Origin of the sequence: Paenibacillus brevis, from assembly GCF_018919145.1 — a bacterium.
Classification (GTDB): domain Bacteria; phylum Bacillota; class Bacilli; order Paenibacillales; family Paenibacillaceae; genus Fontibacillus; species Fontibacillus brevis.
The window spans coordinates 1-115,343 of sequence record NZ_JAHLQJ010000016.1; the positions used below are offsets into that span (position 1 = coordinate 1).

A 115,343-nucleotide genomic window follows, 5' to 3' on the forward strand; every position below is an offset into this window, starting at 1 on the left:
TTCTTGCGGGTAAAGTCTGTTTCAGGATTTTTTACATAAGGTGCTGGTGAGGCTGACATTTCTCGTATGAGAGATGTCAGCGTATCTTTTAGCGAATTCGCGTACGCATTCATGGGCAGAGCCTCCTCGTTTTTCAAGGGGCTTCGCCACACACTTCCAACTGCTTGTCAAGTCTTTTTTCTTTTTGTCGCAAAAAAAGAGCGGGCTATCTTTCGATAACCTGCTCTTTTTCTTGATTTTTTGAACCAGCACCCTAACTTAATGACATTGGCCCATTGGCCTCTCCTTTTTGAATCTGGTCTATAGAATGGCTAGATAGCAAGCTCTCCGTCTTCGGCAGCCTTCAAAAATGCGTCGATAGGCAAGAGCCCCTCTGGCTGCATCGGTCTGGGCCGCACACTTACATATCCATCCTCTGATTCGATGGCCTCCGTATCAATAAGAGACTTTACTATGGAAAGCCCCCATAACAGGGAAGGATCCTGAATCTCATGTGGCTGCACCATCTGTTTGATGTTGTACACATCCTCATATCCCATGAAGGATAACACAACTACATACTGTACCTGATGATTGTTGTTCGATACTATAAAAACCCTTCGATATCCATGAGGAACATGACAAACGGGTTGCCATCTTACAACAAGCGATTCTTTAGACACGTCCGATTTTTACACGGAAGGTTTCCGGTCCTTGCTCAAGGTATTCCCAAGTGAACTTATTCGGCCGTTCAATTTGAAATTGGAAAAATAACGGCTTCGGATCATGGTCATTAATCAACAGCATATCTTCTCCAGGGTTCAATGTATCAAAGGTTTCGAAAATAACCTTGTGTTTGATTTGCGGCGGGTACTCGGGTGCAACGACTGTAGCTTTGAAATTTTCCATTGTTAATTCCTCCTGAAAAGTCTTATTTTTCACAATGTTCGTGATAAAGTGTTGAGATTATACCGAAGAAAGCATAATAAAATGGTTCTGGCGCAACTAATCTGAAATGGCCGACCTCATCACAAGAAAAGTTAAGTGCCTTTTCCAATAAACGATATGTTGAATAGGCATAGAAGCAAAAGTACTTATACTCGAATTTCGGCATTTTGTCATAGATGACGGCAATTTCCTCTTTATATTGATCGATGTTTTTTACAGCTTCCTTAACGATCGTCTCAATATCCTCAAGGCCTGCCTCGAGCAGCAGTTCATTCTTTTCTATGCGGATATTTGCCACTTGATATCACCCCCAACTTGTTTTCTGTCTATTATTCTAAAGAACATCTCCATATCAATTGTGTTTCCCGTCACATTTCACAAATACATAAAAAAAGAATCCGCTTTAAGCTGACTCTAACGCCCTGCCGATTGCTACCTGAATTCTGTAAATGTTCTCACGGTCGGCATAAGCTAATAAAGCTATTGTTGCCAAGGAATATTGCTGATATAGTATAGAAAATCAATCGAAGGAACTGTTACGTGGCATCTCGGGGAAAGCGCGCAATACAGGGCCTTGATTCGATCCCTTCTCGAAATTGTCGGTGAAGAAGGGACTTTGATGATGCCCTCCCAAACCTGGAAGAATCTCGACCCTTCCACAGGAGTACATGGCGATGTGCCCATGGAATGGTGGCCGATCATCCGGGAGAACTGGCCGCCCTACGATAAGGAAATAACTCCCGCGATCGGCATGGGCGTCGTGGCTGAAGTGTTCCGAAAGTGGCCGGGAGCCCAAAGGTCGGTCGCCGCAGTAGGCAAGCATGCGGAGTATTTGACTCAGAACCATGATTTATGCAACATTTTCGGAAAGGATTCCCCGTTGGATAAATTATACCGCCTACACGGGTACGTCCTCCTGATCGGCGTCGGCTATGATAAAAACACTTCGCTGCACCTGGCCGAAACTAAAGCTGACTTTCCTTCCAAGAAGTTTGTCCATGAAAGCAGCGCAATTATGGAGAACGGAACGCGCAAGTGGGCAACCTATGAAACCCAAGCTGTGGACGATGAAGACTTTATCCGCCTGGGAGAAGAATATGATAAAGAAATGAACATCAAGATTCATAAAGTCGGAAACGCCGAAGTCCGGTTTCTGGACCAACCGCAGTTGGTGGACTGGGCAGCCGCGTGGATGGAGAAAAACAGGGGTTAGGATTTTCAAAAGTAACGCCCTATTACAGGCAATACAAATCACCATGCTGTTTGAAACAACAAGTGTAAAGGCCATCCCGCAAAGGATGGCCTTTCTTCGCAACTGCAATTATCTACATGGCTCTTTCAACAAGTCCGCAAATGTTATGATTCCTCTCCCCGGTTCCAGGAATAGGACATCTCCCTAAATCCCGCATCCCATAGCTTTACATTTCCCTTAATTAGGATGGTAAGCTCATGGCCCCGTTCGAGGTAGATGGAGGACATATCCAGCTCATGACGTTGATCTCCTGCAGATGCGGACAGAAGCTCTTCTCCGTCAACGACAACGCTCAGACTCCCATGAACGTCCTCTTCGTCGGGAACTCCATAATTAAAATAGAGATAAAGCTCCTTATTGCCTAACTGATAAGTGTACGTCTCACTATCGTTGCCTTCTGCGCGATACACGTTATATTGGGGCTCGATGTGTTCCCCGCCGATTATAAAGTTGTATCGTCCGGTTCCCGCCGACGGATTTCCGGTGCTGTCCCTCAAATCGTTTAACGCCACGAAAGGGCCCATTTCCTTGGCAAACATCTTATCGACAAGCCCGAAGGTCCCCCACACCACGATCATAAGGACCATCGCAGAAAGTCCCGCAACCGTTATATTCCTCCAGACATGCCGGGTACGGAAACCGAGCTTGTAAGCCCCGAATCCTATGGCTGCACCGACGGAATTCTGAATAACGTCGTTCATATCGAAGCTGCCGAGCAAAGTCAGTGCCTGAACCGTCTCCGCCACAAGAATGGACAGGACGAACAAGGCCATGAACCGCATAAAACCGGTCCTCGGATATAACCATGGAATCAATATGCCAAACGGGATGAAAGCAGCGACGTTTCCAAATGACACAACATCCATCAGAGTAGGGTGCAGAAGGTCGGACAGACCTGGCAGCCTAAAAAAATCCTCCGGCATAAAAATGAAGGTGTAGCCAGTCCCTCGACGAGCATCATCTGCTCTGCCGAATGCGAGCAACATAAAGTAAAGAATCAGAAGGGTATAGGTTACGGTTATGGTCAAAATAATCTTACGCTGTTGTGCAGTCATCGTGTACTCCTTTATCTCCCGGCTTGAGATCATCGTTAATATATGCTCTCTTGCTTTGCACTCTCCCAAGGTATGAATAGATATAGATCGGCTTATTCCCAAGATAGTATGATCAAGCAAATTCCTAACCGGCACCTTACAGGAGAGCAGGATTCAAATAAACAAAGATTCCTCCAGGAAGAATCGACTTTTTATTGGACTCTGGAGCAGACTTGAAAAGCCAAATTTAGAGCATGCCCATTCTTCTAACGATCGTTTCAGGGGATTTGTTACACGCACAACAAAGAGAACAGCCCGCAAGCCGTTCTCTCCCCACTGTCTGCCTAGTCAGAAGCACGCGGACGAGCCAATCATGTCCGAAAAAAGAGCAGAAGCCGTCAAACCCGCTCTTCTGCACCCGTGGTATGCTTGAAAACAAAGGAGGTGCATCGTATATGCACGCATGGGAAGCCATACAAAAAACGTTGGATTATATAGAGGACCACATCAGCGAAAGCCAAGAAATCGATGAGTTGGCCGCCATAGCCGCTTTGTCCCCGTTTTATTACCAAAGGTTGTTTTCCCGGCTAGTGAAGAAGCCTGTCCGGGAATACATCCGCTACCGCCGCCTGGCCAATGCTTGCGAAGCGCTGGGATGCAAAGAAAACCGGATTCTGGATGTAGCTTTGGAGTGGGGCTTCGGCAGCCATGAGGGCTTTACCCGGGCCTTCAAAGAGGCCTACGGCATTACGCCGGAGCGGTACCGGGAGTACCCGGTAAGGCTGAACCAGTTCACCAAACCGGACTTGAGTCTGGGCTACACACTGATCGATGAAGGAGTGCCGCTGATCAGCGATGGTCTGGTGCTGGAAATTAACCGGAGAACGTTGGAGCAGCCTATCCTATTTATTGGCTTGAGCGATTATGTTCCTATCGATGGTCAAATGCCAATTGGAGAAGCTACCGGAGTGGACGTTCCTGGGGAGGTATGGAGGCAATTCCACGAGCGCAAGGGCAGCATAAGCCGGCCTCCCAGAAGCCGGGAGCTGGGAGTAGCCTTTTTGGGCGATGCGCCTAAGGGCAGCTTCACCTATTTTGCCGGAGCGGAAGCACTGCCGGATGCAGACCCCCGGGAGTTCAAAGTGTGGCAGCTCCCGGCCCGGGAATATGTTGTTTTCGGCTTCGAGGCGGAAAACTTCGAGGAGTTAGTCACCTCCGCGCTCAACAAAGCGCTCAACTACAGCGAACTGTGGCTGAAAAAGCACGGCATGGTCAACATGCTGTATGCGCCAGAGCTCTATTACGATTGCACTCCGGAAGCAAGCTATATGGAATTGTGGCTTCCCGCCGACAAGCAATAAGGTTAAGGTGTTAGGAATCATCATGAAAATACATAAACCAGTACGTACAAGGGCCCGTCCAAAAAGCTAGTGAAGGCTGACTTCTGGAAGGCCCTTTGTGCATATAATGCTAGACAGCAAGCTCTCCGTCTTCGGCAGCCTTCAAAAATGCATCGATGACAAACGGGAGGTAATAATTATTTTTTCCTAACCGGTATCCATATCTCCCCTGCTTCATACCCGGCTAGTCCATAGTACATTTCGAAGCTGGGGCCTTCTACCTGCTCGTATTCGGATGTCGGAAACCATTCGGAATAGATCCGATCCCACAGCTTTTGCAAATCACATTGCGGTTCCGGGAAGATAGCCCATGTTAATGCCGGGACAGAGAGCTTTGTAAACCTCTCCGGAATTTCAAGCCCCTTAGGCAAATGATAACAAATCATATATTTAAAAGATTCTCCATTATCATCATATAAGGCAGCGTGCAGCATGGTGTCGCCAAACCGTCCCAGCATTTCGTTCATTAGATCCACACTGCCGTCATCATCACACTTTTTCCGGAATTCTGGAACTTCGGCAAATGCGGTCTGTCTGTTTGAATTGATAAGGCCGTACACTCCAAACATCTCAAAAGGCCCTCTTTGTTCCATGCGATAATTCATTTCGACATCTCCCTTTATTGAAATATGAAAGGACATTCGAGGATAGGCCTTAAGAGAAACCCCTTTATCGCGCGCCGATACCGGTATGATCCCATGAAGATTCTTAAACGCCCGTGAGAATGCCTCCGGCGAATCATATCCATATTTCATAGCCACATCAATCACCTTGGCATCTGTCGTCTGCAGTTCAAAAGCCGCCAAGGTCAACCGCCGGCGCCGAATGTACTCGGATAACGATACTCCCGTAATAAACGGAAACATCCTCTGAAAATGATAAGTAGAGCAACAGGCGATCTGCGCGATTTGATCATATGAGATATTGTCCGCCAGATTTGTCTCGATATATTCCATGGCGTTATTCATCCTGTCCAACCAATCCATCGTGTTCCCTCCCTTCAAAATCAACTTTATGGCAGATAAGAAATGAATGCCGTGCATTTTCTGCACGAAAAAGTCAGTATCGTCATCAGCTCAGGCTCCTAGCAAATCGAAAGCTTCGAACCGGATAGAATCCTTTTCGAGAAACATTCCATCCTTTCCTGCATGTTGAAGACCTTCATGCAAAAAGAGCAGCACGCGTGATTACCTCCGCATGCTGCTCTCTTCCTCTGATTCGGGACTTATGCCTCTACTGACTTCTCTATAATAATGTTCTCCAATTTGAGATTTACCGGATTTGCAATGGTATCTCCAACAGGGCACTTGCTCTCCAAAAAGTGTACAAATTCTTCTACCTTCTCTTTGGGTGAATCGGTTTGAATCCGGAATGTATAGCGAATATCAGAGTAACCTGGACGGACGGAAGATCTGTCAAAGAAACCGTCGAGGTCAACGTCCCCTTCAACCTCCACACGGAAGTCATCAAGCTTTACGCCAAATTTGGGAGCATAAACCCTTGCCACAATAGACTGGCATGCCCCTAACGAGGCAAGAAGCACTTCGACCGGATTCATTCCGGTGTCGGTTCCGCCTAAGCTCTTCGGCTCATCAATGGTGATCTCGAAATTTCTGGAGGTAGTTTTAACTTGAACTCCTTTTTGCAAATGTGCCGTTGCTTTGAAAGTATGTACATCAGCCATGTTAATCACTCCTTAAGTTTTAGTTAAACAAAAGAGCCATAACCTCAACTAATAATAATTCCTAGTATTTTACTATGTATTATAGGGATGGGGATCGGAGTTGTCAATATGCTAAAAAAGCCCCTACTGGGGGCTACACTCAACACTTAGTCATTCACTCCAGTCATATAAGAGCCTTCAATAAACTTGATGAGGTGCATTTCAGGCTGCGCGAGAAACTCGGTAAAGCTGCATAAATCCGCATAAGTCTGATGCTCTACATCATAGCAACCGATCCGGCCTTTGTTCTCCGGATTCCAAACCAGTTGCAGATCGGGGTAATTGCCGATATCCGTTGATAGACGCAGCAGCTTCTGACGGCGCCTACTTTCATCTCAATCGTATCGGTCTATCACCCCAATCAAGGTCCTGTGAAAAGTAAAAAAGGTTAGGATACCGTTGTTTTAATCAATAATCGCGCGCGGCATCGAACCAGCCTTGAGCCAGCTCCTCCGGGATAGGCTTGCCGATCCGATGCTCGGATTGGCTGAGCTGCCATACTGCTTCGCCAAGGTCTTCTCTCTCGGTCGTTTCGATGCCTTTGAGGGAATTAAAGCGCGCGGCGAAAGCCGTAATTGCTGCTTCGGCATCGGCAAAGCTGCGGGCCTGAGCCAATGCTGCCTGGGTAATGTCGTAAGCTTCGTTAGCCAGCTTGGCGAGACGTTTAGGCCAGGACGAGAACGGGCGGCCATATTCGGTCGTCCACCACTCCGGCTTCCTCAATTGGCTCACAGAATGATGACCCGTCCATGGACGGACCTGGTCGCGTGCTTTCATTTGCTGCTTAAGGCGTTTGCCCGCGCTCTCTTCCACATTGTAAGCGATAAATCTGTCCAGTGACGGCCACGCGTCCAAGGACGGCAAGCCCTCCAGATCCGGCATGAAGCGCAGCTCCAGATTCGTTAACCCGGCATGACCTGCCGACAGGTCCAGATCGCAGAAGTTCCCCCACAAGCTCAGGGAGTTCAGATTGGGAAACCGATCCAAGCAGTCCAGCGAGATGGGCTGTCCCAGCGGAGTGTTTTGCAGCGTCAAGCTCGTCACCTGATGCAATTCGCCCAGATCGGGCAGCCTGAAAGGCGGATCATTCTTTCGGCGGCCCGTGCTCGGCGCCAGGGCCAGAAAAGACGGAATGCCGCCAGTGGACGTGAAGCGGGATAGATCGCCGGACACGCTCAGGCGGAAGGAACTCTTCGGGAGCTTCAAGCTCAGGCGCTCCCCGGACGGCCCTAACTCGATATGTAAGCTATGCAAAATGGACTCGCTGGCATCCGCCGCTGTATCCGCAGACAGGACCGGAGCCCAAGTCATCTCTTCGATGGGGCGTGTCTTGGCCCACTCCATAAACCCTGCGTCACTGCCTGTATAGTGTAGAAACCGCGGCCAAGGCGAACCTGCCGGTGTGCTAAAGACATCGAATACGGTCCAGTCGATGCAGGCATCGGAAGGGACGTGAAGGTCCGCCTTTTTTCCCAAGTGCGGCGGTCCGATGGATAGGCTGCCTACACCGGGCTGAATGACGAGCGTATGGCTTTGGGGGCCCGTGAGGTCGATGGGATAACGACCGGGTGCGCTGATTAATGCTGATGAGCTGGCATGATTATCATTTGGATTTGGCACTCTATCACCCTTTCTTGTATCCTTGATTCAGATGCTCCATTTTTGAAAGCCCAGCTTTAATAGGGAAGCTTGTACTTCCTGATCCGCTTTGCTTTTGGAGGTCATGAATTCCACTTCGGATAATGCCGTCGGAAGCTTTTGCCGGATAAAAGAATCAAAATCGACAGCCGTTCTGGATATGCGCAGCTTACGCAGTGAGGGCAGTTGCTCTAATCCCGACAAACGAGTCAAACCTTTGCAATTCGAGATGGTGATCTCCTCCAACGCCTCCATCCGCCGATCGAAGCTAATTTCCCGTAACTGAGCTTGATCCTCGATGACCAGGCTTGTCAGCGCCCGGAAATTCGTAATATTGCTCAGGTCATGAAAACCGCGGATCCTGCAAATCTCCAAGTGGTCGAATTCATTCTCTTCGATTTCCTGGATATGCTCTCTACCTCCAAGCAGAATACGAAGCTGCTTTAACTTCTTCAACCGGTTTACAAAATGTAACGGCAATTTGCTGATCGAATGCAGCGCGAGGTAATTCAAATCTTTCAGATTGCCTATCGCATCCAGGTTTTTCACCTTGCCCCCGACATGCAAATGTTCCAGTTGGGAGAACGCTTTGAAATACTCCAGGTTGAGCACCCTTTTATCAGAAATAACCACCAAATCCTTTAAAGAACGCAGCGAGTCAAATCCCAAAATATCCGTGTTCTCTAACTCATATATACCCAGATGCAAACTGCATAAGTGTTCCAGTACGTCCAACGTTTCGGTGTGATGCGCCTGCACAAGACTATCGAGATGCAGCCTTTTGACATGGGGAATTCTCAGGAGCGTACGGCCGTCGAACGAGAGGGAATAATGGCCATAGAACCGCACTCCGAAGTTTTCATCCAAAAGCGCGCACAGCTCATCCACTTCCTCCAAAATGGAGCCATAGAAGTCCGGATGAGTGAACTGGACAATGACTTGGTTTCCGTCGCGCAAATCTTGCTTGATCTGTACCCGGTCCACTGTGGCAGGATTATTGATCAGAATTCTTCTTTTCCATATCTTGCGCATTCGCAAACCTCCTTTTGTCTTACTCCGCCGCATCGGCAATCTCTACCGTCAGCGCCTTTGTCTCTTGGTTTCTTGAATTGGCTTGCCCTCTTCCTATAGTGGATATGGCAGAGCTTTTTCCGCTGTGATGTTGTCCGAATGCTAGGCTAGCTTGTACCACTTGTATCTTATTTCCATTATAGTGTTCGTTTGCCCTACGACCACCTCCTTTTTACCTGAATTCTGGAAGCAGATTTAGTTCATCATGGAAAAAGAGGGGGCCTCTCCGTCTTTTCAGGACTTTGAGACACCCTCTTTGGAACTACATACATGTAATTTGCTTACCTCAGAACCCTCTCACGCTCATGCATATGTCGATAATCGAATCCTCCAAGAGCCCAGGCTGTTACGGCTATGGAGCATAGCATTAATAATTCTTTCTCAGCAGCTCGATTACCTCATCCAGGGTAAGACCAAAGGATTTGTAGTAGGAGGTATCGATTTTCATTTGGCTCAAAACCATGTCGTTGCGGATTTGCAGTATCTCATCGGAAGTGAATTCGGCTACAAAACAGCCTTTACCCGTGACGGTATTGATCAGTCCGCTTCGTTCGAGTTCTTCCCAAGCTTTCTTTACGGTAATGACACTAACACGAAGCTCTTGGGCTGCCTGCCGAATCGGCGGTAAACAATAGCCGCCTTCGAGTTCCCCTTTCAGGATTTGGGCGCTAATCTGTTCGAAAAGCTGCTGATAAATCGGTTTTTCCGATGTATTCGAGATCGATACGTTCATTTCACAAAATCTCCACTTTGAGGAATCGCTTAACCGCAATCCGATAGGCGATCATGTTCAATGCAACAAAGATCATGATGCCCGCGGCAAGAATAGATATTTGAAGTCCTGTATTATGGACCCCGGAACCGATGAAAATATCGGATGCCATCGGACTGGAGATTGAGATCCATTGAGCAACTCCGGCAAACAGCATAGCGGCCGGAATGGATACAAGCGCTGCCCAACCGAAATTATACGCTGTCTTGTAGTACATGGGGATGAAGATCACGTTAAAGATCGCAAGCATGATCAAACACAGGCCCCAAAAACCCATGTACGGTCCGAAGAAATAAGGGGACGGATCCGGATATAAGTAAATATTGATCACACCAAAGATCATAGCCGCACCGACATGCAATAATTCCAGAATGATCATAACGATCACCCTTGCTTTCACGATATCTTTTTTGGTGATGGGCATCATCGAGGTAAATAACAAATCTTTCTGTGCTCTAAATTGTCCGAACATAATAGGTACCGTGATCCAGCAAAAATAGAGAATGACCAGGAAATAGATCCAGCCTGGAATTAGCATTAAGGCGCCTAAAAGAACGGGGAGGATCAGAAAAAATGGACTGATTGCTAATTTCAAATCCTTCATCACCAGGTTATACATACATATCCTCCTTTTTCGCGAAATAGATCATGATCTCCTCAAGGCTCGGCGTAGCTGCTCTAATATCGGATGAGGAATCAAAGTCTCCGGAAGGGATCAATCCGGTAAAACCGAATGAGTTCACTTTGTAGGAGATCATCTTATCTTTGACTTGGTTCAGCTGGCTTTCGCTGCCGCTCAGTAAGCGATAGGACTCCAAGAGTTCATTTTTCTCTGAACTGGCGACGATTTGCCCATTGTCAATAAAGGTAATAAAATCCGCGCATTTTTCCAGGTCCGATGTAATGTGAGTAGAGAAAAGAATGCTGATTTCACCATCAATGACGAGCTCTTGAAAAATATCCAACAGGTCGTCTCTTGCCGCCGGATCGAGCCCGCTTGTCGGCTCATCAAGAATGAGGAGCTTCGCCCCATGCGATAAGGCAAGAGCCAGATTGTATTTTACTCTCATTCCTGCCGACAATTCAGCTACTTTCTTGTTCTCATCCAATTTGAATCTTCTCAGATAGTTGTAATAGGTGTCAGTATCCCAGTTCTTGTAGAACTTCTTAATGACCTCGGTCAATGTTCTTAACTTGCTGCGGGTGTAGAAATCAACGCCGCCAAAAGCGCATCCGATGTCCTGCTTCAATTCAGTTTCGTATTCGCCGATATCCTTGCCCAAAATACGCACTTCTCCGCTATCGATATGAATCATATTCAGGATCGATTTGATCGTGGTCGTCTTCCCTGCGCCATTGGCACCGATAAACCCCATAATATAGCCCTTTTCTAGTTGAAACGATATATCCTTTAACTGAAAATTCGGATATTTCTTATTCAAATTTCGAATGTCTATAGCGAGCATGTCATACCTCCTTCTAAAACTGTGTATGTTGTGTATGCACAATATATCATGGAGAGCGGATGAAGTCAATTGCCCCTAATCCAATTCTGAACACGTTTCTGAATATCACGAAAAAACCGCTGAAACACACTACTCCGTACCTATAGTCAGTGGAAAACGTTGAACATATATGGAGCTTAAGCGCTTTGCTCACTGAGGATTGAATTTTAAGCTTTACGAACTTGCCTGATGATTTCAATATATTGCAGATCCCCATATCCAAGGGTCGGAAATACAGAAATGAGTTGTCTCACCAATTCCGTCTGGGAAAGATGGGCATGGTCCTTAATATATTTCGTTACACTGTTATCTTCAGCCAGCATACTTAAATGCAATTCAATAGCTTGATACATGACCGGCAATAATTCTATCGATGGCTTCTGTTGATGCAGAAGCACTTCTTCATATACATTTAGATAACTGCCTAAAAAAAGCTCCGTTTGATTGACTTTAAATTCATCATCCCGAAAGCTATTTAAAAACACCTTCCCCTTATAGTTAGACTGCTCCAGATAAGCCAGTACGGTCAGAAGATTCATTTGGCAAAACACATCTTCTCCAAACCATAAAACGATGTAATTATAGTGATTTTGAAATAAAGGTTCTAATGGCTTTATGACTATCTTCTTGTAGCTTTCTACTGAGCTTTGGTGCCCATCTGCACGAAGCTGAATAAATCGATCATCGAATATGGGCTTTGAAGCCGGATGCACACACATGGCTTCATTGAATGGAACATAATCCGAGTTCCCCATGATTTTATTCGAATGAAATTCATCGTACAGGCTCTGTCCATTTAAAATGTTTAAAACATCCGCATCAAATAACTCTGCCTTGCGACTTTGCAATTGGGTTACCTCTTCTTTGAAGTTCATGTTATGTACATCTCCTTCTCGAATTAATATCAGCTTCGCATAAGATTGAACCGGTTTTTGATTGATTTGCAATTCGCCAGGGCTGACTCCAAATACGGATTTGAATGCCCTGCTATACGCTTCTTGCGAGGAATAACCATAATGAATCGCAATATCAATCACCTTCCGCCCGTTTGCTAAATCCTCTATCGACAAATAAAGCTTTCTAAGTAAAACATATCTGCGAATACTTATGCCTGTTGCTTGATGGAATTTAAAAGAACAATAATAAGGAGAATAACCTATATATTTTGCTAATGCATCTAGTGAAAATGTGCCTGTCAAATGTTCTTCGACCCATTCAATCATGGACTGTATATAATCATTCATTTACACCACTCCTACTTACATTATAGATAGGAATATCTACATTCGTTTGATAGTTGTTGTGATTCCCTTATTCTATAATCATAAACAACAGAACCACCTAAAGCGTTATGAATTCAACGTTCTAGATGGTCTCATTTTTTAAAATGTGCTGATATTATCCCCATCAAAAAGAACAGCCTGCGGCTGTCCTCTTTGGCTGTCTGTCTTAGAAGCATGTGAACGAGCTAATCCGATTCAGATCAATGCCGAAGTACCCCCAGAAGAACCCGAACCATCTGAACCCTGCAACGGAATTAGGTCCGATGAATACCGGGAAGAACCAGAATTGCTCGCCATTGTTCAGCCAAATGTATGTGTTGCGGAACAGGCAGCCTCTGATCGCACCGGGGTCGACGGCAAATGCAGTAGCCGACATTTGCGGCACGAATTGCGGAGGAGGAGCCGTCGGCGCTTGAACGCCTCCCGGTGCACCCCCAGGAAATCCCCCTGGCCCGCCCGGTCCGCCAGGTCCGCCCGGGAATCCTGGAAATCCTCCGCCGGTTCCCGGCGCTGGAAAAAATCCCATATGTGATCGCTCCTTTCAATGAATAGGCATAATCATCATATGCATCCGTGGAAAGTGAGTGACGCTATGTGCTGGTTTCTCAAGCTGTTTATTTCAGGTCCAAGCCCAAAAAAATCCGTCGCGGTCCCAAGCAATTCTGCCTCCGTGGAGCTTGCGAAAAGCCTTCTTCACCTCTTTGGACAGCGAGGCATTTCCAATCTCATTCACGAATACGAATTGTTCGCCGAAACGAGTCTTCACATAATCAATCGCATCGGTCTGGTATAGCGACCCTCTGAACCTGATTTCCTTGACCATCCATTCTGCTACTTCCTGAGCAGTTACTTCCATAAATGTTGCTCCTCTCTGCTCGCTTACTCATAAATTGCTCTATCAGTATAGCAACAATACCCAGATCTGTATTCCTCCATTTCCAAGGGATTTCGGTATATCCAGCAAAAGACGGATAGTCCCGTTTCTGGCTCTTTTATTTCCCCAGCTTGCTGGACACCTGCACCGGATATCGATCCCCGGAGATTTCAATTGTGGACAGCGCACTCTCCAAGTTGCTCAGTTCTCCCGGGGTAAGCTCTATATCAGCAGCTCCAAGGTTTTCCTCCAAACGCGTCAATTTTCTTGTCCCTGGAATTGGAACAATCCATGGCCGTTGGGCAAGCACCCAGGAAAGCGCGATTTGGGCCGGAGTCACCTGTTTCTCAGCGGCTATCTTACGAATCAGGTCGACCAGAACTTGATTGACTTCCATGTTCTCTGTGTTAAACCGGGGAGAGACGGTCCGATTGTCTGCTTTGTCAAATTGGGTATTTTTATCGATTGTACCGGTCAAAAAGCCTTTGCCCAGCGGACTGAAAGGAACGAAACCAATACCCAGTTCCTCAAGCGCAGGGAGCAATTCTTCCTCCGGGCTTCGCCACATCATTGAATATTCGCTTTGAACTGCGGCAAGGGGTTGAACCGCATGGGCGAGGCGAATTGTGCCCACATCCGCTTCCGAGAGCCCCCAATGTCTGATCTTGCCCTGCCGAATGAGGTCCTGAATGACCCCGGCTACTTCTTCTATAGGAACGAGCGGATCAACACGGTGTTGATAGTACAAATCAATTGTTTCGACCTTCAGACGCCGAAGTGAACCTTCCACCGATTCTCTGATCTTCTCGGGCCTGCTGTTCAGCACCGGTTTGCCATTATCCGACATTAGGCCAAATTTGGTAGCAATCGTGACCTTCCCTTTGAGCGGGGCGAGCGCCTTACCCACCAACTCTTCATTGGTATAAGGACCGTATAATTCAGCGGTGTCAAAAAACGTTATGCCCCGGTCGAATGCCTGGTGAATCAGCGAGATCATCTCTGCCTGATCCGATGAAGGACCATACCCCATGCTCATGCCCATACACCCGAGCCCAAGCGCCGAAACCTCTAACCCGTCTTTCCCTAATATCCGCTTCAACATGATTCATCACCCTTTCATTTAATGTATAGAGATTTTGATCAGTTATTTAACTAACCGGTTAGTCAAATATAAATCTTTCTAACCGATTAGTCAAATGATATACTATTCTGGAATAAGCTTACCCCCAATTTAAAAGAAGGATGATTAAACATGCGAAATGCCGATACGACGCGGCAATCAATTTTGAACGCCGCTCTCGAAGAGTTCTCCGCCTTTGGCATTGCCGGAGCACGGGTCGAGCGCATCGCCAAAAATGCGGGTTTTAATAAAAATCTAATCTATGTCTATTTTGAGAATAAAGAAACACTCTTCACAACGGTTTTGCAAAAATACCTAGACCGTGCCTTTGATGCTATTTCGTTCACACCGGACGACCTCCCGGACTATGCCGTACGGGTGTTTGATTTTGCCATGGAGAATCCCCACCTCATTCGGCTGTTGATGTGGTCGGATCTGGAGGATAAGTCATTCAATCGCCCGGAACGAAGCGCGATCCATGAACAAAAGCTGCAAGAAATTCGCGATGCGCAGAGCGCGGGACGCGTGGGATCGGCTTTCCCACCGCACATTCTTCTCACGTCCATCATGACGCTCGCAACCGCCTGGACGGAGAAAAATCCTTTTGGTCCGACGCAAAACCCCGAGGTTACGAAGAACCTGGAGGAGATCAGGGCCTCCGTTGCCAAAACCGTTAAATTGATGGTTCACGCTTAGTATCTATACCATTAACGGGGAGGGAAAAGAAATGGATGATGAAAAATGCGACTTGATCCAATCGAACGGTATCCGAGATAAGAAAATGGAAATCATAGACGGTTGGACCATCAAGTATCACGCAAACGGAAAAACCATGTGGTCAAAAGGGAAAATGTCGGGAGAAACTCCTGATGGCTACTGGGAATGGTACCGCCCGGATGGAACCCTAAAGCGTTCCGGGCATTTCGATAAGGGCGAGCCTGTCGGGGAGTGGATTACCTATGACAACAAAGGAAAGAAATACAAAACCACAAACCGCGGTGAAAAATAATATAACAAAAAGCTTGCCAACAAGCGATACTCATTCCCGCACCCGCCTGGTTTTTCATTGCAAATTTGTTTATTGAACCGTATCGGCTTGCCCTGCAGTGATGGTCGACACTGGCTTCCTAAGCAATGCGGAAAACCGCGCCCTCTAACAAATAGGCGCGGTCAATAAGCGATTGCAGAAGTCTTGTATTATGACCTCAGCTTGTCGTATGTCTACATTACAGACTAATCCAGGCTCCTCCAGCCTCGGCCGATTGCTTTTCCCCTTCCACCAGCGCTACCGAATCAGCCGCACTCTCCGGCGTACAAATCACGATGTCTGCATGGTTCTCAATAGCTCCAATGAAATGCTTCAGCTCCCGGTAATATCCGTCTTCCGCAAGCAGCTCCGCCTTGAAGCCCGGCTGATCGTTAGGATTAACCGTTACCGTGCCGCCGTCGAATACGATATTGCCCCGTTCGAAGTTAACCCGGTAGCCCATGTAAAATCCATGATCCCCTTCCAGCGTCCAGTCCACCTGCGAGTTAATTACCTTGCCGTCCGGATAGGCATAATGCGTGGAAGCAATGTCATAGCCGCTGCCCGGAATCACGTTGCGGCCGATGGTAGATACCTTCTCAGGTGTTCCGAACAGCCACTGAATCATATCGGAATCATGGATATGCATATCCAGCAAGGCGCCGCCGCTTAAGCTTTCGTCCAGGAACCAGTTCTTCGGCGCCTCCGAGCCGCGATAGAAATAGCCAGCTGTCACCTTGCCAAAGCGTTCCTCCTCAATCGTTGCTTTCAAATATTCATAGCCCGGCCAGAAACGCAGACATTGTCCGATCATCAGCTTTCTGTCATGCTTGCGGGCCGTTTCGGCCATCTTGCGCGCATCGGCGGAATGACGGGCCATCGGCTTCTCGCAGAACACATGGTAGCCGCGCTCCAGCAAGGAACACGCCATCTCCGCATGGATATAGGTCGGAACAGCAAGGTCGATCATATCCAGTTCCTCTGCTGCAACCATCTTCTCGATGTCATCATATAACCGGTAGGCGGACAGATCATACACCTCCTGGCCCGTGGACATATTCCCGCCCGCTTTGCTGTCCTTCAATTCGTCAATAATCAAGTCACAGATAGCCACCAGTTCAATCTGCTGTCCTTCATTCATCAGCCGTACATAATTATCGAAATGCATACGGCCCATAAAGCCGAAGCCAACCAATCCAATCTTCAACATATTGCTTCCTCCTTGAAATAAAAATAGTGAGTGTTCAAAAAATCAGGTTTTCAGCACCGAGAAGCTTGGATGAAGCCAGGGACTGAGTAGCGGAGCGTAGACAGATCTACGTGAGCAACGGAAGTCCCGGTTGAATTCAAGATTCGACGCCGAATTTGCTTCCTGAGCCACTTCGTGATCAAAAGATGACTTTTTGAACTACCTTCCCAGAATCGCGTCCATGGCCGCCGATGTATTGTAAATAATCTGATGTGCATGATGCGCATAATGCGGGATCATTTCAGCCGTAACATAATTGTTATAGCCTACCTCCTGGAGGGCAGCGACGACAGCAGGGTAGTCCACGTTGCCGGCCAGCAGGTCCACAAACCCATGCAGTCCGCCTGCTTCACGACGGTAATCCTTGAAGTGTACCTTCTTGATACGCGAGCCAAGAATCCGGACCCAATGCTCCGGATAACCCGAGTACAGCACATTACCGATATCCAGATAGGAGCCTACATAAGGCGAATTCACAGCATCCAGGAAGCTGCGCATTTCCAGCGGAGATAACAGGAATTTATTCCATACATTCTCGATCCCGATGGAGACGCCCACCTTTTCCGCTTCTATGGCCAGCTTAGTGATCGCTTCCAGCGCACGGTCATAAGCTTTATCATAAGGGACAACCTCGGAGCCAGGGATAAAGTCGACGCCAACCGCTCCCGGAATGACCAGAATCGCATCCACACCCAGCGCTGCCGCCAGCTCCAGCTGCTTCTTGCAAATATCGGTCGCTTTGATCCGATTGGACTCCTGCTCGCCGGTCATGGAATAGGACCAATACAAGCCGGTAGCCAGACCGCAGATTTCTAGTCCCTCCTCCTCCAATTGACGGCGGATTTGATTGACCTCTTTGTCCGTTGTTTTCAGTCCAAGCTCACCGTCTTCATTCAGGGATAGCTCGATCCCTTCGAATCCAGCCGCCTTAGCTACACGAATGCTTTCCTCAATGGTTGTTCCTTCAGGGAAAGACCAAATATTAATACCCTTCTTCATCATAAGTCCTCCGTTTTCTAAATTTATATGAATGGTATGTTAGATCACAAACTGCATCCGGCCAAAATACGAGGGGATGTGAAAGTTAACCTCTCCCGTCGGCCCCCACGCCTGATACTCTCTTGTTCCGTCTGGCTGTTCGTCAATGCGATAGAAGTTCACGCGCCACTCCGTCCCCTCCACCGGCGCTGGAGCGGAGTCTCCCCAAGGCAGCCGCAATTCATAGATTCGTCCATAGGACTCCTCGAGAACGACGCTCGTCTCAAGTTGCTCCATGTTCCAGGAGGTATCTGCCTCAGTTCTTCCATCCTCACCCCGTTCAATCCAGGCATCGAAGATGACATTGAACGGACTGACCTCGATTTCGATGTAACGCCCGCCTTCGCCGACCATGTCAATGAACACTTCCACGACATCCTGCTCATACAGCGGGTCGTCCCGATTCTCATAATGGGATATCGCATATGAATCCTTGCACCGGAATTGAATGTGCCATGCCTCAGTTGTCCAACAAGCACGTACCTCTGTTGGCTCCTTGACCAAACTGCCCGTTACCGTATCCACAAGCAGAACAGGCGCGATCTGATCCCAAGGGATACTCGCAGACTGGTCCGTCACAAGCTGCTTGCACAAGTATATTGGTACGTTGATGCCCACCTGCAAAACCGTTACAACCACCCCCTATTTGCATTTTTCCGTTGGAGAGTTACATCAGTATTAAAAATTGATATTCTTGGTCTACACCTTTAATTATATTGACTTTATGAAAATAATTATTTAGCGCAAAAAGATAATTTTTGTATTTTTCCGTGATAATATTAATGGAAGTAGAAAAATGCGGATAAGGAGGAACCACCCGATGAGCGAGGAATACGTATCAGCTGTCAAGACGCAACACGCCCCCTTTGCCGACTGGTCGCCAGGCATCCATTATGCCCAGTTCCAAACGCTTGCTCCGTGCCATTTTCCGATGAGAAGGCTCTATGATTTTGAACTTCTCTATGTAGCCCAAGGAGAACTGGCAACAGCCATGCATGGACAACGTTATGTGCTGTCTGCGGGACAGCTCATCTTCCTGTCCCCCGGGGTATATCACCAGAATGAAATCGTGGCTGGGCCGGAAACGAAACTGATGGGCATTCATTTTGATTTTTTTGGCGAGCTGATGATTCGCAGAGAAGAAGATTTGGTTGTCGGGGAGGATGAATTGGTCTGGGACAAACTGGCTGCTGAGCCGATCATCGGGGGAGGTCCGGCCTTCTCCACCGATCCGCTCTATACCCCGTCCCTGGAGTGCGTGCAATTTATGGAACAGCTTATTCATGAATTCTCCAGACGGGATCTGGGTTATGAATTGGTGTGCAAGGGATTAATGCTGGAAATACTTGCGCGCCTGCTTCGCTCGCAAATGACCCGGCGGATTGCGGGCATTTCAGAGCATGGCGAACGGATCGAGCGGCTGACGGAGCGGATCGATGCAGCTCCGGCCGAGGATTGGTCCAATCGGCGGATCGCTGCCGAATTGCAAATGAGCATCGACCATGCCGCTAAGCTGTTCCGGCAGGTGGTAGGAATTCCTCCCGGAGAATTCGTCAGGGGGATTCGGCATCGCGAGGCGTGCAAGCTGCTTCGGGATACGGAGTGGACGATCGAGGAAGTGGGCGCCCGGGTAGGCTATCCGGATATTCATCATTTCAGCCGATTATTCCGGATCAACGAGGGGATATCGCCCCGCGCCTACCGCAAGCTGGCCAGTATTTTGTAATAAAAAAACTCCTCCAGGCAGCTTTATTCGCTGCCCGAGGAGTGACGGAGCATGATTTTATAGGGAATCATCAGCTTGACCGGAATCGCATATCGATTCTCTAAATAATCCAACAGCATCTTCACCGCGAACATGCCCATTTCCAGCTTGGGAACATGAATGGTAGACAAAGGCGGCGAAGTAAACTCGGAGATTTCAATATTATCTACACCGAAGAAGGCGATATCCTCAGGGATCCTGAGTCCGCGCTCCGTTGCCGCTCTCATCGCAGCAATCGCCATCATATCACTTGCCGAGAAGATAGCTGTCGGCCAGTTCCCGTGGTTCTCGAACGCTTGCTTGGTCAGCTCGTAGCTTAACGCCACATCCCACTTCACATCGATGACCCAGTCGTCATTGATCGTCAGCCCGGCCTCTTGCATCGCGCTTTGGTAACCGAGGAACCGCTTCTCGCTCCGGAAGTGCCCGTCCAGTTCTGCACCGCCGATATATGCGATTTGCCGGTGTCCCTTGGCAATGAGATACTGCACCGCTTCCTTGGCTGCCGATGTCCGGTCATAACGAACCGTAGGAATCTCCTTGTCCGCCAGATCGATGCCGACGATGACGCCTACGTTCTCCCGAAGCCACTTGTAGGCCTCGTATTCGATGCGTTCAACAATCAGAACACCGTCCGGGCGGTGCTCCTTCACCAAAGCCTGTAGCTGCTGAAGATCACCTTGCTTCTCCAAGCTATGCACGAACTCCAGCCTCATCCCGGATGCGGCAAGCTCCTTCTCGATCCCCTCCAGAATAACGGAGAAATAAGGATTATTGTACTTATTTTGAGGCATTGCCACTATACAGCCTACACGATAGCTCAGCTTGGGTGCCTGCCTCTTGGCTTTGTTGGCTCGCCGCGTATTATAACCAATTTGCTCGGCGGTTTCCCAAATTTTGCGCCGCGTCTCTTCGCTGACAGATCGGTTGCCATCATTCTTCATGACTCTTGATACCGTTGAGATTGACACTCCCACTTGTTCAGCAATATCTTTTAGTGTCGCCATCTTTTTCCTATTCCTCTCTGCAATCCCGTCGCAATAATGTATATATATTTCTAATATAGAACTCAAAAAAAGAGAAAAATTGCGGCAAATTTATTCTACATTTCTTATCATCGTATGTCAAGATTGCCTCGGATAAGGAACAGACCATGTCTAGGGCTCCCCCTTCCGACATGGCCTGATGGCGTTTGTATATTGTTTTCTGTTGATGACTTTTAAAAGTGTGGTGAACAGTTTTGCCGGAAGGCCGATATGGAGCTGAAACAGCGGAAGCGGTCGCCTTTAAACCCGGATTTTAACCTTGTGAGGTTTAATCGAATCCAAGAATACGGGTTTAACAGCGAGTGTAAGCCCCTATCGGTCGTAGGCCCTTATTGTTCACCGCACTTTTAAATTTCTATTTTATTTGCGCAGCCAGCTCCGAAATAGCTGCATCAAGATCGCCTTCGCCTGACAGCGGGAGCTTCAACGTTTGCTCGCCATAAGTCCATACGAGATCCGTTTTCTTCACGGTAAATGGCGAAATAATGCCGAACTTCTGCGCATCAAGGAAGATTTGGTTGGCTTCCCCTGCTGTTTCTACATAAGTATCTGCAGCTTCTTTATTGGCTGGCAAAGAATATCCTTGTTTGGCCAAAGCAATTTGCCCTTCCGGACCAGCCAGCCAAGAGAGCAGTTTATAGGCTGCCTCTTCATGCTTCGTACTGGCACTAATCGCGACACCAGCTGGTTGGACAACGGTTTGAGTGGTTTTGAATTTAGGCAAATAAGTCACGCCATAATCAATGCCCGCCTCTTGATAGTTCGTCGTATTCCAGTTGCCGCCCGGGTTCATCGCTACCTTGCCTGTCGTAATGCTCAGGTTGACCTGGCCTCCAAGTCCCTCAATCTGGGCCGGAGTCGTGTTGATTTTCTTATTCTTAGTCACATCAATGAATAATTCCATGACTTCCTTGGCCTCCGGAGTATCCAGAGCCAACGATCCATCCTCATTCATTAATTTAGCTCCATTCGACCATAGCTCCGGTTCAAGGAACCAGTCCATGGAAGAGCCTGGCGAGATGGACATTCCCCACTGAACGATATTTTTGGCATCGAAGCCTTCTTCGTCCGCACTCTTGCCGTTCTTATCGATCGTCATCTTCGTAGCAATCTCGATGATTTCATCCCAAGTGGGTTCCAACGATGGTGTAGGCGCATTTTTAGGATTCCGCTCGGCATCATTGAAGAGGCCCTTATTGTAGTACCAGACGATGACATTTCCGTCAATCGGCAGTGATACCTGTTTATCTTGATATTGATGCAGGCCAAGCAGACTGTCATCGATGTTGTCCAAATTAAATCCGCCGTCTGCAAGCAAGGTATCAAGCTCTTTATAAATACCCAGTTCAGCATATTTCTCAATGTACGCATAACTTGTCTTGAACACATCAGGAAGGGTGCCGCCAGCCGCATTGGCTGTCAGACCGTCCCAGTAACTGCCCCAATCCTTGCCTTCCAGCTTCACCTCAATGTCGGGATTGGCATCCATGAATTGATCCAGTAATTCTTGCACCCGTTGCAGTTCCTCAGCGGTTCCCCACTGGGAATAAGTAATGCTCACAGGTTCAGCCGTATTAGCGCCACTTCCGGCGGAATCATTCGGCTCTGCCGCAGGTTTATTTGTTGCTTGGGAACAGCCGGTCAGGCTAAGAACCAAAGTCAAAATCAGGCTTAAACTCCCCAATAGCCATTTACGCTTCGTTTTCATGCAAAATTCCCCCTATGGATAGTATGGAAACAACAAAACACCAACGATTTAGCCGAGTTATCCCTTCGTTCCTGTCAGCACCACCCCCTCAACAATGTAGCGTTGACCGAAGAAATAGAGCAGGCCAATCGGGATGATACTGATGAACGCTCCGGCCGCCAGTGCCGGGAAGTCCTGACTGGTCTGACCTATGAGCAATTGCAGCCCTACGCTAAGCGTAAACTTCAAATTGTCCTTGAGGTACAGGAAAGGCCCCAGAAAATCAAGCCATGAATTAACAAAGGACAAAATAACGGTCGTGATAATAATCGGCTTTGACAACGGCATGATGACCCTCGTGTAGACCGTCCAGCGGTTGCCTCCATCCAGATAAGTCGCCTCGTCCAGCTCCATCGGAATGCTCATGAAGAACTGACGGAACAAGAAGATATAGTATGCGCTTCCAAGCCAGGCCGGGACGATCAGGGGAAGCCAGGTATCTACCCATCCGAGCTTCGTGTACAAGACATAGGATGGAATCATCATAATGGATGGCGGAATCATCAAGGTGACAAGCACGATTGAAAACAGCTTGTCTTTGTACTTGGTCTTGAACCGCGCAAACCCATAGGCAACGATGGAACTGGAGAGAACTACGCCAATCACCACAATAATGGAGATGGTAAATGAGTTCTGAATCCAGCGCCACATCAGCGGCTGTACGGCGAACAATCGTTCAAACGCCTCAAACGTAAGCTGCTCGGGAAATATAGCCGGAGGTACCTTGTAGGTCTCCGCCTTGGTCTTCATCATCGTGGAAAGAAGCCACACCAGCGGCCCGACAAACAATAGCAATGTCACTGTAAGCAAGAAGTATTTGGTTATCGTCACGGAAAGACTGCTTTTTCGTCCTTCAGTCATCGCTGTGCCCCCCTAATTTCCGGATTCATTATAAACATACCGATTGGATAATTTCATAAGCGTCGTGGTCACCAGGGCAATGAGCACAAACAGGAAGATCGATTGAGCCATGGCCATACTGAATTTCAAATCGGTAAAGGCCGATTTATAAATGTTATAGACAAAGGTATAGGAAGCATAGTTGGGTCCGCCCTTGGATAGCAGCATCGCCTCCGTGAACATCTGAAAGTTGTACATCGTTTGTATAATGACGACAAACAGGATGGATGAGCTGATCATCGGGAGTGTAATGGAGAAGAAGCGCCGAATCATGCTTGCTCCATCAATTTCCGCCGCTTCGTACAGGTGGCGCGGGACATTCTTCAGGGCAGCCAGGAAGATCAGTACCCCACTACCGGAAATCCACACCTGAAGCAGGATGATGACCGGCTTAATGGTATGCTCCCCGCCGAGCCAATCGATCTTGTCGGCACCAAACAGACTGAGGGCCGCATTCAATATCCCGAACTCTGCATTGAACACCAATCTCCATATAATGACCGTAGCGACGATAGGTACTAGTGTAGGCAGGTAATAGAAGGTTCGGTACAAAGCGATGCCCTTCACCTTGAAATTCAACAGTGTGGCCAGCAGCAGCATGCCTGCGGTCACGATTGGTACTCCGAGCAGTACGAAGTACATCGTGTTAAATACACTCTTGGTAAAAATCGGACTTTTCAGCATCTCTATAAAGTTACTGATGCCAACGAATTGATAATCGGTCGAACCTGGCAGCTTCGCATCCGTGAAGGCATAGAAGATCGAAGTACCGAATGGAACCAGGAAGAAGACGCAGAAACCGATCATCCAAGGCAAAATGAATAGAAAAAAGCCCAGCGTATCTTTCCTACTCGAAGTACTCATCACACCACCCCATGGTCTTGGAGTTCCTGTACATACACATAACGTTCCTCAACGATTGATTTCTCTGCTGCCAAGGCGATTAGCAAAGCATTTCGGCCTACCTGGGCGCTGGCAAACGGCTGCTTGCCCGTACGGATACATTCCAGAAAATCGATACGCTGCGCTTGTCCCCCCGTGTGTCCGCCTTCGATGGAATCCGAAGTCACGTCCACTTCGAGATGATCGCGGCTGTAATCCACTCCGCCTGTAATGTCGATAGTCTTATCATTCCTAGCCAGCATCTGTGCCCCATTGCTGCCAATCAGGCCGAATTCCAAGCCGTCATCGGATAAATTCCGTGGCTTGAGGTACAGGCAGAGGCCCAGGTTCGCCTTGCTGCCGTTATCATAGTCAATCGTGATGAAGGCATGGTCGACAATCGTAGGGTTGTCGATGTATTTTGCCGGATAATGGCTGTATGAATTTTGAATCAGGTTTTTCTGTCCTTGCTTGATCATGTGTTGCCCGCCGGAAGCGAATACCCGAACCGGGTTAGCCCCGATCATCCAGTTGAAGATATCGAAGTGATGGCAATCCTTCTCTACAATCGAACCGCCCGATTTGGACTTGTCGTAGAACCAATCCGCTGGTGGGAATGAATCACGGAATTCCTTGCACCACATCATTTTCACCTCGCCTAGCCGGTTCTCTCCAATCTCATGCGCCATTCTCCGGTACAGATTGGAGTAACGATAGACTAACCCGATTTGCAACACCCGCTCATGCTTCTCTGCCGCTGAAATGATGGCATCGCAATCTTCCAGCGTATGGGCAATCGGCTTCTCCAGGAACACATGCTTTCCGTCTTCCAGGAAGGCGACCGCGATCTGCCGGTGCATATAGTTCGGTACGCTGATGACGACAGCATCCAGATCTTCCTTGCCCAGCAGTTCATGATAGTCGGAGCAGATGGTCGGATTGCTATTACGCAGTTCCTTTAGTGTTCGGGCTACATTTGCCTCGTTCATATCGCATATGTACCGCACCTCACAATCTTCCAGCCGGTCAAACCCCATGCAGTGATGTGATCCCATGTCGCCAACGCCAATAAACCCTATTCTGATCTTCCCCATAGTTGCCATACTCCTTTGTTTGTTTTTTGCCGCAAATTTCAGCTTTTCTATTGCGATTATTTCTTACCTCAAATGCCTTATAGCTTAGCAAACAAAGCATTTTTTCTCCATACTTGCTATAAATCAATCCTCCATTTACTAAATTCACTGATTTCCAAGGATCAACGCAATTTCCATGTTATAGAAAACCACCTTCCATACAATGAGAAATTTGCGTATCTTAATCAATTTATTTGCGGCAAATTTTTGCTAACTTTATTATTACATTTCTTTTTGGAAAGTCAACGGTTATTTTTTGAACTTGTTAACGCTTTCTTATTTTGCACGATCTTACAAATCAGATGATCGCAAAGGTTGTATATAAATTTAAACGGAGTCAGCCATAACCAGCTCACTCCGTTTGTATGTCAGTTTAGCTATTTATATCCTGGTTTGCTTGCCTTTACAGGCTCCAAGAAAACGTTGATTACGACTAAGGTCCAGTGTCCTCCGGCCAGATTTATCCTAATATAGAGTAGGTCATACAACAGTTAAGGAGGACTACATGATTCTATTCCTAAAAAAATACCGTCATTTGATCGCTGTTTTGTCGATCGCCGCACAAGGATTGATCTACATGCTCATAGCTGCGCACTTGGGTCAGAATAGCGCAGCCGTACCCATACCCGTAAATACCTGGATTGACGACCGTATTCCTTATATGTCCTGGTTCGTCATTTCTTATGTGGCATGGATGCCTGTACTTTACATTGCTTTTATCTATATGGGACTAACTGACCGTGCTTTGTACTGGCGAACAATCATTGTATATAATGCAGCCATAACGGTCTCCAATATCATATTTATAGTGTTTCCAACTTCCATGCCTCGTCCCGAAATATCGGGCAATGACCTCTTTACGTGGCTTGTACAATTTATTTACAACAATGACAACCCGGTCAACTGCTTTCCGAGCATCCACTGCTTAACCAGCTATTTACTGCTCATCACAATGAACCGTCACAAGCTATTTCCTGTTGGTCTGCGCGTTGTGCTTTCCGCTTTTTTCTGGTCCATTATTGCTTCTACCGTGTTTATCAAACAACATGCGCTTGTTGACGTCGTCGGCGGCATCGTGCTGGCGGAAATCACATACAGAATCGTTTATTTCATCGGGAACAAACGGCGCCAATTCATTCTCAAGGAGCAAAGCAACATGGGAGTTCCATCGAATAGTTGAATGAAAATTGCCTGTACTAGCAGCCTCCGGCATGCCAGTCTCGTCTCATCCCGGCAGCCCCAGCAGCCAACGATGAGCCTCCGCGAATAACGCCCCGCTTTTTTAGCGTACTATTCTTCACATGCAACATGACTTTACAATGATAAGCTTGATAATGTATGTCTTATTCCACTTTGGGAGGTAATAAAGTGAGCAAGTACGACGAAGCCATGAAGCTGCTGGAAGATCAAGTGGGCAACAAGGACGGTCTGATCACTCTGTCCACCATCGCGCTGGAACCGGGGGCCGATGGCAAAAGCCGTCCCGCCGCCCGCATTGTGGACGCCTATTATGAGGACGGCGCATTCTACACCGTCACCTACGCGACCTCAAACAAGATGCAGCAGATCGCCCAAAACCCCGAAGTCGCCGTTTGTATCATCGTCGAAAACTTTACGGCCGATGGTATCGGTGAAAACCTGGGCTGGGTGTGTGACGAGAAAAACGCGGAGATGATGACGAAGCTGCGCAAAATATTCGCCGCATGGTATTACGAAGCCAATAACGACGAAGACCCTAATACATGCCTGCTGCGCATACGCCTGACAAAGGGCCTGTGGAATGACGCCCACAAAGGAATCAGAAATGAGATTGATTTTATCAATAAGACAGCAAATTAAGTGGTTTATATGGTTTCTATAGTTTACATATCAAGTTACTAGATATTGATAACAGACAAGGCTAGCTCAAAGGGAGTGTTCGCACACTCCCTTTTTTTCGCCGTTATTTATGGTAGGATGCTCCCGATACACTATATCGTTCTCATTTACAATATCACTCTACTATGATTTGTTGAGTTGAATCCATGCCCTCCCAAACCTTCCCGGTAGACAGATAGTGTTCGATTTCTATTGAATTGTCTACTTTGGTGTACTTAATCTCAAAAGCCTGTCCGATTTCGATCAACATCGGGTAGTTGTTATAAGGAAGAACATTTTCCGTCAATATCAGATCCTTGAGATCCTCGTAAGCGCCCTCTAATCGCCAATATTCCCGATAAGCATAATCCTTGAATCCGGACAAATCCTGTTTTCCAAAATAAGAGGCTTCATATTTCTTCCCCCGCAAGGTAATGTAATCGACCCTTAAGGGCTCAATATCTATAAGAACCCAGCTTAAATCCTCAGAATAAAGGTTGTCTCCATAATGCTCTTGTAGTTGATTAGCCATGCAAGGGACGGATTGGGTATGATAATCCATCTCGTCAAGCCCGGTATGGGCTACGCCGTAAATACCCATGACATCCTCACTGCCCAGCCTCTCAAGTGCACGGATAAAGTTTTCAGTCATTTTATTTTCTCTGTAAACGTCATTATTTGTGTTGTAATAATATCGACCTTGCTGAATCGCTTCAGTAGTTAAAGTATATTGCTCCGAATCAGTCAGATCGTTTGCTTCAAGATAAGACAAGAAGCGATTTCCAATACTATTGTATTGATGTCCGACATCTGTCCCGTGAAAAATAGTCTCTGGGCATTCATTTTTTATTTTTTTGAAGAACGTCTTGGTATGTGGAGTATGAGCAGCCGTCCCCTCCCAGTCCTTATAAATGGCCTCCAAAATATCATCATTGTCCGCTTGCATCCATAGGTTCAAATATTCGGCAGTATAATAGGGATGCTCGACGAACAAATGTCTCATGCCTTTATTCTGATAATAATCAGACCACAATTCAAATTCTTTATCCATAATCTTAGCTTCGGCATGGATTTCACCGTACAGATAAATATGGCTGGATGCCTGTGTCACCACAGTAGTTTCCTTGATCGGCTGTCCAGTCTCATTTGCTGTCTTACTCACAGAGGAGCTGTCGCAAGCCACAAGTACGACAACCAGTGCAAGCAGTAAATAGTTAAGAGTCAACATTCTCGCCTTGGATAAATAGATTCGCCTGTCGTCATTCATAGAAGAAAATCACCTTTCATGTTTACTTCCTATCCATTCCTAAGTATTTTATAAATAGTTTGTAATTTATTTCCGTAATATTTTGCATACACACTGCTTGTAGTTCTCACATTAGATACACATTTGTGCCCGGCCAATTCGTGCAAAATCAAAAGGCACCTCATCAGGTGCCTTTCTTATTTTAGTGCATCTTTATTCAATTTCCTTACTACAACCTCAATTCCTACGTAAAATACTCCATTTTTGCATGCGGGAAATAGGTTTGGATGTACCTGCCCAACGTATCCTTAATATCCTCTTGCTCTTGATCTGTGTACACGTATTTTCCAATCCCATAACGCCCCCACTTCCACTTCCTCTTGGTCTCATCAAGCTCCAGCTTCGTCATCGGATAATTCTTCTCTATGACATTCTTCGCGGGCTTGGTAAAGCGATGCTGAATCAGCTCGAAGGTCAAATCTTTAGTGGAAGAAGAGGGAAGTGCGGATTCTAATTTCTCGAACATCTCCTTATAGCCCTCTTTCCATCCGTCATGCAAATAGATAGGGGCAATAATGAAGCCTAACGGATATCCTGCCTCCCCAACTTTCCTCGCGGCTTCGATCCTCTCCGCCTGCCTGGATGTACCCGGTTCAAAGTTCTTAATAATATAATCGTCATTCATACTAAATCGAAAGCGAGTCCGCCCATTATGCTTGGCGTCAAGTAAATGATCAATATGAGCAAACTTCGTTACAAAGCGTAATTGCCCCAGCTCGGACTCTCCAAAATACTCAATCGCCTTCTTGAGCGTATGGGTCAAGTGATCAATACCGGCTATATCCGATGTACATGATGCTTCAAACCTCGTTATCTCGGGAGCTCGTTCTTTCATATATTGGTCCGCAGCCTCAAAGATATCGTCAATATTGACATAAGTCCGGATGTACGGCTTGCTTCCCATCGTCGTTTGTAAGTAGCAATAATGACAATGGCCCATGCACCCTGTTGCAAACGGAATAGCGAACTCAGCGGAAGGCTTTGAAGTGTCGAATTTCAAGGTTTTCCTAACCCCGACGACTAGAGTTGACTTCGCCATTCTGTATTTTTGAAAATCATTGTCTCCGGGCAGGTTTCGGATTTGGTTATGCGAGGTTGTCTCGCGAATTTCGATCCCCATTTTATCAAACTTGGATGCTAATTCTTGTCCCAGCGGATACTCCAATGCACTTGGCTCTACGTATACGAGTTGAGGCACAAATGGCTTAACCATAAAATGCTCCCATGTCGGATACACCGAATGCCTCTGTATAAGCGTGCTCGGCCTCGCTTGCTGTCGGGTACACCGCGACCTCATCGTTCAATGGATAATACGTCTCATATATAAACAGCGCAATATTCCCCGGCGAATTAGGATCATTCACTACAGCAGCTTCCTGAACATTCGCGACTCCCTGAACATGCGGGTTGCGAATGATTACGTACACAATCTGTCCCGGTTGATATTCATTCATTACTTCATCGGCCCCTATTCTTCATGTTTCGGTTAGTGTCACACAAAACAATCCGGAATATGCCGGTGAAGGGGGAGTTGTATCCGGTTCGGTAAGAATTATTAATTTACGGGAGAGTCTTACAGTAACTTACTGCGGGAAGTATAATGGAAATAATGACTCATTAATAGGAGGGTATTCCTTGGATAACAATTACAAAGACCCGCAATACGGATTTTCTCCGCCAAATCAATCTTACGTTCCGGCACAGGAGAAGACGAGCGGCAAAGCAATTACCTCTTTAATACTAGGTATCGTATCCTTAATTACTTTACCGTTAGGAGGAGCAATCATATTCCTTGGAATCATTGGCTTCTTCAGCGGTATCGTTGCGATTGTGTTATCGTCTTTATCGTTTAAAGAAATCAAGCGAGGACAGGTGCGAGGACGCGGTATGGCAATTGCAGGATTGGTATGCGGAATCGTCGCGACGGCTCTCAATGTATTTGCTTTTGTTATCTCGTTTGTGATTGGCTTCATGAATGCTATGAATAATGCGTAGACACAATCCAAAGGCGCCCCGCGGGCGCCTTTACGCAAAATATTCAATTTTTGCTATAGGAAAAGGTATATACGTCGAATAGATTCCTGTCCGCGGATGCTTTGTTTTGTCTGAGAAGCTTGCCTTATTTAGAATACGGCTCAGTACGTTATCTGTAACGGTAATTATTGCTTCTCCAACAAACTCAGCTCTTCTTCAATCCGACTTACGTCAATGCGCTCGAACAAAAGCTCTAGCTTTTGAACCTGTAAGTCAGCCGGAACAAAGGTCAACTGCCAGCTCGGTTTTTCAAGCGTAAGGAAGGTTCTTATTTTCTCACAAGAGAAGGGAATGAAGGGCTCAAGCAAATTAGCAAGATTGGCTATCAGCTGAACACATGAATATAGTGTGCGTCCACACGCTTCTCGATCTTCCTTGATTTGCACCCATGGCTTTTGTTCATCGAAATATTTGTTTGCTTGACGAACGTAGGTGAAGATCAACTCAATGGCTTCTTTTAGACGACCATCTTCAATTAGGACCCCGGCATCCCGATACAAATCTTCAGTTGCCCTTGTCCATTCCTCACTAAGTTCTCCTGAAGGAATACGTCCTCCAAAGGCTTTGCCGATAAAGGCTAACGTTCGATTGACAAAATTTCCGAATGCACCAAGCAGCTCCCCATTGTGACTGTGAATGAATTCCCTCCATGAAAAATCAGTGTCACGCTTCTCTGGCCCATTTGCAATCAGGAAGTAGCGAATGGAATCCGGTTGATACCTTTTCAGAATGTCAGGCACCCAGACGGCCCAGTTACGGCTTGTCGAGAACTTTTTTCCTTCTAGTGTCATGTACTCACATGAGATAATCCGATCCGGCAAATGCAGCCCTCCTACTCCCAAGAGCACAGCAGGCCAAATCAGGGTGTGAAAAGGAATGTTGTCCTTTCCATGAACATAGTAAGCGGTTAGATCCTTCTCTTCGTCCAGCCAAAACGATTCCCAACTGCTTCCCGTCTGACTTGCCCATTGTTTGCTTGCGGACAGGTAGCCGCTGACAGCTTCAACCCAGACGTAGACCTTCTTCTCGTTGAATCCTTCAACCGGGACGTCTACACCCCACGTTAAATCTCTAGTCGCCGCACGATCCTGAAGCCCCTCGTCCAAGTATCTCCGCGTCAAATGGACTGCATTCTCTTTCCATCCATGAGCCTTTTCTGCGTATTCTGTCAGTGCAGTCTGGAATTGAGACAGTGCAAGGTAAAAGTGCTCCGTTGGCCGCTCGATAGGAGGATTCCCACAAATTTTGCATGTCTTTTCTGACAAATCCGCCGGATCGAGCATGGTTGAACAAAAATCACATTGATCCCCTCGGGCACGATGACCGCAAACAGGGCAATTCCCTTCAACGTATCGATCCGGTAAGAATCTTTGATCGGTCTCACAATACGTCTGCAGAACAGTCTTTTTATATAGATGACCATTTTCCAGAAGCTTCAAAAACAAATCTTGGACGACCTGATGATGAAATTCCCGATCGGTGCGGGTGTACAAATCATAGGTGAAGCCCATACGATCAAGACACTCTACAAATTCCTGATGATATCGATCCGCGATATCACTTGGCGCGACCCCCTCCTGAATCGCTTGAACCGTTACAGGGGTTCCATGACAGTCGCTGCCCGACACATATAGAACTTCATCCCCCTTTGCACGAAAATAACGCGCCACTACATCCCCCGGTAATAAACTTGCCAATCGTCCCAGATGCAATGAACCGTTAGCATACGGCCATGCTCCGCCAATAAATACCTTTGCCATTAGATTCCCTCCTTATTTTTGCACACAAAAAAACCCTCATCCCAAAGGGACGAGAGTTGTGCTCACGCGGTACCACCCAATTTCATCAAATGCCTCACGGCATTCACCTCTTCAGGTACGACGCTGTTCGCGTGTATACCCTAGCACAGTAACGGGTGCGGGTTCCGGCGCAGCCTACAACCACATGAGGTTTCGATGCGCAGCTCTGAGACCATATTCCCTTAGCTATTCTTTACCCCTTTTCAGCTACCGGAGCTCTCTGTAAAAAGACATCACCAAGGTACTCTTTCTCTTCTTAGCTTTTGAGTATATTTAAGTTACTGGGAATTATAATGAATGCCGTTTCTAAAGTCAAGATTACTAATGTCATTTATAACTTTTGCCGGAACTCCTGCAACAACCGTATTTTCAGGAACATCCTTCGTGACGACGGCTCCTGCCGCAACAACGGAGTTATCTCCAATCGTCACACCCGGCAGGATCGTGGCGCTGGACCCAATCCACACATTATTGCCGATGACGACCGGGGAGGAGAAGGTTGTATTTCTTGTGTCCAAAGGTAATCCATGATTAAGTGTAGCGATGGTGACATTCATGCCAATCATTGTACCGTCACCCACCGTAATACCGCCTCTATCCTGGAAGGAGCACCCCGTGTTAAAAAACACATTTTTCCCAATGGTAATATTCTTACCGAAGTCTGTATAAAAGGGCGGGAAGCACATAAAGGACGAATCCACCTGGCTTCCGGTCAGTTCACTGAAAATCTCGACAATTTCTTCCTTGGAATGATAAGAAGTATTCAGCTTCATGGTGATTCTCTGGGCTTCATAACTACATTGCGTTAATAGGCCATGCAATTCTTTATCCTCGCCTGAAATCGGATTTCCCTTCTTACAAAAGTCGATAAACTCCTGCATGTCCATATATTTCATCCCTGATCCTTCCTAGCTCACATGGTACTAATGTCAATGACGAATCTGTATTTCACATCAGAAGATAACACTCGTTCATAAGCCTCATCAATTTGATCTGCCGAGATCACTTCAATTTCAGGAACAATGTCGTGTTGGGCACAGAAATCTAACATTTCCTGCGTCTGGCGGATGCCCCCAATCATCGAAGCTGCGAATGAACGTCTCCGACTGCTAAGAGCGAACACCTGGACCGATAAAGGCTCTCCGGGTGCACCCACAATAACCAGGGTACCATCAAGGGTTAGCAGTGAGAAATAAGCATTAATATCAATATTGGCGCTTACTGTATTTATGATTAAGTCGAAGTGGCCTGCAAGCTTGTTAAATGTCTCCGGATCATTTGTTGCATAATAGTGATCCGCACCAAAGCGCAAGCCATCCTCCCTTTTATTCAAGGTTTGTGACAGGACGGTAACTTCTGCTCCCATAGCATGTGCAATTTTTACCGCCATATGTCCGAGACCGCCCATACCTACTACGGCTACTTTTTTACCTGGACCTGCTCCCCAATGCTTTAGCGGAGAATAGGTCGTAATGCCAGCGCAAAGCAACGGTGCTGCCACGTCAAGCTCAATATGATCCGGAATCCGCAGTACGAAATCTTCCTCTACGACAATGTGAGTAGAATAGCCCCCTTGTGTAGGCTCGCCGTATTGATCCACACCCGCATAGGTTGGTATATTTCCTTTGAGACAGTATTGTTCTTCTCCATTACGGCAGTTCTCACACTCGCCACAGGAACCAACCATACATCCTACGCCTACCCGGTCACCTACCTTGTACTTTGATACATTAGGGCCTACATCCGTAACAACCCCGGCAATCTCGTGTCCAGGCACGAGCGGGTAGTTAACCGGACCCCATTCTCCATGAGCAGTATGAATGTCGGAATGGCATATGCCCGCATATTTAATTTCAATCAGAACATCATGGGAATCAAGATCACGTCTTTTAATCTCAGCAACTCGAAACGATTTGTCCGGACCATCTACAGCTCTTGCTTTTGCAGTTATCATAAAAATAATACCTCCTAATAAATTTTTCTAAAGAAATAGACCTATTCAGCATCATATCCCTTAGAGTTAACTCTAGGTCAAATGGAATTTATATTGACTTTGATATTCGGCAAACACCGTGATACACTTTCCTTACACTTAGAGTTAGCTCGAGGTTTATATCTAGTGAAAGGAAGACATATGATGAAAGCCTATTCGATCAGCGAAGTCGCCCAAGCATTGAATCTGACAGCATATACCTTGCGTTACTATGACAAAGAGGGGCTGATGCCTTTTGTAGAACGCGCTCCCAGCGGAACGAGAATATTTAAGGAATCCGATATCGAAGCTTTAAAAATTGTTGAATGTCTAAAATCAACCGGGATGCCCATTAAGGAGATTAAGAACTTCATTGATTGGTGCTCAGAGGGGGATTCCACGTTACAGCAAAGATATGACATGTTCATGGAACGAAAAGCAACGGTAGAGGCACAAATGGAAGAACTGAAGAAAACCATGGAGCTGATCGAGCATAAATGCTCATATTACAAGACTGCATTAAATGCAGGGACGGAAAGTATTCACAAGAAAAATTTTAAAGATGACCCTGAACCAGAATGATACGGTACCCGGTCTGCGAGCTGCGGTTCTGTGTAAATAAAAAACGGAGACAGCTATATTTAGCCGACTCCGTTCCTATTCTGTTTAGCTATTTGTGTTCCTAGTTTTCAATTGCCTTTACAGGCTCCATCAAAATCAATATAGTGACATTCCTGCAGAACATCCTCCGCATCCGGCATTGTCCAAAACTGAGTGCGCTCCATGTCGGTAGTCGTCTCCTGATTAAACAGAGTAACGTCTGCCATCATAACCTGAGCCGGCAGCTCCCCCTCCTGATAGGCTACTTTATAAGCCTCTACGGCAAACGACGACAATGCGTCGTCTGGCGACACAGTATCCGTGTTCCCGCATCGTGTTTCTAACGCGTTCGCTCTCCATTTCTCCCTACCACTCCGTTCGTATGTCGTTCCCTCTACTATAGAGAACGCCGCACGATTCATGCAAGTTGGGCCAGGAAATTGATTCTAAAGTCCGATTTATACTTCATGAAATAAGGAATCGAGAATATCTGGGTTATCGTATGAAGTTGCAGCGTATTACTTAAAGCCGCAATATGATTCCACTAAATTAGAAATAATTAGCCAAACGATCATGCGATCTAATCCAACGTATAAATTGTGACTGCTTGAATCTCAGAAAGCCAGTTCACCTTCGCATCCACTGCTTCGCCGATAAACCGTAATGGAACGTAGGTGCTGCCCTTGATGGTAGAAGGGGCTACTGTCAGTTTCTTCTGCTTGCCATTGATCTCAGCAGTAGTTGAACCTACTTTAAGCTTGATAGACGTACCCGATTTACTTCCCGTGATCGTTTGGGTTTTTGAATCCCAGTCAACCTTCAATCCCAATGCTTCGAAAATAGCGCGGAACGGAACAAGTACAGATCCATTTTGCTTGATGGGTGGGACTTGGAATGTAACGATCTCCCCATTCAGCAGCACCATGATTTCGTCAGGATCTGAGGGTGATACCGGTTGTTCATCTTCATCTTTAAACACTTTGACGCCTTTGGCAGCGAGTTCAATCAGAATTTTCTCTGCACTCCCATTCAGAGAGTTATTGCTGAGTGAAACCTCTTTGAGCTTCGGAAGACTTGTTAAGACGCTGATATCTTGGACTTGATTATTCTCAAAATATAAATGTTCCAGTTCCGGGTGATCTCTTAGAGGTTCAAGAGACGGGATTTGATTATTGCTTATGTCCAGCCAATTCAGTTTGACTAAGGATTGGATCGGTGACAGATCCTTAAGCTGATTATGGCCGATTAACAAGTCCGTTAAATGGGTTAATCCCGCTATTGCATCAAGCTTCTCGATGTTGTTCGAATCGATAATGAGCTGCTCCAGTTGGGATAACTCTTTTAGCGGCTCAATTTGAGTGATTTGATTGTCATTCAGAGCTAGAAAGGTGACTTTATGCAGATTTTTAAGCGGTTCAATATTGGTAATTCCAAGATCCGGGAGCATCAGGCTCTCTACATTAACAGCATGCTCTAGTCCGCTTAAACTGCTAATTTTCTGCTCTGGACCATTGAGATAGAGCGACGTCATGGTTTGTAGATTCTCTTTGGTAATGGGGCCAGTCAGCTTCTTTAGCTCGACTCTAATCGCTTGTTCCAAATTTTTGTCTGAGATCAGGGAGGTCTCTGCAAATGCGGATGAAATAGAAACGATGCTTAGCAAGAAAGCAAGTACAGTGATTAATTGAAGTTTGATCAGTTTACGCAAAATGGGTTCACTCCTCGAATTGTCGTAATGACTACATTCGTCATTTGTGAACTTTTCCCTTTATAAAAAAAGTTTCGGGGAGGCTACTGTGTAGCCCAAGCCATAAATTCACTAAGGGTTCCGTTTATATTCATCAGCTTCTCATCTCCTCCTGAATACTCTCGGCATCATTTGAACCCCCAGCAGCTTCCGTATATGATAAACCATATGAGGATTTATACAACAGGAGGTTGGGTTACAGTGGCAGTCTTAATGAACGAACAAATTAGAGCGTCCGAGGTAATGCTTACCGGACTGAACGGTGAGGCCATCGGCATTGTCACCAGAGAGGAGGCGCTGGCTATGGCCCGGTCCAAAAAGGTCGATCTGGTCTGCACCTCACTGATGAGCAGTCCCCCGCCCTGCAGCCTGATGGCTAAAGGCAAAGCGAAAGCAACGGCACAGAAAGGGTCAGTGATTGCACGCAAATCAGGTAAAAATCAGCAAGCTGGCGGTAACGGCAGACAAGAAAAGGTCAAGGAGCTGCGCTTCACCGCTCATATCGAACAGCATGATTACGACACGAAGCTGCGGCAAGCGGATAAGCATCTGCGCTCCGGCAAGCCAGTACAGCTTGTAGTTAAGGCCTCCGGCGCGAAGGAGGGCGCAGCAGCCAGGAAAGTGCTGGAGCAGTTATTGAGTGAACTTAAGGAAGTCGGAAGTAAGGAAACGGGCATTCAGACAGGTGGAAAAGGCTCCCAGGTAATACTCAGACCGCGCTGAATGATAGGGCACTTTTAAAGCAGCTTAATCAGATCTTCCAGCTCATCTAACAAACCTTTTGTAAGTTCAAAGTTCGTCTCTTTTAAAGCCAATTCTATTTTCATTTCAACTGATTTTTTATTCTGCTCGATTTCTAAATAATCTCGATTAAAATGACTGGCATAAATCATCTGTCTGAATTTGCGCATACTCATTCTTCTAATCTTCTTATCTTCAATGAGTAAAACATAATCCATACCGTTTACAACAGAATAAAAATCATGCGAAATCATAAGAATTGCACCTTTGTAGTCTTGGATGGCTTTCTCCAGTGCGATCTGGGTATAGATGTCTAAATGGCTTGTCGGTTCATCAAGCAGCAGTACGTTTGCTTGACTGGCAGAAACTTTAGCGATTTGAAGCATGTTCTTTTCTCCACCGGATAAGGATTGTATCTTTTGATTCAGGATTTCTCCTTCAAAGCCGTAGTCTGAAAGATACGAACTAATCTCATCATAAGTTTTAAATCCGGCATCGATGAATTCATCCAGTATGGTATTCGAATCCTTTAGTGTTTCGCCTTGGTGTTGAGATAAATAAGCCACTTTCACATCGGCATTTACTTCAATTGAATCATGATTATTGTTGAAGATTTCTCGGAGTAAAGTCGTTTTCCCGGTACCGTTCGCGCCGATAATGGCTACTTTATCTGTAGATTTCACTTCAAAGTTAACATCGTGTAAAAGCAATTCATCAAAGGCAACGCTATAATGATTGACCTTTACAACCATGGTGTCTTCCATTTCATGATCTATACCAAAGCTAATATTCGGCTGCTTAATATCAACAAACGGTGCTTTAATTCTACGCGCTTCCAGTCTTTCTTGAAACTTGACTCTGGCCTTTAACGCTCGGCCTCTGGACGGGTCTGCAACATTCGTTGCGATCTCTCTAAGATTATCGATGAGGTGATCGTATCGCTCGATTTCTTCGGCTTCGGCGACCGCAATTTCTTGCAGCTCGATCTTGGTCTGAAGCAGCGAGAAGTTATAATCGATAAACCGCCCATCAAACTCTTGGAGCTCCCTGTTTTCGAGGTGGATGATTTTATTGAAGCAATGATTCAATAGATAGCGGTTGTGCGTAACAACCAGCATGATTCCCTTGTGGGAATTAATGAGTTTTTTAAGCGCATTGAGGTTTTCAAAGTCTAAAAATACATCGGGCTCATCCATAATTATTACATCCGGACTACTAAGCATTTCCTTCATCACTTGAATAAGCTTGAGCTCTCCACCACTGAGATCGGATACCCTTTGATCTTTCAGCTTCATGAGGTTTGCTAGATTTAGCTGCTTATTAATGCTGCTTTCAAAATCATCGCCACCCATAGATTGGAGCGTGTCTAAAGCCAATTGATACTTTCCCAGCAGCGAGTCCAACTCCGATGAGGTTTCCATTTCCGTACAAATCGATGCTATTTCATTTCGCAGCTTAATAAATTCTTCTCCTATATATTCAAACACGGTTGTTTCTTGAGCTTTGTCTACTTGTGGGAACTGACTGACATGCCCGATTCTGCAATTGGGGTCTATCTCTAACTTGCCCTCAAACAAATATCTTTCCGGATCCATCAGTATATCAATCAATGTACTTTTCCCACTGCCGCTTGTACCGATAAAGGCGCAGTGTTGGCCTTCTTCGAGCGTGAAGGAAATATCTTTATATAGTTCTTTTTGCGGAAACGAGAAGGATAAGTGATCCACCTTTATCATCGTATTACCTTTCTTTATAGCTAAATTTTGAGCGTACCGCTTCTCAGAGTAACACGGTTTACCACTAAAGTTCAATTCAGTTATTGATCTTACCTACACATAGGAAAAGGCCGCCAAAATGGCAGCCTTTCGTCTAATTACATTGCTTTTGTCTTTCTACAAGCCGGATAGGTGCTGCACCCCCAAAAGGCCTTCCCCTCCTTGTTCTTACGTGCCACCATCGGTGCACCGCAGGCACAAGTTATGGTTTTAACAGTTGAACCAGTTGGAGTAGCTTTTTTAGGCTTCTTGTTCCCTTTCCCCGGCTGCCATTTCCCCCAAGCATGGAGTTTATTCTCTATAAGTCCGCCATGCCAATAATCTACTTTAAACTGTTCGGCTTCCCGTCTCGCATCAGCCGTAAGATCGGAGGTAGTAATGAGTAAAGATAGGATGCAATCATGATTGCGCTTGGCAGCCACCAGTTCTCTGACGGTCATCACTTGTACCTTATTATGATCGGCGTAACATTTGGCTTGTACAGCGGTTTTCTCGCCTCGTTTATCGATGATAACCAAATCTACACCGCCATCTCTTCCGCCAACCCCTACTTCTTTTACCGTATATCCTTGATCCCGGAAATATAGCGATAATAGTCGTTCGAACTCAGCACCGTTGATTTGATCCAGTGGTGACTTAAGAATTACTTCGTCCGGCCTACATGTTGTGGAGGAACGATTGAATGAAGCTGAAGTCTTCTTCATTTCTGTTGGTTTCTGTTTGCTCGAGCCTCTACGTTTTTTCTTCTTGGTACCTTGCAACAAGCCAGATATAACGCCTAAAACAATAATTATTAATATGAACCCGATAATTTCTTTCATAAATACTCCTTTAGCCTCGAAGGTCCTTTCTCAATCCCTAAGTGTTCGCTTTTAATAATTCCTTCAATACGTTTTTAGCTAGTCTTATCTTTTCATCAGTAGTTTCTCTAAGCATTCCAACAACCTCTTGAATACTGTTGTCTGTTGATGTAACCTCGGTTTTCTCTTCAACGTAAGAAAAAAGCTGGATCAAATTAACCTCAAGTGCTTCGGCGATTTGGGCTAAATTGAGCAAAGAGATGTTCTTCTCCCCTCTTTCCACCTGGCCAATATATGAAAAATGAAACCCACCCTTTTCTCCCAAAGCTTCTTGGGACAGGCCCCTTTCTTTCCGCAACAATCGAATACGAGCGCCTACGAGCTTCAATACTTCATTATCCTTCACGTCATACACCCTCTCTAAGTCAAAAGTGTAGACAAGATTTCCAATAGTAAACACCGATATATAGATATCATTTACTTTTTTAATATTTATATGTATCATTAAGGTGTGTAGCATTATTGCTTTCAAAGGACGTGAATAGATGGAAACTGATTTTTGCTACAGGATAAAGAATTATCGAGAATTAGCTCACTATCATATGCAGTTGGCTTATTTGATGAGAAACAACCATCAGTTCAGAACATCACTTATACTCTGCAACTTGGCATTAACATCCATAGCACGAGCCCTATATGTTTATGAAAATAAATCCAATCCAACTAGCCAAGATATCATCTTTGATGATTTCCTTTTACTTATACATAAAGACCTCAATGTCGATCCTGAAGTTGCTGATCTAGTAAATAGAATTGTTTTTCTATGTTATTCCGAAGATGGCTTTATTATAGATCAGAAAACTACGGATAAGCTTATTCAAAAAACTGCAGATATTTTAACTATGGTCAGCTCAAAATTAACAGCTCCAAAGCTTAAGAAGGATAGATAGTGGAGCACCTAGTTGGTCTCCAATAGGCAACGTATGCCATCAACTGGCGGACATTATGCTCTAGCAGTAACAATAGTAAGGATCCATTTGATAGTTGTTGTGATCTGTATTAATAAACAACAGCCCCGCCTAAAACGTTGTAAATTCAACGTTCTAGGCGGGTCCATTTATTAACCGCATGTATTTTGATATGGTTCACGTATCATCTTTGAAGCGAAATTTCAGGAGGGTGCTCCAAAGTTTACTTTTGGAACATACTCCTTGAGTATTTAATAATTACAAATGTAATCATATCCAAAATGACAACCGTGGAGATTACACAGTTACTGAACCTGTTCCAATACGGTTCCATCTGTGAAAAGGTACTGAATGTATCCTAACTTTTTCCAGAATGAGGGTTTAATCGCTGCTACAATTGATGCACGATCGACTACTCCGGGCATAATAACGAATTCGGCTGTTTTTCCCAAAATTAAGAAACTCCACCCATTTTGAACCCCTTTATAGTAAACAGAATCTTCATCCTTAATGTCTTCAAGTGATACTGACTTAACTGTCTCGGAGAAATAAATCCAAACAGTACAAAGTCCTGCTTATCTTTGTGTACCAACTCCCCGTGTTGATTTAGCTCTTGAAGCCAAAAATTATTTGCTGATCGATCAAATTTGTTCACCTGATTTTGTTTACGACCAAAAACGTCTCGTTCCGGCAAAAACATGCCCAATCTTGGGTGGATTTGTACTGGATCTAATCCAGCAAGTCCCGAAATTAATGGGAAAATTATACTATTCGAAATATAACTTTGCTATACTAGCTTTAACGAAACTCGAGGGGAACGGTTGGACAATGGGGACATCAAAAAAAAATATTAATAGAGATGTTAAAAAGCTACTACAACAACTGGGAAAACAAGATATTAAGAAATCAATACCGCAGGCTACTTCGCTAGTTCTTGATGAACAACGAATTACAAAAGAATTAAATAAAGACTCATTTAAGGTTCTTTTGCAGCAAGGTATTACTGGTATAAATAGTATGAAGTCCGAAGGGCAATTTGGTGGTATTTCGTATGATGAAATACAAAGCAACGAGAGAATTTTCAATGAGTTTCTTGAAAAGCTAATTGAACTCGCAGAAGAAGAGTTTAAAGACGAATTTTCAGAGTTATTGCTTCAAGCATTTAGACTCGCTATAACAACAATTCTTAAAGAGAATATAGATATTGATGGTTTTATTTCTGAATTTACTTACTATTTAATCTACCTAATTGTTCAAACAGAATTGATTGAGGTTTTTAGTGATGTCTATTTAGAAATACCCCACGATGAAATCAATTTATTAATTAAGATACAAGCAAGAAAGATTGTTTCTGAAGAATTAACAAGTTTAATTAAAGGATATTTGAGTAGTAAAATTAGTCTAAAAGAACTTATTACGTCTGTGGTTAAGAGAGCTGAAGCAATTGAATTTGGGGAGTTTTAATAAATGGAAAATCCCTTTATTAAAGAGTTTGGATTACTACCGCATGAATTATTCCTAAGTCGATTAACTAGGTTTGAGAGTGCTCAAGATTCCATTGTGTTGGATTTAATAGATGTTGTAACTACAATATACTTTATTGATATCATGACAAAAAGAATTGATGACGGGGGTAGAATATATTCTATTTCTGTACCAGTTTCTAATCCTGAAATATGGGAGCAAACAAAACCTTTATTAAAAAAACTTGTTCAATTTGTAAGTAGGGATGTTGCTGATTTCAATTTTGTACTTTCTAAAAAGATGTTTATTGGAACTTCCTTAGAATTGGATTTTGGAAGATTTAACAACGTTTCCTTGCTATCTGGTGGCTTAGATTCATTCAGTGGTGCATTTCAAAATATTTCATCAGGTACTAGTTCAATTTATGTAGGATATAAACTCAATAAATTTGAACAGAGCAAACAGGAGTCTATAGCAAACTTTGTTTCAGGTAAACATAAAAATTCAATTAGATATTTCTTTGATAAACTTAATTGTAAAAAAGCAGAACCGACACAAGCTACACGGTCACTTTTATTTTTAAGTTTAGCGTCTGCTGTAGCATATGAACATGGAGTAAAAGATATATTAATATATGAAAATGGTTTTTTATCATTGAATCCAAACAAAAATGGAAGATTTACAACTAAGACTACCCACCCTAGAACTATATACTTGTTTAATTCAGTTCTCGAGTCTTTGGGACTAGTACAGCGTGTTTCTAATCCCTTCATTTTTAAAACAAAAGGTGAAATTATAGACCAATTAAGTGATGATTTTAAGGAACAAATTAAATTTACACATACATGTGCAAAAAGTAGACAATCCCTTCATTTATTGGACAAGTCTAAACAATGTGGCACGTGTATACCTTGTGTATTAAGGAAAATTTCATTGTCAGCATGTGATAATGAAAAATTTGACGAGCATTTGTATGACGTTGGTTATAATGGGAAAAATAAAGGCATCACACTCGAACAGTTCGAAGATCTGAAATCATCCATAGAGTACTTCAGGGGATGTAAAAACGATATTGATAATAACTCAATTATGTTGACTCTCGGTTTGAAGAATAGGTTCTATACTGAAGATAATTACTTTGTTAAAACAAATGAAATGTTTCAGCGTTTTAGCAAAGAAGTTGAAAGGTTTCTTGAGAAGTATGACATATTTTGATTTTCATGTTCATATCGACAACTATCCAAATCCTAAAAAGTTAGCTAAAGAGTATGAATCTAATAAGATTTATGCTCTATTTGTGACAAATTTGCCTGAGTTATTTGAAAAGCAATTCGATACTTATCAAGGCTTTAAATATGTGAGACTGGCTTTAGGATACCATCCTGACCTTACAGATGAATTCCCACTAAATGAAGAGTTATTTGATAGATTAGCAAGTAAGACCTCATACATTGGTGAGGTAGGGATAGATATCAGTGGTAATCAACCAACAGATAACCTACAAAGACAAATTGATAATTTCTACTTTGTCACTCAGAGAAAATATAACAAAAATAAAATATATTCAGTTCACTCTAGAGGTGCAGAGGACGAAGTTTTAAAAATATTGATTGAGAATGATGTTAAGTATGCTGTTTTCCACTGGTACACGGGCAAGATTTCTACATTAGAACGCATTATAGAAAGGAAGTATATGTTTTCAGTTAATATCAACATGTTGTTGTCAAAAAAGGGGCGAAATATTATTAAAAAAATACCTCAAGATTTAATCCTTTTTGAAACAGATGGTCCATTTACTCGCTTTGAAAAGAAAATAACAAGACCAGTTCAAATACCGTTATTATTAGATTTTTTTGACGAGCATATCAATAACTTCACTGAAATATCCTATAAGAATTTTAGGCGAATGTTATTATTAAGAGATTTACAATCAAAAATAAGAACATGAGCGCTTCATTTTTTTCAAAGTAACAAACCGCATTAGCGAAATACTATACGACTCCTCTATAACCGGAAATAGAATATCCGTCAGATAACTCAGAAAGATAAAACAAGCATTGAAGTGCTTTTTAATGATTAGATATCACTGGCGAACACTGGCAGCGATGAGTTCAAGGAATTTGTAATAAGAAGAGAGGCTGACCCTTAGTCATCATTGTTTATGACTTTTGGGACAGCCTCTTTTCCCTTCCATAGAGCTTTTGCGGTAACAACAACATCAACTCTCCGCTTTACCACTACTTATGATACGGTTCCCCCCTAATAATCTTCACCACCCGATACACCTGCTCCACAAGCACCAGCCGCAGAAGCTGGTGCGGATAGGTGAAGCGGCCAAACGAGATCTTCAGGTTGGCGCGTTGAAGGACTTCATCGGACAGGCCTAAGCTGCCGCCGATGACAAAGGCGATCTGGCTGCGGCCATAGGTCGCTAGTTCTTCAATATGCTGGGCCAGCTTGTCCGACGTCCAGAGCTCGCCCTCAATGGCCGTTGCCACGACATACGTATCTGGCTTCAGGTGAGCCAGGATTCGCTCCCCCTCCCTACGCTTCACTTGCTCTTCCTCACTAGCGCTGAGTTGCTCGGGCGCCTTTTCATCAGGAACCTCCGTTAACGTCAGTTTGATGTAAGGGGTCAGCCTTTTCGCATATTCCGCAATCCCCTGGGTCAAATATTTCTCTTTCATCTTACCTACTGCAATAATTTGTATATTCAATGATTTGCACCACCATCATGTTCATTATGTATTCCCGCCACATATACCTCTAGCATATCACAAAACCGCCTTTTTCCTGCCTATAGTATAGTTCGCCAGAACCGCCCTAATACACAATTTAATCCCAACATAAACTATCAATTATATAAGTTTGTTCATGGATTCTCTTATCTGATGAATTTACAGTCCATGTTTAGTTTTTTTGTCTGGCGGTAAATAACCTGTATCACCCCTTTTTCCTGATAATGATCCGCTCCCCCATTAAGCTGTATCAGGATACATGGCTCTGTCATAGTCTTGTCTTTGTCTATGAATTACATTGAACACAACTGGAGGAAACCACATGACGAAACCTAAACCGATAATATTAATGGCTGCTTTAAGCGCCGTACTACTAATGAGCGCCTGTGGAAACAACTCACAAGCAGGCACCATGAACTCTAACAATCAACCCGAATCCAATGCGACAAATCAGGCGCAAGCAGGGAATAACAACACAGACTCATCCATTAACGTCCTTACAGACCCTGTCGGCTCTATCTCAGAGAATGATAGGACTAGTGAGGAGATCCTTATTGAGATTGATCAGACACCCAAGCCGATCGAGAACAAAGGCAGCTTTGATTTTCAAGTGAAGCAAATCCCCGAAGGCTACAGACTTCAGGAAATGCAGTGGTCATCCGAAAATAACAACACCGTCAATACGTTTGAAGAAGCGATCGAGCATGGACAAACTGGCGGAGACGGCTTCTATATCAGCGGTGACGGGCAGTTTATGGGGTTCTTCTATCCCGAAGAATTGAAGGGTGAGGCAGGTAAGGCCGCCTTCGTATTCGTGAATGAGGAAGATCAGGAATTGACTTGGGAAAAAGAAATTACGCTCAATTAAAATAGAAGTCACTCTTCAATCGCAAAAAAACAGCAAGTGTCATGAGCCACCTTGGGGAATTTCCCCCGGCCCTGACGCTTGCTGTTTAGTTTTTTATACGCCCAATAATGTAAGCTAATTAATCCAACTCCGCTCGCGAGAATAAATCGCGAATCAGCGCTTCATTCTCACAGGCTTGTTTGAAGCCAACGGCAAAGGCCTGAAGCGCCTCCCGATCGGAGGAATAAGCACAGAACATCGAGCCTTCCGGGTCGAAGCGGATGATGCCCTGCAGGTCGGGCATCTGCTCAGCCAGATACACAAATGCGAGCGACGCCCAATCATATCCGCTGCCCTCAAAACCTTCATCGGCCCGCGACGCAAACAATTCCGTCAAATACGTTCCAACCGGTAAGATGACCGACATCCCCCGCTCACCTTGATCCACCAGCTTAAACGGAGCGACATCCGTATCCTCTTCTTCCACCGCATTCCCTCCGGCCTCCAGCTCCAGACGAGCGATGATTTCCTTGCGCGCATCCTCTGTCAAGCTCAAAGTCCCATGATCCTTCTTAATCCAGCCCTCTTGCATGCGTTTATCGAGCCAGTCCGTAATCCAGGCAGGCGCATAGCCGCTTTGGCCAAATTCCCCGCCGAACGCGATCATCTTCGGATACATATCGAGGTATTCCTCCCGCGTAGGCCGCGGATAAGCATTTGTATACAGCCAGAACTGCACATCGTACATCAGCAGCGACAAGTCATCCGCATGGAAGGAGAAATGCCCCTTTTCCTCCACAATACGTGTACATACCGCCCGGATCTGCGATTCGAGCTGCTTAGCATCCACCATTTCCGCCTTGCCACACAGCTCCTCCAGCAAAGGCGAGAACTTACCTTCAGCCACCTTGCGCAAATCGTTCGCTTTATCCTCGATCGAGGTATCGTACTCCTCTTCGCTCACCAAGCCGCGAATAAAGGTCTCAAAATCCGGCGCCAAAAAAGTAATCTCATACTCTGACTCCTGATCCACATGGATCACCTCAGGTTCCCCATCCTTGCCACAACGGCGGTAATCCAGCATAACCACATCATGACCTGCCGAAGGACAGTCACAAATGACGACCCCGATGTCCGGATATCCCCAGTCCTCGATCATAAATCGGCTACCCATATCCCCGCAGAGCGATTCATCTTTATCCCGCCCGATTCCCATGATCGACGAGATCGCAATATGATCGTCAGCCCAAGAGGTAGAGATTTGTGTAGGGAAGCAGGTATTCTGAGGAATGCCCCCATTACGCTGTTTCATCAAAGCGATATACGAAGCTGGCAGCTTGTAGCCCAGCTCCTCCTCCACACTGGCAATCAATGCGTCGCTAGGCGGGTCCATCGTATATGTACTCTCGGCATAGCTGCCGTTATCCCAAAATTCAGACAAATCCAGACCCTCGAAGAGCGGCTTCGTTGGAGTCTGTTCTTTTCGCCGCAACGCCTGTTCCCGAATTTTCTCATTTTGCTGCTGACGATCAAGGCGTTCCCGACACCAGTCAAGCAGATTTCGTGAGTGCTCATCCTCCGGATCGAGCTCCAGTGCCTTGGTAAATGCCTGCACTCCTTCTTCAAATCTCCCCAGAAAATAATAAGAATACCCTGACCGGTAATGCCACGCGGGATCACTCTCCCCCTGCTCGGCAACTTGGGCAAATTGTGCCAGTGCATCCTCATAACGGCCTACATTGTTATAAGCACGGCCCAACTGACCAGCCATTTCATAATCTCTATCAGCAACAGGGATAGCTTCCAAAGCATCTACAATATTCTGGTGTTCATCTTCCTCATACCACTGTTCCAACTGCAGCCGCAACGCTTGATCCACTTTCATCTACCTCCTGAATAAAGACTTCACAAAAACGCTGTGACCACCACTGCAAGGGGACTGTAGCATGAAAAATGCTATATTTCACTTTGAAAAACAGTAATCACCATCAAGAATATGATATTGTACTGGCTCCTATCTATGCAATAGTTCTTGTCGATCACTCATTAGTTCTATAGCCCTTGTATTAATTTACTTCAATGATCCTTCTACATGGTCGTTTTCTTTAATGTGCTACAATATTTCTATGAAGAATAAAGCAACTCATGCCTTGAGGAGGATATTGTGTTACCTATTAAAATAGATATCATTGGGGCTGTATCCATGCTTGTGGCATTATGTGCCGGGCTGTCTATCCTTTATAAAGGATGGAGAAACGGGATTTCTCCCACTCCTGCTTCTGCGCCAGTTCGCCGTGCTGTAATCAAGGAAATTCGGCAATGGGACAATGCGGCCCCATGCTCTGTAGTCGAGGCCGGCTCAGGCTGGGGGAACCTTGCTGTTCTTTTGTCACAATATAAATCAAGTTGGTTGATTACGGGGATAGAGAACTCGTGGATTCCTTTATGGTTTTCACGTTTGCTGGCTAAGGTAAAGGCATCTAAAAATGTTCAATTTATATATGGTGATTTGTACAAATACAATTATAGAAAAGCAGATCTAATCATTTGCTATCTCTTTCCTGGTGCGATGAAGAGGCTAGACCCTATTTTTACAGAGCAGTTGTGTTCTGGAACAGCGATTATTAGTATATGCTTTGCTCTGCCTAATTGGCAGCCTGAGAAAGTGATTGTCTGTAGGGATATCTATAGAACAAAGGTTTATATTTATGAGGTAAAATGATTGTTTGCGCAGCCATGTTGGCCTGTATGAGAACGGGAGCACTGGCAGCAACTAAATTACAAGAGATCAGCGCTTATCTTAAGCCTGACCGTTCGGAAACGGAGACCCAACCTACCATGAAATCCTCGCCGATGTCCCGGCCTTTTTATTATCTGTGGACCACCCAGACTGCGGCCAATGCCGCAGACGTGCTCTACATTATGGCGCTCACCGTGCTGGTGCTGAACCAGACGAACTCGCTCGTATCTGCGGCGCTAATGCCCTTAATGCGCAGCTTCGCTCAAATGATCAGCGGTCTGATCGCACCATTGCTGATCAATCGCTTCAGGCTGCCTTCCTTACTTCTCTTATCACAATCTGGCCAGTTTCTGCTGTTCATCGTCCTTGCTGTCTATCTGCAACTACAAGGGAGCGATGCTTCCTTTATTCTTGTCTTTGCGCTCGTCTTTGTCATGTCCTTCCTTGATGGATGGACCGTACCGACCCGTAATGCGCTTGTGCCGCGGCTCGTTCCCACTGAGCAAAGCTTGCTCAAAGCCAATGGTCTCATCAGTGTCAGCGATCAGGTGGTGCAGTTTGCCGGCTGGGGACTGAGCGGTATCGTCGTCGCGATGCTCGGCCCGAGTCCGACACTGCTAGTGACAGCGGTGATCTATGGCTTGGCGGCGGCCTTTACATTGGGCGTGAAAGAACCGGCTGAGTACAATGACTCCGCAGCCCGCGCCACCGCTGCAAATTCCGGCATGTCTGATCCCACAGCGAACACCACCATTGGCTCTTCCAAGACTTCTGACACCGCCGGCTCTTCACGCTGGCACACGCTAACCGAAGGCTGGAAGACGATCTGGCGCATGCCGCGCCTCCGCCTGCTGACCTTCATGGACATCATCGACATGCTGGGCGGCTCGGTCTGGGTCGGCGCCTTCACGCTCGCCTTCGTGCAGACCGCGCTAGGGCAAGGCGAGGAATGGTGGGGCTTCATTAACGCCGCCTACTTTGCCGGAACAGTCAGCGGCGGACTGCTGGTGCTGGTGTTGGTGCGGACCATCGGCGACCGCTTCCTGTCGGCGATGCTGATCGGCATGGCAGGCTATGGCCTGCTTACTGCCGTGTATGCCGTCAACACCGAGCCTTACATCGCCCTCATTCTTGTGCTGTTGATGGGCCCGTTTGCCGAGCTGTCCATCGTCAACCGCCGCACGCTCATCCAGCGCAGTGTCGGCAAGCTGATGCTGCCCAAGGTACTGTCCGCTCAGGCCTCCTTGCTGCACCTGGTCTTCTGCATCTCGCTGCTGGGCATGGCCGGGCTGGCCGAATGGTTCGGTATCGTGAACCTTTACCTGCTCGCGGCCGTGCTAACCATGGTGGCCTTTATCGTAGGCGTGCTTGGCCGCCGGAGCTTCCGAACTCCCGCCGAGCAAGATACCGCAGCCAACTAATTTCCGTCAGCCTTCGCACACCATCCAAAAAAGCAGGGCAAGCCACAGCGCTTGTCCAGCTCTCTTTTTCCCAGCCTATCCAGTATTCATCAACAGCAAAAAGGCGGCCTCCGCCTCCAAAGGGGCAGACTACCGCCTATCATCACTTCATCGTCATTTTACGTCTGACTTACACCACCAAAAACCGTGCCTCGCAGTCGCATTCCTGGCACTTGACCGGTGGCTCCCAATCAATGAACTTCGTGTGCTCAAGATCCACCACGTCCGGGGCCTCCTCGAACTCGTCCACAAACATATCAATCGCCAGCTCCACATGATCCTTGCATACCACGTACATGCACAAAGCATCCTTTCCTCTACCGCTTCCGCGGCGCGCTTCTCGTATTCAGGTTGTCCTTTATCTGTTCTATCATACTCGGCGCAAAAAAGGAACCTGCTCCCTCGCTTCATCCCGCGAACATTTTCTTACAATTGCAGCAAAAAGAGGCCATACCCGGCACGATACCCCGGTATCGCCTCTCTGATTATAACTCTGACCCAAGGCCTAAAATAAACCCTATTAGTACGAGTTTAATAAGGCAACTTTTCACCACTGCGAAGGTGGCTCCTTCTACTTGCCTTCCGCCAGCAGCTTCTGAATGTGGACCTCGATCTTGGACGGCTCATCCGCCGGGGCGAACCGCTTCACTACCTTGCCCTCCTGGTCGATCAGGAACTTCGTGAAGTTCCACTTGACCGCCTTCGAGCCGAGCAGCCCCGGAGCCTCCTTCGTCAAATGCTTGAACAGCGGATGCGCTCCATCTCCGTTCACTTCAATCTTCTCATACAACGGGAAGGTTACGCCAAAATTCAACTCACAAGCGGAAGCGATATCCTCATTGTCTCCCGGCTCCTGATTCGCAAATTGACCGCACGGAAAGCCGAGCACCGCCAGCCCCCGATTGCCGTAATCCTCGTGAAGCTTCTGAAGTCCCTTGAACTGGGGAGCAAATCCACACTTGGTCGCCGTATTGACGATCAGCATCACCTGCCCCTTGTAAGTTGCCAGCGTCTGCTGTTCCCCGCGGATGGTGGTTACTTCGATATCATAAATTGACATGGTCCCATCTCCTTTACCGAATTAATTTCCCCTAATTAAATTGTATGCAATTTAATTTCCGAAGTCAAATATCCACTGCACCCTTTCACAGCACCTTCACTCCGCTTTGACCCCACCCCGGGCTCATGCTATAATTCGACCAAACAAATGAATTGCATCCAATTCAATCGCAGGCAGGTGAATCAACAACATGTCCGAGACCAACGACACAAGCATCTCACTCAAGCTCGACGATCAGCTCTGCTTCGCCTTCTACGCCTGCTCCCGGGGCATCATGAAGCTATACCGCCCGCTGCTGCAGGAGCTGGGACTGACCTATACTCAATATATTACCCTTCTGGCGCTATGGGAGCAGGATGCAGTCACCGTCAAGGAGCTTGGCAGCCGCCTGTTCCTCGATTCCGGGACACTGACGCCGCTGCTGAAGAAGCTCGAAGCCATGGGGCTGCTGAGCCGTACCCGCGATCCGAAGGACGAGCGCAACGTCATCATCACCCTGACTGGGAAAGGGCAGGAACTTCGGCACCAGGCTAAGGAGATTCCCTGCAAAATCTACCAGGATACCAAGATCAATCAGGAGGACGTCCAGGCACAGCTTGCCCATATCCGCGGCTTTCTCCATAAGCTTGAATCGGAGGATACGCTCTGAAGAAAGACAAAGCCACCGGCTAAGCCGGTGGCCTTTATATTCCCTTCACTACACTACGAATTGAGCCGTTGTCCCATCTGCCTCCACATAATCGATGACCGTCCGGTTCGTGCCCAGATCAAGCTGCAGCGTGCAGCGCAGATCTTCCTTAGTCCACTCCAGCCGGACCTCATGGCTTGCCGATTGCAGTACACGGAAATCACCGTTAAAGGCGTCGTATTCGTTGCGGAACCGGATCAGCGCAAGAAGGCGCTGGACCGCGCTTTTGCCAAGCGCCTGCTCGATTTCGCCTACACTGAAGTTTTGACGGTTGATCTCCCGACCTTCCCCTGTGCGGCGAACCCCTTCTTCATCATTCTCTCCCGCTAATAGTCCGACGTAATATACCTGCGGAATACCGGGAGCAAAGAACTGGATGGCACGGGCCGCCAGATAAGCATCATCATCGCTGTTCAGTACGGAATAATAGCTGCAGCGGATCTGGTGCACGTCGAATCCGTCCGCATCCTTATGCTCGTCAGAGACGATCAGGCTTAGATTGGAGCCGCGCTCCAGGCAGGTATCAACCAGCTTGCGCGCTGCTTTCGTGTCGATCAATCCGTCGAGATCAGGCTTGACGGGGATGCCGTCATGGCAGTCCAGCATCGTGAACTGCTTCGCAGGACGCGTGATCAGGTATTCCTTCAGCGCCTCCGCATTTTTATTAACGAGCGTATCCAGAATGCGGTAAGGCAGAATGAAATCGTAAATCCAGAAGCCGTGCTCGGCCAGCTTATATTGAATGCTGTAGTGAGCATGGACCTCAGGCAGCAGCTCGATATCAAGCGAATCGGCCAGCTCCTTGATCCAGTCCAGAAAGCCGTAAATTTCCGGTTCCACGAAGAAGCAGCTCGTGCCCAGCTTCTTGATGATATAGCCCACGGCATCCAGGCGTACGATCTTGACGTTGTTGTTACGGAAATTCTCGAAGATCTCGGTCAGCAGACGTTTTACCTGATCCGAATGAATATCGAGGTCGATCTGCTCGGAAGGATCGGTCTTCCCGAAGGTCGTCCACACTTTCTCCTCTTCCCCTGTCTCCTCAATCGTGAACGTGGAATACGGCAAGGGACGGCGGAGAAACATTTTATCGATGTCGGCTTGAACGGGTTGCCCGTCCTCCCAGACTTTATCGAGCGTCAGGAACAAATCCGCGTATGGGGAGCGTCTTCCCTGCTTGAGGAAGTCCTGAAAATACGCCGATTGCCGGGAAATATGATTGACCATCACATCCAGCAGCACATCATGCTTCGCCCCGATCGCTTTAATGTCTTTCCAGGAACCAAAGGCAGGCTCGATCTCGAAATAAGTAAGCGGAGCAAATCCCCGGTCTCCCGAGGAGGGAAATGGAGGAAGGATATGAATCCCGCCCTTGAAAATATCATGAAAATGCTCATCGAGCACCTTTCTTAATGTCTGCAGGCTCCCGCCCAGCGAGTCGGGATACGTAATCAGTTGTACTTGATTGTGAACAGCCATGACTCTCGCCCTCCTAGATTGGGTACTTCTCTTGGAATGTCCCAAGTGCCGGCAGCTCTACGACCGCCCCCGTATATTGCAGCTTGTACGCGCTGACCGCCAGCCCGAACTTCAGTGCCCGGCGAACCGGATACCCTTTAACAAGCGCCGCATAGAACCCGGACCAAAAGGCATCCCCGGCTCCCGTCGTATCCGTCACCTGCGTAGCCAGCGTCTCCAGCTTCATCGTCTCCCGCCCGTTCGAGACGAGCGCACCGTCCTTCCCTAGAGTCAGAATGACCAGCTTCACGCCGAGATCCAGAAACCGCTGAAGCTGATTCTCCGGCGTGTCTGCCCCGAACAGCCGCTCGGCATCGTCCTCGGACGGTTTGGCGATATCGACAAGGGGAAGAATCGACTTGATATACGCAATCCCGTCCTCTCCCTTCTCCCATAATGCCGGATGGTAATTGGGATCAAAGCAGACGAGCGTCCCGTTCTGGCGGGCGTCCCGGATCACTTGCTCCACGGCTGCTCTTACCGGCTGTCTGGACAGAGGCCAGCAGGAGAAATGGACGATCTTCGTCCGGAGCAGGGCTGTACGCAATTCCTCCGTGTAGGTGAGCCGGTAATCGGCCCCCCGATAGAAGATCGGAACCGGCGTGGACTTGCTCTTGGTCACGACCACCAGGCTGGTTGCTTCGTCCACCTGCTGTACGCAGCTTGTATCCATCCCGGCCCGGCTTAAATGCTCCACCAGAAATTGTCCAAGCCCGTCTCTTCCCACTGAGGAAGCGACAAGCGGGCGGATCCCCAGCCGCTTCGTGTTCATGGCGATATTTGCCGGCGAGCCTCCAAAATACCGGTGATAGGTGCCGTTCTCAAAGGAAGCGCCATAATCCTCTGATATCATATCCACCAGCAGTTCGCCGACCGTTAAAAGATCCAGATCCTTTTCTGCAAATTGCACACTATTCTCAAAACCAAACATGGGTATTCCCCCATTCATCTTCGATAGATACGCTCTCAACTCAGCGCCCCTGATTGTTTTTCTTGTAGGACATGGGAGAGGTTCCCGTTACATTTTTGAACAGCTTGGAGAAATAAAGTGAGTCCGTAATCCCGACAGAAGCCGAAATCTCCTGAATGTTGAGATCCGTCTCCTGGAGCAGCACCTTGGCATTCTGGATGCGGATTTTGCTGATATATTCCGGGATCGACATGCCGGTGATCCGCTTGAAGTAACGGGAAAGGTACGAACGGCTATAGTTGACGTGCTTGCACAGCATATCTACATCAATATGCATGTAATAATTTTGCTCGATAAAAAGAACGGCCTGCTGCACCACGCTCTCGGAGCCTGTACGCGTGCCGGACTCTCCGTAATGCTTGGCTCCCTGCTCCACCAGGTGAAAAATATGCAGTAGATAGCTGATGCATAACAGCTGTCCATCCCTTGCCTCCGGGAGCTCCTGAATCAGCAGCAGCATTTTGTTGATAATGGTAGGTGTCGTTATTCCCGCCAGGCAGCAATGGTTAATATCCAGCCCCATCAGGCTCAGATAGTAGGAAGCATGCTTGCCGTTGAAGGAGACCCACATGATTTCCCAAGGGTCTTCAGGATCGGCATAGTAAAAATGCTTCTCCCTGGGAATCAGGATAAACATATCTCCCTGCTTCAGCATCTTATTGACATGATCGCCCTGGGTTAAATAGCCCTTGCCGCTGAGGACAAAGACCATCTTATAGTTCTCAAGGATTCGCGGGCCTACAACATGGTCTTTGCCGCATTTCCGGTGACCCGCCCAGGTAATGAAGGGAGCCTGATCCATTTGTGTCTTTGTCGGTGAGTGAAAATGCTGTACGATATGATCTTCCATCTCTGCTTCACCCCAAAAGGTTCCGTAAATTTGATGCTCTCACTCTATCGCACCGTTTTTTCTTTGTCAATTGATAAGAAAAGCCCCAGAATGGGGCTGTGACGGGGCTAGTCCGGTTATTCGGCGCCGGTCACCCACTGCTCCGTGAAGGAGATGAACTTCATCGTGCGGCGGTTCCCGAAGGAATAGGCTGCATGCAGACTTCCGTCCGCAGCCTGCATGATGCAAGGATACTCGTAACGGCGGTTGCGGATCAGGTTCTTATGACCGCTGAAGCCTTCGCCGGTCTCAACATGACGCCGGTACGGCCACGTTCTGCCCTCGTCCTCTGAAATGGCTACCGTAACAGGGCAGCGCTCGAACGGCCAGACGGTAATATCCGGCTTGTCATTGAAGCGCAGATCATTATAGATAATAGCTAGCTTGCCGCTCGCCAGCTTAATGGCGGAAATGCTGGAGTTGTTGTTCGGCAGCTCGGTACGCACCGGCTCCGTCCAGGTCTCTCCGTTATCGTCCGATTTCGCAAAGTAGATATTATCGGCAGCGCGGCTGCGGAAGAGTCCGATCAGCTTGCCGGGGGACATCTCGATCACGTTGCAGTGTACACGGCCGCGGCTGCCGGGAACCTCGACGCTCCGCCATGTGGCGCCTTGATCGTCGGAGATGTTCATGACCGTAATATCGCTGCCGTTGCGGGTATCGTCATTGAAGCAGATCCAGTTCTCGAAGATCCATCTCCCGCTTGCGAGAACCTGAATCTTCTGGCGGCAGAACGAGCCCTCCCGCGGAAACATCACCTCGGCATCTCCCCAAGTATGCCCGTTATCCTTGGAGACCTTGCGGTAGATCTTGGAGGTGTACTGCAGGTTGAACTCCGGTGGCTCGTTAGCCGTACGGGCCCGCTGGGCCGTATACATCACCCATAGCTCCCCGTTTGGATGAAGGAACAGGGAAGGATTTTGCTCGCTGAAGCCGTTATCGTCTGAGATTCTCGTTGCAGGCGTCCAAGCGTCCGAGCCCGCGTTCAGGCGGGACATCACGATGCTGACATCGGAGTTCCCTTCATCCGAGCCGGCAAACCAGACGCAGAGCAGATCGCCATTCGGCAGCTCCTGCAGGTCGCAGGCATGGCTTGTCTCGAAATCACAGGGCAAAAGGGATTCTACCAAGCCGAGGCGGCGGTTGAAATAGAGCTTGCCGTCTTCGGTAAGGTCATTTAATTCGATCATCGGATTGTTTAACATAATGCGCTCCTTCTGTTCACAAATTGTGGGGGTATTCCGTCGGGTCCTTGCCGGCAACGCGGGCTTACTTCACGGAACCGATCAGAATCCCCTTCTTGAAGTACTTCTGCACAAATGGATAGACCAGTACAATCGGCATCATCGCGACGAAGATCGCAGCAGCCTTCAGGTTGCCCGGATTCAGCATCACGCCGTTCTGGATAATCGTTCGGAAGGCGGTATTCGAATCACCCGAGCTGATAACCAGCCTTTTCAGCATGACCTGAATCGTCTGCAGGTTGGGACTTTGCAAATAAATGAGCGGCATCAAGTATTGGTTCCAGATGAACACGGCATAGAAGACACCGATGGTGGCCAGGATCGGTTTGGAAATCGCAAGAAAGACCCGGCTCATAATCTGGAAATCGTTGGCGCCGTCAATTTTGGCGGCTTCTTCAAGCTCAGGCGGCAGGCCGTCCAGGAATGTTTTCGTAATAATCAGGAATTGCACGTTGATCGCATTGGGAATGATCATGACCAGCCAGTTGTCGACAAAGCCAAGCTTGTTCAGGACAATATAGGCCGGAATAATTCCCGCTTCAAATACCCAGGTGAATACGAACAGGCTCATGATCACAAAGCGGCCTTTAATTTGCTTCCGGGACAGCACATAAGCTGTCATATACGTAATCATAAGCGCAACGATCGTGCCGACCACCGTATAGATGCCCGAGTTCAAAAGCCCCCGGAAAATGCCCAGGTTCGAATTCGTCAAAATATATTGGTAAGCTTCAAGGTTGGGATTCTTCGGAAAGAACACGACGTCCCCTGAGGCGATGCTTCTTCCGTCACTGATGGAAAGAAAGAATATATAGAGGAAAGGATACGTGCAGACAAGAGCGACCAATAACAGAAATAGATTGTTGCAGATGTCGAACAGGCTGATCTTCGTTCTCATCGTCCTTCTCCTTTCTCAGAATAGTCGCGTATCGGAATATTTAGTGGACAGCTTGTTGGTGCCGACAACCAGAACATAGGCGACAACGGATTTCAGCAGGTTGACGGCCGTGCCGTAGCTGTATTCCGGGAATCCCGAGCTGGCGAAGGCCAGGCGGTACACATAAGTCTGAATAACGTCGGCGGTCTCATAAACACTTTGATTGTACATCAGCAAAATCCGGTCCAGATCGACCGTAAAGATGTTGCCCACGCTGATAATCAGCATGATGGCAATCGTCGGCTTAAGGGAAGGCAATGTAATGTGAAGCATTTGTTGAAAGCGGCTGGCGCCATCCAGCGAAGCCGATTCATAAACGGATGGATCAATAGCAGCCATGGCGGCAATGTACACGATCGCCGAATAGCCGAAGGTCTGCCAGACCTGAAGCAATACATAGTTGGTGCGGAACCATCCCGGCTCAGCCATGAAATAGATCGTATCCAGACCGAAGCGGGCCAGAATATCGTTAACCAGGCCGGTTGACGGCGAGAGTAACGTATACAGAATACTGACCATAACGGCCGATGAAATGAAATAAGGCAAAAAGCTCAGCGATTGCACGCTTCCTTTAATCCAGCGAACCCGAACCTCATTCAGCAGCAAGGCGAAAATGATCGGAACGGGGAACGTGAACAGAAGGGAATAGAAAGCCAGAAGGACCGTGTTTTTGACAAGGGTCCAAATATACGGGTCTTCAAAGATGCGCTGAAAATGGGCCAGACCGACAAAGGGACTCCCCAGCACCCCGCGAAAAGCACTGAAATCCTGAAATGCGATAATCATACCGCCCAGTGGAGCCAGTTTGAACAGGACCAAGCTGATCAAACCAGGCAGCAACATAAGCAGCAACAGCCTGTTTGTCTTCATATAGGTGAGAAAACGGCTTACCCATGTTTTCCGGGGAAGAGGCGTCATTTCACTTGTTATCATTTTCTCCACCACCAATTTTATCTGAATTGTACCCTGTATTTAGGAGCCGCGCCGTCCCTTGGGAGGATGGCGCGGCCTAATACTGCTGTTTATTTATACATGGCGTCGTAAGCTTCTTGCTGGAGGGCTACGATATCCTTATAACCAGCCGCCTCCATTTCCCCCAGGAAGGCATCCCATTCGCTCATTGCGCGTTTGCCGGTGACGAATTGCGTCACGCCTGAGGTAACGGCCTCATTAACCTTGGCGGAAAGATCGGCTAATTTCTTCGATTGATCCGCTGTATAAGTCACCTGTACGCCGGTCTTCAAGCTCTCGTCTGTGAACAGCTCAAGTGCTGCATTGCGTACAAGCTCGGTATTCCAGGAATAGAACGCGTCGTTGTCAATCGGCTTGACGAAGGTGAGACGGTCGTTCAGGAATGACCAGCGCGGTTCGCCTGCAGGCGTTGATTCCTGCTCGGAGAAGTCCACGATGTACTGCTTCTGTCCGCCTTCTTCTTTGTAGCTTTCGCCTTCTACGCCCCAGGATACCAGGGTCTGTCCTTCCTCGGAATAGAGGTAATCCAGGAACTTGATAATCGTTTCGGCCTTGTCTTTACTATCTGCATTAACAACCATTGCTCTCAAGGTGTTGTACTGGGTCTCTGTCGTCTGAACGGAAGGATTGCCGTTCAGGTCCTTCAGATAAGGCAGGATGGCAATATTATAGTCCGGATCGTTCTCCGGTCCGCCGTTATCCATGAACCATGATGGACGAGTCAGGTAATCGTAGCTGAGGGAGCCTTGTCCGGTCAGCATCTTCGATTCCCAGCTTTCCTCTGTGCCGGAGCCTGCTACCCATTCCGGATCGATCAAGCCTTCATCATAAAGTGTTTTGTACCATTCCACCATTTTCTTGTAGCCCTCGGAATACAGATCCGTGCCTGTTTTGCCGTTGCCGTACACGCCTCTGGATACGCCGTCATCATAATTAGCGGCTGCATTGAACGCGCTCTGGAAGCGGATGTAGCCTTCACGGCCGACCATCGGATAGTAGTTCTTATCATCCTTCCCATAATGCGCTTTCAATTTGCGCATGGCATCGGTCAACTCTTCGATCGTCTGCGGCACTTCGGTAATACCGGCCTTCTCAAAATGATCGGCGCGATAGAAGATAAAGTCTGCAAAGCGTGGAGCTTCGGCAACCAATCCGAAGATTTGTCCGTCATCGTCGGTAATTAACGTCTTATAGGTTGGGTTCGCTTCAATATAGCTCTTGATATTAGGTCCGAATTCATCAATGTAAGGAGCCAAATCGACGAATGCGCCTTGGGCACCGTATACGGTAGCCTGCGACACAGAAACAATGCCCGAGTCAGGGAAGGTGCGGCTAATAATCTTCTGGTCGACGGAAGCATAGTACTCGTCGTCATTGGATCCGCCGGGAACAAATTCGACGGTCGTGCCAGTCGCCTCTTCTACGTAGGGATACCACTTGTCCTCATGCAGCCAGTTAATAAATTTATCGTGCATCAAATAAGAAAAGCTGCTGCTGGTTCCTTTCGCATTCCCATTCCCGTTGTCTGTAGTGTTCGTGTCGGCCTTTTGCGACGAGCAACCGGCCAGTACGCTCCCTGCCGTAAGCAAGGCGGCGAAGACCAAATAAAACGCTTTCTTTTTTCTCACCTTGTGTTCCCCCTTATACTGTAATTTGAAATACTAGGAGTCTTTCTATAATTAGTATCTCACGACCGAAGTAGAATATTAATGCAAAAATAGCTATAACTCATGGAAAATTGCGCACAATGTCTTTTTTGTGCTACCTATTTTAAAAATAAGTTGCAAATTGCAATACATTTCACAAAATATTTACAGTAAGCCTCTTTCAACGTACCCGGTCACCATCCGGCGCACTTCCTCCAGCGCCTGAGGTGTTAACGGAGCCACAGGCCGCCGGGCCGGACCAGCCGATAAACCGATCTCATCCAGCACCGCTTTCAGTACGGAAGGCAAGGTGCCCAGCGAGAAGGATGCGCGCAAATCCCGGAGGACGCGCTGCGCTTGCTCTGCCTGCTCATATTGACCGGCGCGCCAATGCTCATAAATCGCCACCACTGTAGACGGAAAAATGTTGGCCGTTGCGGCAATAGCCCCCGTGCCTCCCGCCATGAGCGTAGACAAGATGAGCGAATCCGTTCCGGCAAGCACGGAGAAGGATTTCGGCGTACGATCGATCAATTGCAAAATGTTATCGAAGCTGCCGCTGCTGTCCTTGATGCCAACTACATTCGGCAACTCCGCCAGCTTGGCCACTGTCTGCACGCTAAGCGTGTTGCCTGTACGGGCAGGAATCGTATATAGCACGATAGGCAGTGAGGTATCTCCCGCTACGGCTTCAAAGTGGTATTGCAGCTCCGGCTGTGTGTAGGTCAGAAAATAAGGCGTAATCACGGAGAGCGCATCGACTCCAGCATGCTCCAGCCTTTGCGCAAGACGGCGCGTCTCGCCTGTTCCGGCACAGCCTGCCCCGGCATATACGGGTACGCGGCCGCGGGTCTCATCGACGACGATTTGCGCTACTGCCAGCTTTTCTTCAAAAGATAGATTAAAGAATTCGCCATTCGTCCCCAGGCAAAATAGTCCGTGCACTCCAGCTTCAATATAACGGTTCACCATCTCCCGCAGTGCCTTCTCGTTAATGTCCTCCCGCTGATCCAGCGGAGTGACCATTGCAGGTATGATTCCCTTCACTTCCAGCATTATCATCAGCCCTCTCCTGTTATTTCATACATCCTCAACATCAAAGACCCCGCGGCCTGTCTGCACACTTACTTTGGGGCAAGCTCCACCGCGGAGCGAATCGCCTCCAGCATGCTTCTTTCATCGGCAATACCCTTGCCTGCAATATCAAATGCGGTACCGTGATCGACAGAGGTGCGGATGATGCCGCCCTTCAAGCCCACGGTGATATTCACGCCAGCCTCAATGCCAAGCACCTTGACCGGCGTATGCCCCTGATCATGATAGCAGGCCACGACGATATCGAAATCTCCCCGCATGGCTCTGTAAAAGAGGGTATCGGCCGGCGCCGGACCAAAAACACTCAACCCTTCCGCCTGCGCTTTCTCTACGGCAGGAACCAGCTTCTCTTCTTCCTCCCCGTTGCCGAACAAACCGCTTTCGCCTGCATGGGGATTGATCCCGCACAGCGCGATGCGCGGATTGGCATTCCCCGCTGTTCGCAGCACTTGATCCGCGAGCTTCAATACCTTGTACGTCCGCTCCGGCGTAATCAGCTCTACAGCCTTAATCAACCCGACATGCGTCGTCAAGTGAATCACCTTGAGACGGTCCGTGGACAGCATCATCGAGAAATCCTCCGTCTCGGTCAGCTTGGCCAAAATCTCGGTATGCCCGGGATAGAGATGTCCTCCCTTATGCAGAGCTTCCTTATTCAGCGGTGCGGTACAGATTGCCCGGACCTCGCCAGCCTTCGCCAGCTCAACGGCCTTGGCAATATAATGGAACGCTGCATTTCCCGCCGCAGCTGACAATTGCCCGAAAGGCACCGCTTCCGGCAGAAGCTTCAGGTCGATGCAATCGATGCTGCCTTGCTCGAACAGCGCGTCCTTGACTCCCGCTATAGAGCGAATAGTTAGCTCACCCAGGCCGGAGACGGCGGCTGCCCGCTTCAAGCTTGCCAGATCGCCGATGACAACCGGCTGGCATATCTCGTAAACATCCGGGTGCGTTAACGCCTTCACAATAATCTCGGGTCCAATACCGGCCGCATCCCCCATAGTAATGGCAATAATCGGCTTCATTATGTCACACCTTTCTGTAGTGCATTCACGGAGCGCACCAGAACCTGATCGCTTCCGAAGGCCCCTGCTTTCGTAATAATATATCTGCCGGCTTCCCCCGGTGTCCGCCCAAGCGGAACCCCGTTCTCCACCTCATCTATGAGCTTGATCTCTACATCGCTTAAATGGCGGCAAACCTGCTTCGCGGTATCTCCTCCGGTCAGCACCATATGGCGGATTCCGCACTCGGTGATAATATCAGCAGCTAACCGGCCAAGCTCTTCGCTGATGCGCTCGCTTACCTCAGTTGCGCTCAGTCCGTTGTCATCCCCCAGCTTGCGGACCCGTTCGACCTCGTCCAGATCGCCCGACGTATAGAGTGCCACATGTTTTCCCTTCCGGGAGATGACATCGATGGCAAGCTCCCGGATCCGGTCCAGTTCCATCCGGTATGAGCTTGGGAAGAGCAGCTTAGCAGATTCCACAACGATCGCATGCACACTGTCTTCCTTCACCAGCTCGGTAAGCTGGCGCCGCGACCAAGGGTTGACGCTGCCGACGACAATAATCACACTATTCGAATGGTAATACAAGGTATTTTGAATAGGTGCTGCTTCCATTGGGAGAGATTTCTCCAGGACAACACCTGCTTGCTCCGAGGCCTCTCTCATGCTGCGGAGAACTTGCGCCGTCAGAGCGCCTGCCAAACCCGCGGACCCGGCCCATACCACCTTCGGGCCTCCAGGTTCAACGGGAAACAAAGAAGCGATCAAGTTCAAATCCTCTTCATGCTCCGCATCGAACACCAGATAGGGAATGCCGGATTGGCGATGCTTCGCAATCTGCTCATCCAACAGAGCCCGCTCTCCTCGTAACAGTTCCAGCGAAATAAAGGCTGCTGGATAACGGCTTTGCCGCTCCAGAATGGCTGAGAAGGCCGACTCCGTTGCCGGGTGCTTGGGATCATGAGCCATTTCCGTCTCGTGCAGCGGCCTCCCATTTACGTACATAATTCCATCCGTCAGCTTGCGGCCGGCTCCGGGAAAAGAAGGGGCGATAACGATAAAGTCAGGCTGCAGCGTGTCATAGACGGCGTCCAGCTCGCTCCCGATATTTCCGCGAAGCGTAGAATCAAACTTTTTATAAATGACAGGCGGGGAAGCTTCCCCTCCGTGTCCCAGAAACAAGCATACATCCTTGACTTTCTGATAAGCCTCCAGGGGTGGAAGGGAGCGGCTATCGGTATCAAACACAACCGCCTCCTGTTTCCCGCCGCCCGTCTTCAGCTCAAGCAGTACAGAAGTGGACAAGCCCTGCCGGGCCATTTGCACCCCCGTATCGTTCGCCCCGGTCAAATCATCCGCGATGACGGCGATGTTCATTTTCTAACCCCCCTCCATACAACAGCAACCACACAAATACTACAGAACACGGCTTGAAATGCAGCCGTTTATTATTAATCTTCTTTTAGTTTGCGCCATAAGGTCGAGCGATTAATCCCAAGCCGCTTGGCAGCCAGTGACTGGTTCATGCCCTCCTGCTCCAGCACGGTCCGGATGATGTCCCGCTCAATGTCCTCCAGCGGCTGACGCAGGTTCAATTCCTCCTTGCCTGGAGCAGGTGACAAACCGCTGCGGGCTCTCCGGCTTCCTTCCTCCAGCAGCGTCAGCGCTTCCGGTTCAATGAAAGGGCCTTCCGCCGCCGTTACAAAGAGCTCCATGACCGTACGCAGTTCGGTAAAATTGCCTTGCCATGGATGCGCAAGAAGCGCCTCCATCACTTCCCCTCGGATCCCGGCAATCTGCTTGCCCTGCCGTTCATTCGTCCAGATCAGGCACGCGCGGATGCTGCGTTCCAGCCATGCCGTCTCCCGCAAAGCCGGGAGCGAAATACACTGATTCTGAAAGCTGCGCAGCAGCTTCCCGGCTAGCTGTTCTTCCTCAGCAAGCACTTCCGGATCCTTGTCAAACAGAAACACCGTCTTCATCTTGCGCTTGACGATGAACTCCGCCAGCTCTCTCTGTTGCTTGGCAGACAGCAATTCCGCTCCTTCTATGAGGGTGACGCGCCCGCCGCCATACAGCATCAGCTCCATCATGGCCTTCAGCACCTCTTCCGTCGATCTGCGGATATGAAGGCAAAGGATACCATCCCTTGATTCAGAGAGGGTCGCATTGATAACATAGCGTTTGCGTCCGCTGCCTTTTTCACCGTATACGACTGCAGGGTAAGATTGAAAACCCGTCTCTTGCCCCGCTTCTTCCTGATAGGAGAAAAAAGGAGCATCCGCCAGAAGGTAGCTGGCCGCAAGGCCGCTGTGCTCCGGTTCTTCCTCTGAGGCGAGCAGCATATACAGTTGGCGCTCATCCGCAGCAGGCAGCAATTGCGCCCGCAGATACAAGCCCTGATCAGGCTCATAAACGGATGTCGTCCGATCGAAGTCCGCTCCCCGGCTGACGTCTCTGAGCATTTCACGCAGACCCGGGTACATGGTATACAGCGTATCTGCCGTTTCAGGAAGATTCAGCAGATGCTTGAACGAAGTGTTGGCGAATTCCAGCTTGCCGCCTTGGTCCGTTGCCGCATACCCACCCTTTAGCTTGCTCAGCATCGACTCATACATTTCATTTTTTAACTTCAGCTTCTCAGCTGATTTATAGAGCTGTCCCGCCCGCGAGAACGCTTCCATCAATGACTCTTTGCCGGAGGTAATTAACACGCCCTGCAATCCGTTTTCCGCCGCCATCTTGACTGTAATGCTGTCGCCGATGACAACCTGGACGCCTCGCGCCTTGGCATCTGCCAGGGCCGCGCCGGCCTCCTGCTCCTGATGGATAACCGTATATGAAATATCGACCTCCATCAGACTGGACACGGACATGAAGCCTTCGATAATGTTAGGGAATCCGATCATTTCACATTTAGCGTTATACCCTTTTACCAGCGTTAGTATCCGCAATATATCGAATCCTGAGACAGGAATTTCCACTACCGGCAGATAGGAATGCTTTTGCAGCAGCTTTGCCGTTCCGCCCCGGCTGACAATGACATCGTAGCCTTCCGTATGAATGCGGCCAATCAATGGCAGCACCCTCGATAGATCTCCCTGCTCCACGACGATTTCAAACTCTTGCAGCTCATGCTGCAAACTCAGCGTTAATTCGGACAATCCCGGGTAAGGAGCAATGACAATTGTTTTAATTTTCATACAATGATTCATCCTTGTTTTTTATGCCATTATAACCCAGTCGCTGCTCTTTAGGCAGCAATAAACCGTTCTTCACGAATCCTTAATGAAACAACTTGCCGTATACTGCGCCAATATCCTCCAGCGTCATCTTCTTCGGATTGTTATTCATTAGTCGGGTAACCTGTGAGGCCGCCAGTGAAAGCTCGGGAATATTCTCGCGTGCAGCTCCGAAGGCCGCCAAATCCTGAGGAATACTCATCTCCCGCGTCCATAACCGAATCTGCTCGATCACCTGCTCTGCATCCCGCTGTCTTCCCGTTCCCGTCTGAAGTCCCATCGCTTCGGCAACAAGCGCCAGCCGATCCACAATAGCATCGAAGTTAAATTCCATCACATGCGGCAAAAGCATGGAATTTGCGACTCCGTGCGGTACATGAAATTTCCCGCCGATCGGATAAGCCAAGGCATGCACGGCCGCCGTTCCGGCGCAGGTCAGTGCCATACCGCCGTACATAGAGCCGATTAACATAGCCTCACGCGCGTTTTTGTCTTCTCCGTGGTGATAGGCCTGCAGCATGCTGGCAGAAATGTTGCGGATGGATTCCAGTGCGAACATGTCGCTAAAACGGTTAGCCTTGTTGGAAATAAACGACTCCAGCGCATGGGTAAAGGCGTCCATTCCCGTCGAAGCCGTAATATCACGCGGCAAACCAAGCGTCAGCAGCGGGTCTAGAATAACAAGCTCGGGCAGCAGGTAGCGGCTGACTACGCCGATCTTCAGTTCTTCCTCCGGCAAAGTCACAATGGCATTCGGCGTCACTTCCGAGCCCGTGCCCGAGGTCGTGGGAATCAGTACCGTCGGAACCCCTGGATTCGGAATCAGATCCGTCCCCAGCATTTCCCGGACAGAAAGATTATTCGTTTTCATGACAGACAGCAGCTTCACAACATCCAGCACACTGCCTCCGCCGATCCCAATAATAGCATCGCAAGGAACTTCAGCTATCGTGCTGTAAAGCTCCTCAAGCTGCGCGATGGTCGGTTCCGGCTGAACATCGGTATTCCAGTGTACGGCAATTCCGCCGCTCTTCAAGAGACTTGTAACTTCATCCAATGTGCCATTGCTTTGAAGAAAGGGCTGAGATACAAGCAGCACGGACTTTAGAGAGCCTAGCCTTTGCAGATGCTCCACAATCCGCTCTAAGGAGCCGCAGCCCGCGACAATACTTCGAGCCGTTTGAAAGAAATACTGTTCCATCTTATCTTCTCCTCTAGATGTCTTGGTACTTCAACTATCGCCTTAATTATAACATAGCGTTATCATAATACAACACTTTATAAATTTATGATAAATATAAACAAAATACTGTTGTATATTGCAACATTTATTGTGAATAAAGTGAATTTATTAAGAACCATAGCAAACTAAGCAGACAGTCGTTGAAGAGGTGGTCAGGATTTTCATTCTCCAAATCAATTTTCTAGTGGACGGGATATGGCGACTATTATGGCTGAGCGCTTGATCACCTTAACGATTAACTGTAGAACGTACAACTAAAACCTCGAGATTTCTAATTTCACAGGTTTAAGTGTGCCTCCTACAGCTTTTGGACTCGCTAGAAAGGAGTACCTTTGGATTTGCCAACATTTGCTAACGCGATACCATCGACCTGCTAACGCATTTCGAACCATTAGCCGACTTCTTCGCACATTCTTGAATGATAACGGACATTTTCGGCATTAAGGATGCTCAAACGGCTTTGGTTCACGCAACTCGCCTATCTTAGCAGCCAAAATGTCCGTTACATTTCCGGCTTCATCAATAGTCCCCCTTAAGGAGACGTAATGTCCGTTAGACCAAGCATTTCCCCTCTGAGAAAATCTATCCAAATGTATCGATTGCGCTACTCGTATGCTGTCTGCATTGTTGCTTGAATTGCTCTAGTTACAACGCATCCGTCAAGCTCGAAAAGAAGAATATCGTCCTGTTAAGCGTGTCGTATATTGTTATACTGGCTGAAGCCATTAAAAAGGCGGCAAGAGCTTTTCGCTCCTGCCGCCATTCATTATCCGCATCATTTCTCACGTTCGTTGATCAGCTGCCGCAATCTCTCCAGACTGCCTTTCAGCCGAATCCGGTCACCACCGATCTGCTGCCAACACCTCATCAACGCTCTTGCCTCATACCTAACGCTTCAGCCTTCTTGCCCGGTCCAATTGCCCGCTGCATCCCGCAGTTCCCGTTCCAGCTCCTGCCGATAGCGCTCCTCCGTCTCTGGGCTCCATCCGCTGGCCTTCGCCATATAGCGGATGACCGGCGCCTGATAGCGCCGAACCCAGGCGATGTCGAACAACAGTGCGCCTGTTCTGCGGATGAAGAAATCCCCTGGCGTCACCGCCATCTCCTCGGCCATCGCATATTGCAGCGGCACCTCTACCTCCAGCGGCAGGGGCAGCCCAGCACCGGCATCAGCGGCTGGCCTCGCAGCAGCGGAGGAGGCGCCGGCTTCTACAGGTGCCGCTGCGGGATCAGCGCCAGCGGCATCCGCCGCAGAGGCCGCTGGCGCTGCCGCGCGCCGCTTCATCGCCTCCTTCGCCAATGCGAAGAGGCGGTCCGCATTGGCACCGTACCGGCGCGCCCAATGCTCTGCCAGCTCCGGCGATAGCCCCATAGCGGCGCCTTCGTCACGTTTGCCGCGCACGAACGCGGCAAACCCGTCACCGCCGCCCACCTGCCCGCCGGAGATGGGCAGCTCCCGGGTCGCACACGCGTGGAAACGCAGGCCATGCGCCTGCTTCAGCCTTGCTGCGACCCGATCCATGACCGCCTCGGCCATATGCCGATAGCCGGTCAGCTTGCCGCCGGCGATCGTGAGCACGCCGGACGGCGAGGTCCAGATTTCGTCGCGCCGCGAAATCTCCGACGGGGCCTTCCCCTCCTCGTAGATGAGGGGCCGCACGCCCGCCCAGCTGGACTCCACGTCCCGCTCCGCAAGGCGGAGCGACGGGAACATTCCGCTGATCGCGTGCAGCAAATACTGAACGTCCGCCTGCTCCACCGGCGGACGCGCGATATCCCGCTCTACCCCGAAGACCGTATCGGTCGTCCCGACATACGTCTTGCCCTCTCGCGGGATCGCAAACACCATCCGCCCGTCCGGCGTGTCAAAATACACCGCCTGCCGCAGCGGAAACCGCACCTGGTCGAACACCAGGTGCACGCCCTTGGTCAATTGCAGCACCTTGCCCTGGCGGGAGCCGTCCATGTCACGCAGGGCATCTACCCATGGTCCTGCCGCATTCACAATCTGCCGCGCCCGCAGCTCCAGCTTGGAACCGGATACACGATCCAGCACCTGAACCCCGCAGGCTTTTCCTTCCGAATCATAGAGGAATCCCGTCACCTTGGCGTAATTGACCGCCAGCGCTCCCTGGCCTACTGCTTCCTTCAGGACGTCCAAGGTCAGCCGGGCATCATCCGTACGGTACTCCACGTATAATCCGCCGCCCAGCAGTCCCTCCTGACGAAGCAGCGGCTCCCGCTCCAGCGCTTGGGCAGGAGACAGCATGCGGCGCCGCTCCGACCCCTTCACTCCGGCCAGCCAATCGTACACCTTGAGTCCTAGCGAGGTACTCGTTCGCCCAAAGGTACCGCCTTTGTAGATCGGCAGCAGCATCGGCTCCGGTGTCGTGACATGCGGCCCGTTCTCGTAGACAATAGCCCGCTCCCGGCCTACCTCGGCTACGACTCCCACCTCCAGCTGCTTTAAATAGCGGAGGCCGCCATGCACCAGCTTGGTCGAACGGCTGGAGGTTCCGGCCGCGAAGTCCTGCATCTCCAGAAGAGCGGCCCGCATGCCCCGGGTTGCCGCATCCAGTGCAATGCCTGCTCCCGTAATCCCGCCGCCGATTACCAGCACATCCTGCGGGGCCTGGGCCATCATACGCAGCATCCCGTCTCTCCCTTGTGCCGAAAATGAAGAATTCATCCTCCATTCCTCCTCTCGAACTCATAAGAAAAGGACCCCATTACACCTGAGACGTCAATGTCCAACGCTGTTCATGTAATAGGGTCCTTCAAGATGGCTTTTACTTCTACTTCTCTTCTTCTTCGGCGATCTCCGTATCACTCGGCTTGTCGGAGAGCTTCACGGTTGTGCTCCGCAGCTCGCCGTCCCGGTAGAAGGAGACCTCCATCTCTTCGTTGATCTTCTTGTTGTCGTATAAATATCTCCGCAGTTCCTTCGTCGAATCGATAGTCTGCTTATCGAGCTGAATAATCACATCATTAAGCTGAAGCCCCGCATCCTTGGCCGGTCCGTGCGCTTCAAGCACGATCACCCCGTCACTCACATGAGCGGGCAGCTTAAGGTCCTCCCTCTGCTCATTGGTAATCTCCGCATACGGATTACTGAGATCAAGCGTATAAACGCCGAGATAAGGACGAACCACCTTGCCATGCAGCATCAGATCATCCACGGTCTTCATCACATCATTCACCGGAATTGCAAAGCCCAGTCCTTCCACACCCATATCGGAAATCTTCATCGTATTGATCCCGATCAATTGTCCGTTCAGATCAGCCAATGCGCCGCCGCTGTTTCCTTCATTGATCGCTGCACTGGTCTGAATGACCTCCTGCTCCCAATCGTAGATGCCGTCCTGGTTGAGCGAGATCGGGATCAGCCGGTTCGTATAGCTGACAACCCCCGAGGTAAGCGTTCCGCCCAGTCCGAGCGGATTACCTACCGCAATGACGGTCTCTCCGTAACGGAGCTTGCTGGAGTCGCCCAGATCGATCACCGACTCGATGCCCTTTCCGTCAATCTCCAGAACTGCGATATCGTTAATGGAGTCCTGACCGACAACCTTGGCCTTATGGGAACTGCCGTCACTCGTAATGACCTCCAGATTTGAGGCATCAGCGATGACATGGGTATTCGTTATAATATATGCTTTATCTTTTGTTTTCTTGAAAATAACACCCGAGCCCAGCGCTGATTGCTCCGCCTTAACCGTATCATCGTTATAATTGAGAATGCTCACGACCGCAGGGGCAACCTTGGCCGCCGCAGTACTGATCCGTTCATAAGGGTCTGTCGTGCCCAGTGTCGTAAGATGTCCCTGTGAAGAGGAAGATGGGGAAGATGAAGGCAAACCGGTAAACATACTGAACAGCAGCACGGCAACAAACGCTCCGCACAACGAGGATAACAGGGAGACCTTCCACGGTGCCCAGCCTCCGGATCTTGCATGCGCCTTCCAGCGGTGCGACTCCTCCTTGGACCTGCGCAGCCGCATGCCCCGTCTGGGTCTCGCTACCTTGGTGGAATAGAAATCATCATCGAACAGTCCCATATCTGCTTCTCCCCCTCAAATGCATTGCCGGTCTCGATGTTGATCACCGAGCTTGCTCTATACATTACCCGCAAATGCTGCACATCCCACTCTATGCGACAACGGCAAAGCCATATTCCCGATTTACTCTTTATCTACTTAACGCAACAAACCATACGAAAGTTGCCTGTAAAGGCTGTTCAAAAAGTCATCTTTTGATCACGAAGTGTTCCAAGGGGTTGATTCGGCGTCGAATCTTACGTTCACCCTCGAAGTCCGGTACTCATGTAGGGTCTGCCTACACTCCGTTCCTCCTTCTTCAGGTTCTCGCAACCTTCTCGGTGCTGAAAAGCTGACTTTTTGAACTCGCAAGAGAGGTTTTTTTTCGGCTTTTTTGCGTTCTCGGGAATGTTTCCGGCACTGCCAGACTACACTAGAAATATAACGCTAGATTTATAGATTCATTCTAACATATCCCGGCTGCTTCCGGTGGCATTCCACTAAGGAAAATTTCGGGAATGAATGGATTTCAGCTCCCATTTATTTCAGAGAATAAGGAGGAACAAATCAGGATGAATTCACCCTTCGGTTCACCGATGAATGAGGTCAATATGATCGCCAAGCTGGCAGATATAAAAGAAGAGCATTACCATCAATTGGTAACACTCAGTGCAATTATGGAGCTATTGGTTGAAAAGGGAATCCTCAGCCGCGCAGAGATCGAAAAAAAGGCGGCAGAGCTTGACCAATTTATAGATCAGCCACCGTATCCCACGGTGTAGGCCGGTCGTAATAAGTATCTCTTAGCTGGAATTCGCTGTCCTTGTAAAAGCAACCGCGGTCCTCCATCGAGGAGCGAACCGCCATCCGCGCCAGGTCCGGAATATTATGCTCCCTGCTTAGATGAGCCAGATAGGTCCGTTTGAGCCGGCCATTCATCAGCTCGCTCATCAATTCGCCGGTGGCCTCGTTGGACAAGTGCCCCATATCGCCGAGAATCCGCCGCTTGATGTTCCAGGGATACCGTCCCATCCGAAGCATCTCTACATCATGATTTGCCTCCAGCACGAGCACATCCGAATCGGCGATGGCCGCCTTTACTTTATCGCTGGCATAGCCCAGGTCTGTGCACACGCTCAGCTTCTCCTTGCCGTCATAGAAGCTGTAACCTACCGGCTCGGCGGCATCATGCGAAATGGCGAACGATTCGACGCGAAGCGATCCGAAGTCGCGTGTCTCGCCGGTGCCGAGCAGACAGCGGTTCTCCTCCGGAATCTGTCCGATCGACTTCTCCATCGCTTTCCACGTCTCCGTATTGGCATAGACCGGCAGGTTATATTTCCGTGCTACGGCTCCAAGCCCCTTGATATGATCGGAATGCTCATGGGTAATCAGGATCCCGTTCAGTTCCGTCCCCGTCACACCACGCTCCCGCAGCAGTTCGTCAATTCGGCGGCAGCTGAAGCCCGCATCGACCATTAGTGTAACTTCCCCATTCGCTACGAGCGTCGCATTCCCTGTCGATCCGCTCGACAGCACCGTAAATTTAAGTCCCATGTTCCTCCACTACCCCTTCTACTTCTCTGTGTTCGGACTGATGACGTCCCCGCTGATGCCTTGAACGTAGTACTCCTTGCCGCTCTCCAGAAGGAAGCGCCACGCTGGCGCAGCCGGAAGATGGGCATCCGAGTCGAACACTTCACCGTAATAGCCGAGATCAATCTGTGTGACGACCGAGCCTTCCGGCAGGAAATTCTCAATCAAGTTGCCAAGTGCCTTCGAGGCCGACAAGACGCGTTGGCGCTTGCCATCCTCGGCATCCGCAATTTCAATTCCCTGCTCCAGATAGGAGATAATTTTCTGGTTGCTGTAATACAGCTTCAGGTCAATTTTGAACAGCGGCCACTGCCCGTCCACTAACGGATGCAGTACAAATTCTCCCGGCCCGCTGGCGATTTCGTCATATTGATAGCTTGTCAGGTTCGGCAGCTGCTGCTTCAGGGCCGCTGCCAGCTCCTTCGGGCTGAAGATCAGCTTGCTGTCCACCGGATTGTCCAGCTGGATCATTTTTCCGTTCTGTCCGCCCTCTAAGAAGCGGTACGATATCTTTCCGAGCTCCGGCGTTTCTCCCGGTATTTTGGCTAACACCCGGATCCCCTTGGCATCCATGGCATTCTGAATGCTTGTCTCCAGAGAGGAGAAGTCCGGACTGGAGTCCGCCTGCTCCTGCAAATCGTTCCACAGCTGATAGCCAAGCACCAGATTCAGCAGCAGGAAGGCATAAATCAATACATTCTTCGCCCGTCCCCAATCCATCCGAACACCTCCTCTGATATCTATAAAAGTTAAATTGATGATTGCTCGTGAAGGAAGCAACGTATGAAGTGTTCTTACGTAGCCTTCTATACTTAACTTTTATAGATTTATTCCAGCATTAATATAAAATCCTTGTGGCTCCATTGGATAGCTCTACCGCCCAGACCGGCTTCAGCAGCAGTCCCTCTTGGGTCAAGGAAGGGAAATAGGCCGGATACAGCTTCAGGATCTGCGACCCCTCTTCCATGGCAGCGATCCGCTCCCGCAGATTCTCTCCGCCGGGAAGCTCAACAATTTCCTTCCGCCATTCGCCCTCATCTGCATAGATCAAAGACCGCTCATAGCTGGTAATCGTACCCTGCCTCATATCCAGCGTAATCTCGCTGTAGTGGAAGGACGGCAAATCTACAATCGGGAAGCTTCCGAAGGGTCCCGTACCATAATACTGCCGGAATACAATCGTATGCTGGCCATCGCCGGCTCCATTCGTCTGATCCAGCCGGAACAGCCCATTCCAGCCGCCATGCTCATTCACGAAATCCACCGCAGAGAGGACATCACGTCCCGGATTGTTCTCTCCCGCTGCCGGAGCCGCAGGATCGGTATAGTTAATCCAATTGCGGTTCTGCCGCACCTGCAGGCTTCGCTTACTGTCCGTGTAGATTTCCGAGCCGTCCTTCTCCCGAATATATCGGGTAATACTCGGGTCAAAGAACAGGCTGCTCTGCATTTGATCTGTTGTGAATGTCTCGATATTCAGCCCAGCCTCAACCATGCTCATCGGCTGTTCCGGAATATAGATTCCGTTCTCCAGCGTGTAAGGAACCCACTCCTTGCCGAAGTCCACCTGTTGGCGCACATCCTGCACGGTCAAGTCTGCCTTGGTCGCTTCATAGACAACATCGCCCTGCGAGCTGAAGAAGAATACCCGTACCTGATCATCCGTATCTGTGTTATAAATCAGAATCCGGCTGACATTCTCCCCGTCAAACAACGGGTCCGGTACAATCTGCATGACGCGCTGCAGCAGGACAACCGGAATTCCCTCGTCGAATTCCAGTTCAAGCCCGGTATACTTGGTGCGAATATCATCCCAGTTGATATTGTCCAGCGCATAACGCTGGAAGCCATCGAACTGACGGCCCTTCAACCGGGAATTAATCAGGTTATAGAAAGCCGATTCCGGGTAGAAAATCGTATGGCGGTCCTCGCCCAGATGAATCGCTATCTGCGAAGGGAACAGCATGCTCTCCGCATCCGATTCCTGGCCCATATTTTCTGTCTTGATGTAGTCGCTCTCTGTCTTGACGACCGGGTCGCTGCCCGGCAGCCGGTAGATCAGGAAGTAGCTCTGGACAAGGCTGCACAGTACAAGCAGCGTGAGCACCAGCGATTTCACCGATTCTTTCATCGTCCATCGCCTCCTTGTTCCTGAAGCGGCAGCGTGAAGGTCACGCGCGTGCCGCTCCCCAGCTCAGACTGCAGCGAGATCGTCCCGCCGTGGGCCCGGACAATTTCCCGGGCAATCGACAGCCCGAGGCCTGTGCCGCCCATATTGCGCGATCTGGCCTTGTCCACCCGGTAGAAGCGCTCGAAGATCCGATCCAGATCCTTGCGCGGAATGCCGATCCCATTATCCTGTAGCGAGATCGCCAGCATCTTGTCCTCCATGATCCGGGCCTCCATCGCGATGGTTCCATCCTCCGGCGTATACTTCATTGCATTGGAGAACAGGTTGTCCAGCACCTGGTCGATCTGATCACGGTCGATCCATACGGAATCCACGCCATTCGCCACAAAGAGGGTTGGCTTGATGCCTCTCTCTTGCATCTGGAAGGAGAAGCGGTCGGCCACATCCTCCAGCATTTCCAGCACGGGCGTCATTTGCTTGCGAAGCTGGGCTTCCTTGGAGTCGAGTCTGGAGAGATGCAGCAGGTCGGTTACCAGCCGGATCATGCGGTCCGTCTGATTCTGAATGACCGAAGCAAATTTCAAGCCCAGCTCCGGATCCTCCATTGCCCCGTCTTCCAAGGCTTCGGTATAGCTCTTGATCGTCGTCAGCGGCGTGCGCAGCTCATGCGATACATTTGCCACGAACTCCCGGCGCGAAGCCTCCAGCTTCTCCTGTTCGGTGACGTCCTGAAGTACCGCAATCGTTCCGACGATGCCGGTCTCCCGCCGGTGAATCGGCGTAAAGGTTACCCGGATGAGGAAGACGTCCCCCTCCGGTGTCTCATTCTCCAGCAGGGTGGAATGCATAACCCCCCGCCGGATAATCTCGCGCTCCTCGCCGGATAGATCGAGAAGCGACATCATATCGCTTCCTACTGTCGGCTCGTTGCCGATCCACAGCATTTCTCCGGCCCGGCGGTTCATCAGAATCACCGTACCGTTCTCGTCGGCCGCAATTACGCCGTCGCTCATATTTGTGAGGATCGAGGCCAGCTTCTCTTTCTCTTCTTCATTCTGCGCGAGCGCATCTCTTAGCCGGCTTGTCATATAATTGAACGCCTTGCTGAGCTGTCCGATCTCGTCATTGCCGAGCACCGGCATTTTCTGATGGAACTGTCCTTCGGCCACCGCCGTCGCCCGCCGGGTCATTTCCTTGATCGGCGAGGTGATGGTGTGAGCCAGAATTACGCCAAGAACGGCTGTCAGTCCCAAAGCGAGCAGGATGCCCGAGATGAAAATGTTGTTCACCCGCTCCATCGTATCGTACAGCTCGTTCAAGGAAGCGGCGATGTATATCGCTCCGACGATTTTCCCGTCGCTGGTGACCGGCTTGGCCACCACCTTCTTACGGATGTTGTCTTCATCGATGATATATTCCTCGTTGTCCCGAATGCCCTGCAAGGCCCGATTGACAACGGTCTGCGTATTCTTGGTGCCCACATAGTCGGCATGGGACGGCTTGGATGTCGTCAGCACCTTGCCGCTTGCATCCAGCACCTGGATTTCGGCCCCATTGATGTTGAACAGATTGTTCACCAGCACGCGGAGATTCTCCATCGACTCCTCCGCCGAGTCTCCGGTCACGCCTAAGTTTTGCGCCGCCAGCACGGAGAGAAGCTCCGCCCGCTCCTGCAATTCCTTCGTGAAATTGCTCGTCAGCGAAGTCTTCATCGCGCTTACGAAATAGACCCCGATCAATTGCATCGCGATCAGGATCAAAAGCACATAGACAAGAATCAGCTTCGCCTGGATCGTGCGAAAGAAGGAGGGCAGCCTCAGCTTCATGCTAGAATGCACCCGCCTTGGAGCTCCGCATCATATATCCGAGTCCCCGGCGCGTCAGGATGTATTCCGGCTTGCTCGGATCCTGCTCAATCTTCTCCCGCAGTCTCCGGATTGTCACATCGACTGTACGCACATCGCCGAAATATTCAAACCCCCATACCGCCTGCAGCAAATGCTCCCGAGTCATGACCTTTCCGGCATTTCTCACCAGGTAATGCACCAGCTCGAACTCCCGGTGCGTCAGATCAAGCGCTTCGCCATTCTTGTAGGCCGTAAAGGTATCTGTATCAATAAACAGCTCAAACAGGCTGATCCCTTGCCGTTCATCCGGATCTGCCAGTGCGACCGGCTTCTGCTGCCTGCGCATTTGTGCCTTCACCCGGGCCAGCAGCTCGCGGGTGCTGAACGGCTTCGTGACGTAATCATCGGCACCAAGCTCCAGGCCCAGCACCTTATCGATCTCCCCGTCCTTGGCGGTCAGCATAATAATCGGGGTCTGCAGCTTCGCCCGGACCTCCCGGCATACATCCATTCCATCCTTGCCTGGCAGCATCAGATCCAGCAGGATCAGATCGGGCTGCTCGCTGTAAGCCAGCTCCACCGCTTCAATGCCGTCGAAGGCCACAATAACCTCATAGCCCTCTTTTTCCAGATTAAATTTCAATATGTCTGCAATAGGCCGTTCATCATCGACCACTAATATCTTTCCTTGCATCCGCTTGTCACCCCACAGCTCTCAGACCTTGACCAATCTTATTCTATCTTACCATACCTGTAACGGCGGGTCATAAGACGATGCAAAAAAAACGCCGCGAGGGCGTTTTTCTTAAAAACATGGATTATAAATATTTCAATGGATTCTGAACGCTGCCGTTCTTGATAATCTCGAAATGCAGATGCGTGCCTGTCGAGCGGCCGGTACTACCCATCACGCCCAGCTTGGTGCCCTTCTCCACAATCTGCCCCTTCTTCACCGAGATCTTGCTCAGATGGCCGTATAAGGTCTGGTATCCATTCTGGTGATCGACGATAATGCAATTGCCGTATCCTGACTTCGTGCCGGCAAAGGTAACAACGCCATCATCGGCGGACAGAATGCTTTTGTTGGAGGAGACGAGATCAATACCTTTGTGCGTCTTGCCCCAGCGCTCGCCAAAGCTGCTCGTCAGCTTCGCCCCGGACACCGGCCAGGCAAAATCGCCCGTACCGATTCCCCGCACAATCTTCGTACCCGCTAGAACAACCTTCGGCTTCGATTCCTTGATGACCTCTTGCCCGAGCCATTCTTCTTCGACGACTTCTCCGTTTTCCTTCGTCACCCGATACTTCATCGTCTTAAGCCCGCTCTCTCCGAGCGACAGTACCTTTGTCTCGCCTGCACGCATCTCATCGCTCTTCTGAATGATGACCTGCGGCTCGGTTACCAGCTGCTCGGAGACTCGCTCTACTGTAGTAACCGTAAGTGCCGGCTGTACCGCCTGGATCTGAAGCTCTGTGCCAATTTGGAGGGTAAGCTCCTTCACTCCGGGATTGCGGTTGAATAGCTCCTGCTGTGTCACTCCGTATTTTGAAGCGATCGAAGAAATCGTATCTCCCTCACGCACCTCGTACGTAATCGCAGCTTCGTCGCCTTCTAATATTTTCGCTACCACATCGCTGGCTGCCATCACTTTATAGGGATCGGTGTCCACATCCTGAACATCCACCTGCTCCTTGATGGAGACCTTCTCCAGCGCATTGTCCGGATCCTCTGTTGTTGCTGTATCTGAGGCAGCATCAGCTAGGGCCGCACTATTGCCGCCTGTCTTGGCCACCTTACTTACGAACGCAGGAACAGAGGCCGTCTTCAGCTCGGGAGCATACTTGGTCTTAATCTGCTCCAGAATCTGATCCGCGGTCTCTTGGTCCCTAACAATGGCAATCGTCTTGCCATCCACCTTCAGTTCAACACCCTTGGCATAGCCGGCAAGCATGCCATAGAGCTTGTCCAGCGTCTCTTCGCTGTTAACCTCAGCCTTATAAGCCTGATCCGGAACCGCCTTGATGCCTTCCGTATGAACGGCCATCTCAACTTCCGGATATTTCTCGCTATACTCCTTTTGCTTCTCCTGGAACAACGCCTGAAGCTGCTGCTCCTCTTCTATAGTCCCTATTTCCTGTTCTCCGACGTATACACGGTAGAAAGCTACCGTATGTGCTTCTACATATTCTACTGTTGCAAAATACCCGCCACTGCCCAGTACGAAAACGGCAACCGCACTGATTGCAATCGTCCGGATCTTGGGAGTCATGTTCAAGCGTCTTGTCAGTTCTGAGATTGGTCTGAACTTGCTTTGTTGGCTGTCCGGGTGGTTTTGATTAGTTGGATCGGTGTCTTTATTCTTGCGCCATAGCTGCCAGCGCATCCCCCTGAAACCTTTCATTGCTGTTCTCCTTTGCAATTCGACTGAAATCGACATGAAATGATGTCAAAATTTTAACCTTTTATTATCCTTGTTAAGAGTAACACAGTCAGCTTTAACATTTCAACTCAAGCCAAAAAGGCCGGAAGCCCTTATTATACTTAGGCTCCCGGCTTTTTATGCAAATTTTTCCGTTTATTCTTTTTTACAATCCTGTGAATGTGAACGCTATTTTTTTAATAAATTCAAGATTTTGGCATACTCTTCTTTGCTTAAATGCTTGGATAGAATCTGTTCAATTTCGATCATTTCCGTCTCTGTTAATCCCCCTTCGATCAGCTCGCTCATTCTCAGCATCTCCTCCTGAGGAAGCTTGCTCATCAAGGTGGCGAATACCTCTTCCTTCTCACTGTCGCTTAGCTCGTCCTTCTTCGCCAATAGATCGTCCGGCGTTACCAATACCTGCTGATCTTGTCCGGCCCCTGCCGCCTCGCCTGCAATGCCGCCCATGACCGGAATGGAGCCCTCAGGAGCTTCCTCCTCTACGTCACCCTCTACCGGCGAGCTGCCTGTATCCCCGTTAGCCTCTTGATCCTCCGAGGTATTGTTCTCTCCCAAGCGCTCTGTTCCCGAAGCCCCCGCAGCATCTAAGCCTGCTCCTGCTTGTTCATTCCTGTCCGGTGCCGGTTGCCCCTTCGAATCAGAACCCCCCTGCGAACCGAATCCCAGCATTCCCTTCATCATACTGCCCAGGCTCGGCGCCTGACCGGCTATAGACAGATTATAGCTGCCAAGCAGCGTCTGAATGTACGTATTTACCACATATCCCGTCGTAAGCACGGTCAGCAGCGTGACCATAACCACAACCAGTCCCAGTCTTGCGAATTTAAGCAACCATTTCACTGACTTTCCTCCATCCCGCCGTCAGCCGGTTCATTCTAGCTTCAAGCATCCGCTTGATAGAACGGAAGCTAGTGATTCGGCTGCGCATCTGTCTACTATATTTCCAGTATGGACGGCAAAGTGGAGATATAACCTCCCCTAAGAGCAAATGAGCAGACTAGTCAGGAAGATAGACTCTTTCTACTACTTCTCACATCCATTTACGAGCAGTGCAGGTTTGTGAAGTACAGCAAAAAGACCGCTTCTGCATACCGTAGAAAATAACGGCTTGCAGAAAACGGCCTATGATGGTTATTCGTAGATTGGCAGAACCTGATTCGTCTGGCTGCGGTTACGGCCTACGGAGAAGATCGCAATCGGAATACCGGTCAACTCAGATACGCGCTTCACGTAGTTGCGAGTCGTCTCCGGCAAATCCTCCAGTGTTTTCGCTTCGGAGATGTCCTCGCTCCAGCCTGGAAGTTCTTCGTATACGGCTTCACATTCCGCCAGCATCTTAAGGCTCGCCGGATAGTGAGTGATAACTTCACCGCGGTATTTATAACCGGTACAGATTTTAACTGTCTTGAGACCTGTAAGCACATCAAGCGAGTTCAATGACAGTCCGGTCAATCCGCTTACACGACGGGCATGGCGGACAACGACGCTGTCGAACCAGCCGACCCGGCGCGGACGTCCGGTTACGGTGCCGTATTCATGACCGGTCTCGCGGATGAAATCGCCGATCTCATCGTTCAGCTCGGTTGGGAAAGGTCCGTCGCCGACGCGGGTCGTATAGGATTTCGCAACACCGATCACCTGATCGATCTTGGAAGGTCCTACCCCTGAGCCGATGCAGACGCCGCCAGCCGATGGATTGGATGAGGTAACGAACGGATAGGTGCCTTGGTCGATGTCCAGCATCACACCTTGCGCCCCTTCGAACAATACCTTTTTATCCGCATCAATCGCATCGTTCAATACCACGGAGGTATCGGTGACGTAAGGACGAAGCACCTCTGCATATTCCAGATACTTCTGCAGCACTTCTTCAACATCCAGCGGCTCTGCGCCGTAGACCTGTTGAATCACATGATTCTTCTCGTTCATCAGGTGACGCAGCTTGAGCTCGAATTCCTCCGGATCCATCAGATCGGCAATCCGGATGCCGCTGCGAGCCGCCTTATCCATATAAGCCGGGCCGATTCCCTTGCGAGTCGTACCGATCTTGTTCGGTCCCTTGCGATCTTCTTCCAGAGCATCCAGCACCATATGATACGGCATGATGACATGCGCGCGGTCACTGATCACCAGATTTTTCGTCGTGAAGCCATTCTCGTGAATATAATTAATCTCGTCGATCAGCGCGGACGGATTCACAACCATCCCGTTGCCGATCACGCACTTCTTATCTGAATAGAACACGCCCGAAGGAATCAGGCTGAGTTTGTACTTCTTGCCATCGATAAGAATGGTGTGACCGGCGTTGTTACCGCCTTGATAACGGGCCACCACATCTGCGCTCTCCGCCAGATAATCCGTGATTTTACCTTTACCTTCGTCTCCCCATTGGGTTCCTACAACAACTACCGTTGACATGTACATTCCCCCGCCCGGTGCCTTCGCACCTGTATTTGCTTGAATTAAGATGACGCTGTGCCGCTTGGCCGCTTCACCCGTAATTGTGGCTGTAACTGAATCCTGCTACCCTGACATTTTACGTTAATTTAGCGCATCAAAGCAGCAATATCAGTTTACCAGTCTCCATTTTTAAAGTCAAATTAAAAAACGAACAATCACCCAATGACATGAATGATTGTTCGGAAATAAAGTGATAAATGTCGATTTATTCGGAAAAATAGACTATCCGGCGAAAGCATCGCTATGCGCCCGCTCATAATTGGCAAATTTATTGAAGTTCTTCAGAAAGACCAGCTCTACGGTACCTACCGGACCATTCCGCTGCTTGGCGATAATGATCTCGATAATGTTCTTCTTCTCGGTCTCCTGGTTATAATAATCATCCCGGTACAGGAAGGCAACGATATCGGCATCCTGCTCGATCGAACCGGATTCCCGCAGGTCAGACATCATCGGACGCTTGTCCTGCCGCTGCTCCACACCCCGGCTAAGCTGGGAAAGAGCAATAACCGGCACTTCCAGCTCACGAGCAATCTGCTTGAGCGTCCGGGATATTTCCGAGACCTCCTGCTGACGGTTCTCGCCGGGCTTGCCGCGGCCGTGAATGAGCTGAAGGTAGTCGATCACGATCATGCCTAACCCCTTCTCCTTCTTAAGCCGTCTACACTTGGCCCGAATATCGGCTACGGTGACACCGGGTGTATCGTCAATGTAAATCTCCGCTTCGGACAAGGCCGCGATGCCCATCGTCAGCTTGGACCAATCATCATCGTTCTTGAAATCACCGGTCCGCATCACGCCTGCATCCAGATTAGCCTCGGCGCAGATCATCCGCTGTACCAGCTGGGGCGCCGACATTTCCAGACTGAAGATCGCCACGGTCTCTTTGGCACGTACCGCGACATTCTGCGCGATGTTCAGCGCAAAAGCGGTCTTACCCACGGAAGGCCGTGCAGCTACGATAATCAGGTCATTCCGCTGAAAGCCGGACGTCATTTTGTCCAGATCGACGAACCCCGACGGAATGCCGGTGGTGTTCCCTTTGTTCTGGTGAAGCTGCTCGACCCGATCGAACACCTCCATCAATACATCGCGTATGGCAATAAAGCCGCTGCCGGAGCGGCGGTTAGAGATCTCCAGAATCCGGCGCTCGGCATCGCTGAGCATACCGGAGACATCCTCGCCTCCCGTGTAGCCATCGCTGACAATCTGTGTTGCTGTACGAATCAAACGCCGGAGCATCGATTTCTCTTCAATGATTCGGGCATAGTAATCCACGTTTGCCGCAGTCGGAACAGCATGCGCAAGCTTGGCCAAATAACTGACCCCGCCCGTCTCCTCCAGCTCGCCGCGATCCTGCAGACGGGAGGTCAGCGTAACCAGATCAATCGGCTGCCCTTCCTCCCCCAGTTGTACCATCGCTTCATAAATGAGCTGGTGAGGCTTATCGTAGAAATCCTCGGTACGAACCCGCTCCATGGCCGTAATAAGCGCTTCGGATTGAAGCAGGATCGCGCCAAGCACCGCTTGTTCTGCTTCCAGATTCTGCGGAGGGATACGGTCGTAATAAGGATCTACGCTCATCTTATTCCTCCGTGACCTGAACCTTGACCGTCGATTTCACTTCCGGATGAAGCTTCACCGGTACTTGAGTGACGCCAAGCGAACGAATCGGATCGTGCATTTCAATCTTTCGTTTATCGATTTTGACCCCGGCTTTTTCAAGTGCTTCCGCCACTTGCTTGCTCGTAATGGCTCCGAACAGGCGGCCGCCCTCTCCAGCCTTCGCCTTCAAGGTTACCGTCATCTCTTCCAGCTTCTTGCCCAGTTCCGCTGCTTCTTCCTTCTCGCGCTCCTTGCGCTTGGCCTCTGCGGCAGTCTGGTTCTCCAGTGTCTTCACGTTGCCGTCGGTAGCCGGACGAACCAGCCCGCGCGGGATCAGGAAGTTCTGTGCGTAGCCCTCCGATACCTCCTTGATCTCACCCTTCTTGCCTTGTCCTTTAACATCCTTCAAAAAGATAACCTTCATTCGAATAACCCCTCTTCCTTCTCGATTTCATCCAGAACGGCCAGAAGCCTTTGCTCTGCTTCCGCCTGGGTACCTTCCAGCTGTACTGCGGCATTCGTTAAATGCCCGCCCCCGCCAAGGCGCTCCATGACTACCTGCACATTCATACTGCCGAGTGAACGGGCGCTGATTCCGATCAACCCGTCAGGGCGCTCGCTAATGACGAACGAGGCGAGCACATTGGTCATGTTAAGCAGCGTATCTGCAACCTGAGCAATCAATAGCTGCGGTATCTTGCGGTTCTCCTCGGTCACGGCGAGCGCAATATGATTATGAATCATGCGGGCATGCTTGATAATATCCGCCTTCGCGATATACTCCTGCAAATCCTCCTTGAGCACCCGTTGTACCAAGGCCGTATCTGCGCCCATGCGGCGCAGGAACCCGGCGGCCTCAAAGGTACGCGATCCGGTATGCAGAGCAAAATGCTTCGTATCGATGGTAATCCCCGCAAGCAGCGTCGTTGCTTCAAGCGGACTTAATTCGACCTTCTCATGAATGTATTGCAGCAGCTCGGTTACCAGCTCGCATGCAGACGAAGCATACGGCTCCAGGTAGACGAGCACAGCATCATTGATAAATTCTTCTCCGCGCCGATGATGGTCGACGACCACCACCCGACGGGCCGCATCAACCAGCCTCGGCTCCATCGTGATCGAGCCCTTATGGGTATCCACGACCACCAGCAGCGTATGCGGCGTCATCATGCCGAGCGCCTGCTCCGGCGAGATGAACCGGCGCATCAGCGGTTCCTCCTGGCGGATCCGCTCCATCAAGCGCTCGATGCCTGGATTCGACTCATCCAGCACAATATGGGCCTCCACCTTATACATATCGGCGGCCTTCATGACGCCGATGGATGCCCCGATTACGTCGAGATCGGGCATCCGATGGCCCATAATAATCACGCGATCGCTCTCCTGCATCAGATCGCGCAGCGCATGCGCAATGACGCGTGCACGCACGCGCGTCCGCTTCTCTACGGCGCCGGTCTTGCCGCCGTAGAACGAGAGCCGCTGGCCTGCCTTCACAGCGGCCTGGTCACCCCCGCGCCCGAGCGCCATGTCCAGGCTCGACTGGGCCAGTTCGCCCAGCTCGCTGAAGCGCTCGGTGCCGAAGGCAAGGCCGATGCTAAGGGTCATCGGCACCTTCAGGTCCGCGGTCATCTCGCGGACCTCGTCCAGGATCACGAACCGGCTCTGCTCCAGTTCGTTCAGCGATCTCTGATTCAGGATCATCAGATACCGCTCGGAAGACAGTCGGCGCAGATAGATCCGATACTGCTTAGCCCATTCCGTGATCGCCTGCGCGACACGGGCGATCAGCGCGGTCCGCTGCTGGTCGTCCATACCTTGCGCAGCCTCGTCCAGATTATCCAGCAGAATAATCCCCAGCGCTACGCGTTCGTTCTCATACCGCTCCCGAAGAAGCGCCAGCTCGGTAATATCGTGGAAGTAGATCAAGCGTTCCTCATGATCCACTGACAATTCGTAGTAACGTCCGCCCGCCACAACCTCAATTGTATGCTTGCCGGGCTTAATATCCTTCTTGTCTCTTGCCGGAAACGGCAAGCTGGGCAGCAGTTCAGGCAAAGGCTGGCCGACAACCGTGTCCTTGCCAAATACTCCCGCGACATAGTGATTGTGCCATTCGACCACTCGATCGTCGCTGAACAGCAGAATACCGAACGGCAGGCGTCCGATCGCTTCGCCCTCCACCCGTTTGATCCTGTACGTCAAATCCGTGACGTACTTCACCAGCTCCTTGCGGAAGCGCCGCTCCGCCTGCAGCATAAAATACGCCAGGACTCCAACCAGACAGAGTGCGACAAGTCCGAGAATCCAGTTGTAGAAGCTGACGAAAATGACGAGCAGAAGCTGGAGCAGGAACATCCATACGGTCTGGTATCCGTGCCAGCGTTTTTGTAGTAAACTTGGCATGCCTTTTCACCCTATCATTTTGGTCTCGTGAGCTTCTCTCGCAGCGGAAATGCAATATCAAGCATCCCGGCAATGCGCAACGGTGCAAGGAATAAAGCCGCTATGACAAGCAATACCGGAATCGCAGGATTCCACTTCTTGTGGTACGCCACGAAGAAGAACAGGCTGGCCGACTGAACCAAGAACAAGAACTGCAGCAAAGGCATCATATTCAACAGGATTGTACCTATAAAGCTATTCGGAACGGATGATCCTGAAAACAGCTGAAGAATCAATCCGACCAAGTAATACCAGATCAAGGAGCGAGGAAAACGCCAGTCGCGAAGCGGCGGCAGCTTAGGAACGATATGTCCCATGCTTGCCAGAGTCGGACGGACAATCGCATGGGTGAGGCTTGCCAGCACCAGCGAGCATACAATAATCGTGAACGGAATCATGCGGACCGTAAATACCGAAAGCTGCTGACTTAGCTCCGGAGTCCATACAGCCCCGCCGGCAAGCGAGGTGTCCGTCATATTTTGTAATGGCGCCATGGCTAAATTCAGCATTTCCTCGATCATGCCTGCCAGATTGAAATCAAACCAGATGGTCGTAATCAGCAGCAGCAGCAAGAACAAGGCTGTAATGGAACCCGCCCCGATGAATAAAACCTTGAGTGCGGAAGTCCTTTTTTTATAGAGGTGCCCCATAATGACAGCGGGAATCAGGAAATAGACCGCCTGCAGCAATATGGCCGGACCAAAGATCAATGCAGCGATCAGCCAGGCCGGGACAAGATGCAGCGCCAGTCCCCGAAAAGATAGTGTCGCATAGAGCACGACGACCGGCACAATCAAGAAGAAAGTTGTGACGACCGTCAGCGGTGTTGCCAGTGACAGCAGAAGCAGCAAATACACGATGCTCCAGGCCACCGATGTCCAGCGGAATTTCAAGTGGGTTCACCTCTTACGCATATGTTCTTCCAGTGTGGAGATATCTTGATACCAGTCTTCCAACTGGTGTCCTTCTTGCTTATGTTTCCTCAGCTTATCCAGAACTGCTTCATCCAGATCCCGATAAGATATACCCAGCCGGCGTCCCAGTATGTAACTGCTAACCATCAGGCTGGCAAGGCTGTCCATGATGCGTGTCGTGCTGCCTTCCCACAAGGCCTTGAATAATCGGGATACGTGATCGACAACCTCGGTCTTCAACCATTCAATCACTTTCGCACGCTTGGCGACATCCATTTCCTTTTGCATAGACGGCAGCCTTCACCCTCCCAAAAAAGCATTATTCTACATTATAGCATAAAGCATGCCCCTCAAGAGAAGCAACGAGGGGCTGATGATGCACCGAAAATTATATCCCGGGCACTCCGGTACTTCTGGACACAAATCGCTCACAGTATTCAATAATCTGACTGCGGCGGACTATGCCGATGAACCGGCCCATATCGTCGACGACGGGCACAAAGTTCTGAACCTTCGCCAGATTGATCAGGTCTTCCATATCAGCATCAATGGATACCGGCTTGATGTTCAACTTCAGCGGGATCTCCCGCAGATAAAATTTTGAAGCGTTCTCAAATGTCACCTTGCCGTCAGAATTTTTCATGTACCAGAGAAGATCGCCTTCGGTAACTGTCCCGACATAGACTCCATCCCTTCCCAGAATGGGTACGGCTGTATACCTATGGAACTCCATCCGCTCCAGCGTTTGCCGCAGCGTCGAATCCATTGTAACGGTTACCACATCATTCTTGGGAAGTAAGAAAAACGCAATATTCATTTAAAAAGCCCTCCTCATTTGATTCCCTTGCCTGTTCTGCATATGAGCGGCGCTTGAGGCCATGGCGCGAAATCGGCAGCCGGTATACCGGACTGCCGAGGGATCATTTATTTAGATAAGTGCGAGTTCAAAAAGTCAGCTTTTCAACACCGAGAAGGTTGCGAGAACCCGAAGAAGGAGGAACGGAGTGTAGGCAAACCCTACATGAGCGAAATGCTTCCAAAGGAAGCATGCCTCGTAAGCATCCGCTCAGACTTCGAGGGTGAACGCAAGATTCGATGCCGAATTAACCCCTTGAATTACTTCGTGATCAAAAGATGACTTTTTGAACTTCCTTTATAAGTGCTATATTCAGTCTAACATATCAAGGCCTGTATAGGACAATTCGAATGTTGCCGATTATTGACTCGTTGTGTCTGTTGCCGACGTATTGCCCGCATTGTCCGTGTTCGAAGCCGCTGCATCCTTCTCCGCGTCTGCGGGCAGCAGTAACTCCTGCGGCTCCGTGTCCGGATTGCTCCAGCTGGCGATCATTTGCTTCGCGAACTCCAGATCCTCCTCATTGGCTGCATCATAGTATATCCCATCCTTGCGGAAGCCTTCACCCATAATGGTAAAGCCCTCAATCGTCGGAGATGGACCTAGCAGCACCTTCTTCGATAACTCGATAATGTCGCTTGGCAGCATATCTGTCTTGAAGTTTTCACCCATCATATCCATCAAGCTTGGGATTTTCGATACCTGATCCAGCTTCAGCATCCGGTCCACGATCGCATTCAGAAAAATCTGGTGCCGCTTGGTCCGGTTAAAGTCGCTGTCCTCCCGGTATCGAACGTAGTTGAGCGCCTCTTGTCCTTCATACAATGGCTTATTTGCTTTAATCGTGAATTTCTCATGATCCTTCTGCTTGTTCACGATATCCTTCGTAATTGGAAGCTCTATACCGCCCAGTGCATCGACAACCTGCTTCAAACCTTCAAAATTGATTGCCGCATAGTAATCTACCGAGCTGCCGAGGAAATTCTCAACCGTATCCTTCGTCATCTTCTCGCCGCCAAAGGCGTAGGCATGGTTGATCTTGTCTTCCTTATCCCTGCCGATAATCTCGGTATACGTATCCCGCGGAATCGACACCAACAGCACCTTCGATTCCTCCGGGCGGACGACCGCATAGATCATCGTATCTGAACGGGCCGGTTCATTTGCCCGTTGGTCTACCCCAAGCAGGAGCATGCTGAACGGCTCCATTTTCTCCTCTTTTACCACAATAACCGGCTGCTGCTGCTCTTCTTCAAGCGGAGCATAGGATTGCTCCAACTTCTTCTCCACCTGACCGGATAAGAACAAGTCGAATGCCATAACGGCAAGCGGCTTGCGGAATACAAACGCGCCTGCCCCGGCAATCACGAGAACGAGCAGCACGATCAACGCTTTTTGCATGCCGCTTCTCTTCTTCCGGGACGTCTGTTTTTTGCCTTCTTTCATATATATGCCTCCATCCAGGTAATTTATCTCATGAAGAATCTGATATGGGTCCTCACATGTAAATATCCTACCGTTTCGTAATATACCATACAGACGATTTTCGATTCAACAAAGTTACCGCGTCGGATATTGGCATTAGAGGGGACAAATCCCTAAATGATGGCCTCTGATATGAACCAGACTGATGATTCTGCGTTGCCCCCTAACTCGCTCTCCGATGTTTAACTGTCCTATGCTATTGTACAGTACCCTGCTTGCATGCCGAAAGGGGCCCTCCCGCAGATCAAGTCTTTGGGACAGCCCCTTTTCAGTGCCCTTGAAGGGTGCTAAATGAGTTGAAAGAAAAATTATTTTGCTACAACAGGCTTATCTTGAGTTACACCGATTTGATGAGGGTAAAGACCCGTTCCATCGCCAATGGCATAGTTCACGATCCGCTCATTGACCGGAGACAAGAGCGAACGATACAAGGTAGGGAATACAGGAATTTGTTCTACCATATATTGCTGCCACTCTTTGTAGACCGATTTGCGGTATTCCACATCGAAGGCTTTCTCAGAAACACCGTCTGCCAGCAGACGATCATTTTCTTCAGATGCCCAACGCGGGAAGTTATAAAGCGCATCGCGTCCGTACAAACCTGTTGGATCCACATCAATACCTACCGTCCATGCACCCATATACACATCTACGTTCGGGTCATCCGTACCTTCAGAGCCGACTTTTGTATAGAAGGTGTTGAATTCAAGCATTTCGAGATTCACTTTCAGACCAATGGCAGCCCAGGATTGTACATAGTATTGAGCCAGCGGCTCTGCAATGTCACTGCCTGTCATGGAAACAAAGTTGATTTCCAGCGGAGATCCATCTGGGTTCTTACGATATTCGCCATCATATGCATAGCCGGCATCATCCAATGTTTTCTTCGCTGCTTCAAGATCAAAGGTTACGCCTGGGTTAGAAGCATCGTGAAAGTCAGGATGTGAAGGCGGAATCAGCGTCGTCCCGCCCCAACGAAGACCTTTGTAGAATTTCTTACCCACCTGATCATTGTCTACCGCCTGCCACATGGCTTTACGCAGGTTTACATCCGCCATTTTCGCATTTGGATTCATAGCAATTTCTTTTTTCGCGGCATCCCATGTTCCAAGTTTAAAGCCGATATAGGAATAGGCGCGGTCGATAATACCCAGGAATTCAACATTGGACATATCCGCGTTATCCGGATATTGGTCAACCGGGAAATCACTTACGAGGTCAACCCCGCCGCTCTTCAATTCTTGAACAACGGTCGTTGCAGGGATTACTTTCAGAATCACTTCATCCAGGAGCGGCTCGCCGCGCCAGTAATCTGTATTCTTCTTATAGACAACCGATTCGCCCGGAACAATGCTCTCTACCTTGAACGGACCAAAGCCGATTGGATTTTGACGAACCTGTGGAGAAGCGGCGATATCCGCTACAGGGATGTCCTTAAAGATATGCTTGGCTAATGGATAAGTCCAGACTCCGCCTGTCAGCAAGGAAGGCGTGGAATTAATATAGGTGATTTGCAGTTGCTTGTCATTAAGCACCTTGATCCCTGAAATCTTGTCTGCCTTACCCTCATGATACTCTACAACACCTTCAATATTCGTGAAATCGGAACCATAGCGAGGGCCATTGTAATCCGGGTGGGAAATGACCTCATGGGCGAATTCCCAGTCTTCAGCCGTTACCGGAACACCGTCATGCCAGTTCACGTTGTCACGGATGGTGAAGGTAAAGGTGCGTCCATCTTCGGACACTTCATAAGTAGCGGCTCCATCATTGGTGTACACATAGTTTGCATCCCAAGTCAGCAAGCCCTCATCGAACCATTCCAGAACGTGCGCATCCGGAGATCCGGAATAGAAGTTGAAATTGAGTGTTCCTTCAAACGGGGAGTCCCCTACCAAACCGTATGTGATGCTGCCGCCTTGAATCGGCTCCCCACGGTTTGTCTTCACGTTGGAAAAATCAGCGATATTGAAATTGCCGTCGGCATCTGCCTTTGGCTTGCCATCGTCGGTGCTGTTCTCACCTTGATTGGACGTATTCTCTGAAGGCGTGTTATTTCCGGTTCCCGGGTTTGCTGATTTGTCGCCTCCATTGGAGCTGCACGCCGCCAAAGCCAACACTAAGGTTAGCATTAACACGACTTGCCATGACCTTGACCAACTCGACTTTTTCATGGATAGATTCCTCCCTTTTTATCCTTTTCTTTGTCTTGCATCTGTCGCGCGCTTCAGCGCTTGACCGACATTATTTATACTCAACATCATCGCCAAGATCAGTAATGATGCAGGTAACCAAATCCACCATCTGGACTCCAGTGTCTGAGGATTCCTGGCATAACCAACCAACGTTCCCAGACTTGGCGTACTTTCAGGAAAACCAAATCCAAGGAAGGAAAGTCCTGATTCAAGTCCAATATTTCCCGCCAAACTTAAAGTCATTGCAACGATGATAATCGAAGTTAAATTCGGCAGCACCTCCATGATCATAATCCTTAAATTAGATGATCCTAAGGTCCTTGATGCCTGTACATATTCCAGTTCTCTTTCCTGCAAGGTTTTGGAACGAATTAACCTCGCCTTGCTCATCCATAAGAAGCTGGTCATAATCAAGCAAAATTGAATAATATTATATTTGGGAACGATGGTTACGAAGATAATAACGATCATGGTGAAAGGGAGAATAATAAAGAAGTCCACCACTCTCATGATCGCATTATCCACATGACCACCGAAATATCCGGCTACAAGTCCAACCACAAGCCCGATTAATCCTGCCAGCAAGGTGACTACTACACCGATGGTGATGGAATTGCGGGCACCGATAATCAATTGCCCGAACACATCCCGTCCCCCGTAGTCCGTACCTAGCCAGAAATCTGCGGAAGGCGGCTGGTACAGGGCGAAGAGGTCTACCTTTACCACTTCCTTCTGATCAAGGAATAAGGATACCCCGTAGACCAGGACAATAATGAGGCCCAAAAATATTAAAGAGACTAGGGCTACCTTATCTCGAACCAATTCTCGCCACAGTACGCGCCAGCCTGACGGGCTCTTGCTATAGTCATCCGGCTGGATCAATTCAGCATTTGCATTTGCCATTTCTTTCACCCCGAATTTTTCCTAAATTATTTTATGCGAATACGAGGATCCACAATGTTTAGAATAATATCCGATATAAGCGCACCGACGATCGATGCGATCCCAAACAACAATGCAACTGCTATAACTACACTAAAGTCGCGTCCTACAATCGATTGGAGAAAGAGTTGCCCCATGCCGGGATAAGCAAAAATCGCCTCGATAAATACCGTCCCGCCAATAAGCCCCGTAATTTCAAAACCTAGAAATGCAGCGATCGGGAGTAAGGAATTTCTAAAAATGTGACGGTTGTACACACGGGATTCAGAGGCTCCCTTTGCTCTGGCAGTGATAATAAAATCCTTCTGCTTTGTGTCAATGATTTCGTTTCTGAGGTACTGCACGGTACTAACTACTCCGATTAGCGCCATACTCAGTGCAGGCAGTAGCAGATGATATATTTTACTTAAGACATATCCGATCCCTTCTGTTGCTCTAGGATTAACAGAGCCTCCGGTAGGGAACCATCCCAGGTAAAATCCGAAGAACCACAGCATCAGCAAGCCAAAAATGAACAGCGGCATAGCAAAACCGATATAGGTGTATCCGGAAATAATCCGATCGAAAAAGGTGTCATTGTAGCGCCCGCTAATGATGCCCAATGGAATAGCGATCAAATAGGTCAGAATAAGCGTTGCCAGTGCCAGCCACAACGTATTGGAGACACGCTGGGAAATCAACTCGGTTACCGGCATTTTATACTTGAACGAATTACCCAGGTCGCCTTGCGCTGCATTTGATATCCAGTCCCAGTACTGCACATACCATGGATTATTCAGTCCCAGCTTCTCCCGCATCGCTGCAAGAGCATCCGGATCCAGGCTCGGATCAATCAGTCCGGTAAGGGCATCCCCCGGCATGGCCTTTGCCATTAAGAAAAGCACGATACTTAAAATGAAGATCTGAGGGATCATAATGAGTACTCTTCGAACAATTGTCTTCCACATAGCTTTCAACCTTTCTGAGGCAGTGCCACGAAATGTGTGTCTGAAACCGGCTTTAAGGGATAGACCAATCCGTTCTCGTCAAAATATCTCTGGTGAGCTTCCTTATACTCTTCTTGGACAGAGCGACGGAACTCTACCTGCTGCTCCCGCTGGCGAGGATCGATATCCGGTATCGCAGCGATTAAACGTTTGGTATAGATGTGCTGAGGACTTTCAAAGATATCATTGGCCGTCCCCTCTTCCACATATCGGCCCTTATACATAATTCCGATTTTGTCGCACATATGGCGGATAATCCCTAGATCATGGCTTATAAATAAAAAGGTCAGGTTGAGTTCCCTTTGAATCTCTCTCATAAAGTTCAGGACCTGCGCTTGCACCGATACATCCAGTGCAGAGACGGGTTCGTCAGCGATGATTAATTTGGGCCTCAAGGCAATTGCTCTTGCGATCCCAATCCGCTGTCGCTGCCCTCCCGAGAACTGATAGGGATACTTTAGAAAGGATTCCGGGCTTAGTCCTACTTGCTCCAACAACTCGTGGACGCGCTTCTTTTCTTCTTGCGGAGACAGCTTTTCGAAATTGCGCAGCGGCTCTGCAATGATATCCCCCACTCGCTTCTTTGGATTTAAAGACGAGTAGGGATCCTGGAATATCATCTGGATATCTCGTCCAAAACGGCTTCGGCCCTTGACATGCCCAATTTCCTTGCCTTCAAATTTGATGCTTCCGCCGGAAATATGATTTAGCCCGATCACAGCCCGGCCCATCGTCGTTTTCCCCGAGCCCGACTCTCCTACCAAGCCGTAGGTTTGACCTGCCTTGATCGTCATATTGACGCCATCCACAGCTCTTACATGATCAACAACAGTTCTGAAGATGCCTCCCCGAATCGGATAGTGCACCTTCAAATCTTTGATTTCAAGAATTGACATGTTCGCTATCCTCCTCTGATTGAGCCGGAAAGTAAAAGTGTTTGTAACATGTACAACGGACAAAATGTCCTTCCGCTATTTCATGCATCTCCGGATGTGCTTCATGCTTCTCCGACTCGATCCAGGGAATCCGCGGAGCAAAACGGCAGCCTTCCCGGGGAAGATTTTTTAATGACGGGACTATCCCTTGAATGACATGTAACTTAGACTTCACTTCACTTACGGTCGGAATCGAGTTCAATAGAGATTTGGTATAGGGATGCTTTGCGTTAGAGACCAGGGTATAGATGTCTGCTATCTCCACAATCTGTCCGGCATACATAACCGCAACACGGTCCGCCATTTCGGCGACTACCCCAAGATCGTGAGTGATTAAGATAATCCCGGCTTCCATATCATTCTTCAATTCTCGGATCAGATCGAGAATTTGCAATTGGATCGTTACATCGAGTGCGGTTGTCGGTTCATCAGCAATGAGCAGCTTCGGTCCGTTTGCGATAGCAATTGCTATGACAATACGCTGCCGCATCCCTCCGGAAAGCTCATGCGGATATTGCAAATACGTAACTTCAGGACGTGGAATGCCAACCTTGTTAAGCAGCTCAATCGCCTGCCTCTTCCGTTCGGCTTTGCCTGATGTGGGCTGATGAAGCAATATGACTTCTTCAATTTGCCTGCCGACGGTCATCAGAGGATTAAGTGCAGATAAGGGGTCCTGAAAAATCATGCTGATATCCTTCCCGCGCAATTTGTTCAATTGGTTCGCAGGCATTTCAACGAGGTCTTGCTCCCCGTAATAGATATGCCCTTCCATCTTTGCCCGAGTATGCAGACCCATAATCGAGTAGGCAAGTGCGCTCTTTCCAGAGCCCGACTCTCCTACAATCGCTAGGATTTCATTCTTCCTAACCCTGAGTGAAACATGATCTACGGCTGCATAATAATCATCATCAATCCGAAAAGAGGTGGTTAAATTCTCAATTTTCAACAAATCTTCGCTCAAATTTATCACCCTAACAAAGAAGAATTTTGACGAATTTAATCAATATTTAATAGATTTAAGGTTTTGATGTAGTAAATAATAGATGAATGTCTATAAAGGGGGATGTTTAATGGTTCATTATTATTCTGTTTTATGAATAAATAACCACTGGTCAAAATTAAATTAAAAAAATTTTACATTGATTTATTCTAAATTATCGCATAAAAATTGGGGTTTATTTGAATTTAATAAATAATATACTCTATGTTAGCTAATATTCCAAGTATTTTTCCTGTTAATTCCCTACCTTTTTTATCTCACCTTTTAAAAGGTTACTTGGATTGTAAAATTCATGTAATGTATATTAATTCATTCCTGGATTCTATATAGTGACAGAAGTCCTCCTATAGAGGACAATCCCAACCTTAAAATAAGATTAAAATTAGCTTAAAATATAGGAATAATTAATTTATACTTTTTTGGATTAAAGTGTAAGGAGTCCACTGGAGAGCAACATATTTAGCCTTTAGAATTTATTGCTTTCAACACAAAAAAGCTGACCTTGTACGTTCAGTACAGGTCAGCTTTTTATTTGAACAGCTTATACTATTCAGTAGTGTATGGCAGCAATGCGATTTGACGCGAACGCTTGATAGCAACTGTCAACAGACGTTGGTATTTTGCGCTAGTGCCTGTTACACGACGTGGCAAAATCTTACCACGCTCGCTGATGAATTTCTTCAACAGCTCGATGTCTTTATAGTCAATGTGAGTAATTTTGTTCGCAGTGAAGTAGCACACTTTACGACGCTTGTTACGGCCGCCGCGGCGAGCCGGTCTCTTGTCGTCTCCGCCTTCTCTTTGTTTGAAGCTCATGCTTTTCAGTCCTTTCCAAATTAAAATGGCAAATCGTCATCCGAAATATCGATCGGTTTCCCGTCATCGGAGAATGGATCGTTGTTGCGGGAGGAGTTATTATTGCTGCGTCCGGCATTGCCGCCGCCAGCAAACGGAGCTTCCTCACGCGGTCCTCCGCCACCTGATGCACCTTCGCGGTTCGATTCCAAGAAACGGACATTATCGGCAATAACCTCAGTGACGTATACACGCTTACCTTCGTTATTCTCATAATTCCGAACTTGAATTCGCCCTTCCACAGCAGTCAAGCGACCTTTACGCAAATAATTTGCGCAAGTCTCCGCAAGCTGTCTCCAGGTAACTACCGGAATGAAATCCGCCTCACGTTCTCCCCCTTGCGAAGTAAACGGTCTGTCTACCGCAATGGTAAACTGAGTTACAGCCACACCGGATGGTGTATAACGCAGCTCCGGATCCCGGGTAAGTCGTCCAATCAGAATGACACGGTTCAACAATCAAATCCCCTCCTTCGGGCATTAGGAATTACTCAGTTACGGATTAAGCAACGTCTTTAGTAATGAGATAACGGATAACCTCGTCGGAAATCTTCAGAATCCGCTCAAGCTCAGCAACAACTTCTGGAGCTGCAGTAAAGTTTACGAGAACGTAAACTCCATCACGGATCTTGTTAATCTCATACGCAAGCCGGCGTTTGCCCATCACGTCATGCTTTGTAATTTCGCCGCCGTTTTGGATGATGCCTTGGAATTTTTCGACTGCCGCTTGAACAGCTTCTTGTTCAAGATCAGGACGAATAATGTACATCAATTCGTATTTGCGCATTTGGTTCACCTCCTTATGGACTATGGCCCCATCCTGTTACACATGGAGCAAGGAGCGAGTCTAAGCTCGCACCATAATAATATACCAAAATCAACGACTCACTGCAAGCATGAAACAATTTCCGTCTACATCAAATCCCGTTTCCCCGCACACAATAATTTTGATTTCATTAATGAAAGGAGTGCTTACAGTTGGGTGAACGGACAGAATTTGAAGAAGGAGACAAGGCTCCAAATCCAGGCGTATACGTAGAGGTTGGGGAAGGCCGCAGCTTCCATACCCAGATTCAAGATCCAAAACGGATTACCTTGGAACAAGGCGACACTTTTCCCGAGACAACGAACAAAAATCGAAAATGGAAAAAAGAAGAAAAAGCTCGCGTTCATTGATTTTAGAATCGATGTATAAAAGCCTTCCTGCTGCACATAATACAATCAGACGGTGATGCAAAGAGAGGTGTGGTTCCGTTGGAGGTGTCCGATGGTAACATCATTTCTGGAGTCTTATTCACTTCGTGACAGAAGCCAAGATCTCGGATAAAGAAGACCCCTCTTCATTCATCTGAGCTGCATACGCACACATCGAAGTTTCTTGTGTTGTGAGAGAAGAATTCCCATTAAGCATACCGTCAACCATGAAGGACCCGAAAGGGTCCTTTTGGCTTTTGTATAGACATAAAAAAAGACCCTGCCTAACCGGCAAAGGTCATGTTTCTAATAGAAGTAAAATGGCGGAGAGGGTGGGATTCGAACCCACGCACGCCTTGCGACGCCTAATTGATTTCGAGTCAACCCCCTTGGGCCTCTTGGGTACCTCTCCACAGCAAGCAAGAATGATTGTATCATGATTTTTTTATGATTGCAATAGCCGGCCAGATAAAATGGATATGGTAAAAAGATCAAGGTTTATCCAGACCGGCGGCATTACAAACTCTTACGTGCCTGCCATATCATTAGTTGAAATCAGCTACTTTCGGTCCCGGCGTCAGAAGGATCAGCGGAAGACTCAGCAGCAGACCGGATCACCTTCCGCATGTTCTTTTCGAACTTGGCCCGAGGCACCAATACGCTGTGCTTGCAGCCGACACATTTAATCCGGATATCCATCCCCATTCGAATGATTTCCATTTCATTGCTCCCGCAAGGATGATTTTTCTTCATTAATACTATGTCACCTAATTGAAAAACTTTACGTTCCATCGTCCTCTCCCCCTTTTGTCCATTTAATATTATAAATTCAGTGTATTATATGCTGATCATTCAGCAGTCTTTTCAGACTCGGCAGCAAGACGAAGCTCCTCCTCCTCTTCGAGGGCTTCCTTCGCGTACATTTGAATCTCACGCTCCAGATCAGCACGTACCCCTGGCGGGCATTCCGCCGCTATGCGAATGACATACTCGCTTGCTGTCAGCGATTGTACGCCCATTACGGTAGGAACCCGGCTAGCCAAGTCACTGCTATCCTCCAGCTCCAGCATAGCCTTCTTTAACAGCCTAATCGTATCCTCCAGCTTTCGGCTGTTACTGAAGGGCAGATCAACTATAGCAAGCGCCGTTCCAATCGAATAATTCGTTACATTCGTAATCGAACCGTTCGGAACAATATGTACCTCCCCTGTCCAGCTAACCAGTCTTGTGGAGCGAAGGCCTATCATTTCAACCGTTCCCTTCAGCGTACCGATTTGAACGACATCACCTACGGCAAATTGATCCTCCAGAATAATAAAGAAGCCGGTAATAACGTCCTTAACCAGGTTTTGCGCACCAAAACCAATCGCTAGCCCAAGCACCCCGGCTCCGGCAATTAACGGCGCCAGCTGCACGCCCAGCTCCCCTAGAATCAGCATGACCATCACAAAGTTTCCTGCAAATGAGGTCACATTCTTCAGCAGTTCCCCTACTGTTATAAATCTTCGAGGGTTGACCTGCATCCGTCCCTTCTCCTGACGTTCCAAGGAACGGTCTATTATACGGAACAACAGTTTAATCGCAAAGCGGGTCAGGATAAAGATCAGTAAAATACGAAGGGCTGAGAACAGCACCGTTTCCCACATCCCCATATTCGTCAACCAATTCCAGACCATATTTTTAAAGCTAATAGCCTCATCGATGACACCCGTTGGTTGTTGCAACCGCCAATTTATAAGCTTCAACCTGCCTCTCCTCCTTCATAAGTTGAACTAATGATTGTACGCCGAGAGCTGCTTGTAAGTATCACACTTATGCTTTATACCGCAGCTTCTTCAATTCAACTTATAGCTCTTCGTACCCTGAACCGGATCTTCTGAAAATCCCCCTAATCTCCACGGATTGGCTATGAACAATCTCCCGGACCCTCCCCAGATCCTCTGAATCGAACTGAATGGACAAGGCACACCCTGCGGTAATCTCCTTCGGCGTAGGGTACAGATCGATCTCAATCTCCGCATATTCTAACAGCATCTCTGCCCGCAGCGCCTGCTGTGTGGAGTCAAATGCCATCACTAGGCTGTTCTCCATCCATTCTCCCCCTCTATTTCAATCCAAGACTTTAGTCCGAGTATATATTCTCAATGATTTCCATATACTATCTACTAATATTCTAAGGGCTACTTCATTCTTGATTAAGGAAGGAAGATTCCATGTCATCTATTCAACCAGCCATAACAGCACCAACACAAGAGATCCCTTATCTAAAAATGCCTCATACCGAACCAGACATCCATGCCGCGATCATTCACCGTCTTCTTCTTCATTTCGCTAAGATTAGCCATGGGCAAGAGATGATCGTTATCTGCATTGGAACAGATCGTTCTACAGGCGATTGCCTCGGTCCCCTCGTTGGAACCTCTCTTGCGAAGCTGAATCAGTCGGGCAAGCTGTTCCATCTGTTTGGAACGCTTGAAGAACCTGTCCATGCTATGAATTTAAAAGATACATTGGAAAAAATCAATCAAAGCTTTCGGAATCCTTTCATTATAGGGATTGATGCCTGCCTTGGTCAAACCTCCAGCGTTGGCTCCATTCAAGTCGTACACGGTCCTCTCCGCCCCGGAGCAGGCGTGAATAAAGAATTACCGCCGGTCGGCGATATCCATCTAACAGGCATCGTCAATGTCGGCGGCTTTATGGAGTATTTTGTACTGCAAAATACCCGGCTTAGTCTTGTTATGCGATTATCGGAAATAATTTCCAATTCCTTATATACAGCCATCCAAGAATGGCATCGCGGATTTAGACCGCGTTACCGGCAAGGGCAATAGCTTCCTCTTCTTCCGAGGAGAGTGCATAGCTGGACTCGCCACGTTCCAGCGGCTTAGCATAGACGTAAGAACCGTCTCTGCTGTAGAGGCCGGTGATAATGATTCCATTCTTCTGATCATCCACGAAGGCCGCGGAGAAGCTCAACTCATTTCCACGTTCACCAAAAGCATTATAGCGCTTGATTCCAATCTTCGCCTTTTGCTTCGGCAGTAATTGATTAATACGTTCAAGCTGCAGGTTATGATCGTTCTGATTCTCTTCAAGGAGAGCCTGCTGATTCTTCAGATCAATTAGTAAGCCTTCCAGATCCTCAATACCCGTTCCAGCCATCATTTGATTGTATCGTTTACGCATTCCCCGCAGCTTGCTGCCCTGAATCAGATTCCAGAGTAGCAGCCAAAGGAGGATCACCACGAATCCCATCACGATCCAGATCATTTGGTCCAATAAAAGTGCATTCCACTCCTGCATTTGAATCTCCCCTAGTTAAAATATCACTGCGCAATCTGCTTCATAGCTGTTATCAGTGCTTCTATCTCTTGCACCGTGGTTGAATACCCAACGCTCGCCCGAACGGCTCCGCGGCCTGTAGTCCCTGCACTCATATGGCCAAGCGGAGTACAATGATATCCAGCCCGTACGGAAATTTGATATTGTCGATCCAGACGGAATGCGACTTCTGCGGCATCGAATCCTTCCAGCGTAAAGGCTACTAGTCCAGTGCGCGGCATGCCTAACTCCGGACCCAAGCAAGTTAGTCCTTTAATCTCAAGCAAGCCTTGCATCAACTGCTGTGTTAATTGCCATTCATGCTGATAAATCTTTTCTATCCCGTATTCCATAACTGTCCTGATCCCTGCACCTAAGCCGGCGATGCCTACAGTATTGAGCGTTCCGGCTTCATATTGGTCTGGACGCACCTTTGGCATTTCTACAGCTTCTGACTGACTCCCCGTTCCCCCGTGAAGCAATGGCTCCAGTTCCAGCTCCGGGCGAATATACAGCCCCCCGGTTCCCTGCGGACCAAGCAAGCTCTTATGCCCTGGAAAAGCAATCATATCTGCACCTGTCTGCTTCACATCCACCGTGTAACACCCAATAGTCTGAGCAGCATCTATCAACATCAGCGCCCCTGCAGCATGAGCAATTTTTCCGATTTCCTCCACGGGGAGAATCGAGCCCAACAGATTAGAACTATGAGCACAGACGACGAGTCTGGTCTGCGAGGTAACCCGCTCCTTCAGTTCAGCCATATCTAGTACCCCTTGTGCGCTTACTGGAATATAATCCACTTGGATTCCTTTAGTGCGCTTGAGGTATTCTAACGGTCTGCGTACAGAATTGTGCTCGACCATCGTTGCGACGACGTGGTCACCTTCGCGCAGACAGCCTTTAATAGCCAAATTCAATGCTTCAGTTGTATTGGAGGTAAATACGATATCGTTAGCATTTTCAACCTGCAGTAATTGTGCCAGTGCGGTACGGGTCTGCAGGATGGTTCTTCCCGCATTCATAGCCATCCGATAATTTCCCCTGCCGGAATTGGCTGCCGGTCCGTTTAGTATTTCCAACATGCTCTGACTTACACGCTCTGGCTTGGGCCATGAAGTGGCCGCATGATCAAGATATATGGGAGATCCTGTTTTCATATCGTTACCCACCTTTGGGACCCTCTAATCGGTTCATTCGTAACAATGACATACTCCCATTCACAGACACTCCATTAACATGTCCATCAAGTGAGTATGTCATTATTCACATCCAGATTCAATTGAGATTCAATAAATCAAGCAAGCGCTGCAAATCCTGTTTACTATAGAAGTTAATTTCAATCTTGCCCTTTTCTTTATTTGACTTGATCTTTACGGTCGTCTTATAGCGCTCCCGCAAGCTCTCCTCAACTTCCTCCATGTAAGGGTCACGCTTCTTATTTACAGTCTTCGCTTTGTCTTGTTTATGCTTGTCCAACTGTTGAACAGCATCCTCAAGCTCTCGTACACTCCACTCATGCTCGATACATTGCTTAGCCAGTTGTTTGATCTTTCCATTATCCTTTATCCCAACCAACGCTCGTGCGTGCCCCATAGATAATGTTCCACGTGAAACATATTCCTTCACTTCGTCTGGTAATGACAACAGTCTCAGAAAGTTAGCGATATGCGATCTGGACTTACCTACCTTCAGCGACAATTCCTCTTGCGTAAGCTGGAAGGTATCCATCAGGTTCTGGTATGCCACAGCGACTTCCATAGCATTCAAGTTTTCACGCTGTAAATTCTCGATCAGCGCAATTTCCATTACCTGTTGATCGGAAAAGCTTCTTACGACTGCAGGAATCGTTGCATTCCCGCAATATTGCGATGCCCGGAAACGACGCTCCCCTGCAATAATTTCATATCCTTTGAGCACACTGCGAACAATGATAGGCTGAATTACACCATGCTGGCGAATCGATTCTGCCAATTCACGAATAGCTTCTTCATCGAAAGTCTTTCTAGGTTGGTAAGGATTCGCCCGAAGCTGATTCAAAGGAATTTCGATTACCTTGTCATCGTCTTGAACGGATAGAGATGGAATTAAGGCATCCAGCCCTTTTCCCAACCGCTTACTCATAGGAAATCACTTCCTTTGCCAGCTCTAAATACACCTCTGCGCCCTTCGATCTCGGATCATAAGTGATAATCGATTGACCGTGAGAAGGAGCTTCACTAAGGCGTACATTTCTTGGTATGACCGTCTTGTAGACTTTTTGTTGGAAATACTTCTTCACTTCTTCAATAACCTGAATACCCAGGTTAGTACGCGCATCGAACATAGTAAGCAGCACACCTTCAATTTGCAGAGACGTATTCAGATGCTTCTGTACAAGTCTTACCGTATTCAGCAATTGGCTCAAACCTTCAAGCGCATAGTACTCGCACTGAATCGGAATAAGCACCGAATCGGCTGCGGTTAACGAATTAATCGTAAGAATCCCGAGTGAAGGCGGGCAATCAATCAGAATGTAATCATATAAATGTCTGACCTGCTGCAAGGACTTTTTTAATCGAACCTCACGAGATATCGTAGGAACAAGCTCAATTTCTGCACCCGCCAATTGAATGGTCGCCGGAATAATATCCAGCCCGTCAATCTCTGTTTGCATGATTGCTTCCTTCGGATGCACTTCATTAATCAACACATCATAAATACAATTAGGAACATCGGCTTTATTAATCCCGACACCGCTTGTGGTATTCCCTTGAGGGTCAATATCAATAAGAAGCACCCGTTTCCCAACCGTTGCAAGGCCGGCACCCAAATTGACTGAGGTCGTTGTTTTGCCGACCCCACCCTTCTGATTTGCTATGGCAATTATTTTAGACAATCCATTTCACCTCAGTATAATAGAAGAATCTTCTTGTAGATTTCATTATGCGATCACCAAGCTGTTGCTACAAAAAGACCACAGTATTCCTGGCGATGTCTCATGCGGTTTTCAAAAAAAGAAACTGACCTTCAATCCCAAAGGTAAGGTCAGTAGTCCTTCTTTTATCTTTTCGGAATTTGAATGACAATTTCATAGTGATCTTCATGATCCTTCTCGGATGTCTTGATAGCCATTCCTGATCCGGATACCATGTCGATAGATTGACGAATCGTATTCAAGGCTAGCCGAACATCTTTCGTGAATGAAATGCGTCTGGATGATTTCTTGTTCTTGGCTACTTCCTTATAAAAGGCGATTCGCGCCTCTGTTTGCTTCACATTCAATTCCTTCTGGATAATTTCCTCAAGGACCTTTAATTGCAGTTCTTCTGAATCAAGAGAAAGCAACGCTCTGGCGTGCCTTTCCGTGATTTTGCGCTCCATTAAGGAGTTCTTCACTCCCTCTGGAAGATTAAGCAGCCGAATTTTGTTGGCGATGGTTGATTGACTCTTGCCCAATCTCTGTGCCAGGCTCTCTTGAGTTAATTGGTGCAGATCAATTAGGTTCTGATAAGCTAAAGCCTCTTCGATAGCAGTAAGACCTTCACGCTGCAAATTCTCGATCAAGGCAATTGAAGCTGCCTGTGAATCGTTGAATTCCCGCTGAATAGCTGGAATTGTCGCCAAGCCCAGTTTTTTGACAGCGCGCCATCTTCGTTCTCCGGCAATGATCTCATACTTGTCATTCCGGAAACGAACTACAATCGGTTGGATAACCCCATGTGTTCGGATCGTCTGGCACAGCTCATCAATTTTCTCATCATCAAAGATGGACCGCGGCTGATAGGGACTTCCCACAATATCCCCTACCGGGATTTGTTTTACTTCATCGACTTCCGCACGTTCGGTCATGCCGAACAGTCTCGTGAATTGTTCTTTCATTCCACAGATTACCACCTAATTTAAAAGTGACATAAGCCGTCCGATTGCTCTGTTGCAATATCGTCTGTTATTGTACCGATCCCGGTTCGTTAAAGCATCCAGCAAGCACAATTCTTGCAAAATTCTTCTATAGAATAGATCGATTTCAGCTATCTTCTATTCTACCACTTTTTTCACTATAATCCTATTCTCTTCTAAATGAAAAATAAATAAATAGGTTTGAATGCCTAATTACAGAAATAAAACCTCCTACCCTGATGTTTCACGTGGAACATTTAGGTAAGAGGCTGATTCAATTGATTATACAAGCGGTGATTTGAGCGGTGTACCCGCTTTTCTAGGATACTTCTTCGGGGTAGCGCCACTTTTTTCGATAACAATAATATGGCGGTCCGAATTTTCTAGTGGTAAAGAGAATTGATAGGTTTTACGCAGCTTAGCATTCAATTCCTTAAGACTGCGTTTTGCCTCAATTATTTCCTCGGAAGGGTCGCTCCCCTTCATAGCAGCAAATACCCCGTTACTCTTGGCAAAAGGAAGACAGAATTCATTCAGTACCGCCATCCGTGCAACTGCTCTGGCCGTAACCAGATCAAAGCGGTCTCTCATATGTTCCAGACGCGCAGCGTCCTCAGCCCGGCTATGCAGAAGCTGCACTTGCTCGAGTCCAAGCTTATCACATACATGCTGCAAGAACTGAATCCGCTTGTTCAGAGAATCCACAATGGTTAATTGAATATGAGGGAAACAAATTTTAAGCGGAATTCCAGGAAAGCCAGCCCCCGAACCGATATCCGCCAAGTTTGAAACCTCATCCATATTTAAATAGAAGGAAAGCGACAAGGAATCATAAAAGTGCTTGATATATACCTGTTGTCGTTCGGTGATTCCTGTCAGGTTCATTTTCTCATTCCAACTAACCAGTTCCTGATAATAATCCTCAAATTGCCGGAATTGCAGCTCTGTTAATGTAATTCCTTGCTCAGCCAGCAATTGTTGAAATTGGAGTTGAATCTTATCCAATAGCTTATCCTCCCGCTGCGGTTACCCGATTATAATGCTCCAGATACACCAGCAGAATAGATATATCCGCAGGAGTAACGCCGGAGATCCGTGAAGCTTGCCCAATAGAGATAGGCCGGATTTTAGCCAACTTCTGTTTAGCTTCCATTGCCAAGCCTTGAATATCCTCATAGACAATCGATTCAGGGATTTTTTTCTTTTCCATTTTTTGTAATTTTTCAACATGAATTAATTGCTTCTCAATATAACCAGCATATTTGATCTGGATCTCTACCTGTTCGCGCATTTCCTCATCCAAAGGAGTCTCTGATGGAAACCGCTCGCCGATCAGATCATAAGCTACTTCAGGGCGCCGGAGAATCGTTAACAGATTGCTTCCATCCTGGATCGGAGCAGACCCGATAGCTTCCAGCAGATCATTGATCTCTGACGGTTTGATCTTGGTTACTTGAAGGCGATGAATTTCCTTCTCTACCTTCTCCTTCTTATCTAAAAAGGCTTGATAACGTTCGTCCGTAATCAGACCAATCTCGTGACCAAGCGGGGTCAAACGCAGATCGGCATTATCATGGCGAAGCAGCAGGCGATACTCTGCTCGAGAGGTCAGGAGACGGTAGGGCTCATTGGTTCCCTTGGTAACCAAATCATCAATCAGTACGCCAATATAGCCTTGCGAACGGTCTAAAATAACCGATTCCTTGCCCTGTACCTTACGGGCAGCATTAATTCCAGCCATAATGCCCTGACCTGCCGCTTCCTCATATCCGGATGTCCCATTAATCTGTCCCGCCGTGAACAGTCCCGGCAGCCGTTTTGTCTCCAGCGAAGGCCATAGCTGTGTCGGCACAACGGCATCGTATTCAATAGCATAACCGTTACGCATCATTTCGGCATTCTGTAAGCCTGGAACGGAACGGAGCATTTTCAGCTGAACCTCTTCCGGCATGCTTGTCGAGAAGCCCTGCACATAGTACTCCTTCGTGTTCAGACCCTCTGGTTCAAGAAAGATCTGATGCTTTTCCTTATCGGCAAAGCGGACGATTTTGTCCTCGATAGAAGGACAGTACCGTGGCCCGGTACCTTCAATAACGCCTGAGAACATCGGAGCGCGATGAAGATTTGCATTGATAATAGCATGTGTCTCGGAAGACGTGTAGGTCAGCCAGCAAGGCAATTGCTCATTCTCCGATCCCTTGGTCTCATAAGAGAAAAATTTAGGCTTCTCATCACCAGGCTGAATTTCGGTCTGGGAGAAGTCGATGCTGTCCCCATGCACCCGTGGCGGTGTGCCTGTCTTGAAACGCACCAGATCAAAGCCCAGCTCCTTCAAATGATGGGAGAGGCGCAGCGAAGGCTGCTGATTATTCGGGCCACTCTCGTACATCAGCTCGCCCATAATAATTTTTCCGCGTAAATAGGTTCCGGTCGTCAGAACGACTGCTTTGGCCCGGTATTGAGCACCTGTCTTGGTCTCCACACCAACACATACGCCATCCTCGACCAACAGCTCCTCAACCATGCCCTGACGGAGCGTAAGATTCGGCTCTCGCTCCAGCGTCTCCTTCATCTCATGCTGATAGGAGAACTTATCGGCTTGCGCCCGCAAAGCATGTACAGCCGGTCCTTTGCCGGTATTCAGCATCCGCATTTGAATAAATGTCTTATCGATATTCCGGCCCATTTCCCCGCCAAGCGCATCGATTTCACGTACTACATGTCCCTTTGCAGGTCCGCCAATCGACGGATTACATGGCATAAAGGCAACCATGTCCAGATTTATCGTCACCATTAAGGTGCTGCAGCCCATCCGGGCAGCTGCCAACGCAGCTTCACAGCCGGCATGTCCCGCACCAACGACAATCACATCATAGCTGCCGGCAACATATCCCATATGCAATCAACCTCCAATTCTTTATTCTCATGTTGAACTGAAATCTACGTTATAAAGGGCATAAGTGTGAAGTGTTAAAAGCTTTCTATAAGAAAGCTACTTCGGAAGCATAAAGCGGCAGCGTTTGCCTTTGTGAGCGAATTTCTACCTTTTAATGGTTTATTCCAATCAAAGAAATTCGCGAACAACAGCGATCGTAAGCACACTTCACACGTTGCCTCCCACCGTAGAGTCTTTAGTTCAACTTCTCCATCTTTATTTTCCCAAACAGAATTGGGAGAAAATTTGATCTATAAGCGCATCCGGAGCGGAATCTCCGATTACTTCGCCCAACTGCTCCCACGCCAACCTTATATCGATCTGCATAATATCAATTGGTATGCCCGCATCGGCCGCCTCATACGCATCGGCAAGCGATTGACGCGCCTTCTTGAGCAGAGCGATATGACGCACATTGCTGACATACGTCAGATCTCCGGATTCAAGCTCTCCGCCGAAGAACAGTCGGGAGATGGCATCCTCTAAATGATCTAACCCCTCCAACTGCTTCGCAGACAGCTCCACAACTGCATTTTCCGGGAAATAATTCAACACCCTTGCCCGGTCCAATTGCTGCGGCAAATCAATTTTGTTCAATAATACAAGCACAGAGCGCCCTTGCAGCTGCTCCATTAATTGCAATTCATCCTCATGCAGCGGCTCGGCTCCATTTAGAACCAGGAGAATCAGATCCGCTTCAAGTACTGCAGCACGGGACCGCTCCACGCCAATCTGCTCGACGATATCCATCGTCTCTCGGATTCCCGCTGTATCTAGCAATTTCAATGGAATATTGTTAATTGTAACATATTCTTCAATGACATCCCGCGTCGTTCCCGGGATATCCGTCACAATCGCTTTGTTCTCACGTGCAAGAGCATTCAACAGGGAGGACTTACCCACATTAGGCCGGCCCACGATAGCGGTCGTAATCCCTTCGCGAAGCACCTTTCCTTGTTCTGCCGTGCGCAGCAAGCCTTCGATTCCTTGCGTGACCTCGTCACACTTCGCTTTTATGAACGCGGTAGTCATGGACTCTACATCATGCTCGGGATAATCGATGTTCACTTCAATATGCGCCAGCGTCTCCACCAATGTATACCGGAGTTGATGAATCTTACGCGACAATTCCCCATCCACCTGCTTGAGTGCCACCGAGAAAGCCCGGTCTGACTTGGAACGAATCAAATCAATTACCGCCTCCGCTTGAGACAAGTCGATTCTTCCATTCAAGAAAGCGCGCTTCGTAAATTCTCCGGGCTCAGCCAGCCGGATATCAGGCAGCTCCAGCAGCAGGTCCATGACCCGCTTTACTGAAATAATCCCGCCATGCGTACTGATCTCAACGACATCCTCGGTCGTGAAGGAACGCGGTGCCCGAAAGACAGAGACCAGCACCTCTTCCAGCTTATCTTCGGTCTTCGGGCGAATGATAAAGCCATAATGTACCGTGTGACTCTCCGCCTCCGTTAACGGTAACCGGGAGCGAAACAAACGCCCCACTCCGTCGATGGCTTCCGGGCCGCTTACCCGGATGACGGCGATACCGCTCTCGCCGACCGCTGTAGAAATTGCAGCGATTGTATCGCTAAGCATATATTTGTCACCTCGAATATTCAAAAAATTGATATTGGGAGGGTTGAGTCCCCAACTAAAAGAAAAGCAATGACATTTGCCAAGGCAAAACGTCATTGCGTCTCATTCATCATTTGCTCTGCTTCAGAGTAATAATGACTCGGCGGTTCGGATCCTCGCCTTTACTGTAGGTTTTCACTTCAGGATGATCCTGAAGCTTGGAGTGAATCACCTTACGCTCTTGAGGAGACATCGGTTCAAGCACGACATCCTTACGGGTACGAACGACTCGTCCTGCAAGCCTCACGGCCAGATCCTCCAGCGTCTTTCTCCGCCGCTCCCGAAAATTCTCGGCATCCAGTATGATACGGATATATGAGTCCGAATAACGGTTAGCAATAATATTAGCCAGATATTGCAAAGAATCCAGCGTCTGCCCTCGGCGCCCGATTAGGACGCCGAGATCGCTGCCGCTAATGTTCAATACAGTAATGTCTTTCTGATGGACAATTTCCACCTCAGTTTCAATGCCCATGCTATCACTGACGTCCCGAATAAATGACGCCGCCGCTTCATAAGGCTCTGAATCAACCTCTGAATCAGACCGAATCTCTTCTCTGGAACCCAAATCAGAACTTCTGACCTTCTCCGTCTCCGGTGTTCTTACTTGCGGCGGAACTGAAGCCGGCACCGCTTCGGACTGCAAGGTCAATTCAACCTTCGCATCCTTCGCGCCGATCAGTCCCAGGAATCCTTTTGACGGCTGCTCTAACACATTCACGGTGACTTGATCCTCGGTAGCGCCGAGCTTGGCCAACCCCTGTCTTACAGCTTCTTCAACGGTTTTTCCTGACGTCACTATCGTTCTCATTTCGATTTTTTGGCCTCCTTGGCACCACTTTTGCCGGGATGACCGGCTTTTAAGTTCGAACCGCCCTTTTTGGACTTGTTGCCGGAATGAGTTGCATCCGCACCGTTATTGAGTGCCAATACCGGATTCTTCTTCCGATAAATGAAGAAGTTTTGTACGATCGTGTACAAGTTACTGAAGATCCAGTACAACGGAAGTGCTGCGGCAAAATTGTATGCCATAACGAAGATCAGCACAGGGTACACATACATCATAAATTTCATCGGATTGATGCCCTGCATATTGCCGGTCTGCGGCTGCATATTCGACATCATCTTGGTTTGGATAAAGGTTGTTAATGCCGCAATCAGCGGGAGAATATAGAGCTTGTCCGGCTCACCCAACTGAAGCCACATGAAAGAGTGCTCACGAATCGCTGAGTTATGGTAAATTGAGTTATATAGCGCAATGAATACCGGCATCTGAATAATCAATGGGAAACAGCCGGCCATCGGATTCACTTTATTTTCCTGGAACAGCTTCATCGTCTCTTGCTGCTGCTTCTCAGGATTATCTTTATACGTCTCACGGATCTTATTCAGCTCAGGCTGAATCGCCTGCATCGCCTTCGAGCTCTTCACCTGCTTAAGCGTAAGCGGCAGGATCAATGTCCGAACGATAAGCACCATGACTAGGATAGCTAGTCCATACGCACCGCCGAACCAATCTGCAAACGTATCCAAGGCCAACGAAAAATAGTACACGACATTAGAGGTCCACCATGAATTACTTGCCTTCATGTCTGCGGTGGTTGAGACATAGTTGTTCGGTTGACCGCACCCGGATAACATTACCACGAGGCCGATCATAAGCAGGAGCAGAAGCCACTTCCTGTTGCTCTTCAAAATACGCGACACTTGAAAACCCCTCTCTTAACCTTTCCATTACTCGTAAATCATAACATATTTACATGGACAAAGAAACAAGCATGCTTACTGCCTAGAAGCCTTGAGCAGCGAGGCTTTTCGCAGTACGTGCAGCACGCTTTTCTCCAACTCCTTGAACTCCATTCCTACGGCCCCGTTCCGGACAATCAAGATCAGATCGACATGGTCCTTAATCTCATGCTGATGCAATCTTACAATCTCCTTCAGGACACGCCTCATCCGGTTCCGAACCACGGCATTGCCGATTTTCTTGCTGGCGGATACCCCGAGCCGAAAACGTTCAACATCATGCCTGGACGAATAATAGACGACAAGCTGACGATTGGCGAACGATTTCCCGTATCGGTACACCCGGCCGAAGTCGGATCGATTCCTTAATCTGAGCTTTCTATGCACAGGTCCATTCTCCTCAAGTCAGTCAATCCCAACCCGCCGGCGCGATCGTCCCTCCATCATTATTGACCAACGGCATAGGCGGTAAACCAATTTCCTTATGCGACGCCGCGTAAGACCCGGGGGAAATTAACATTTTTGAACTGCCTCTTTTCAGCAAATGTTCAAAAAATCAGCTTTTCAGCACCGAGAAGGTTGCGAGAACCCGAAGAAGGAGGAACGGAGTGTAGGCAGACCCTACATGAGTACCGGACTTCGAGGGTGAACGCAAGATTCGATGTTGAATCACCCCCTTGGAACACTTCGTGATCAAAAGCTGACTTTTTGAACTACCTCTAATAATGTAAAAAAAGACCACCGCAGTGGTCTTCATGCACGTACGCTTTACGCACTCAATACTTTTCTGCCCTTTTGACGACGAGCAGCGAGAACCTTACGGCCATTTTTCGTGCTCATTCTTTTGCGGAAACCATGAACCTTGCTGCGCTTGCTCACGTTTGGTTTGAAAGTCGGTTTCATTTATTGCACCCCCTTAAACAGGAATCATTTACTGTATATTTACCATTTTCATATCCACAGAAAATGCCTTTATATATTTAATCATAACCCCCATAAAAAGTCAACTGATCCCGGCATATCTTTTCCCCCTCTAAAGCGGCCTGTGGATAGGCAAAAATCGGGTTTTCCACAGCTTAATTAGTGTTTTATTTCATAAAGTAAAGTTATGCACATGTGGAAAAGTAAAAATACACTTTTTTCTACGGTTTACACCTGTTAATAAAGCCTTTATGATGAAGTTGAATTATCTTGTATACAAGTATGAACATAGCCAAAACAAAATAAGTAGACCTATATAAGTTTAAGTAGAATGGCATAGCGTAAAATTATTAGCTCAACTTATATAAAGAGGATTTTAAGATGAAATTGGGTATGATTGGATTAGAAAAATAGAGCAGGTTCTAATTCATTTATCGTTTATTAAAGAAATATCCGTTAGAAATGGGGGAAAACAACATGACTGATGAACGTTCGTTGATGATCGGTGTAGATATCGGTACAACCAGCACAAAAGCAGTCTTATTCGAGGTTAATGGAGCTATCCTGTCCTCTGCCAACGAGGGTTATCCGCTTCATACCCCCTCTGCCGACGTGGCGGAGCAGAATCCGGAGGATATATTCAGCGCTGTAGTGTCCTGCATGCGTCAGATTATGGAGCAAAGCGGCGCGGCGCCGGAGCAATTGAGACTGGTATCCTTCAGTTCAGCCATGCACAGCGTTATTCCTATGGATGGAAACGGAAAGCCGCTGATGAACTGTCTCACCTGGGCGGACAATCGCAGTGTCGCTTGGGCGAAGCAATTGAGGAACAGTCCGGAGGGACATGATCTTTATCTGCGGACGGGAACACCGATTCATCCCATGTCTCCGCTGTGCAAGCTAATCTGGCTGCGTCATGAGCTTCCTGAGATCTTCAGTCAGACTTCCAAATTCATCTCCTTGAAAGAATATATCTGGTTCAAGCTGTTCGGTCAGTATCTGGTGGACCTGTCGATCGCCTCCTGTACGGGGCTGCTGAATCTGGAGCAGCAGGCATGGGATGAAGGAGCCCTGCACATGGCTGGAATCACAGCCGGACATTTATCCGAAATCGTGCCTACCACACATATCTCTCAGGGCATTGACCCATCTCATGCAAAAAAAATGGGACTTCTCCCTTCCACCCCTTTTGTAATCGGTGCAAGCGACGGCGTCTTGTCCAATCTGGGAGTCGGTGCGATCGGTCCGGGAGAAGTAGCGGTCACGATCGGTACCAGCGGTGCGATTCGAACGGTTGTGGATCATCCCCGGACCGATCCAAAGGGTAGAATTTTCTGCTATGCCTTAACCGACAAGCATTGGGTGATCGGCGGACCGGTGAACAATGGCGGCAGCGTGCTCCGCTGGCTTCGCGATGAATTTGCTTCCGCAGAAGTAGAGACAGCCAAACGTCTCGGCATCAGCGCTTACGATGTGCTCACGAAAATCGCGGAAAATGTCCCTCACGGCTCTGAGGGGTTGCTATTTCACCCTTTTCTCGCCGGTGAACGCGCTCCATTATGGAATCCGGATGCCCGCGGATCCTTCTTTGGCCTCACCCTCCATCATCATAAGGAACATATGATTCGGGCTGTCCTGGAAGGCGTCATCTTCAACTTATATACCGTTCTTCTTGCGATGGAGGAAATTATCGGCAGGCCTCAAGCGATTCTCGCCACAGGCGGATTCGCAAGATCACCCCTTTGGCGTCAACTGATGGCGGACATCTTTGATCAACAGGTCACCGTACCGGAGGAAATTGAGAGCTCCTGTCTGGGAGCAGCCGTTCTCGGTCTCTATGCCCTCGGCGATATCGATTCACTGGATGTGGTCGCCTCAATGGTGGGCAGCACCTTCAAGCATCTTCCCGCTAAGGAGCATGCGGCGATCTATAAGGATTTGCTGCCGATCTTTATCCGCATTTCACGCAAATTGGAAGAAGAATATGAAGCGATCGCCGAATTTCAACGGCGCAGCTCCAACCGTTAATAGTTATAGCAAAGAGGGAAGAACTCTCCCAGAAGACTTGGGAGAGTTCTTCCCTCTTTTTATACAATTCCGGACAACCTGTGCATAATATTTTTGAGAATCAAAGTGATTCTGTCGAATATTAAACAATTTATAAACAATATGTAGTGGTGTGAATTAAAATTGTACACAAGTTATTGAATTTGTGGATAAAGTTTAGCAATTCATTGAAATATAGGCCTTCTTTTGCTATGATTATATTGCTTTTGTTGTGAATATCTAAATTAAAGCGGAATAATTATTAACAGGCTGTGGATAAGATTGTGAACAATTCGAAATTATCCATGTTTATAATTATTCCACTTTTCTGACTTATGGGGATAAATATCCCCATTATTGTTGTTTTTTCGACCCTTTTCTGCATGGCTTATGCCACAAGTGGAAGATGTAAAAGGAGTGACCGTCTGTGGATAGCCATACGTCTGATATATGGCAGCATATTTTATCCATCATTAATACCAAACTCAGCAAGCCGAGCTTCGATACCTGGTTTAAAGCAACTAAGATCGTCTCGCTTAACGACCGTTCTATCGTCATCTCGGCACCCACAACCTTTGCGGTAGAATGGCTGGAGAGCCGGTACACGAAGCTTGTTGCAACCACTGTCTTTGAATACCTGGGCAAGCAGGTAGATGTTTCCTTTGTGATCGAGGAATCCGCTATTCCTGAGCAAACTCCCGTATTCAAAGAGCCTCCTGCACCCGTCCAGGTAGAGGAAAACGGTTCCAATATGCTGAATCCGAAATATACGTTTGATACCTTCGTCATCGGCTCAGGCAACCGGTTCGCCCACGCGGCATCCCTGGCTGTCGCCGAAGCGCCTGCGCGCGCGTATAATCCGCTATTCCTCTATGGAGGCGTAGGGCTTGGCAAGACTCACTTGATGCATGCGATCGGGCATTATATTCTTGAGCACAATCCAAGCAGCAAAGTCCTTTATATCTCATCTGAGAAATTCACCAATGAATTCATCAATTCCATCCGGGATAACCGCGCTGAGAGCTTCCGCAACAAATACCGCAATATTGATATTCTATTAATCGACGATATTCAATTCATTGCCGGCAAAGAATCAACGCAAGAGGAATTCTTCCATACCTTCAATGCGCTCCATGAAGAACGCAAGCAGATCATCATCTCCAGTGACCGGCCGCCGAAAGAAATTCCAACCCTTGAAGAACGGCTCAGATCCCGGTTTGAATGGGGACTGATTACCGATATTCAGCCTCCTGATCTGGAGACACGGATCGCCATTTTGCGCAAGAAGGCCAAGGCGGAAAACCTGGACATTCCGAATGAAGCCATGATGTATATCGCGAATCAGATTGACACGAACATCCGGGAACTCGAAGGCGCTCTGATCCGCGTCGTCGCGTACTCCTCACTGATCAATCAGGATATTACGACCCATCTGGCTGCCGAGGCGCTTAAGGATATTATTCCTTCCAGCCGCCCGAAGATGATCACCATTCAGGACATTCAGCAGCGCGTCGGAGAGTATTACAATCTGCGGCTGGAAGATTTCAAGGCCCGCAAGAGAACCAAGGCTATCGCCTTCCCGCGGCAAATCGCGATGTATCTGTCCCGGGAATTAACGGACTTCTCGCTTCCCAAGATTGGCGATGCGTTCGGTGGGCGCGACCATACGACCGTCATTCATGCCCATGAGAAAATATCTCAGCAGCTGAAATCCGATCAGGATCTCTATAAAGTTATTAACAACTTGACGGAGAAAATCAAAAACTCATCCTGAATAAGCTATAAGCCTATGCACATGATATTCACATGTGGATAGGCTTCATTTCATATAGTCTGCCCTCTTATCCACATATTCAGGGCCCCTACTACTTCTTCTATTAATTAAAAGATATACATCATCATGAGGAACACGGCTTTCGCCGCACTCTCAAAATGGAGGGACAAGCCTCCAGCCTGAGTACATATTCATCTTATGCCGGGCACTTAGCAATTATGAGGAAATTGAATAAGATTATGTTTAGGAGTTGAATTTATGAAAATCCGCGTATTAAAGCATGATTTAAATGAATCCATCCAGCATGTGGCCAAAGCCATCTCAAGCCGGACGACGATCCCGATCCTGACCGGAATCAAGCTGGAGGTTAATTTTCAGGGAATGACGCTTACAGCCAGCGATACCGACAT

General features: G+C 48.3%; 114 protein-coding genes, 1 tRNA gene, 1 pseudogene and 1 other annotated feature (1 of these 117 running past the window's edge). Of the genes and pseudogenes, 24 read left to right on the forward strand and 92 right to left on the reverse strand.

The genetic code is table 11. From position 1 onward, the window contains the following. Positions 1-311 precede the first annotated feature (311 nt). The 3 genes from KQJ23_RS17485 to KQJ23_RS17495 form a co-directional block, all read right to left on the reverse strand. Entirely contained in the window at positions 312-524 is a 213-nt protein-coding gene (locus tag KQJ23_RS17485; RefSeq protein ID WP_216480207.1) for a hypothetical protein, read from the reverse strand. Positions 525-654: 130 nt separating this feature from the next. Then, entirely contained in the window at positions 655-888 is a 234-nt protein-coding gene (locus KQJ23_RS17490) for a DUF2249 domain-containing protein (protein WP_216480208.1), read from the reverse strand. Positions 889-910: 22 nt separating this feature from the next. Beyond that, the gene (locus KQJ23_RS17495) at positions 911-1,225 is read right to left on the reverse strand and encodes a hypothetical protein (RefSeq protein WP_216480209.1); all 315 of its coding nucleotides are present in this window, start codon (positions 1,223-1,225) and stop codon (positions 911-913) included. 276 nt (positions 1,226-1,501) lie between these two features. Here KQJ23_RS17495 and KQJ23_RS17500 point away from each other — a divergent pair, with 276 nt between their 5' ends. Next, the gene (locus KQJ23_RS17500) at positions 1,502-2,140 is read left to right on the forward strand and encodes an AAC(3) family N-acetyltransferase (protein ID WP_283571202.1); all 639 of its coding nucleotides are present in this window, start codon (positions 1,502-1,504) and stop codon (positions 2,138-2,140) included. A gap of 143 nt (positions 2,141-2,283) precedes the next feature. On the opposite strand, the gene KQJ23_RS17505 is transcribed toward KQJ23_RS17500, so the two are convergent. Continuing rightward, positions 2,284-3,234, reverse strand: a complete 951-nt coding sequence (locus KQJ23_RS17505) for a VanZ family protein (protein ID WP_216480210.1) — start codon at positions 3,232-3,234, stop codon at positions 2,284-2,286. A gap of 434 nt (positions 3,235-3,668) precedes the next feature. Between KQJ23_RS17505 and KQJ23_RS17510 the strand changes: the two genes are divergently transcribed. Continuing rightward, a complete protein-coding gene (locus tag KQJ23_RS17510; protein WP_216480211.1) occupies positions 3,669-4,574 on the forward strand; it encodes an AraC family transcriptional regulator in 906 nt (301 codons plus the stop codon). Between the two features lie 176 nt (positions 4,575-4,750). Here KQJ23_RS17510 and KQJ23_RS17515 read toward each other — a convergent pair whose 3' ends face one another. From KQJ23_RS17515 to KQJ23_RS17565, 12 genes and pseudogenes are all read right to left on the reverse strand, one after another. Further along, positions 4,751-5,599 carry an AraC family transcriptional regulator gene (locus KQJ23_RS17515; protein WP_216480212.1) on the reverse strand — a complete coding sequence of 283 codons (849 nt, stop codon included), beginning with the start codon at positions 5,597-5,599 and terminating at the stop codon, positions 4,751-4,753. Positions 5,600-5,838: 239 nt separating this feature from the next. Continuing rightward, the gene (locus KQJ23_RS17520; protein ID WP_216480213.1) at positions 5,839-6,297 is read right to left on the reverse strand and encodes an OsmC family protein; all 459 of its coding nucleotides are present in this window, start codon (positions 6,295-6,297) and stop codon (positions 5,839-5,841) included. A gap of 146 nt (positions 6,298-6,443) precedes the next feature. Further along, positions 6,444-6,685, reverse strand: a pseudogene (locus tag KQJ23_RS23825) (ankyrin repeat domain-containing protein); the annotation flags it as partial. 59 nt (positions 6,686-6,744) lie between these two features. Then, positions 6,745-7,956 (reverse strand): hypothetical protein, encoded by a 1,212-nt coding sequence (locus KQJ23_RS17525; protein ID WP_216480214.1) that lies wholly within the window; start codon positions 7,954-7,956, stop codon positions 6,745-6,747. 27 nt (positions 7,957-7,983) lie between these two features. After that, positions 7,984-9,006, reverse strand: coding sequence for a leucine-rich repeat domain-containing protein (locus KQJ23_RS17530; protein ID WP_216480215.1), 1,023 nt, complete (start codon positions 9,004-9,006; stop codon positions 7,984-7,986). A gap of 406 nt (positions 9,007-9,412) precedes the next feature. Continuing rightward, entirely contained in the window at positions 9,413-9,778 is a 366-nt protein-coding gene (locus KQJ23_RS17535; RefSeq protein WP_216480216.1) for a GntR family transcriptional regulator, read from the reverse strand. 1 nt (position 9,779) lies between these two features. Then, on the reverse strand, positions 9,780-10,436 hold the full coding sequence (locus KQJ23_RS17540) for an ABC-2 transporter permease (RefSeq protein ID WP_216480217.1): 657 nt from the start codon (positions 10,434-10,436) through the stop codon (positions 9,780-9,782). Continuing rightward, entirely contained in the window at positions 10,429-11,283 is an 855-nt protein-coding gene (locus KQJ23_RS17545; RefSeq protein ID WP_216480218.1) for an ABC transporter ATP-binding protein, read from the reverse strand. The genes KQJ23_RS17540 and KQJ23_RS17545 overlap by 8 nt, the downstream gene beginning before the upstream one ends. A gap of 206 nt (positions 11,284-11,489) precedes the next feature. Next, on the reverse strand, positions 11,490-12,566 hold the full coding sequence (locus KQJ23_RS17550; protein ID WP_216480219.1) for a helix-turn-helix transcriptional regulator: 1,077 nt from the start codon (positions 12,564-12,566) through the stop codon (positions 11,490-11,492). Positions 12,567-12,771: 205 nt separating this feature from the next. Continuing rightward, positions 12,772-13,131 carry a collagen-like protein gene (locus tag KQJ23_RS17555; protein ID WP_216480220.1) on the reverse strand — a complete coding sequence of 120 codons (360 nt, stop codon included), beginning with the start codon at positions 13,129-13,131 and terminating at the stop codon, positions 12,772-12,774. Positions 13,132-13,224: 93 nt separating this feature from the next. Next, positions 13,225-13,461, reverse strand: coding sequence for a DUF6953 family protein (locus KQJ23_RS17560; RefSeq protein WP_216480221.1), 237 nt, complete (start codon positions 13,459-13,461; stop codon positions 13,225-13,227). Positions 13,462-13,597: 136 nt separating this feature from the next. Further along, positions 13,598-14,581 (reverse strand): aldo/keto reductase, encoded by a 984-nt coding sequence (locus KQJ23_RS17565; protein WP_216480222.1) that lies wholly within the window; start codon positions 14,579-14,581, stop codon positions 13,598-13,600. A gap of 150 nt (positions 14,582-14,731) precedes the next feature. Between KQJ23_RS17565 and KQJ23_RS17570 the strand changes: the two genes are divergently transcribed. Both KQJ23_RS17570 and KQJ23_RS17575 read left to right on the forward strand, forming a co-directional pair. Further along, positions 14,732-15,295, forward strand: a complete 564-nt coding sequence (locus KQJ23_RS17570; RefSeq protein ID WP_216480223.1) for a TetR family transcriptional regulator — start codon at positions 14,732-14,734, stop codon at positions 15,293-15,295. Between the two features lie 31 nt (positions 15,296-15,326). After that, the gene (locus tag KQJ23_RS17575; RefSeq protein ID WP_216480224.1) at positions 15,327-15,608 is read left to right on the forward strand and encodes a toxin-antitoxin system YwqK family antitoxin; all 282 of its coding nucleotides are present in this window, start codon (positions 15,327-15,329) and stop codon (positions 15,606-15,608) included. A 217-nt stretch (positions 15,609-15,825) separates the two neighbouring features. Here the strand turns inward: KQJ23_RS17575 and KQJ23_RS17580 are convergent, their stop codons facing one another. The 3 genes from KQJ23_RS17580 to KQJ23_RS17590 form a co-directional block, all read right to left on the reverse strand. Continuing rightward, positions 15,826-16,836 (reverse strand): Gfo/Idh/MocA family protein, encoded by a 1,011-nt coding sequence (locus tag KQJ23_RS17580; protein ID WP_216480225.1) that lies wholly within the window; start codon positions 16,834-16,836, stop codon positions 15,826-15,828. A 198-nt stretch (positions 16,837-17,034) separates the two neighbouring features. Next, positions 17,035-17,874: a sugar phosphate isomerase/epimerase family protein gene (locus KQJ23_RS17585; RefSeq protein WP_216480226.1), complete on the reverse strand. Its 840-nt coding sequence runs from the start codon at positions 17,872-17,874 to the stop codon at positions 17,035-17,037. A 39-nt stretch (positions 17,875-17,913) separates the two neighbouring features. Beyond that, positions 17,914-18,507 carry a carbohydrate-binding family 9-like protein gene (locus tag KQJ23_RS17590; protein ID WP_249529868.1) on the reverse strand — a complete coding sequence of 198 codons (594 nt, stop codon included), beginning with the start codon at positions 18,505-18,507 and terminating at the stop codon, positions 17,914-17,916. Positions 18,508-18,733: 226 nt separating this feature from the next. Between KQJ23_RS17590 and KQJ23_RS17595 the strand changes: the two genes are divergently transcribed. Continuing rightward, a complete protein-coding gene (locus KQJ23_RS17595) occupies positions 18,734-19,639 on the forward strand; it encodes an AraC family transcriptional regulator (protein WP_216480227.1) in 906 nt (301 codons plus the stop codon). A 23-nt stretch (positions 19,640-19,662) separates the two neighbouring features. On the opposite strand, the gene KQJ23_RS17600 is transcribed toward KQJ23_RS17595, so the two are convergent. The 5 genes from KQJ23_RS17600 to KQJ23_RS17620 all read right to left on the reverse strand — a co-directional run bounded on the left by KQJ23_RS17600 (position 19,663) and on the right by KQJ23_RS17620 (position 25,347). Further along, the gene (locus KQJ23_RS17600; protein ID WP_216480228.1) at positions 19,663-20,685 is read right to left on the reverse strand and encodes a LacI family DNA-binding transcriptional regulator; all 1,023 of its coding nucleotides are present in this window, start codon (positions 20,683-20,685) and stop codon (positions 19,663-19,665) included. A gap of 394 nt (positions 20,686-21,079) precedes the next feature. After that, positions 21,080-22,432 carry an ABC transporter substrate-binding protein gene (locus tag KQJ23_RS17605; RefSeq protein ID WP_216480229.1) on the reverse strand — a complete coding sequence of 451 codons (1,353 nt, stop codon included), beginning with the start codon at positions 22,430-22,432 and terminating at the stop codon, positions 21,080-21,082. 57 nt (positions 22,433-22,489) lie between these two features. Then, positions 22,490-23,332 carry a carbohydrate ABC transporter permease gene (locus tag KQJ23_RS17610; protein WP_216480230.1) on the reverse strand — a complete coding sequence of 281 codons (843 nt, stop codon included), beginning with the start codon at positions 23,330-23,332 and terminating at the stop codon, positions 22,490-22,492. A 12-nt stretch (positions 23,333-23,344) separates the two neighbouring features. Next, complete coding sequence (locus KQJ23_RS17615) at positions 23,345-24,235, reverse strand: carbohydrate ABC transporter permease (RefSeq protein ID WP_216480231.1); 891 nt, start codon at positions 24,233-24,235, stop codon at positions 23,345-23,347. Beyond that, positions 24,235-25,347: a Gfo/Idh/MocA family protein gene (locus KQJ23_RS17620; RefSeq protein WP_216480232.1), complete on the reverse strand. Its 1,113-nt coding sequence runs from the start codon at positions 25,345-25,347 to the stop codon at positions 24,235-24,237. Before KQJ23_RS17620 ends, KQJ23_RS17615 begins: the two co-directional genes overlap by 1 nt. Before the next feature lie 544 nt (positions 25,348-25,891). Between KQJ23_RS17620 and KQJ23_RS17625 the strand changes: the two genes are divergently transcribed. Together KQJ23_RS17625 and KQJ23_RS17630 are read left to right on the forward strand one after the other, a co-directional pair. Continuing rightward, positions 25,892-26,566: a phosphatase PAP2 family protein gene (locus tag KQJ23_RS17625; RefSeq protein ID WP_216480233.1), complete on the forward strand. Its 675-nt coding sequence runs from the start codon at positions 25,892-25,894 to the stop codon at positions 26,564-26,566. A gap of 188 nt (positions 26,567-26,754) precedes the next feature. Then, positions 26,755-27,225: a pyridoxamine 5'-phosphate oxidase family protein gene (locus tag KQJ23_RS17630; RefSeq protein WP_216480234.1), complete on the forward strand. Its 471-nt coding sequence runs from the start codon at positions 26,755-26,757 to the stop codon at positions 27,223-27,225. Positions 27,226-27,379: 154 nt separating this feature from the next. Here KQJ23_RS17630 and KQJ23_RS17635 read toward each other — a convergent pair whose 3' ends face one another. From KQJ23_RS17635 to KQJ23_RS17645, 3 genes are all read right to left on the reverse strand, one after another. Then, positions 27,380-28,510, reverse strand: a complete 1,131-nt coding sequence (locus KQJ23_RS17635) for a hypothetical protein (RefSeq protein WP_216480235.1) — start codon at positions 28,508-28,510, stop codon at positions 27,380-27,382. Between the two features lie 223 nt (positions 28,511-28,733). After that, positions 28,734-29,762, reverse strand: coding sequence for a spore photoproduct lyase (splB, locus tag KQJ23_RS17640; protein WP_216480236.1), 1,029 nt, complete (start codon positions 29,760-29,762; stop codon positions 28,734-28,736). Beyond that, the gene (locus KQJ23_RS17645) at positions 29,755-30,003 is read right to left on the reverse strand and encodes a transcriptional regulator SplA domain-containing protein (protein WP_216480237.1); all 249 of its coding nucleotides are present in this window, start codon (positions 30,001-30,003) and stop codon (positions 29,755-29,757) included. Before KQJ23_RS17645 ends, splB begins: the two co-directional genes overlap by 8 nt. A 181-nt stretch (positions 30,004-30,184) precedes the next feature. Between KQJ23_RS17645 and KQJ23_RS17650 the strand changes: the two genes are divergently transcribed. Then, complete coding sequence (locus tag KQJ23_RS17650; RefSeq protein WP_216480238.1) at positions 30,185-30,544, forward strand: DUF4190 domain-containing protein; 360 nt, start codon at positions 30,185-30,187, stop codon at positions 30,542-30,544. A 164-nt stretch (positions 30,545-30,708) separates the two neighbouring features. On the opposite strand, the gene metG is transcribed toward KQJ23_RS17650, so the two are convergent. The 3 genes from metG to KQJ23_RS17665 all read right to left on the reverse strand — a co-directional run bounded on the left by metG (position 30,709) and on the right by KQJ23_RS17665 (position 34,336). Next, the gene (metG, locus tag KQJ23_RS17655; RefSeq protein ID WP_216480239.1) at positions 30,709-32,343 is read right to left on the reverse strand and encodes a methionine--tRNA ligase; all 1,635 of its coding nucleotides are present in this window, start codon (positions 32,341-32,343) and stop codon (positions 30,709-30,711) included. A gap of 42 nt (positions 32,344-32,385) precedes the next feature. Next, positions 32,386-32,649 (reverse strand) — a binding site (T-box leader). An 11-nt stretch (positions 32,650-32,660) separates the two neighbouring features. After that, a complete protein-coding gene (locus KQJ23_RS17660; RefSeq protein ID WP_216480314.1) occupies positions 32,661-33,269 on the reverse strand; it encodes a sugar O-acetyltransferase in 609 nt (202 codons plus the stop codon). Positions 33,270-33,295: 26 nt separating this feature from the next. Beyond that, a complete protein-coding gene (locus KQJ23_RS17665) occupies positions 33,296-34,336 on the reverse strand; it encodes an NAD(P)-dependent alcohol dehydrogenase (protein WP_216480240.1) in 1,041 nt (346 codons plus the stop codon). Between the two features lie 183 nt (positions 34,337-34,519). Between KQJ23_RS17665 and KQJ23_RS17670 the strand changes: the two genes are divergently transcribed. Beyond that, entirely contained in the window at positions 34,520-34,936 is a 417-nt protein-coding gene (locus KQJ23_RS17670; protein ID WP_216480241.1) for a MerR family transcriptional regulator, read from the forward strand. Positions 34,937-35,043: 107 nt separating this feature from the next. Here KQJ23_RS17670 and KQJ23_RS17675 read toward each other — a convergent pair whose 3' ends face one another. After that, entirely contained in the window at positions 35,044-35,268 is a 225-nt protein-coding gene (locus tag KQJ23_RS17675) for a hypothetical protein (RefSeq protein WP_216480242.1), read from the reverse strand. Between the two features lie 266 nt (positions 35,269-35,534). Further along, a complete protein-coding gene (locus KQJ23_RS17680) occupies positions 35,535-36,662 on the reverse strand; it encodes a stalk domain-containing protein (RefSeq protein ID WP_216480243.1) in 1,128 nt (375 codons plus the stop codon). A gap of 240 nt (positions 36,663-36,902) precedes the next feature. Between KQJ23_RS17680 and infC the strand changes: the two genes are divergently transcribed. After that, on the forward strand, positions 36,903-37,424 hold the full coding sequence (gene infC / locus KQJ23_RS17685) for a translation initiation factor IF-3 (protein ID WP_216480244.1): 522 nt from the start codon (positions 36,903-36,905) through the stop codon (positions 37,422-37,424). 14 nt (positions 37,425-37,438) lie between these two features. Here infC and KQJ23_RS17690 read toward each other — a convergent pair whose 3' ends face one another. From KQJ23_RS17690 to KQJ23_RS17700, 3 genes are all read right to left on the reverse strand, one after another. Beyond that, the gene (locus KQJ23_RS17690; protein ID WP_216480245.1) at positions 37,439-39,178 is read right to left on the reverse strand and encodes an ABC-F family ATP-binding cassette domain-containing protein; all 1,740 of its coding nucleotides are present in this window, start codon (positions 39,176-39,178) and stop codon (positions 37,439-37,441) included. A gap of 137 nt (positions 39,179-39,315) precedes the next feature. After that, a complete protein-coding gene (locus tag KQJ23_RS17695) occupies positions 39,316-40,038 on the reverse strand; it encodes a restriction endonuclease (RefSeq protein WP_216480246.1) in 723 nt (240 codons plus the stop codon). A gap of 37 nt (positions 40,039-40,075) precedes the next feature. After that, positions 40,076-40,423 (reverse strand): helix-turn-helix domain-containing protein, encoded by a 348-nt coding sequence (locus tag KQJ23_RS17700; RefSeq protein ID WP_216480247.1) that lies wholly within the window; start codon positions 40,421-40,423, stop codon positions 40,076-40,078. Between the two features lie 139 nt (positions 40,424-40,562). On the opposite strand from KQJ23_RS17700, the gene KQJ23_RS17705 reads away from it, so the two are divergent. From KQJ23_RS17705 to KQJ23_RS17720, 4 genes are all read left to right on the forward strand, one after another. Then, on the forward strand, positions 40,563-40,967 hold the full coding sequence (locus tag KQJ23_RS17705) for a hypothetical protein (RefSeq protein ID WP_216480248.1): 405 nt from the start codon (positions 40,563-40,565) through the stop codon (positions 40,965-40,967). A gap of 846 nt (positions 40,968-41,813) precedes the next feature. Next, complete coding sequence (locus KQJ23_RS17710; RefSeq protein ID WP_216480249.1) at positions 41,814-42,449, forward strand: hypothetical protein; 636 nt, start codon at positions 41,814-41,816, stop codon at positions 42,447-42,449. Positions 42,450-42,452: 3 nt separating this feature from the next. Continuing rightward, positions 42,453-43,664, forward strand: a complete 1,212-nt coding sequence (locus tag KQJ23_RS17715; protein WP_216480250.1) for a 7-cyano-7-deazaguanine synthase — start codon at positions 42,453-42,455, stop codon at positions 43,662-43,664. Beyond that, complete coding sequence (locus KQJ23_RS17720) at positions 43,651-44,397, forward strand: TatD family hydrolase (RefSeq protein ID WP_249529870.1); 747 nt, start codon at positions 43,651-43,653, stop codon at positions 44,395-44,397. The genes KQJ23_RS17715 and KQJ23_RS17720 overlap by 14 nt, the downstream gene beginning before the upstream one ends. Positions 44,398-44,686: 289 nt before the next feature. On the opposite strand, the gene rlmH is transcribed toward KQJ23_RS17720, so the two are convergent. Then, a complete protein-coding gene (gene rlmH / locus KQJ23_RS17725) occupies positions 44,687-45,166 on the reverse strand; it encodes a 23S rRNA (pseudouridine(1915)-N(3))-methyltransferase RlmH (protein ID WP_216480252.1) in 480 nt (159 codons plus the stop codon). Positions 45,167-45,509: 343 nt separating this feature from the next. Between rlmH and KQJ23_RS17730 the strand changes: the two genes are divergently transcribed. Beyond that, positions 45,510-46,055 (forward strand): hypothetical protein, encoded by a 546-nt coding sequence (locus KQJ23_RS17730; protein WP_249529871.1) that lies wholly within the window; start codon positions 45,510-45,512, stop codon positions 46,053-46,055. Positions 46,056-46,173: 118 nt separating this feature from the next. Here the strand turns inward: KQJ23_RS17730 and KQJ23_RS17735 are convergent, their stop codons facing one another. Continuing rightward, complete coding sequence (locus tag KQJ23_RS17735; RefSeq protein WP_346779424.1) at positions 46,174-47,919, reverse strand: Imm51 family immunity protein; 1,746 nt, start codon at positions 47,917-47,919, stop codon at positions 46,174-46,176. A 279-nt stretch (positions 47,920-48,198) separates the two neighbouring features. On the opposite strand from KQJ23_RS17735, the gene KQJ23_RS17740 reads away from it, so the two are divergent. Further along, a complete protein-coding gene (locus KQJ23_RS17740) occupies positions 48,199-48,756 on the forward strand; it encodes a class I SAM-dependent methyltransferase (RefSeq protein ID WP_346779425.1) in 558 nt (185 codons plus the stop codon). A 116-nt stretch (positions 48,757-48,872) separates the two neighbouring features. Further along, complete coding sequence (locus KQJ23_RS17745; RefSeq protein WP_216480317.1) at positions 48,873-50,195, forward strand: MFS transporter; 1,323 nt, start codon at positions 48,873-48,875, stop codon at positions 50,193-50,195. 169 nt (positions 50,196-50,364) lie between these two features. Here KQJ23_RS17745 and KQJ23_RS17750 read toward each other — a convergent pair whose 3' ends face one another. Then, positions 50,365-50,532 carry a CxxH/CxxC protein gene (locus tag KQJ23_RS17750; protein ID WP_018750397.1) on the reverse strand — a complete coding sequence of 56 codons (168 nt, stop codon included), beginning with the start codon at positions 50,530-50,532 and terminating at the stop codon, positions 50,365-50,367. A gap of 273 nt (positions 50,533-50,805) precedes the next feature. Then, positions 50,806-51,294 carry a glutathione peroxidase gene (locus tag KQJ23_RS17755; protein WP_216480254.1) on the reverse strand — a complete coding sequence of 163 codons (489 nt, stop codon included), beginning with the start codon at positions 51,292-51,294 and terminating at the stop codon, positions 50,806-50,808. 190 nt (positions 51,295-51,484) lie between these two features. Here KQJ23_RS17755 and KQJ23_RS17760 point away from each other — a divergent pair, with 190 nt between their 5' ends. Further along, a complete protein-coding gene (locus KQJ23_RS17760) occupies positions 51,485-51,943 on the forward strand; it encodes a MarR family winged helix-turn-helix transcriptional regulator (protein ID WP_216480255.1) in 459 nt (152 codons plus the stop codon). Between the two features lie 48 nt (positions 51,944-51,991). On the opposite strand, the gene gtfA is transcribed toward KQJ23_RS17760, so the two are convergent. The 14 genes from gtfA to KQJ23_RS17830 form a co-directional block, all read right to left on the reverse strand. After that, the gene (gene gtfA, locus KQJ23_RS17765; protein ID WP_216480256.1) at positions 51,992-53,461 is read right to left on the reverse strand and encodes a sucrose phosphorylase; all 1,470 of its coding nucleotides are present in this window, start codon (positions 53,459-53,461) and stop codon (positions 51,992-51,994) included. Between the two features lie 13 nt (positions 53,462-53,474). Next, positions 53,475-54,431: a carbohydrate kinase family protein gene (locus KQJ23_RS17770; RefSeq protein ID WP_216480257.1), complete on the reverse strand. Its 957-nt coding sequence runs from the start codon at positions 54,429-54,431 to the stop codon at positions 53,475-53,477. A 40-nt stretch (positions 54,432-54,471) separates the two neighbouring features. Further along, the gene (locus KQJ23_RS17775; RefSeq protein WP_216480258.1) at positions 54,472-55,320 is read right to left on the reverse strand and encodes an AraC family transcriptional regulator; all 849 of its coding nucleotides are present in this window, start codon (positions 55,318-55,320) and stop codon (positions 54,472-54,474) included. A 116-nt stretch (positions 55,321-55,436) separates the two neighbouring features. Further along, positions 55,437-56,549: a sialidase family protein gene (locus KQJ23_RS17780; RefSeq protein ID WP_216480259.1), complete on the reverse strand. Its 1,113-nt coding sequence runs from the start codon at positions 56,547-56,549 to the stop codon at positions 55,437-55,439. A gap of 79 nt (positions 56,550-56,628) precedes the next feature. Further along, the gene (locus KQJ23_RS17785) at positions 56,629-57,501 is read right to left on the reverse strand and encodes a carbohydrate ABC transporter permease (RefSeq protein ID WP_216480260.1); all 873 of its coding nucleotides are present in this window, start codon (positions 57,499-57,501) and stop codon (positions 56,629-56,631) included. A 15-nt stretch (positions 57,502-57,516) separates the two neighbouring features. Continuing rightward, on the reverse strand, positions 57,517-58,473 hold the full coding sequence (locus tag KQJ23_RS17790) for an ABC transporter permease (protein ID WP_216480261.1): 957 nt from the start codon (positions 58,471-58,473) through the stop codon (positions 57,517-57,519). An 89-nt stretch (positions 58,474-58,562) separates the two neighbouring features. Beyond that, a complete protein-coding gene (locus tag KQJ23_RS17795; protein WP_216480262.1) occupies positions 58,563-60,140 on the reverse strand; it encodes an extracellular solute-binding protein in 1,578 nt (525 codons plus the stop codon). Positions 60,141-60,323: 183 nt separating this feature from the next. Continuing rightward, entirely contained in the window at positions 60,324-61,220 is an 897-nt protein-coding gene (gene dapA, locus KQJ23_RS17800) for a 4-hydroxy-tetrahydrodipicolinate synthase (protein WP_249529872.1), read from the reverse strand. A 62-nt stretch (positions 61,221-61,282) separates the two neighbouring features. After that, positions 61,283-62,278 (reverse strand): 4-hydroxythreonine-4-phosphate dehydrogenase PdxA, encoded by a 996-nt coding sequence (gene pdxA, locus KQJ23_RS17805; protein WP_216480263.1) that lies wholly within the window; start codon positions 62,276-62,278, stop codon positions 61,283-61,285. Further along, entirely contained in the window at positions 62,278-63,639 is a 1,362-nt protein-coding gene (locus KQJ23_RS17810) for a four-carbon acid sugar kinase family protein (protein ID WP_216480264.1), read from the reverse strand. Before KQJ23_RS17810 ends, pdxA begins: the two co-directional genes overlap by 1 nt. Before the next feature lie 74 nt (positions 63,640-63,713). Further along, positions 63,714-65,465 carry a sigma-54-dependent Fis family transcriptional regulator gene (locus KQJ23_RS17815; RefSeq protein ID WP_216480265.1) on the reverse strand — a complete coding sequence of 584 codons (1,752 nt, stop codon included), beginning with the start codon at positions 65,463-65,465 and terminating at the stop codon, positions 63,714-63,716. Between the two features lie 82 nt (positions 65,466-65,547). Beyond that, positions 65,548-66,705, reverse strand: a complete 1,158-nt coding sequence (locus tag KQJ23_RS17820) for an iron-containing alcohol dehydrogenase (protein WP_216480266.1) — start codon at positions 66,703-66,705, stop codon at positions 65,548-65,550. Positions 66,706-67,642: 937 nt separating this feature from the next. Continuing rightward, positions 67,643-69,436, reverse strand: coding sequence for a glycerol-3-phosphate dehydrogenase/oxidase (locus KQJ23_RS17825; protein ID WP_216480267.1), 1,794 nt, complete (start codon positions 69,434-69,436; stop codon positions 67,643-67,645). Between the two features lie 106 nt (positions 69,437-69,542). Further along, positions 69,543-70,805: a S1C family serine protease gene (locus tag KQJ23_RS17830; RefSeq protein ID WP_216480268.1), complete on the reverse strand. Its 1,263-nt coding sequence runs from the start codon at positions 70,803-70,805 to the stop codon at positions 69,543-69,545. A gap of 551 nt (positions 70,806-71,356) precedes the next feature. Here KQJ23_RS17830 and KQJ23_RS17835 point away from each other — a divergent pair. Next, on the forward strand, positions 71,357-71,566 hold the full coding sequence (locus tag KQJ23_RS17835; protein WP_216480269.1) for a hypothetical protein: 210 nt from the start codon (positions 71,357-71,359) through the stop codon (positions 71,564-71,566). Here KQJ23_RS17835 and KQJ23_RS17840 read toward each other — a convergent pair. The 23 genes from KQJ23_RS17840 to rpsF all read right to left on the reverse strand — a co-directional run bounded on the left by KQJ23_RS17840 (position 71,535) and on the right by rpsF (position 96,266). Next, a complete protein-coding gene (locus KQJ23_RS17840) occupies positions 71,535-72,341 on the reverse strand; it encodes an MBL fold metallo-hydrolase (RefSeq protein WP_216480270.1) in 807 nt (268 codons plus the stop codon). The genes KQJ23_RS17835 and KQJ23_RS17840 overlap by 32 nt on opposite strands. 18 nt (positions 72,342-72,359) lie before the next feature. Then, the gene (gene yycI / locus KQJ23_RS17845) at positions 72,360-73,100 is read right to left on the reverse strand and encodes a two-component system regulatory protein YycI (protein WP_216480271.1); all 741 of its coding nucleotides are present in this window, start codon (positions 73,098-73,100) and stop codon (positions 72,360-72,362) included. Positions 73,101-73,218: 118 nt separating this feature from the next. Continuing rightward, positions 73,219-74,511, reverse strand: coding sequence for a YycH family regulatory protein (locus KQJ23_RS17850; protein ID WP_216480272.1), 1,293 nt, complete (start codon positions 74,509-74,511; stop codon positions 73,219-73,221). Next, positions 74,508-76,331, reverse strand: coding sequence for a cell wall metabolism sensor histidine kinase WalK (gene walK / locus KQJ23_RS17855; protein ID WP_216480319.1), 1,824 nt, complete (start codon positions 76,329-76,331; stop codon positions 74,508-74,510). The genes KQJ23_RS17850 and walK overlap by 4 nt, the downstream gene beginning before the upstream one ends. Positions 76,332-76,338: 7 nt before the next feature. After that, positions 76,339-77,052 carry a response regulator YycF gene (gene yycF, locus KQJ23_RS17860; protein WP_216480273.1) on the reverse strand — a complete coding sequence of 238 codons (714 nt, stop codon included), beginning with the start codon at positions 77,050-77,052 and terminating at the stop codon, positions 76,339-76,341. 124 nt (positions 77,053-77,176) lie between these two features. After that, positions 77,177-78,760, reverse strand: coding sequence for a peptidoglycan DD-metalloendopeptidase family protein (locus tag KQJ23_RS17865; RefSeq protein WP_216480274.1), 1,584 nt, complete (start codon positions 78,758-78,760; stop codon positions 77,177-77,179). 207 nt (positions 78,761-78,967) lie between these two features. Then, on the reverse strand, positions 78,968-79,642 hold the full coding sequence (locus tag KQJ23_RS17870) for a hypothetical protein (RefSeq protein WP_216480275.1): 675 nt from the start codon (positions 79,640-79,642) through the stop codon (positions 78,968-78,970). Between the two features lie 291 nt (positions 79,643-79,933). Further along, positions 79,934-81,220: an adenylosuccinate synthase gene (locus KQJ23_RS17875; protein ID WP_216480276.1), complete on the reverse strand. Its 1,287-nt coding sequence runs from the start codon at positions 81,218-81,220 to the stop codon at positions 79,934-79,936. Between the two features lie 264 nt (positions 81,221-81,484). Further along, positions 81,485-82,846, reverse strand: coding sequence for a replicative DNA helicase (gene dnaB / locus KQJ23_RS17880; RefSeq protein WP_044481547.1), 1,362 nt, complete (start codon positions 82,844-82,846; stop codon positions 81,485-81,487). Between the two features lies 1 nt (position 82,847). Next, positions 82,848-83,291: a 50S ribosomal protein L9 gene (gene rplI, locus KQJ23_RS17885; protein ID WP_044481549.1), complete on the reverse strand. Its 444-nt coding sequence runs from the start codon at positions 83,289-83,291 to the stop codon at positions 82,848-82,850. Beyond that, positions 83,288-85,270, reverse strand: coding sequence for a DHH family phosphoesterase (locus KQJ23_RS17890; RefSeq protein ID WP_216480277.1), 1,983 nt, complete (start codon positions 85,268-85,270; stop codon positions 83,288-83,290). The genes rplI and KQJ23_RS17890 overlap by 4 nt, the downstream gene beginning before the upstream one ends. A gap of 14 nt (positions 85,271-85,284) precedes the next feature. Then, the gene (locus KQJ23_RS17895) at positions 85,285-86,202 is read right to left on the reverse strand and encodes a DUF2232 domain-containing protein (RefSeq protein WP_216480278.1); all 918 of its coding nucleotides are present in this window, start codon (positions 86,200-86,202) and stop codon (positions 85,285-85,287) included. A 6-nt stretch (positions 86,203-86,208) separates the two neighbouring features. After that, positions 86,209-86,511, reverse strand: a complete 303-nt coding sequence (locus KQJ23_RS17900) for a MazG-like family protein (RefSeq protein ID WP_216480279.1) — start codon at positions 86,509-86,511, stop codon at positions 86,209-86,211. Between the two features lie 100 nt (positions 86,512-86,611). Then, positions 86,612-87,040 (reverse strand): CBS domain-containing protein, encoded by a 429-nt coding sequence (locus tag KQJ23_RS17905; RefSeq protein WP_216480280.1) that lies wholly within the window; start codon positions 87,038-87,040, stop codon positions 86,612-86,614. A 399-nt stretch (positions 87,041-87,439) separates the two neighbouring features. Continuing rightward, positions 87,440-88,525, reverse strand: a complete 1,086-nt coding sequence (locus KQJ23_RS17910) for an LCP family protein (RefSeq protein ID WP_216480281.1) — start codon at positions 88,523-88,525, stop codon at positions 87,440-87,442. 347 nt (positions 88,526-88,872) lie between these two features. Further along, a complete protein-coding gene (locus tag KQJ23_RS17915; protein ID WP_216480282.1) occupies positions 88,873-90,738 on the reverse strand; it encodes an oligopeptide ABC transporter substrate-binding protein in 1,866 nt (621 codons plus the stop codon). A gap of 18 nt (positions 90,739-90,756) precedes the next feature. Further along, a complete protein-coding gene (locus KQJ23_RS17920) occupies positions 90,757-91,662 on the reverse strand; it encodes an ABC transporter permease (protein ID WP_216480283.1) in 906 nt (301 codons plus the stop codon). Positions 91,663-91,688: 26 nt separating this feature from the next. Then, positions 91,689-92,648, reverse strand: a complete 960-nt coding sequence (opp4B, locus tag KQJ23_RS17925; RefSeq protein ID WP_216480284.1) for an oligopeptide ABC transporter permease — start codon at positions 92,646-92,648, stop codon at positions 91,689-91,691. A gap of 5 nt (positions 92,649-92,653) precedes the next feature. Then, on the reverse strand, positions 92,654-93,583 hold the full coding sequence (locus KQJ23_RS17930; protein WP_216480285.1) for an ABC transporter ATP-binding protein: 930 nt from the start codon (positions 93,581-93,583) through the stop codon (positions 92,654-92,656). Beyond that, entirely contained in the window at positions 93,570-94,586 is a 1,017-nt protein-coding gene (locus tag KQJ23_RS17935) for an ABC transporter ATP-binding protein (RefSeq protein WP_216480286.1), read from the reverse strand. The genes KQJ23_RS17930 and KQJ23_RS17935 overlap by 14 nt, the downstream gene beginning before the upstream one ends. A 585-nt stretch (positions 94,587-95,171) precedes the next feature. Continuing rightward, positions 95,172-95,441: a 30S ribosomal protein S18 gene (rpsR, locus tag KQJ23_RS17940; protein ID WP_044481560.1), complete on the reverse strand. Its 270-nt coding sequence runs from the start codon at positions 95,439-95,441 to the stop codon at positions 95,172-95,174. Positions 95,442-95,461: 20 nt separating this feature from the next. After that, entirely contained in the window at positions 95,462-95,938 is a 477-nt protein-coding gene (gene ssb / locus KQJ23_RS17945) for a single-stranded DNA-binding protein (protein ID WP_212942302.1), read from the reverse strand. A 43-nt stretch (positions 95,939-95,981) separates the two neighbouring features. Further along, on the reverse strand, positions 95,982-96,266 hold the full coding sequence (gene rpsF / locus KQJ23_RS17950) for a 30S ribosomal protein S6 (protein WP_044481563.1): 285 nt from the start codon (positions 96,264-96,266) through the stop codon (positions 95,982-95,984). A gap of 191 nt (positions 96,267-96,457) precedes the next feature. Here rpsF and KQJ23_RS17955 point away from each other — a divergent pair, with 191 nt between their 5' ends. Next, positions 96,458-96,655, forward strand: coding sequence for a YjzC family protein (locus KQJ23_RS17955; RefSeq protein ID WP_216480287.1), 198 nt, complete (start codon positions 96,458-96,460; stop codon positions 96,653-96,655). Positions 96,656-96,994: 339 nt separating this feature from the next. Here KQJ23_RS17955 and KQJ23_RS17960 read toward each other — a convergent pair. The 4 genes from KQJ23_RS17960 to KQJ23_RS17975 all read right to left on the reverse strand — a co-directional run bounded on the left by KQJ23_RS17960 (position 96,995) and on the right by KQJ23_RS17975 (position 98,764). Continuing rightward, positions 96,995-97,085 (reverse strand) — tRNA-Ser (locus KQJ23_RS17960). A 143-nt stretch (positions 97,086-97,228) separates the two neighbouring features. Beyond that, positions 97,229-97,465: a DUF951 domain-containing protein gene (locus KQJ23_RS17965; protein ID WP_216480288.1), complete on the reverse strand. Its 237-nt coding sequence runs from the start codon at positions 97,463-97,465 to the stop codon at positions 97,229-97,231. Between the two features lie 56 nt (positions 97,466-97,521). After that, a complete protein-coding gene (locus KQJ23_RS17970) occupies positions 97,522-98,349 on the reverse strand; it encodes a mechanosensitive ion channel family protein (RefSeq protein ID WP_216480320.1) in 828 nt (275 codons plus the stop codon). Between the two features lie 169 nt (positions 98,350-98,518). After that, positions 98,519-98,764, reverse strand: coding sequence for a putative Se/S carrier protein (locus tag KQJ23_RS17975; RefSeq protein WP_216480289.1), 246 nt, complete (start codon positions 98,762-98,764; stop codon positions 98,519-98,521). Between the two features lie 122 nt (positions 98,765-98,886). Here KQJ23_RS17975 and yyaC point away from each other — a divergent pair, with 122 nt between their 5' ends. Further along, positions 98,887-99,507 (forward strand): spore protease YyaC, encoded by a 621-nt coding sequence (gene yyaC / locus KQJ23_RS17980; protein WP_216480290.1) that lies wholly within the window; start codon positions 98,887-98,889, stop codon positions 99,505-99,507. Here yyaC and KQJ23_RS17985 read toward each other — a convergent pair. The 12 genes from KQJ23_RS17985 to rpmH all read right to left on the reverse strand — a co-directional run bounded on the left by KQJ23_RS17985 (position 99,479) and on the right by rpmH (position 111,095). Next, a complete protein-coding gene (locus tag KQJ23_RS17985; RefSeq protein WP_216480291.1) occupies positions 99,479-99,979 on the reverse strand; it encodes a DUF4446 family protein in 501 nt (166 codons plus the stop codon). The genes yyaC and KQJ23_RS17985 overlap by 29 nt on opposite strands. Positions 99,980-100,002: 23 nt before the next feature. After that, positions 100,003-101,157: an aminotransferase class V-fold PLP-dependent enzyme gene (locus tag KQJ23_RS17990; protein ID WP_216480292.1), complete on the reverse strand. Its 1,155-nt coding sequence runs from the start codon at positions 101,155-101,157 to the stop codon at positions 100,003-100,005. Positions 101,158-101,275: 118 nt separating this feature from the next. Next, a complete protein-coding gene (locus tag KQJ23_RS17995) occupies positions 101,276-102,121 on the reverse strand; it encodes a ParB/RepB/Spo0J family partition protein (protein ID WP_216480293.1) in 846 nt (281 codons plus the stop codon). Beyond that, entirely contained in the window at positions 102,114-102,875 is a 762-nt protein-coding gene (locus tag KQJ23_RS18000; RefSeq protein WP_044481574.1) for a ParA family protein, read from the reverse strand. Before KQJ23_RS18000 ends, KQJ23_RS17995 begins: the two co-directional genes overlap by 8 nt. A gap of 164 nt (positions 102,876-103,039) precedes the next feature. Beyond that, positions 103,040-103,858 carry a nucleoid occlusion protein gene (gene noc / locus KQJ23_RS18005; protein ID WP_216480294.1) on the reverse strand — a complete coding sequence of 273 codons (819 nt, stop codon included), beginning with the start codon at positions 103,856-103,858 and terminating at the stop codon, positions 103,040-103,042. A 300-nt stretch (positions 103,859-104,158) separates the two neighbouring features. Then, positions 104,159-104,881: a 16S rRNA (guanine(527)-N(7))-methyltransferase RsmG gene (gene rsmG / locus KQJ23_RS18010; protein ID WP_216480295.1), complete on the reverse strand. Its 723-nt coding sequence runs from the start codon at positions 104,879-104,881 to the stop codon at positions 104,159-104,161. 4 nt (positions 104,882-104,885) lie between these two features. Then, a complete protein-coding gene (gene mnmG, locus KQJ23_RS18015; protein ID WP_216480296.1) occupies positions 104,886-106,772 on the reverse strand; it encodes a tRNA uridine-5-carboxymethylaminomethyl(34) synthesis enzyme MnmG in 1,887 nt (628 codons plus the stop codon). A gap of 255 nt (positions 106,773-107,027) precedes the next feature. Next, positions 107,028-108,407 (reverse strand): tRNA uridine-5-carboxymethylaminomethyl(34) synthesis GTPase MnmE, encoded by a 1,380-nt coding sequence (gene mnmE / locus KQJ23_RS18020; RefSeq protein WP_216480297.1) that lies wholly within the window; start codon positions 108,405-108,407, stop codon positions 107,028-107,030. 109 nt (positions 108,408-108,516) lie between these two features. Further along, positions 108,517-109,257 (reverse strand): RNA-binding cell elongation regulator Jag/EloR, encoded by a 741-nt coding sequence (gene jag / locus KQJ23_RS18025; RefSeq protein ID WP_216480298.1) that lies wholly within the window; start codon positions 109,255-109,257, stop codon positions 108,517-108,519. Next, on the reverse strand, positions 109,254-110,153 hold the full coding sequence (locus tag KQJ23_RS18030) for a YidC/Oxa1 family membrane protein insertase (RefSeq protein WP_430522315.1): 900 nt from the start codon (positions 110,151-110,153) through the stop codon (positions 109,254-109,256). Before KQJ23_RS18030 ends, jag begins: the two co-directional genes overlap by 4 nt. Before the next feature lie 75 nt (positions 110,154-110,228). After that, positions 110,229-110,579, reverse strand: coding sequence for a ribonuclease P protein component (rnpA, locus tag KQJ23_RS18035; RefSeq protein ID WP_216480299.1), 351 nt, complete (start codon positions 110,577-110,579; stop codon positions 110,229-110,231). Between the two features lie 381 nt (positions 110,580-110,960). Continuing rightward, a complete protein-coding gene (gene rpmH, locus KQJ23_RS18040; protein WP_044481584.1) occupies positions 110,961-111,095 on the reverse strand; it encodes a 50S ribosomal protein L34 in 135 nt (44 codons plus the stop codon). A 495-nt stretch (positions 111,096-111,590) separates the two neighbouring features. On the opposite strand from rpmH, the gene gntK reads away from it, so the two are divergent. The 3 genes from gntK to dnaN form a co-directional block, all read left to right on the forward strand. Then, positions 111,591-113,141: a gluconokinase gene (gene gntK, locus KQJ23_RS18045; RefSeq protein ID WP_216480300.1), complete on the forward strand. Its 1,551-nt coding sequence runs from the start codon at positions 111,591-111,593 to the stop codon at positions 113,139-113,141. Between the two features lie 445 nt (positions 113,142-113,586). Continuing rightward, positions 113,587-114,933, forward strand: a complete 1,347-nt coding sequence (gene dnaA / locus KQJ23_RS18050; RefSeq protein WP_216480301.1) for a chromosomal replication initiator protein DnaA — start codon at positions 113,587-113,589, stop codon at positions 114,931-114,933. A gap of 258 nt (positions 114,934-115,191) precedes the next feature. Continuing rightward, positions 115,192-115,343, forward strand: partial view of a DNA polymerase III subunit beta gene (gene dnaN / locus KQJ23_RS18055; RefSeq protein WP_216480302.1) — the 5' portion only. The gene runs 991 nt beyond the window's last position; 152 of the gene's 1,143 nt are visible here — the first part of the coding sequence; the start codon lies at positions 115,192-115,194; its stop codon lies off the right edge, out of view.

Coding starts and splice junctions, on each gene's coding strand:
- KQJ23_RS17750 (WP_018750397.1), bottom strand. CDS start 50,532: ATGTACGTGGTATGCAAGGATCATGTGGAGCTGGCGATTGATATGTTT.
- metG (WP_216480239.1), bottom strand. CDS start 32,343: ATGGCAAAGGTATTTATTGGCGGAGCATGGCCGTATGCTAACGGTTCA.
- KQJ23_RS17560 (WP_216480221.1), bottom strand. CDS start 13,461: ATGGAAGTAACTGCTCAGGAAGTAGCAGAATGGATGGTCAAGGAAATC.
- KQJ23_RS17540 (WP_216480217.1), bottom strand. CDS start 10,436: ATGTATAACCTGGTGATGAAGGATTTGAAATTAGCAATCAGTCCATTT.
- mnmG (WP_216480296.1), bottom strand. CDS start 106,772: ATGGGATATGTTGCCGGCAGCTATGATGTGATTGTCGTTGGTGCGGGA.
- KQJ23_RS17710 (WP_216480249.1), top strand. CDS start 41,814: ATGGGGACATCAAAAAAAAATATTAATAGAGATGTTAAAAAGCTACTA.
- KQJ23_RS17905 (WP_216480280.1), bottom strand. CDS start 87,040: ATGAATATTGCGTTTTTCTTACTTCCCAAGAATGATGTGGTAACCGTT.
- KQJ23_RS17985 (WP_216480291.1), bottom strand. CDS start 99,979: ATGCAGGAGTGGAATGCACTTTTATTGGACCAAATGATCTGGATCGTG.
- KQJ23_RS17825 (WP_216480267.1), bottom strand. CDS start 69,436: ATGAATTCTTCATTTTCGGCACAAGGGAGAGACGGGATGCTGCGTATG.
- KQJ23_RS17790 (WP_216480261.1), bottom strand. CDS start 58,473: ATGATAACAAGTGAAATGACGCCTCTTCCCCGGAAAACATGGGTAAGC.
- KQJ23_RS17620 (WP_216480232.1), bottom strand. CDS start 25,347: ATGGGGAAGATCAGAATAGGGTTTATTGGCGTTGGCGACATGGGATCA.
- KQJ23_RS17830 (WP_216480268.1), bottom strand. CDS start 70,805: ATGGGACTGTTCGATGATGATTTCTATTCCACCAAGGTAGCGAGACCC.
- KQJ23_RS17920 (WP_216480283.1), bottom strand. CDS start 91,662: ATGGCAAATGCAAATGCTGAATTGATCCAGCCGGATGACTATAGCAAG.
- KQJ23_RS17745 (WP_216480317.1), top strand. CDS start 48,873: ATGAAATCCTCGCCGATGTCCCGGCCTTTTTATTATCTGTGGACCACC.
- KQJ23_RS17810 (WP_216480264.1), bottom strand. CDS start 63,639: ATGAACATCGCCGTCATCGCGGATGATTTGACCGGGGCGAACGATACG.
- KQJ23_RS17850 (WP_216480272.1), bottom strand. CDS start 74,511: ATGAAAGAATCGGTGAAATCGCTGGTGCTCACGCTGCTTGTACTGTGC.
- KQJ23_RS17730 (WP_249529871.1), top strand. CDS start 45,510: ATGACGAAACCTAAACCGATAATATTAATGGCTGCTTTAAGCGCCGTA.
- dapA (WP_249529872.1), bottom strand. CDS start 61,220: ATGATAATGCTGGAAGTGAAGGGAATCATACCTGCAATGGTCACTCCG.
- KQJ23_RS17615 (WP_216480231.1), bottom strand. CDS start 24,235: ATGAGTACTTCGAGTAGGAAAGATACGCTGGGCTTTTTTCTATTCATT.
- KQJ23_RS17875 (WP_216480276.1), bottom strand. CDS start 81,220: ATGTCAACGGTAGTTGTTGTAGGAACCCAATGGGGAGACGAAGGTAAA.
- mnmE (WP_216480297.1), bottom strand. CDS start 108,407: ATGCTTAGCGATACAATCGCTGCAATTTCTACAGCGGTCGGCGAGAGC.
- KQJ23_RS17660 (WP_216480314.1), bottom strand. CDS start 33,269: ATGGACATGCAGGAGTTTATCGACTTTTGTAAGAAGGGAAATCCGATT.
- KQJ23_RS17545 (WP_216480218.1), bottom strand. CDS start 11,283: ATGCTCGCTATAGACATTCGAAATTTGAATAAGAAATATCCGAATTTT.
- KQJ23_RS17490 (WP_216480208.1), bottom strand. CDS start 888: ATGGAAAATTTCAAAGCTACAGTCGTTGCACCCGAGTACCCGCCGCAA.
- rplI (WP_044481549.1), bottom strand. CDS start 83,291: ATGAAGGTTATCTTTTTGAAGGATGTTAAAGGACAAGGCAAGAAGGGT.
- KQJ23_RS17835 (WP_216480269.1), top strand. CDS start 71,357: ATGAATTCACCCTTCGGTTCACCGATGAATGAGGTCAATATGATCGCC.
- KQJ23_RS17890 (WP_216480277.1), bottom strand. CDS start 85,270: ATGCCAAGTTTACTACAAAAACGCTGGCACGGATACCAGACCGTATGG.
- KQJ23_RS17775 (WP_216480258.1), bottom strand. CDS start 55,320: ATGGAAGATCATATCGTACAGCATTTTCACTCACCGACAAAGACACAA.
- KQJ23_RS17535 (WP_216480216.1), bottom strand. CDS start 9,778: ATGAACGTATCGATCTCGAATACATCGGAAAAACCGATTTATCAGCAG.
- KQJ23_RS17580 (WP_216480225.1), bottom strand. CDS start 16,836: ATGTTGAAGATTGGATTGGTTGGCTTCGGCTTTATGGGCCGTATGCAT.
- KQJ23_RS17690 (WP_216480245.1), bottom strand. CDS start 39,178: ATGATAAAGGTGGATCACTTATCCTTCTCGTTTCCGCAAAAAGAACTA.
- KQJ23_RS17695 (WP_216480246.1), bottom strand. CDS start 40,038: ATGAAAGAAATTATCGGGTTCATATTAATAATTATTGTTTTAGGCGTT.
- KQJ23_RS17625 (WP_216480233.1), top strand. CDS start 25,892: ATGATTCTATTCCTAAAAAAATACCGTCATTTGATCGCTGTTTTGTCG.
- KQJ23_RS17515 (WP_216480212.1), bottom strand. CDS start 5,599: ATGGATTGGTTGGACAGGATGAATAACGCCATGGAATATATCGAGACA.
- KQJ23_RS17510 (WP_216480211.1), top strand. CDS start 3,669: ATGCACGCATGGGAAGCCATACAAAAAACGTTGGATTATATAGAGGAC.
- KQJ23_RS17755 (WP_216480254.1), bottom strand. CDS start 51,294: ATGTCAATTTATGATATCGAAGTAACCACCATCCGCGGGGAACAGCAG.
- gntK (WP_216480300.1), top strand. CDS start 111,591: ATGACTGATGAACGTTCGTTGATGATCGGTGTAGATATCGGTACAACC.
- KQJ23_RS17975 (WP_216480289.1), bottom strand. CDS start 98,764: ATGGAGAACAGCCTAGTGATGGCATTTGACTCCACACAGCAGGCGCTG.
- KQJ23_RS17735 (WP_346779424.1), bottom strand. CDS start 47,919: ATGAAAGTGGATCAAGCGTTGCGGCTGCAGTTGGAACAGTGGTATGAG.
- yycF (WP_216480273.1), bottom strand. CDS start 77,052: ATGCAAGGAAAGATATTAGTGGTCGATGATGAACGGCCTATTGCAGAC.
- KQJ23_RS17520 (WP_216480213.1), bottom strand. CDS start 6,297: ATGGCTGATGTACATACTTTCAAAGCAACGGCACATTTGCAAAAAGGA.
- KQJ23_RS17720 (WP_249529870.1), top strand. CDS start 43,651: ATGACATATTTTGATTTTCATGTTCATATCGACAACTATCCAAATCCT.
- KQJ23_RS17760 (WP_216480255.1), top strand. CDS start 51,485: ATGTCCGAGACCAACGACACAAGCATCTCACTCAAGCTCGACGATCAG.
- yyaC (WP_216480290.1), top strand. CDS start 98,887: ATGTCATCTATTCAACCAGCCATAACAGCACCAACACAAGAGATCCCT.
- KQJ23_RS17645 (WP_216480237.1), bottom strand. CDS start 30,003: ATGAATGAATATCAACCGGGACAGATTGTGTACGTAATCATTCGCAAC.
- KQJ23_RS17995 (WP_216480293.1), bottom strand. CDS start 102,121: ATGAGTAAGCGGTTGGGAAAAGGGCTGGATGCCTTAATTCCATCTCTA.
- KQJ23_RS17715 (WP_216480250.1), top strand. CDS start 42,453: ATGGAAAATCCCTTTATTAAAGAGTTTGGATTACTACCGCATGAATTA.
- rpsF (WP_044481563.1), bottom strand. CDS start 96,266: ATGCGCAAATACGAATTGATGTACATTATTCGTCCTGATCTTGAACAA.
- noc (WP_216480294.1), bottom strand. CDS start 103,858: ATGAAAGAACAATTCACGAGACTGTTCGGCATGACCGAACGTGCGGAA.
- yycI (WP_216480271.1), bottom strand. CDS start 73,100: ATGGATTGGGGACGGGCGAAGAATGTATTGATTTATGCCTTCCTGCTG.
- KQJ23_RS17665 (WP_216480240.1), bottom strand. CDS start 34,336: ATGATAACTGCAAAAGCAAGAGCTGTAGATGGTCCGGACAAATCGTTT.
- KQJ23_RS17530 (WP_216480215.1), bottom strand. CDS start 9,006: ATGCGCAAGATATGGAAAAGAAGAATTCTGATCAATAATCCTGCCACA.
- KQJ23_RS17705 (WP_216480248.1), top strand. CDS start 40,563: ATGGAAACTGATTTTTGCTACAGGATAAAGAATTATCGAGAATTAGCT.
- KQJ23_RS17605 (WP_216480229.1), bottom strand. CDS start 22,432: ATGAAAACGAAGCGTAAATGGCTATTGGGGAGTTTAAGCCTGATTTTG.
- KQJ23_RS17840 (WP_216480270.1), bottom strand. CDS start 72,341: ATGGGACTTAAATTTACGGTGCTGTCGAGCGGATCGACAGGGAATGCG.
- KQJ23_RS17910 (WP_216480281.1), bottom strand. CDS start 88,525: ATGAAAGAAGGCAAAAAACAGACGTCCCGGAAGAAGAGAAGCGGCATG.
- gtfA (WP_216480256.1), bottom strand. CDS start 53,461: ATGGCTGTTCACAATCAAGTACAACTGATTACGTATCCCGACTCGCTG.
- pdxA (WP_216480263.1), bottom strand. CDS start 62,278: ATGAAGCCGATTATTGCCATTACTATGGGGGATGCGGCCGGTATTGGA.
- KQJ23_RS17965 (WP_216480288.1), bottom strand. CDS start 97,465: ATGGAACGTAAAGTTTTTCAATTAGGTGACATAGTATTAATGAAGAAA.
- KQJ23_RS17550 (WP_216480219.1), bottom strand. CDS start 12,566: ATGAATGATTATATACAGTCCATGATTGAATGGGTCGAAGAACATTTG.
- KQJ23_RS17600 (WP_216480228.1), bottom strand. CDS start 20,685: ATGGCGACACTAAAAGATATTGCTGAACAAGTGGGAGTGTCAATCTCA.
- jag (WP_216480298.1), bottom strand. CDS start 109,257: ATGAGAACGATAGTGACGTCAGGAAAAACCGTTGAAGAAGCTGTAAGA.
- KQJ23_RS17815 (WP_216480265.1), bottom strand. CDS start 65,465: ATGAAAATTAAAACAATTGTCATTGCTCCTTACCCGGGATTGTCCGAA.
- KQJ23_RS17585 (WP_216480226.1), bottom strand. CDS start 17,874: ATGAAGAAGGGTATTAATATTTGGTCTTTCCCTGAAGGAACAACCATT.
- KQJ23_RS17780 (WP_216480259.1), bottom strand. CDS start 56,549: ATGATCGAATTAAATGACCTTACCGAAGACGGCAAGCTCTATTTCAAC.
- KQJ23_RS17555 (WP_216480220.1), bottom strand. CDS start 13,131: ATGGGATTTTTTCCAGCGCCGGGAACCGGCGGAGGATTTCCAGGATTC.
- KQJ23_RS17565 (WP_216480222.1), bottom strand. CDS start 14,581: ATGTTGAAGCGGATATTAGGGAAAGACGGGTTAGAGGTTTCGGCGCTT.
- KQJ23_RS17930 (WP_216480285.1), bottom strand. CDS start 93,583: ATGTCAATTCTTGAAATCAAAGATTTGAAGGTGCACTATCCGATTCGG.
- rpsR (WP_044481560.1), bottom strand. CDS start 95,441: ATGAGCTTCAAACAAAGAGAAGGCGGAGACGACAAGAGACCGGCTCGC.
- KQJ23_RS17915 (WP_216480282.1), bottom strand. CDS start 90,738: ATGAAAAAGTCGAGTTGGTCAAGGTCATGGCAAGTCGTGTTAATGCTA.
- KQJ23_RS17595 (WP_216480227.1), top strand. CDS start 18,734: ATGAGCGAGGAATACGTATCAGCTGTCAAGACGCAACACGCCCCCTTT.
- opp4B (WP_216480284.1), bottom strand. CDS start 92,648: ATGTGGAAGACAATTGTTCGAAGAGTACTCATTATGATCCCTCAGATC.
- KQJ23_RS17865 (WP_216480274.1), bottom strand. CDS start 78,760: ATGAAAGGTTTCAGGGGGATGCGCTGGCAGCTATGGCGCAAGAATAAA.
- KQJ23_RS17900 (WP_216480279.1), bottom strand. CDS start 86,511: ATGCAAAAGGAAATGGATGTCGCCAAGCGTGCGAAAGTGATTGAATGG.
- KQJ23_RS17820 (WP_216480266.1), bottom strand. CDS start 66,705: ATGGAACAGTATTTCTTTCAAACGGCTCGAAGTATTGTCGCGGGCTGC.
- KQJ23_RS17670 (WP_216480241.1), top strand. CDS start 34,520: ATGAAAGCCTATTCGATCAGCGAAGTCGCCCAAGCATTGAATCTGACA.
- KQJ23_RS17610 (WP_216480230.1), bottom strand. CDS start 23,332: ATGACTGAAGGACGAAAAAGCAGTCTTTCCGTGACGATAACCAAATAC.
- KQJ23_RS17990 (WP_216480292.1), bottom strand. CDS start 101,157: ATGAAAACAGGATCTCCCATATATCTTGATCATGCGGCCACTTCATGG.
- KQJ23_RS17785 (WP_216480260.1), bottom strand. CDS start 57,501: ATGAGAACGAAGATCAGCCTGTTCGACATCTGCAACAATCTATTTCTG.
- dnaB (WP_044481547.1), bottom strand. CDS start 82,846: ATGAGCGTAGATCCTTATTACGACCGTATCCCTCCGCAGAATCTGGAA.
- rpmH (WP_044481584.1), bottom strand. CDS start 111,095: ATGAAACCGACTTTCAAACCAAACGTGAGCAAGCGCAGCAAGGTTCAT.
- KQJ23_RS17635 (WP_216480235.1), bottom strand. CDS start 28,510: ATGAATGACGACAGGCGAATCTATTTATCCAAGGCGAGAATGTTGACT.
- KQJ23_RS17770 (WP_216480257.1), bottom strand. CDS start 54,431: ATGTTTGGTTTTGAGAATAGTGTGCAATTTGCAGAAAAGGATCTGGAT.
- KQJ23_RS17575 (WP_216480224.1), top strand. CDS start 15,327: ATGGATGATGAAAAATGCGACTTGATCCAATCGAACGGTATCCGAGAT.
- KQJ23_RS17505 (WP_216480210.1), bottom strand. CDS start 3,234: ATGACTGCACAACAGCGTAAGATTATTTTGACCATAACCGTAACCTAT.
- KQJ23_RS17570 (WP_216480223.1), top strand. CDS start 14,732: ATGCGAAATGCCGATACGACGCGGCAATCAATTTTGAACGCCGCTCTC.
- splB (WP_216480236.1), bottom strand. CDS start 29,762: ATGGTTAAGCCATTTGTGCCTCAACTCGTATACGTAGAGCCAAGTGCA.
- KQJ23_RS17970 (WP_216480320.1), bottom strand. CDS start 98,349: ATGGTCTGGAATTGGTTGACGAATATGGGGATGTGGGAAACGGTGCTG.